At 68.5% G+C, this 112,608-nt stretch carries 112 protein-coding genes and 1 pseudogene (2 of these 113 running past the window's edge); 52 read left to right on the plus strand and 61 right to left on the minus strand.

What is annotated here, in order from left to right; genetic code table 11:
* On the minus strand, positions 1–557 hold the 5' portion of the coding sequence (locus GLO27_RS00285; RefSeq protein WP_167253082.1) for a TetR/AcrR family transcriptional regulator. The gene continues 67 nt to the left of window position 1, outside the view; the window shows 557 of its 624 coding nt (coding positions 1–557); its start codon is at positions 555–557; its stop codon lies beyond the left edge, outside the window.
* A 131-nt stretch (positions 558–688) separates the two neighbouring features.
* Between GLO27_RS00285 and GLO27_RS00290 the strand changes: the two genes are divergently transcribed.
* The 3 genes from GLO27_RS00290 to GLO27_RS00300 all read left to right on the plus strand — a co-directional run bounded on the left by GLO27_RS00290 (position 689) and on the right by GLO27_RS00300 (position 6,182).
* On the plus strand, positions 689–3,490 hold the full coding sequence (locus GLO27_RS00290; RefSeq protein WP_167253084.1) for an MMPL family transporter: 2,802 nt from the start codon (positions 689–691) through the stop codon (positions 3,488–3,490).
* On the plus strand, positions 3,487–5,460 hold the full coding sequence (locus GLO27_RS00295) for a YhgE/Pip family protein (RefSeq protein ID WP_167253086.1): 1,974 nt from the start codon (positions 3,487–3,489) through the stop codon (positions 5,458–5,460). The genes GLO27_RS00290 and GLO27_RS00295 overlap by 4 nt, the downstream gene beginning before the upstream one ends.
* A 131-nt stretch (positions 5,461–5,591) precedes the next feature.
* Entirely contained in the window at positions 5,592–6,182 is a 591-nt protein-coding gene (locus tag GLO27_RS00300) for a 2'-5' RNA ligase family protein (protein WP_021198981.1), read from the plus strand.
* 120 nt (positions 6,183–6,302) lie between these two features.
* On the opposite strand, the gene ccsB is transcribed toward GLO27_RS00300, so the two are convergent.
* From ccsB to GLO27_RS00325, 5 genes are all read right to left on the minus strand, one after another.
* Positions 6,303–7,277 (minus strand): c-type cytochrome biogenesis protein CcsB, encoded by a 975-nt coding sequence (ccsB, locus tag GLO27_RS00305; RefSeq protein ID WP_021198980.1) that lies wholly within the window; start codon positions 7,275–7,277, stop codon positions 6,303–6,305.
* Between the two features lie 4 nt (positions 7,278–7,281).
* Positions 7,282–9,066: a cytochrome c biogenesis protein ResB gene (locus tag GLO27_RS00310; protein WP_243844686.1), complete on the minus strand. Its 1,785-nt coding sequence runs from the start codon at positions 9,064–9,066 to the stop codon at positions 7,282–7,284.
* A 52-nt stretch (positions 9,067–9,118) separates the two neighbouring features.
* Positions 9,119–9,904 (minus strand): cytochrome c biogenesis protein CcdA, encoded by a 786-nt coding sequence (locus GLO27_RS00315; RefSeq protein WP_021198978.1) that lies wholly within the window; start codon positions 9,902–9,904, stop codon positions 9,119–9,121.
* A 16-nt stretch (positions 9,905–9,920) separates the two neighbouring features.
* Positions 9,921–10,571 (minus strand): TlpA disulfide reductase family protein, encoded by a 651-nt coding sequence (locus GLO27_RS00320; protein ID WP_029259780.1) that lies wholly within the window; start codon positions 10,569–10,571, stop codon positions 9,921–9,923.
* 63 nt (positions 10,572–10,634) lie between these two features.
* Complete coding sequence (locus GLO27_RS00325) at positions 10,635–11,039, minus strand: MerR family transcriptional regulator (RefSeq protein WP_029265956.1); 405 nt, start codon at positions 11,037–11,039, stop codon at positions 10,635–10,637.
* Between the two features lie 57 nt (positions 11,040–11,096).
* Between GLO27_RS00325 and GLO27_RS00330 the strand changes: the two genes are divergently transcribed.
* Positions 11,097–12,002 carry an NAD(P)/FAD-dependent oxidoreductase gene (locus GLO27_RS00330; protein WP_167253090.1) on the plus strand — a complete coding sequence of 302 codons (906 nt, stop codon included), beginning with the start codon at positions 11,097–11,099 and terminating at the stop codon, positions 12,000–12,002.
* 72 nt (positions 12,003–12,074) lie between these two features.
* On the opposite strand, the gene GLO27_RS00335 is transcribed toward GLO27_RS00330, so the two are convergent.
* Positions 12,075–12,704, minus strand: coding sequence for a histidine phosphatase family protein (locus GLO27_RS00335; RefSeq protein WP_167253092.1), 630 nt, complete (start codon positions 12,702–12,704; stop codon positions 12,075–12,077).
* Position 12,705: 1 nt separating this feature from the next.
* Positions 12,706–13,086, minus strand: a complete 381-nt coding sequence (locus GLO27_RS00340) for a DUF5684 domain-containing protein (protein WP_021198042.1) — start codon at positions 13,084–13,086, stop codon at positions 12,706–12,708.
* 136 nt (positions 13,087–13,222) lie between these two features.
* Here GLO27_RS00340 and aspS point away from each other — a divergent pair, with 136 nt between their 5' ends.
* Positions 13,223–15,004, plus strand: coding sequence for an aspartate--tRNA ligase (gene aspS / locus GLO27_RS00345; RefSeq protein WP_021198043.1), 1,782 nt, complete (start codon positions 13,223–13,225; stop codon positions 15,002–15,004).
* A gap of 120 nt (positions 15,005–15,124) precedes the next feature.
* Here the strand turns inward: aspS and GLO27_RS00350 are convergent, their stop codons facing one another.
* Positions 15,125–15,955: a TSUP family transporter gene (locus tag GLO27_RS00350; protein ID WP_021198044.1), complete on the minus strand. Its 831-nt coding sequence runs from the start codon at positions 15,953–15,955 to the stop codon at positions 15,125–15,127.
* Between the two features lie 78 nt (positions 15,956–16,033).
* Between GLO27_RS00350 and GLO27_RS00355 the strand changes: the two genes are divergently transcribed.
* From GLO27_RS00355 to GLO27_RS00385, 7 genes are all read left to right on the plus strand, one after another.
* Positions 16,034–16,549, plus strand: a complete 516-nt coding sequence (locus GLO27_RS00355) for a GNAT family N-acetyltransferase (RefSeq protein WP_167253094.1) — start codon at positions 16,034–16,036, stop codon at positions 16,547–16,549.
* A gap of 134 nt (positions 16,550–16,683) precedes the next feature.
* The gene (locus GLO27_RS00360) at positions 16,684–17,823 is read left to right on the plus strand and encodes an ABC transporter substrate-binding protein (RefSeq protein ID WP_021198046.1); all 1,140 of its coding nucleotides are present in this window, start codon (positions 16,684–16,686) and stop codon (positions 17,821–17,823) included.
* Positions 17,820–18,758 carry an ABC transporter permease gene (locus GLO27_RS00365; RefSeq protein WP_235045202.1) on the plus strand — a complete coding sequence of 313 codons (939 nt, stop codon included), beginning with the start codon at positions 17,820–17,822 and terminating at the stop codon, positions 18,756–18,758. The genes GLO27_RS00360 and GLO27_RS00365 overlap by 4 nt, the downstream gene beginning before the upstream one ends.
* Positions 18,755–19,549, plus strand: coding sequence for an ABC transporter permease subunit (locus tag GLO27_RS00370; RefSeq protein ID WP_136025370.1), 795 nt, complete (start codon positions 18,755–18,757; stop codon positions 19,547–19,549). The genes GLO27_RS00365 and GLO27_RS00370 overlap by 4 nt, the downstream gene beginning before the upstream one ends.
* Positions 19,546–20,637, plus strand: a complete 1,092-nt coding sequence (locus GLO27_RS00375; RefSeq protein ID WP_021198049.1) for an ABC transporter ATP-binding protein — start codon at positions 19,546–19,548, stop codon at positions 20,635–20,637. The genes GLO27_RS00370 and GLO27_RS00375 overlap by 4 nt, the downstream gene beginning before the upstream one ends.
* Before the next feature lie 98 nt (positions 20,638–20,735).
* Complete coding sequence (locus tag GLO27_RS00380; RefSeq protein ID WP_167253096.1) at positions 20,736–21,797, plus strand: DUF4325 domain-containing protein; 1,062 nt, start codon at positions 20,736–20,738, stop codon at positions 21,795–21,797.
* Positions 21,798–21,849: 52 nt separating this feature from the next.
* The gene (locus tag GLO27_RS00385; protein ID WP_021198051.1) at positions 21,850–22,029 is read left to right on the plus strand and encodes a YegP family protein; all 180 of its coding nucleotides are present in this window, start codon (positions 21,850–21,852) and stop codon (positions 22,027–22,029) included.
* 99 nt (positions 22,030–22,128) lie between these two features.
* Here GLO27_RS00385 and GLO27_RS00390 read toward each other — a convergent pair whose 3' ends face one another.
* The 9 genes from GLO27_RS00390 to GLO27_RS00430 form a co-directional block, all read right to left on the minus strand.
* Entirely contained in the window at positions 22,129–22,884 is a 756-nt protein-coding gene (locus GLO27_RS00390) for an amino acid ABC transporter ATP-binding protein (protein WP_029259770.1), read from the minus strand.
* Positions 22,881–23,678 carry an amino acid ABC transporter permease gene (locus GLO27_RS00395; RefSeq protein ID WP_136025337.1) on the minus strand — a complete coding sequence of 266 codons (798 nt, stop codon included), beginning with the start codon at positions 23,676–23,678 and terminating at the stop codon, positions 22,881–22,883. Before GLO27_RS00395 ends, GLO27_RS00390 begins: the two co-directional genes overlap by 4 nt.
* Positions 23,679–23,712: 34 nt before the next feature.
* Positions 23,713–24,531, minus strand: coding sequence for a basic amino acid ABC transporter substrate-binding protein (locus GLO27_RS00400; RefSeq protein ID WP_021198054.1), 819 nt, complete (start codon positions 24,529–24,531; stop codon positions 23,713–23,715).
* 172 nt (positions 24,532–24,703) lie between these two features.
* Positions 24,704–25,006: a Dabb family protein gene (locus tag GLO27_RS00405; protein ID WP_029259769.1), complete on the minus strand. Its 303-nt coding sequence runs from the start codon at positions 25,004–25,006 to the stop codon at positions 24,704–24,706.
* Positions 25,003–25,299, minus strand: a complete 297-nt coding sequence (locus GLO27_RS00410; protein ID WP_167253097.1) for a glutaredoxin family protein — start codon at positions 25,297–25,299, stop codon at positions 25,003–25,005. Before GLO27_RS00410 ends, GLO27_RS00405 begins: the two co-directional genes overlap by 4 nt.
* Entirely contained in the window at positions 25,296–25,598 is a 303-nt protein-coding gene (locus GLO27_RS00415; protein WP_029259767.1) for a rhodanese-like domain-containing protein, read from the minus strand. Before GLO27_RS00415 ends, GLO27_RS00410 begins: the two co-directional genes overlap by 4 nt.
* Before the next feature lie 78 nt (positions 25,599–25,676).
* Entirely contained in the window at positions 25,677–25,775 is a 99-nt protein-coding gene (locus GLO27_RS00420; RefSeq protein ID WP_003792170.1) for an AURKAIP1/COX24 domain-containing protein, read from the minus strand.
* A 156-nt stretch (positions 25,776–25,931) separates the two neighbouring features.
* Entirely contained in the window at positions 25,932–26,123 is a 192-nt protein-coding gene (locus GLO27_RS00425) for a helix-turn-helix domain-containing protein (protein WP_017204627.1), read from the minus strand.
* A 109-nt stretch (positions 26,124–26,232) separates the two neighbouring features.
* On the minus strand, positions 26,233–27,165 hold the full coding sequence (locus GLO27_RS00430; RefSeq protein ID WP_167253100.1) for a TetR family transcriptional regulator: 933 nt from the start codon (positions 27,163–27,165) through the stop codon (positions 26,233–26,235).
* A 102-nt stretch (positions 27,166–27,267) separates the two neighbouring features.
* Between GLO27_RS00430 and GLO27_RS00435 the strand changes: the two genes are divergently transcribed.
* Both GLO27_RS00435 and GLO27_RS00440 read left to right on the plus strand, forming a co-directional pair.
* Positions 27,268–28,161 carry a daunorubicin resistance protein DrrA family ABC transporter ATP-binding protein gene (locus tag GLO27_RS00435; RefSeq protein WP_021198059.1) on the plus strand — a complete coding sequence of 298 codons (894 nt, stop codon included), beginning with the start codon at positions 27,268–27,270 and terminating at the stop codon, positions 28,159–28,161.
* A complete protein-coding gene (locus GLO27_RS00440) occupies positions 28,158–28,985 on the plus strand; it encodes an ABC transporter permease (RefSeq protein ID WP_167253101.1) in 828 nt (275 codons plus the stop codon). Before GLO27_RS00435 ends, GLO27_RS00440 begins: the two co-directional genes overlap by 4 nt.
* Positions 28,986–29,179: 194 nt before the next feature.
* On the opposite strand, the gene GLO27_RS00445 is transcribed toward GLO27_RS00440, so the two are convergent.
* Positions 29,180–29,890, minus strand: a complete 711-nt coding sequence (locus GLO27_RS00445; RefSeq protein ID WP_167253103.1) for a DUF2071 domain-containing protein — start codon at positions 29,888–29,890, stop codon at positions 29,180–29,182.
* A gap of 70 nt (positions 29,891–29,960) precedes the next feature.
* Positions 29,961–30,371 (minus strand): metalloregulator ArsR/SmtB family transcription factor, encoded by a 411-nt coding sequence (locus GLO27_RS00450; RefSeq protein ID WP_029259762.1) that lies wholly within the window; start codon positions 30,369–30,371, stop codon positions 29,961–29,963.
* Between the two features lie 106 nt (positions 30,372–30,477).
* On the opposite strand from GLO27_RS00450, the gene GLO27_RS00455 reads away from it, so the two are divergent.
* From GLO27_RS00455 to GLO27_RS00470, 4 genes are all read left to right on the plus strand, one after another.
* Positions 30,478–31,908: a potassium transporter TrkG gene (locus tag GLO27_RS00455; protein WP_021198063.1), complete on the plus strand. Its 1,431-nt coding sequence runs from the start codon at positions 30,478–30,480 to the stop codon at positions 31,906–31,908.
* Positions 31,901–32,572 (plus strand): TrkA family potassium uptake protein, encoded by a 672-nt coding sequence (locus tag GLO27_RS00460; RefSeq protein ID WP_021198064.1) that lies wholly within the window; start codon positions 31,901–31,903, stop codon positions 32,570–32,572. Before GLO27_RS00455 ends, GLO27_RS00460 begins: the two co-directional genes overlap by 8 nt.
* Before the next feature lie 76 nt (positions 32,573–32,648).
* Positions 32,649–33,425, plus strand: coding sequence for an ABC transporter ATP-binding protein (locus GLO27_RS00465; protein WP_029259761.1), 777 nt, complete (start codon positions 32,649–32,651; stop codon positions 33,423–33,425).
* Positions 33,407–34,999, plus strand: a complete 1,593-nt coding sequence (locus tag GLO27_RS00470; protein WP_167253105.1) for a hypothetical protein — start codon at positions 33,407–33,409, stop codon at positions 34,997–34,999. Before GLO27_RS00465 ends, GLO27_RS00470 begins: the two co-directional genes overlap by 19 nt.
* A gap of 16 nt (positions 35,000–35,015) precedes the next feature.
* Here the strand turns inward: GLO27_RS00470 and GLO27_RS00475 are convergent, their stop codons facing one another.
* Positions 35,016–35,303 (minus strand): DUF1905 domain-containing protein, encoded by a 288-nt coding sequence (locus GLO27_RS00475; protein WP_029259759.1) that lies wholly within the window; start codon positions 35,301–35,303, stop codon positions 35,016–35,018.
* A 3-nt stretch (positions 35,304–35,306) separates the two neighbouring features.
* The gene (gene proC / locus GLO27_RS00480) at positions 35,307–36,146 is read right to left on the minus strand and encodes a pyrroline-5-carboxylate reductase (RefSeq protein WP_167253107.1); all 840 of its coding nucleotides are present in this window, start codon (positions 36,144–36,146) and stop codon (positions 35,307–35,309) included.
* 59 nt (positions 36,147–36,205) lie between these two features.
* Between proC and GLO27_RS00485 the strand changes: the two genes are divergently transcribed.
* Complete coding sequence (locus GLO27_RS00485) at positions 36,206–37,177, plus strand: cation diffusion facilitator family transporter (RefSeq protein ID WP_021198069.1); 972 nt, start codon at positions 36,206–36,208, stop codon at positions 37,175–37,177.
* A gap of 12 nt (positions 37,178–37,189) precedes the next feature.
* Here GLO27_RS00485 and tadA read toward each other — a convergent pair whose 3' ends face one another.
* Positions 37,190–37,645, minus strand: coding sequence for a tRNA adenosine(34) deaminase TadA (tadA, locus tag GLO27_RS00490; RefSeq protein WP_021198070.1), 456 nt, complete (start codon positions 37,643–37,645; stop codon positions 37,190–37,192).
* Between the two features lie 80 nt (positions 37,646–37,725).
* Here tadA and upp point away from each other — a divergent pair, with 80 nt between their 5' ends.
* A complete protein-coding gene (gene upp / locus GLO27_RS00495) occupies positions 37,726–38,358 on the plus strand; it encodes a uracil phosphoribosyltransferase (RefSeq protein WP_021198071.1) in 633 nt (210 codons plus the stop codon).
* A 20-nt stretch (positions 38,359–38,378) separates the two neighbouring features.
* On the opposite strand, the gene GLO27_RS00500 is transcribed toward upp, so the two are convergent.
* From GLO27_RS00500 to nadE, 3 genes are all read right to left on the minus strand, one after another.
* Positions 38,379–39,173, minus strand: a complete 795-nt coding sequence (locus GLO27_RS00500; protein ID WP_167253109.1) for a hypothetical protein — start codon at positions 39,171–39,173, stop codon at positions 38,379–38,381.
* Entirely contained in the window at positions 39,170–42,640 is a 3,471-nt protein-coding gene (locus tag GLO27_RS00505; protein WP_167253111.1) for a bifunctional RecB family nuclease/DEAD/DEAH box helicase, read from the minus strand. The genes GLO27_RS00500 and GLO27_RS00505 overlap by 4 nt, the downstream gene beginning before the upstream one ends.
* An 82-nt stretch (positions 42,641–42,722) precedes the next feature.
* Entirely contained in the window at positions 42,723–43,541 is an 819-nt protein-coding gene (gene nadE, locus GLO27_RS00510) for an ammonia-dependent NAD(+) synthetase (RefSeq protein WP_021198074.1), read from the minus strand.
* A 108-nt stretch (positions 43,542–43,649) separates the two neighbouring features.
* Between nadE and GLO27_RS00515 the strand changes: the two genes are divergently transcribed.
* Entirely contained in the window at positions 43,650–44,207 is a 558-nt protein-coding gene (locus tag GLO27_RS00515) for a hypothetical protein (protein WP_021198075.1), read from the plus strand.
* A gap of 50 nt (positions 44,208–44,257) precedes the next feature.
* On the opposite strand, the gene GLO27_RS00520 is transcribed toward GLO27_RS00515, so the two are convergent.
* The 4 genes from GLO27_RS00520 to GLO27_RS00535 form a co-directional block, all read right to left on the minus strand.
* Positions 44,258–47,242: an SMC family ATPase gene (locus GLO27_RS00520; protein WP_167253113.1), complete on the minus strand. Its 2,985-nt coding sequence runs from the start codon at positions 47,240–47,242 to the stop codon at positions 44,258–44,260.
* The gene (locus GLO27_RS00525) at positions 47,243–48,412 is read right to left on the minus strand and encodes an exonuclease SbcCD subunit D (protein WP_029259753.1); all 1,170 of its coding nucleotides are present in this window, start codon (positions 48,410–48,412) and stop codon (positions 47,243–47,245) included.
* A 256-nt stretch (positions 48,413–48,668) separates the two neighbouring features.
* A complete protein-coding gene (locus tag GLO27_RS00530) occupies positions 48,669–49,151 on the minus strand; it encodes a DIP1984 family protein (RefSeq protein WP_021198078.1) in 483 nt (160 codons plus the stop codon).
* Positions 49,152–49,203: 52 nt separating this feature from the next.
* Positions 49,204–49,512 carry a GNAT family N-acetyltransferase gene (locus tag GLO27_RS00535; protein ID WP_021198079.1) on the minus strand — a complete coding sequence of 103 codons (309 nt, stop codon included), beginning with the start codon at positions 49,510–49,512 and terminating at the stop codon, positions 49,204–49,206.
* 332 nt (positions 49,513–49,844) lie between these two features.
* Here GLO27_RS00535 and GLO27_RS00540 point away from each other — a divergent pair, with 332 nt between their 5' ends.
* From GLO27_RS00540 to GLO27_RS00550, 3 genes are read left to right on the plus strand one after another with little or no spacing between them, the layout of a single operon-like run.
* Positions 49,845–50,552 carry a winged helix-turn-helix domain-containing protein gene (locus tag GLO27_RS00540; protein WP_021198080.1) on the plus strand — a complete coding sequence of 236 codons (708 nt, stop codon included), beginning with the start codon at positions 49,845–49,847 and terminating at the stop codon, positions 50,550–50,552.
* Positions 50,553–50,595: 43 nt separating this feature from the next.
* A complete protein-coding gene (locus tag GLO27_RS00545; RefSeq protein ID WP_167253115.1) occupies positions 50,596–51,555 on the plus strand; it encodes a DNA-3-methyladenine glycosylase 2 family protein in 960 nt (319 codons plus the stop codon).
* Between the two features lie 22 nt (positions 51,556–51,577).
* On the plus strand, positions 51,578–51,775 hold the full coding sequence (locus GLO27_RS00550) for a hypothetical protein (RefSeq protein WP_167253117.1): 198 nt from the start codon (positions 51,578–51,580) through the stop codon (positions 51,773–51,775).
* Positions 51,776–51,789: 14 nt separating this feature from the next.
* Here GLO27_RS00550 and GLO27_RS00555 read toward each other — a convergent pair whose 3' ends face one another.
* Genes GLO27_RS00555 through GLO27_RS00570 form a run of 4 tightly spaced genes read right to left on the minus strand, consistent with a single transcriptional unit; the run spans position 51,790 to position 55,608 of the window.
* Positions 51,790–52,545 (minus strand): ATP-binding cassette domain-containing protein, encoded by a 756-nt coding sequence (locus GLO27_RS00555; RefSeq protein WP_021198083.1) that lies wholly within the window; start codon positions 52,543–52,545, stop codon positions 51,790–51,792.
* Entirely contained in the window at positions 52,542–53,561 is a 1,020-nt protein-coding gene (locus GLO27_RS00560; protein ID WP_021198084.1) for an iron chelate uptake ABC transporter family permease subunit, read from the minus strand. Before GLO27_RS00560 ends, GLO27_RS00555 begins: the two co-directional genes overlap by 4 nt.
* Positions 53,562–53,577: 16 nt before the next feature.
* A complete protein-coding gene (locus tag GLO27_RS00565) occupies positions 53,578–54,564 on the minus strand; it encodes an iron chelate uptake ABC transporter family permease subunit (protein ID WP_029265990.1) in 987 nt (328 codons plus the stop codon).
* 48 nt (positions 54,565–54,612) lie between these two features.
* Entirely contained in the window at positions 54,613–55,608 is a 996-nt protein-coding gene (locus GLO27_RS00570; protein ID WP_029259750.1) for an ABC transporter substrate-binding protein, read from the minus strand.
* A 100-nt stretch (positions 55,609–55,708) separates the two neighbouring features.
* Here GLO27_RS00570 and GLO27_RS00575 point away from each other — a divergent pair, with 100 nt between their 5' ends.
* The 5 genes from GLO27_RS00575 to GLO27_RS00595 all read left to right on the plus strand — a co-directional run bounded on the left by GLO27_RS00575 (position 55,709) and on the right by GLO27_RS00595 (position 59,683).
* Entirely contained in the window at positions 55,709–56,476 is a 768-nt protein-coding gene (locus tag GLO27_RS00575; protein ID WP_021198087.1) for a siderophore-interacting protein, read from the plus strand.
* Positions 56,477–56,509: 33 nt separating this feature from the next.
* Positions 56,510–56,914: a VOC family protein gene (locus tag GLO27_RS00580; protein WP_021198088.1), complete on the plus strand. Its 405-nt coding sequence runs from the start codon at positions 56,510–56,512 to the stop codon at positions 56,912–56,914.
* A 275-nt stretch (positions 56,915–57,189) separates the two neighbouring features.
* Positions 57,190–58,359 (plus strand): RtcB family protein, encoded by a 1,170-nt coding sequence (locus GLO27_RS00585; RefSeq protein ID WP_021198090.1) that lies wholly within the window; start codon positions 57,190–57,192, stop codon positions 58,357–58,359.
* 206 nt (positions 58,360–58,565) lie between these two features.
* On the plus strand, positions 58,566–58,859 hold the full coding sequence (locus tag GLO27_RS00590) for a hypothetical protein (protein ID WP_208323443.1): 294 nt from the start codon (positions 58,566–58,568) through the stop codon (positions 58,857–58,859).
* Positions 58,856–59,683: an acyl-CoA thioester hydrolase/BAAT C-terminal domain-containing protein gene (locus tag GLO27_RS00595; protein WP_021198092.1), complete on the plus strand. Its 828-nt coding sequence runs from the start codon at positions 58,856–58,858 to the stop codon at positions 59,681–59,683. Before GLO27_RS00590 ends, GLO27_RS00595 begins: the two co-directional genes overlap by 4 nt.
* Positions 59,684–59,686: 3 nt before the next feature.
* Here GLO27_RS00595 and GLO27_RS00600 read toward each other — a convergent pair whose 3' ends face one another.
* On the minus strand, positions 59,687–61,147 hold the full coding sequence (locus tag GLO27_RS00600) for an MFS transporter (protein WP_167253121.1): 1,461 nt from the start codon (positions 61,145–61,147) through the stop codon (positions 59,687–59,689).
* Between the two features lie 55 nt (positions 61,148–61,202).
* Positions 61,203–62,552, minus strand: a complete 1,350-nt coding sequence (locus GLO27_RS00605; protein WP_167253123.1) for a M20/M25/M40 family metallo-hydrolase — start codon at positions 62,550–62,552, stop codon at positions 61,203–61,205.
* A 106-nt stretch (positions 62,553–62,658) separates the two neighbouring features.
* Here GLO27_RS00605 and GLO27_RS00610 point away from each other — a divergent pair, with 106 nt between their 5' ends.
* From GLO27_RS00610 to GLO27_RS00625, 4 genes are all read left to right on the plus strand, one after another.
* Entirely contained in the window at positions 62,659–63,399 is a 741-nt protein-coding gene (locus GLO27_RS00610; RefSeq protein WP_167253125.1) for an NAD(P)H-binding protein, read from the plus strand.
* A 124-nt stretch (positions 63,400–63,523) separates the two neighbouring features.
* The gene (locus GLO27_RS00615) at positions 63,524–63,832 is read left to right on the plus strand and encodes a hypothetical protein (RefSeq protein WP_031206640.1); all 309 of its coding nucleotides are present in this window, start codon (positions 63,524–63,526) and stop codon (positions 63,830–63,832) included.
* Between the two features lie 144 nt (positions 63,833–63,976).
* The gene (locus GLO27_RS00620; RefSeq protein WP_292774793.1) at positions 63,977–64,228 is read left to right on the plus strand and encodes a thioredoxin family protein; all 252 of its coding nucleotides are present in this window, start codon (positions 63,977–63,979) and stop codon (positions 64,226–64,228) included.
* 105 nt (positions 64,229–64,333) lie between these two features.
* A complete protein-coding gene (locus GLO27_RS00625) occupies positions 64,334–64,747 on the plus strand; it encodes a VOC family protein (protein WP_021198098.1) in 414 nt (137 codons plus the stop codon).
* A 12-nt stretch (positions 64,748–64,759) separates the two neighbouring features.
* On the opposite strand, the gene GLO27_RS00630 is transcribed toward GLO27_RS00625, so the two are convergent.
* The 8 genes from GLO27_RS00630 to GLO27_RS00665 form a co-directional block, all read right to left on the minus strand.
* Positions 64,760–66,274, minus strand: a complete 1,515-nt coding sequence (locus tag GLO27_RS00630; protein ID WP_167253127.1) for a helix-turn-helix domain-containing protein — start codon at positions 66,272–66,274, stop codon at positions 64,760–64,762.
* Positions 66,271–67,299, minus strand: a complete 1,029-nt coding sequence (locus GLO27_RS00635) for a DUF917 family protein (protein ID WP_029259729.1) — start codon at positions 67,297–67,299, stop codon at positions 66,271–66,273. Before GLO27_RS00635 ends, GLO27_RS00630 begins: the two co-directional genes overlap by 4 nt.
* Before the next feature lie 10 nt (positions 67,300–67,309).
* Positions 67,310–68,428 (minus strand): DUF917 domain-containing protein, encoded by a 1,119-nt coding sequence (locus tag GLO27_RS00640; RefSeq protein WP_029259728.1) that lies wholly within the window; start codon positions 68,426–68,428, stop codon positions 67,310–67,312.
* On the minus strand, positions 68,425–69,525 hold the full coding sequence (locus GLO27_RS00645; protein ID WP_167253129.1) for a DUF917 domain-containing protein: 1,101 nt from the start codon (positions 69,523–69,525) through the stop codon (positions 68,425–68,427). Before GLO27_RS00645 ends, GLO27_RS00640 begins: the two co-directional genes overlap by 4 nt.
* Position 69,526: 1 nt before the next feature.
* Positions 69,527–71,074 carry a hydantoinase/oxoprolinase family protein gene (locus GLO27_RS00650; protein ID WP_029259726.1) on the minus strand — a complete coding sequence of 516 codons (1,548 nt, stop codon included), beginning with the start codon at positions 71,072–71,074 and terminating at the stop codon, positions 69,527–69,529.
* A 40-nt stretch (positions 71,075–71,114) separates the two neighbouring features.
* Entirely contained in the window at positions 71,115–72,452 is a 1,338-nt protein-coding gene (locus GLO27_RS00655) for a cytosine permease (protein WP_021198104.1), read from the minus strand.
* A gap of 240 nt (positions 72,453–72,692) precedes the next feature.
* On the minus strand, positions 72,693–74,096 hold the full coding sequence (thrC, locus tag GLO27_RS00660; RefSeq protein ID WP_167253131.1) for a threonine synthase: 1,404 nt from the start codon (positions 74,094–74,096) through the stop codon (positions 72,693–72,695).
* A gap of 104 nt (positions 74,097–74,200) precedes the next feature.
* Positions 74,201–74,707 carry a methylated-DNA--[protein]-cysteine S-methyltransferase gene (locus GLO27_RS00665; RefSeq protein ID WP_167253133.1) on the minus strand — a complete coding sequence of 169 codons (507 nt, stop codon included), beginning with the start codon at positions 74,705–74,707 and terminating at the stop codon, positions 74,201–74,203.
* Positions 74,708–74,858: 151 nt separating this feature from the next.
* Between GLO27_RS00665 and GLO27_RS00670 the strand changes: the two genes are divergently transcribed.
* Positions 74,859–75,671 (plus strand): alpha/beta hydrolase, encoded by an 813-nt coding sequence (locus GLO27_RS00670; protein ID WP_167253135.1) that lies wholly within the window; start codon positions 74,859–74,861, stop codon positions 75,669–75,671.
* Positions 75,672–75,728: 57 nt separating this feature from the next.
* Here GLO27_RS00670 and erm read toward each other — a convergent pair whose 3' ends face one another.
* The 3 genes from erm to GLO27_RS00685 form a co-directional block, all read right to left on the minus strand.
* Entirely contained in the window at positions 75,729–76,493 is a 765-nt protein-coding gene (gene erm / locus GLO27_RS00675) for a 23S ribosomal RNA methyltransferase Erm (protein ID WP_167253137.1), read from the minus strand.
* Between the two features lie 224 nt (positions 76,494–76,717).
* The gene (locus tag GLO27_RS00680; protein WP_136025318.1) at positions 76,718–77,320 is read right to left on the minus strand and encodes a response regulator transcription factor; all 603 of its coding nucleotides are present in this window, start codon (positions 77,318–77,320) and stop codon (positions 76,718–76,720) included.
* On the minus strand, positions 77,317–78,519 hold the full coding sequence (locus tag GLO27_RS00685; RefSeq protein WP_021198110.1) for a histidine kinase: 1,203 nt from the start codon (positions 78,517–78,519) through the stop codon (positions 77,317–77,319). The genes GLO27_RS00680 and GLO27_RS00685 overlap by 4 nt, the downstream gene beginning before the upstream one ends.
* A 155-nt stretch (positions 78,520–78,674) precedes the next feature.
* Here GLO27_RS00685 and GLO27_RS00690 point away from each other — a divergent pair, with 155 nt between their 5' ends.
* The 5 genes from GLO27_RS00690 to GLO27_RS00710 all read left to right on the plus strand — a co-directional run bounded on the left by GLO27_RS00690 (position 78,675) and on the right by GLO27_RS00710 (position 82,205).
* Positions 78,675–79,223, plus strand: coding sequence for a hypothetical protein (locus GLO27_RS00690; protein ID WP_021198111.1), 549 nt, complete (start codon positions 78,675–78,677; stop codon positions 79,221–79,223).
* A gap of 64 nt (positions 79,224–79,287) precedes the next feature.
* Complete coding sequence (locus GLO27_RS00695; protein WP_021198112.1) at positions 79,288–79,623, plus strand: metalloregulator ArsR/SmtB family transcription factor; 336 nt, start codon at positions 79,288–79,290, stop codon at positions 79,621–79,623.
* Positions 79,623–80,306 (plus strand): cation transporter, encoded by a 684-nt coding sequence (locus GLO27_RS00700; RefSeq protein ID WP_021198113.1) that lies wholly within the window; start codon positions 79,623–79,625, stop codon positions 80,304–80,306. The genes GLO27_RS00695 and GLO27_RS00700 overlap by 1 nt, the downstream gene beginning before the upstream one ends.
* A gap of 32 nt (positions 80,307–80,338) precedes the next feature.
* Positions 80,339–81,259 (plus strand): SDR family NAD(P)-dependent oxidoreductase, encoded by a 921-nt coding sequence (locus GLO27_RS00705; RefSeq protein WP_021198114.1) that lies wholly within the window; start codon positions 80,339–80,341, stop codon positions 81,257–81,259.
* 40 nt (positions 81,260–81,299) lie between these two features.
* The gene (locus GLO27_RS00710; protein WP_021198115.1) at positions 81,300–82,205 is read left to right on the plus strand and encodes an arginase family protein; all 906 of its coding nucleotides are present in this window, start codon (positions 81,300–81,302) and stop codon (positions 82,203–82,205) included.
* Between the two features lie 106 nt (positions 82,206–82,311).
* Here GLO27_RS00710 and GLO27_RS00715 read toward each other — a convergent pair whose 3' ends face one another.
* Positions 82,312–83,592 (minus strand): hemolysin family protein, encoded by a 1,281-nt coding sequence (locus tag GLO27_RS00715; protein WP_021198116.1) that lies wholly within the window; start codon positions 83,590–83,592, stop codon positions 82,312–82,314.
* Between the two features lie 94 nt (positions 83,593–83,686).
* On the minus strand, positions 83,687–84,709 hold the full coding sequence (locus GLO27_RS00720) for a TerC family protein (protein WP_021198117.1): 1,023 nt from the start codon (positions 84,707–84,709) through the stop codon (positions 83,687–83,689).
* Between the two features lie 317 nt (positions 84,710–85,026).
* Between GLO27_RS00720 and GLO27_RS00725 the strand changes: the two genes are divergently transcribed.
* Positions 85,027–86,583 carry an amino acid permease gene (locus GLO27_RS00725; RefSeq protein ID WP_167253139.1) on the plus strand — a complete coding sequence of 519 codons (1,557 nt, stop codon included), beginning with the start codon at positions 85,027–85,029 and terminating at the stop codon, positions 86,581–86,583.
* 34 nt (positions 86,584–86,617) lie between these two features.
* On the opposite strand, the gene GLO27_RS00730 is transcribed toward GLO27_RS00725, so the two are convergent.
* Complete coding sequence (locus GLO27_RS00730) at positions 86,618–87,307, minus strand: GntR family transcriptional regulator (RefSeq protein ID WP_029266035.1); 690 nt, start codon at positions 87,305–87,307, stop codon at positions 86,618–86,620.
* Positions 87,308–87,410: 103 nt separating this feature from the next.
* Between GLO27_RS00730 and GLO27_RS00735 the strand changes: the two genes are divergently transcribed.
* Together GLO27_RS00735 and GLO27_RS00740 are read left to right on the plus strand one after the other, a co-directional pair.
* On the plus strand, positions 87,411–88,385 hold the full coding sequence (locus tag GLO27_RS00735) for an arsenic resistance protein (RefSeq protein WP_318387400.1): 975 nt from the start codon (positions 87,411–87,413) through the stop codon (positions 88,383–88,385).
* Between the two features lie 255 nt (positions 88,386–88,640).
* Positions 88,641–89,747: an acyl-CoA desaturase gene (locus tag GLO27_RS00740; RefSeq protein WP_167253141.1), complete on the plus strand. Its 1,107-nt coding sequence runs from the start codon at positions 88,641–88,643 to the stop codon at positions 89,745–89,747.
* Positions 89,748–89,757: 10 nt separating this feature from the next.
* Here the strand turns inward: GLO27_RS00740 and GLO27_RS00745 are convergent, their stop codons facing one another.
* Complete coding sequence (locus GLO27_RS00745; protein WP_021198122.1) at positions 89,758–90,747, minus strand: SDR family oxidoreductase; 990 nt, start codon at positions 90,745–90,747, stop codon at positions 89,758–89,760.
* 139 nt (positions 90,748–90,886) lie between these two features.
* Between GLO27_RS00745 and GLO27_RS00750 the strand changes: the two genes are divergently transcribed.
* Both GLO27_RS00750 and GLO27_RS00755 read left to right on the plus strand, forming a co-directional pair.
* Positions 90,887–91,408, plus strand: a complete 522-nt coding sequence (locus GLO27_RS00750; RefSeq protein WP_167253143.1) for a hypothetical protein — start codon at positions 90,887–90,889, stop codon at positions 91,406–91,408.
* Positions 91,405–92,007: a hypothetical protein gene (locus GLO27_RS00755; RefSeq protein WP_167253145.1), complete on the plus strand. Its 603-nt coding sequence runs from the start codon at positions 91,405–91,407 to the stop codon at positions 92,005–92,007. The genes GLO27_RS00750 and GLO27_RS00755 overlap by 4 nt, the downstream gene beginning before the upstream one ends.
* Here GLO27_RS00755 and GLO27_RS00760 read toward each other — a convergent pair.
* Positions 92,004–92,528 (minus strand): VOC family protein, encoded by a 525-nt coding sequence (locus tag GLO27_RS00760; protein WP_167253147.1) that lies wholly within the window; start codon positions 92,526–92,528, stop codon positions 92,004–92,006. The genes GLO27_RS00755 and GLO27_RS00760 overlap by 4 nt on opposite strands.
* 78 nt (positions 92,529–92,606) lie before the next feature.
* Positions 92,607–93,269 (minus strand): DUF6611 family protein, encoded by a 663-nt coding sequence (locus GLO27_RS00765; protein WP_347878380.1) that lies wholly within the window; start codon positions 93,267–93,269, stop codon positions 92,607–92,609.
* Positions 93,270–93,319: 50 nt separating this feature from the next.
* Here GLO27_RS00765 and GLO27_RS00770 point away from each other — a divergent pair, with 50 nt between their 5' ends.
* A complete protein-coding gene (locus tag GLO27_RS00770) occupies positions 93,320–94,606 on the plus strand; it encodes a DUF418 domain-containing protein (RefSeq protein ID WP_167253151.1) in 1,287 nt (428 codons plus the stop codon).
* 97 nt (positions 94,607–94,703) lie between these two features.
* Here GLO27_RS00770 and GLO27_RS00775 read toward each other — a convergent pair whose 3' ends face one another.
* The 8 genes and pseudogenes from GLO27_RS00775 to mfd all read right to left on the minus strand — a co-directional run bounded on the left by GLO27_RS00775 (position 94,704) and on the right by mfd (position 107,231).
* Positions 94,704–95,714, minus strand: a complete 1,011-nt coding sequence (locus GLO27_RS00775; RefSeq protein WP_167253153.1) for a hypothetical protein — start codon at positions 95,712–95,714, stop codon at positions 94,704–94,706.
* Positions 95,715–95,995: 281 nt separating this feature from the next.
* Positions 95,996–96,502 (minus strand): hypothetical protein, encoded by a 507-nt coding sequence (locus GLO27_RS00780; RefSeq protein ID WP_167253155.1) that lies wholly within the window; start codon positions 96,500–96,502, stop codon positions 95,996–95,998.
* On the minus strand, positions 96,496–97,851 hold the full coding sequence (locus GLO27_RS20200) for a HAMP domain-containing sensor histidine kinase (RefSeq protein ID WP_167253157.1): 1,356 nt from the start codon (positions 97,849–97,851) through the stop codon (positions 96,496–96,498). The genes GLO27_RS00780 and GLO27_RS20200 overlap by 7 nt, the downstream gene beginning before the upstream one ends.
* Positions 97,848–98,414 carry a response regulator transcription factor gene (locus GLO27_RS00790; protein ID WP_167253159.1) on the minus strand — a complete coding sequence of 189 codons (567 nt, stop codon included), beginning with the start codon at positions 98,412–98,414 and terminating at the stop codon, positions 97,848–97,850. The genes GLO27_RS20200 and GLO27_RS00790 overlap by 4 nt, the downstream gene beginning before the upstream one ends.
* 47 nt (positions 98,415–98,461) lie before the next feature.
* Positions 98,462–99,868, minus strand: a pseudogene (locus GLO27_RS00795) (APC family permease); the annotation flags it as partial.
* Positions 99,869–100,027: 159 nt separating this feature from the next.
* Positions 100,028–102,997 carry an aminotransferase gene (locus GLO27_RS00800; RefSeq protein WP_167253161.1) on the minus strand — a complete coding sequence of 990 codons (2,970 nt, stop codon included), beginning with the start codon at positions 102,995–102,997 and terminating at the stop codon, positions 100,028–100,030.
* On the minus strand, positions 102,994–103,620 hold the full coding sequence (locus tag GLO27_RS00805; protein ID WP_021199505.1) for a gamma carbonic anhydrase family protein: 627 nt from the start codon (positions 103,618–103,620) through the stop codon (positions 102,994–102,996). The genes GLO27_RS00800 and GLO27_RS00805 overlap by 4 nt, the downstream gene beginning before the upstream one ends.
* Positions 103,621–103,655: 35 nt before the next feature.
* Positions 103,656–107,231 carry a transcription-repair coupling factor gene (mfd, locus tag GLO27_RS00810; protein ID WP_031207203.1) on the minus strand — a complete coding sequence of 1,192 codons (3,576 nt, stop codon included), beginning with the start codon at positions 107,229–107,231 and terminating at the stop codon, positions 103,656–103,658.
* Between the two features lie 78 nt (positions 107,232–107,309).
* On the opposite strand from mfd, the gene GLO27_RS00815 reads away from it, so the two are divergent.
* The 7 genes from GLO27_RS00815 to GLO27_RS00845 form a co-directional block, all read left to right on the plus strand.
* Positions 107,310–107,873 (plus strand): GNAT family N-acetyltransferase, encoded by a 564-nt coding sequence (locus GLO27_RS00815; protein WP_021199503.1) that lies wholly within the window; start codon positions 107,310–107,312, stop codon positions 107,871–107,873.
* A 50-nt stretch (positions 107,874–107,923) separates the two neighbouring features.
* Positions 107,924–108,787 (plus strand): DNA-formamidopyrimidine glycosylase family protein, encoded by an 864-nt coding sequence (locus GLO27_RS00820; protein ID WP_021199502.1) that lies wholly within the window; start codon positions 107,924–107,926, stop codon positions 108,785–108,787.
* A gap of 301 nt (positions 108,788–109,088) precedes the next feature.
* Positions 109,089–110,144, plus strand: coding sequence for a bifunctional diaminohydroxyphosphoribosylaminopyrimidine deaminase/5-amino-6-(5-phosphoribosylamino)uracil reductase RibD (ribD, locus tag GLO27_RS00825; RefSeq protein WP_167253163.1), 1,056 nt, complete (start codon positions 109,089–109,091; stop codon positions 110,142–110,144).
* Positions 110,144–110,773: a riboflavin synthase gene (locus tag GLO27_RS00830; RefSeq protein ID WP_167253165.1), complete on the plus strand. Its 630-nt coding sequence runs from the start codon at positions 110,144–110,146 to the stop codon at positions 110,771–110,773. The genes ribD and GLO27_RS00830 overlap by 1 nt, the downstream gene beginning before the upstream one ends.
* Positions 110,770–112,038, plus strand: a complete 1,269-nt coding sequence (gene ribA, locus GLO27_RS00835) for a GTP cyclohydrolase II (RefSeq protein WP_167253167.1) — start codon at positions 110,770–110,772, stop codon at positions 112,036–112,038. The genes GLO27_RS00830 and ribA overlap by 4 nt, the downstream gene beginning before the upstream one ends.
* Positions 112,035–112,508, plus strand: a complete 474-nt coding sequence (gene ribH, locus GLO27_RS00840; RefSeq protein WP_021201043.1) for a 6,7-dimethyl-8-ribityllumazine synthase — start codon at positions 112,035–112,037, stop codon at positions 112,506–112,508. The genes ribA and ribH overlap by 4 nt, the downstream gene beginning before the upstream one ends.
* A 53-nt stretch (positions 112,509–112,561) precedes the next feature.
* On the plus strand, positions 112,562–112,608 hold the 5' end (the start) of the coding sequence (locus GLO27_RS00845) for a hypothetical protein (protein ID WP_029260425.1). Its footprint extends 307 nt past the window's final position; the window shows 47 of its 354 coding nt (coding positions 1–47); its start codon is at positions 112,562–112,564; the stop codon falls past the right edge of the window.

Below are 112,608 nucleotides of genomic sequence, written 5' to 3' on the forward strand. Positions count from 1 at the left end.
TCATCCTGGCCCGCCATGGCGCCGCGCACGGTCATGCCCTCCCAGATGATCATGAGCATGCGGGCAGCCGTCTCGGCCGGCAGTCGAAGGCGCAGCAGGCCCGCGGTGACGATGTCGTCGACGATCTGCGCGATGCTCGAGACCATCTCGCGCTCCTGCGCGAGGTAGGCCTCGCCGAACCTCGCGTCGCGCAGTGCACGGATACGGATCTCGCTGAGCAGCATGACACCGAGACGGTCGTCTCCGCCGAGCTCCATGATCTGCTGCACGAGGTCGATCGGATCGCACCCCTCGACCAGGGCACCGGCGGCCGTCAGCTCCTCGACGCGGGTGCGCACCGCGTTCACGCGCACCTCGGAGACGCTGGCGGCGAGCATGAGGAACAGCTCGTCCTTGGACTCGAAGTTCGAGTAGAACGCACCGCGGGTGAAACCGGCACGCTCGCAGACGGCCTCCACCGACGCTCCATCGAGCCCGACTTCGGCGAAGACCTGCGCCGCCGCCTCGAGCAGGCGGGCTCGCGTGTTCTCGCGGCTGCGGGTTGCGGGTGTCGACATCGAAACCTCCTGACCCTTCACTCTCGCATGATTCACACCCCGCACACAGGCTTGGCCGGGCGGGTCACCTTACGATACATCTATGTATTGGATACACCTGTGTATCCACCCCGCACCCCTCGGAGGAACGCGTGTCCACACTCCTGTCCTCGCTCGGACGCTGGTCCTTCCGGCACCCGTGGCGGGTCCTCGTGTCCTGGCTGCTCGCGCTCGGCATCGCCGGCGCCGGAGCGCTCGTGCTGGGCGCGGGAACCGACAACACGTTCTCCATCCCCGGGACGGAGTCGCAGGCGGGGCTCGAGCAGCTCTCCCGCTCGTTCCCGCAGGTGAGCGGCACGAACGCGCAGTTCATCGTGGTCGCGGCCGACGGCGACAAGATCACGGATGACGAGTACCGGGACGACATCGAGGGCGCGGTCGACGAGCTGAGCGACCTCGACGGTGTTCTCGCGGCCACCTCGCCGTACGACGAGATGGTCAAGGGCATGATCAACGACGACGACACCGCCGCCATCGTGCGCGTGCAGTTCGACGGCGAGTCCACCGACGTCTCGGACGAGACGAAGGATGCGCTGCGTTCGGTCGTGAGCGACCTCGACGCCGAGCTCCCCGCGGGCTCGCAGACCTCCCTCGGCGGCGACCTCTTCGCGATCTCCATCCCCGGCGTCACCCTCACCGAAGCGGTCGGACTGCTCATCGCCCTGCTCGTGCTGATCGTCACGTTCCGCTCATTCGTGGTGGCGGGCCTCCCCCTGCTCACCGCGATCCTCGGCGTCGGCATCTCGATGGCCGGCATCTTCACCGCGACCGCGTTCGCGACCGTCTCCTCGACCACCCCGCTGCTGGCGCTCATGCTCGGGCTCGCGGTCGGCATCGACTACGCACTGTTCATCATGGCTCGACATCAGGATCAGGTGCGCGCGGGCGTGGACCCGGAGGAGTCCGCCTCGCGCGCCGTAGGAACCGCAGGCTCCGCTGTCGTGTTCGCGGGCGTCACGGTGCTCATCGCGCTGATCGGCCTCGGCTTCGCGGGTATCCCGTTCCTGACCACGATGGGCATCGCCGCCTCCGCCGCGGTCGCCGTCGCCGTGGCGATCGCCGTGACCCTCACCCCGGCTCTGCTCGGCTTCATGAAGGGCAGGGTCGTCGGCCGCCCGAAGAAGGTCAAGGCGTCGAAGGCGAAGAAGAGCACCGCCTCCGACGCGTCGGAGGAGCCGAAGGACGTCGTCGCCCCGGTGAAGGGCAGCGCCCGCTGGGTCGGCGGCGTCATGAAGCACCCCGTGCTGGTTTCTCTCGCCGTCGTCCTGGGACTCGGGATCGTGGCCGTTCCCGCGCTGAGCCTCGACCTCGCGCTGCCGAATGCCGGTGTGCTCCCGAAGGACTCCGAGGCCCGCCAGAACTACGACCTCGTCGGGGAGCAGTTCGGCCCCGGCTTCAACGGTCCACTGATCCTCACCGGCACGATCGTCACCTCCACCGATCCGCTCACCCTGATGGAAGATCTCGGCGATGCCGTGGCGAAGGTCCCCGGCGTCAAGGAGGTCGCCCTCGCGACGCCGAACGAGACGGCCGACACCGGTATCGTGCAGATCATCCCGGAGACCGCCCCCGACGACCCGGCGACCGCCGATCTCGTGCGCGAGCTGCGCAGCCATCACGACGAATGGCTCGACGAGTTCGGCATCGACCTCAAGGTCACCGGGTTCACGGCCGTCGGCATCGACATCTCCGACCAGCTCGGCAACGCGCTCCTGCCCTTCGGCATCTTCGTGATCGGCCTCTCGCTGATCCTGCTGACCATCGTGTTCCGCTCGCTCTGGGTGCCGATCACCGCCGCCGTCGGCTACCTGCTGTCGATCGTCGCCGCCTTCGGCGTGGTGGGCGCGGTGTTCGAGTGGGGCTGGTTCGCCGATCTGCTGCACGTCGCCAAGGTCGGGCCGATCATCAGCTTCATGCCGATCATCCTGATGGGCGTGCTGTTCGGTCTCGCGATGGACTACCAGGTGTTCCTGGTCTCCCGCATGCGCGAGGACTTCGTGCATGACAAGGACGCGACGAGCCCGAACCGTGCCACCCGGCGGGCCGCCGCGCTCCGGGCCGTGCGCAGCGGCTTCACCGGCTCGGCGAAGGTCGTCACCGCGGCCGGGCTCATCATGTTCGCGGTCTTCGTCGCGTTCGTCCCCGAGGGCGACTCGTCGCTCAAACCGATCGCACTCGGCCTCGCCGCCGGTATCGCATTCGACGCCTTCCTGGTGCGCATGACGCTGATCCCCGCCCTCATGGCGATCCTGGGCGAGCGTGCCTGGGAGCTCCCGCGCTGGCTGGAGAAGATCCTCCCCCGCGTCGACGTCGAAGGCGAGGCGGTCGAACGCGAACGCCACCTGGCCGCCTGGCCCGGCGACGGATCGGTCGTCGCGGCCGACGACCTCGAGATCAGCGCAGATGCGCCGCTCGTCGAGGGCCTGTCGATGCGCATCGCCGAGGGCGGTGCGGTCATCGCGACGGGCGGCGATCTGCGGGCTCGTCGGGCCCTGGCCCTCACCGTCGCCGGACGCCTCGTGCCGACGGACGGGAAGCTCCGCGTCGCGGGACACCTGCTCCCCGGCCGTGCGGCCTGGGTGCGCGCGCACGTCGGCTGCGTGCTGGTCGACGACGCGGATGCCGCACTCGACGACCTCTCCGAAGCGCTCCGTGGGAAGTCGCAGGTCGTCGTGATCGACGGACTCGACCGCCTGACAGGTGGCCAGCGTGACCAGGCGACGGCCATGCTGCGCGATGCCGCGGCCTCCCGCACGCTCGCGGTGTTCGCCACCGCCTCCGATGCCGACTCGGCACGGGCCGTCCTCGCCGAGGCCGGATGGCCCGACCCCCAGACTCTCGACACGCGTACTCCTCGCCGGAGTACCGCAGATTCCACCGAGGTGACCGCATGACCCTCCCCATCGAGCGCGCGCGCTCCCGCAAGCCCATCACCTGGCTGACCATCCTCGGCGTGCTGCTGCTGCCGGCTGCGGTGGGCGGCATCCTCGTCGCGGCGCTGCAGAACCCGACCGAACGCCTGGACTCGATGACCGCGGCCATCGTCAACCTCGACGAGCCGGTGACCATCGACGGTCAGATGACTCCCCTCGGACGCCAGCTGGCTTCGGGTCTCGTGGAGGGGTCGGACGACCTCGATTCGAACCTCACGTGGGTGATCTCGAATAAGGACGACGCCGCCGACGGTCTCGCCGACGGCTCCTACCAGGCCGTCATCACCATCCCCGAGGACTTCTCGTCCGCCGCCACCTCGGCCGGTACCGCGATCTCCGACGGCGGAGGAAAGGCCGAGCAGGCCACCATCGAAGTGACCACGCCGGAAGACGGCCTCGTCGCCGACGACCTCATCACGGGCCAGATCGCGAACGTCGCCGCCTCGACCATGGGCACGATGCTCTCCGAGGCGACGACCGAGAACATCCTCGTCGGCTTCACCACCATCGGCGATCAGATCGGCGAGGCGGCAGACGGCGCCGTGAAGCTCGCGAACGGCGCGCGCGATGCCGCCACCGGAGCGGCAGCGATCCCCGAAGGCGCCACGAAGCTGGCCTCCGGTGCGGGTGAGCTCGGGACGGGGGCATCGTCGCTCGCCTCCGGGCTCGACACGATCGCGGGCAAGACGCGCGAGGCTGCGGCCGGCGCGGGTGCGATCGGGGCCGGACTGACGGATGGCGGCGCGCAACTGCAAGGAAGCGTCGCCGGGGTTCAGCAGCTCGTCGGCGGGATCCAGAGCGCCTCGGCATCCGCACGCTCCGCCGCAGACGACTCGGTCGCTCTCGCCCAGCAGCTGGGCGGAATGGCCCAGGCCGCCTGCACACCCCCCGTCGCGGACCAGGCCGAGTGCGCGCTCTACACCTCACTCGCAACGCAGGCCGGTTCCGTCGCGACGGATGCCGGCACGGCATCCGGCATCCTCAACGCGCCCGAGGTCGCGAATGGCGTCGCCGCCCTCCCCGGTACGTTCACGACGCTGGCCTCCAGCATGTCGCAGGCCGGAGCAGGCGCCACCCAGCTCTCAGGCGGCCTCACCCAGCTCGCCGACCAGGGCATCGGAGCGTCGGCCACCGGCGCCCGCGGCCTCGCCTCCGGCGCGACCCAGCTCTCCGGCGGAGCGACCGCCCTCGCCGACGGAGCCACCGAACTGACCACCGGGCTCGACACCCTGGCGACCGGCACAGGTGACCTCGCAGGCGGGCTGCGCACGGCATCCGATTCCCTGCCCTCGTTCAGCGACACCGAGTCGAAGTCGCTCGCCTCGGTGATCGCCGACCCGGTGTCATCGAACTCGTCGATGAACACCATCTTCGGCCCGACGGCGATCCCGCTGCTCGCGGCGGTCGTGCTCTGGTTCGGCGGTCTCGCGTCGTTCGTGGTGATGCGCGCACACACCGCTCGCACCCTCACCTCACGCCGGTCATCCGCTACTCTCGCGCTGCGGGCCTTCGCCCCGGCCGCGCTGGTCGGTGCGGCTCAGGGCCTCCTGGTGTCGCTGATCGTGCAGATCGTGGCGAGCTATGACGCCGGCACCTGGTGGGCGTTCGCGGGCACGGCCGTGCTCGCCGGTGTGGTGTTCGCCGCCGTGAACCAGGCCCTCGTCGCCCTGTTCGGGGGCGTCGGACGCTGGATCTCCGCCCTCGTCGGAGTGCTCGCGGTCGCGACCGGCCTGATCTCGACCGTGCCGGACTGGCTGGCTGGCATCGGGGCCGCCCTCCCGACGGCTCCGGCCTTCGCGGGTCTGATCACGCCGAGCGGTTCCGCGGTCGCGGCACTCGTGGTCTGGGGCGTGCTGTCGCTCGTGGCCACGACGCTCGCCGTGACGCTGCGACGCACGACCTCGGCCAAGGCGGTCCTCGCCACGGCCTGACGTCGTCCGCACCTCCCTGCCAAAACGGAGACCACCAGTGCCCGGCCCGGCGCGTCGACGCATGACGCGCCGGGCCGCGCCTGTGACCGTCTCCGTTTCGGCATGCGTCGCCCGCGACCTAGGATCCTGACATGCGTCGACCGTTCATGGACACCCCCGACCAACTCGCGAGCCTCGAGGGGCAGCAGTACCTCGTGCTCCGGCCCACCGGTGCGGTCGCCGAGGTCTATCGGGAGATCCAGGAGACCGCGCTCGATCGCCTCGTCATCCCGGCGCGGCGTCCGCACACCGGACACGTCACGCTCCGGGGGTTCTTTGAGCCCGAGCGGCGCGAGGAACTCACCGCGCTGATCCGCACCTGGGCGGCACGGCAGGAACCGATCGAGGTGAGCGCCGAGGCCGTCGACGAGTTCCCCCTGCCCTGGCAGATCCTGATCGTGCGCCTCGCCCGGAGTGCCTCGCTCGTCTCGGCGTACTCGACCCTGACTGCCGCGCTGGACGCCACGGACTACCGCCGCCTCGGCGAACTCCCGCTGGCCGACTGGACGTTCCACCTGTCGGTGCTCTACGGCAAGACTCTCGACGCGGCCGACTGGTCGCGATTCGCGAAAGCCGAGGTCCGCCCGCTCTCATCCGCGCCCACCGAGGTCATCGCCGAAGCAGAGCTGGTCTGGTACGAAGACGGCATCGAGCACGCCGAGGTCCTCCCTCTCGGCGGCTGATCCTCGGCCCAGCTCGCCCCTCGGCCAAAACAGAGACCTCCCGCACCCCGCCCCGCGTGTCTTGTTCAGACGCGCCGGGACGGAGCCGGGAGGTCTCCGTTTTCACAGCCGGAGGCAGACTCAGCTCAGGCCGGAGTAGGCGTGCAGGCCCTTGAAGAAGACGTTCACGATCGTGAAGTTGAAGATCACAGCGGAGAACCCGACGATCGCCAGCCAGGCCGAGGGGTTGCCGCGCCAGCCGCGCGTCGCACGGGCGTGGATGTATCCGGCGTAGATGACCCAGATCACGAAGGTCCAGGTCTCCTTGACGTCGAAGCCCCAGAAGCGGCTCCAGGCGTAGTAGGCCCAGATGGACCCCGCGATGAGCGTGAAGGTCCAGAGGATGAAGCCGATGATGGTGAACATGTACGCCAGGCTCTCCAGGCGCACGGCGTTCGGGAAGGTACGGAGGAAGCCGGGCCCGGTCTTCTTCGCGCCTTCGCCGAGAAGTCGCTCACGTCGCGACTGCATCAGCTGGATCACCGACAGGGCGAATGCGAGGGCGAAGAACGCCGTCGCGACCGAGGCCACGAACACGTGGATGACGAGCCACACGCTCTTCAGCGGGTCCATCAGCGGCGAGACATCGACGTAGAAGTTCGTCGCACCGAGGCCGAGCAGCACCACGACGAGGCCGGTGATGAAGGTACCGAGGAAGCGCAGGTCGATGCGAGTGAGCACGACGAGGTACACCGCGATGATGAGCAGCGTGCCCATCATCGCGAACTCGTACAGGTTGGCCCACGGCACCCGGCCTGCCGCGATGCCACGGGTGACCGCGGCGGCGAGGTGGAAGAGGAAACCGAGCACGGTCAGGGAGGTACCGATCCGGGCCATCACGTATCGCTGCGGAGCGGCGTCTGCCACGGGAGCGCCGGTGGATGCGGTGATGCTGCCGCCACCGGCCCCGACGAGCACCGACTCGCGCACGTTCTGCGCATCGGCCGTCGCCTGCGAGCGCCGCGCGAGATCGAAGGCGTACGCCACGAAGGCCGCCGCGTAGATCGCGATCGCCGTCCAGAGCAGGACCGGCGAGATCACGTTGAGCTCGAGCATGGTGTCAGTCTACTTTCCGGGTGTCGGTTGCCGGGGCTTCCGGCTCGGCGGACTCGTCCGCGGGATCATCGATCGGTGGGCGCGCCGTGGTGCCCCCGGCCGCATCGAGCAGTCGGGCGTGACCGGCGACGAGGTCTTCCACGGCTGCCGCGAGCGTCGGGTCTTCCCCTCGCGCGAGGGCCGCGTACTCGAGGGCGATCTCGCCATCGTGCGCCGTGGCCTTGACCCACACGCGTCGGCGCGGAACGAACAGCGCGATCATGAGGCCGCCGAGGGCGAGCAGCGCGAAGCCGAGCACCCACACTCCGGACTCGTCGCGGTGGATCTGCAGCGAGGCGAAACGCTTCACCGACTCAGAGGCATCCGTCGCGCCGGCCGGCGACTCGTCCTCGAAGGTCACCGAGCCGAGGCCGTTGGGCAGCTGCGCGGTCTGTCCGGGGGCGAGCTCGATCGACTTCACGTCGGTGGTGCGGCCGGTGAGCTTTGTCATCCCGGTGGTGTCGAGCACGTAGACCGAGCGCGGCACGCCCTCGTTGATGCCGAGGTCGCCCGTGTACACGTCGAGCGTGAGCGTCGGGTTCGTGAGGTCGCCGTACGCGGAGAAGAACGCGCCGCTCTCGAGCACACCCGTCGTCGGGTAGAAGAACCCGACCAGGCCGACCTGCTCGGCCAGCCCGTCCGGCACCTTGAGCACGCCCAGCGAGGTCATGTTGTTGTCCTGAGGGAGGAACGGGGTGCTGTTCGTGAACACCACATTGCCTTCGGGGTCGCGCACGGTCACGGTCGGCGCGTAGCCGTTGCCGAGCAGGAAGACGTCGTCATCGGCCACCCCGAGCGGCTCGTTGACCTTGACGGACCCCGTGCGCTCCTCCCCGTTCTCCTGCACCGTGACGTTGGCGGAGAAGTCGCCGGCCTGTCCGGAGCCGGGCTCGCCGAACGGCTGATACGTCACATCGAACGAGTCGAGGCGCATCGAGTACGGGGCGAACGCATCGTCACCCACGAAGCGACCGCGGTTCATCGAGTCGTAGTCGAGGAGCGTGTTGGCGAACGTCTCCCCCTCCACCAGCACGCGCTGACCGGTGTACGAGAAACCGCCGCCGATGCCGACCGTGACGAGCACGCCCACGAGGGCGAGGTGGAAGATCAGGTTGCCGGTCTCGCGCCAGTAGCCGCGCTCGGCGGAGACTGAGAACGTGCGTCCGCGGTCGTAGCGCTCCACCCGGTAGCCGAGGGCCTTCAGCTGTTTCGTCGCGACGTCGATGGACGCGGCCGCCTCCGCTTCCGCATCACCCGTCTTGGTTCCGGAGTCCACAGCGGGATCGCGCGTGACGGCGCGGTAGTCCTCGAGTCGCTGCAGTCGAGCGGGAGTGCGCGGCGGACGCGCGCGCAGTGCCTTGGCGTGGTGCTTGATGCGCGGGATCACACACCCGACGAGCGAGGCGAACAGCAGCAGGTAGATCGCCGAGAACCACGGCGACAGGTACACATCGAACAGCTTCAGCCCGTCGAGCACCGGGAAGAGGTCGGGGTTGTCGCGCTCCCACTGCGTGACGCCGTTCGGGTCGGCCATCCGCTGCGGGAAGATCGAGCCCGGGATCGCGGCGATCGCGAGCACGAGCAGCAGGATGAGCGCCGTGCGCATCGAGGTCAGCTGACGCCAGCCCCAGCGCAGCCAGCCGACGAACCCCAGCCGCGGCTGGGTGATCGAGTCGTCGCCGTCGACGTGGTCGGACGGGCGGAGCGGATCGCTGGAGTCGCTGTTCGCGGCACCCTTGTTCTTGGTCATGGCCTTCTCAGTGCGGGGGTTCTTGTCGGAGCTGGTGGACGTCGTGGAGCGATCAGAGCGGGAGGATGACACTTCCGATCACCGCCGTCAGGCGCGACATGATGTCGGTCCAGAGGCCGGTCACCATCAGGATGCCCAGCAGGATCAGCATCACGCCGCCGACGATGTTGACGACCCGGACGTGGCGGCGGAGGAAGCCGACCGCTTTCGTCGCCCAGCCGAAGCCGAGGGCGACGAGCAGGAACGGGATCCCGAGGCCCAGCGAATAGGCCAGGCCGAGGAAACCTGCGCGCACCGGATCGCCGGCGTTGAAGGAGAGGGCGAGGATGGCCGCGAGCGTCGGCCCCATGCACGGTGCCCAGCCGATCCCGAGCGCAACCCCGAGGAGCGGCGCACCGACGATCCCCGCCTTGGAGTCGACGTGGAAGCGGAACTCCTTCTGCGCGAAGCCGAAGAGGCCGAGGAACACGAGGCCCATCCCGATGATGACCACGCCCAGGATGCGGGTGATGAGGTCACCCCACTGCAGCAGGAAGACCCCGGCCGTGCCGCCGAGCACGGTGTAGAGGATGAAGACGATCGTGAACCCGAGGATGAACAGCAGCACGCCCCCGACGAGTCGCCCCCGCGTCGCGGTTTCGGTGGTCTGCGTCGTCGTCTGACCTTCCGCACCGGCAGCAGCGGTCGACCGCGGAGCGACCGCACCGCCGAGGAAGCCGAGGTAACCGGGGACGAGAGGCAGCACGCACGGAGAGAGGAACGAGACGAGTCCCGCGAGCATCGCCACCGGGATCGCGATCCAGAGCGCCCCGGATCCGATGATCGCTTCGGGATTCACGACGTTCCCCGGGTGGTCACGACGTCTCCGCGAGGGCGTCCTTGACGAGCGTGGAGAGGATCGACTTGCCGTCGATCGGGCCGATGATGCGCGCGGCGACCCGGCCCTGCTTGTCGAGCACGAGGGTCGTCGGCGTCGCGGCGATCGGCGTCTCCTTCGCGAAGGCGAGCTTGGCCTGGGCGGTGTCGACGTCGATCAGGCTCGGGTACGTGACGCCGTACTCGTTCGCGAAGGCCACTGCCGTGTCCGCCTGGTCACGGGTGTTGATGCCGATGAACGCGACGTCCTGATCGCGGAAGTCCTGCCAGACACCTTCCAGATCGGCTGCTTCGAGGCGGCACGGCGCGCAGCCGGCATACCAGAAGTTGACGACAGCGACCTGTCCGGCGATGTCGGCGCTGTCGAACTCCTCGCCCTTCTCGGTCACTCCGCTGAAGACGACGGGTTCACCGCGCTCGGAGACCGGGATCTCGACGATCGCGCCGTCAGCGGCGACATAACCGGTGTTCTCGCCGTTCAGGAACGATTCGCTGACCGGATCGGGAGCGCAGGCGCTCAGACCGATGGCGAGCACCGCAGCGAGCGCGGCACCGACCGCACGGCGCGAGCGCCGTGTGCGGGAGGAGCGGCCGCTGCGGATCGGACGGACCGTCGAATCGCTTGGCACGACTCCGAGTTTACGCAGAGCTTCCTATGCGCGAGCCGGAAACGAGCACCCTCCGGAGGCCCATCAGAAGCGCGCCAGGACGTCGTCCACGCCCGCCCGGAACCGCGGACAGGTGGCGATGTCGTGCGCGCGGCAGCCCATCGCGTGCTCGGTCATCTCCCGCGATCGACGCATCTCCTCCATACGGCGATCGATGTCGTCCAGGTGCTGCTGCAACACCTGGTGCCGCCCGGCGCTCCCGTCGTCGAGCAGCACCGCGATCTGTTCGAGGCTCATCCCCGCTGCCTTGCTGCGCTGGATCACGGCGATGCGCACGACCTCATCCTCGCCGTAGCGCCGCCGCCCTGCGGAGTCGCGCGGAGGAGTGAGCAGCCCCACCGACTCCCAGTGCCGCAGCACGTTCGTCGGCAGCTCGAAGCGCTCGGCCACATCGCCGACGGACCAGGGGTGCGCATCGCTTGACTTCATGTTGACATGAAGTCACAGACTGACGGGGAAAGCAACCCCGCCACCGGAAGGACCCCCATGTACGACGCCATCGTGATCGGCGCAGGACCGGCAGGACTCCAGGCCGCACTGACCCTCGGACGGATGCACCGCTCGACTCTGCTCCTGGATTCGGGCGAGTACCGCAACGGCACCGTGCTGCACATGCACAACATGATCGGCGCGGACGGGATGCCACCCTCGGAGCTGCGCGCGACCGCCCGCGCCGAGCTCAAGGAGTACGACGACGTGGAGATCCGCGACGTGGCGGCGACGAGCGTCTCGGGCGTCGAGGGCGCGTTCGTCGTGGGCGTGGCCGACGGCACCATCGTCGAGGGACGTCGGGTCATCCTCGCCACGGGCGTCGCCGACGACCTTCCCGATGTCCCGGGGCTGCACGACCTGTGGGGCACATTCGCCTTCAGTTGCCCGTTCTGCGACGGACACGAGCATGCCGGCAGGGACATCGCCATCATCGGCGCCGCACCTCGGGCCGAGCACCTCATCGGCCTGTTGGGTCGGATCGCCGGGAACATCACCGTCGCACCCGTCGGGGAGGAGTTCGCAGACGACGAGATCCGAACTCTCGAGGCGAAAGGCGCGCAGGTGCGCCGCACGCCGGTCACCTCCGTCGAGAAGGTCGACGGAGGTGTCCGCGTTCACACGGACACCGACGAGAGCGTCGTCGACGGCGTCTTCATCTCCGCCGGGGAGATGCGCCAGCGGTCGCCGTTCGCCGCCCAGCTCGGACTGGGAATGCTCGACTCCGGGTGCATCGAGATCGACGAGTTCGGACGCACCTCGCGCCCCGGCGTCTTCGCTGCAGGCGACCTCGCGCACCGCGCGACCCTTCCCGGGCCCATGGCCTCAGTGCTGCTGGCCGCGGCTGCCGGTCAGCTCGCAGCGGTCGGCATCATCCAGTCGCTGCTGGCCGCTGAGCACTGACCGCGCTCGAATCGCGCGAAGGGCGCCATCCGTCATCAGGACGGCGCCCTTCGCGCGATTCGAGGACGGGGATCAGACGGCCCCGACATCGACGGCGCCGCCGGTCGCCGCAGGCTCGGCATACGCGACCTCACGCCAGACGTCGCCGACGCGCTCGAACGAGGTGACGCTCGAGAGGGCGCAGCGACGGGTGCGCGGGTCGTGCCGCAACGGCAGGCCGGCGACGCGGAGGTGGGTGATCCAGATCGGCGCCTGGTGCGACACCATCACGACGTCGCCGTCGGGCGCCGCGTCCCAGGCTTCGTCCATGACACCGAGCATCCGCTCCGCGATGGACGAGTAGGGCTCGCCCCAGCTGGGCAGCGAAGGCTGCCGCAGGTGCCACCAGTTCATGGGATTCATCAGCGAGCGACGCATCTGCGTCCCCTCGAACACGTTCGTCGGCTCGATCAGACGGATGTCGATCTCCGGCACGAGGTCGAAGCGCTCGGCGAACGGCTCTGCCGACTCCTGCGCGCGTTCGAGCGGCGACGCGTAGAGCGCGGAGACGGGAAGGTCGAGCGCCGCCACATGGTCGGCGGCCGCTGCGGCCATCCCCCGGCCCGCGTCGCTCAGGTGGTAGTCGGGAAGACGACCGTAGAGCACGCGGGCCGGATTGTGCACCTCGCCGTGTCGGACGAGGTGCAACCGGGACGCCGTCATCTCACGCCTTGCTGTAGCGCGAATCCCCGAAGCCGAGGATCAGGTACCCGATGTACGGGAAGAGGAACAGCAGGAAGAACGAGAAGACCCCGCCCTTGTTGAAGCGCTCGCCGAGCTTGAACGCGACGATGATCGCAAGGATCAGGTTCGCGATCGGGATGAGGTACAGCAGTGCGAACCAGCCGGACAGGCCGGCGATCTTCACCAGGAAGACGAGGTTCACGATCGGGATGATCGCGAGGATGCCGGGGTATCCGGCCTTCGTGAAGACCTTCCACAGCCCGATGGCGACGAGGATGTAGAAGACGAGCGCGATCAGGCCCGTGGTACCGGAGAAGATCGATGCGTAGAGATCGGAGATGCCGTTGTTGTCCACGTGCACCCTTTCTGTGTAAGAGCTGGGTCGTGGCGATCCTACTGATATGCCGGCCCGGGGGCGGGTGACCGGGCCGAAGACCTCCCGACCGCCCCCGTAGAATGGGCGGGTTCCCCATTTCCCAGATCAGAAGGAATACTCCGTGCTTCGCACCCACTCGGCAGGCTCTCTGCGAGCCGAGCACATCGGTCAGACCGTCACCCTCTCGGGTTGGGTCGATCGCCGTCGTGACCACGGAGGAGTCGCTTTCATCGATCTGCGGGACGCCTCCGGCATCGCCCAGGTCGTCATCCGCGACGAGGAGATCGCCCACCCGCTGCGCAACGAGTTCGTGCTGAAGGTGACCGGCGAGGTCTCGCTGCGCCCCGAGGGCAACGCGAACCCGAACCTGCCCACGGGCGAGATCGAGCTCATCGCGACCGACGTCGAGGTGCTGAACGAGTCCGCGCCTCTGCCCTTCCAGGTCTCCACAGCTCTCGCCGACACCGAGACCGTGGGCGAGGAAGCCCGCCTCAAGTACCGCTACCTCGACCTGCGCCGCCCGGCCCCGGCCGCTGCCCTGCGCCTGCGCTCGAACGTCTACAAGGCGATCCGCGACGTGCTGCACGCCGACGACTTCACCGAGGTCGAGACCCCGACCCTCACCCGCTCGACGCCTGAGGGCGCCCGTGACTTCCTGGTGCCCGCTCGTCTGAGCCCCGGCAGCTGGTACGCCCTGCCGCAGTCCCCCCAGCTGTTCAAGCAGCTGTTGATGGTCGGCGGCGTCGAGAAGTACTTCCAGATCGCGCGCTGCTACCGCGACGAGGACTTCCGCGCCGACCGGCAGCCGGAGTTCACGCAGCTCGACATCGAGATGAGCTTCGTCGACCAGGAAGACGTGATCACCCTCATGGAGTCGCTCATCGTGGCGATGTGGGCGACGATCGGCGTCGAGGTGGCCACGCCCCTGCCGCGCATGACCTACGCCGACGCCATGGCCAAGTACGGCTCCGACAAGCCCGACCTGCGCTTCGGCCTCGAGCTCGTCGACGCGACCGAGTACTTCCAGAACACCCCGTTCCGCGTCTTCCAGGCCGAGTACGTCGGTGCGGTGCGCATGCCCGGCGGCGCCTCGCAGCCGCGCAAGCAGCTCGACGCCTGGCAGGACTGGGCCAAGCAGCGCGGCGCACGCGGCCTCGCCTACGTCCTGTTCAACGAGGACGGCACGCTCGGTGGCCCCGCCGCGAAGAACCTGTCCGAGGCCGAGCAGGCCGGGCTCGCCGAGCTCGTCGGTGCCGAAGCCGGAGACTGCGTCTTCTTCGCCGCCGGTTCGACCAAGGAGAGCCGTGCGCTGCTCGGCGCCGCGCGCGTCGAGATCGGCCGTCGGCTCGGCTACCTGAACCCCGACGAGTTCGCGTTCACCTGGGTCGTCGACGCTCCGATGTTCGAGCCGGCAGCCGACGCCGTGGCCTCCGGCGATGTCGCCGTCGGCGCGGGGGCCTGGACGGCCGTGCACCACGCGTTCACCGGCCCGAAGCCCGAGTTCCAGGACACCTTCGACACCGACCCCGGCTCCGCTCTCGCCTACGCGTATGACATCGTCTGCAACGGCTCGGAGCTCGGTGGCGGCTCGATCCGCATCCACCGCGAAGACGTGCAGAAGCGTGTGTTCGAGGTCATGGGCATCAGCGACGAGCAGGCCGACGAGCAGTTCGGCTTCCTGCTCGACGCGTTCAAGTTCGGCGCACCGCCCCACGGCGGGATCGCACTCGGCATGGACCGCGTGCTGCAGCACCTGACCAAGACCGAGTCGATCCGCGAGGTCATCGCGTTCCCGAAGTCGGGCAACGGCTTCGACCCGCTGACCTCCGCCCCGGCACCGATCACCGACGCGCAGCGCGCCGAGGCCGGTGTCGACTACGAGCCCGAGGACGACGAGGCCTGACGCCCACCGCCTCGCGCGAGCTCAGGCACACACGCCGGATCAGGCGGTTCTGCGAAGAACCTGCCTGATCCGGCGTTTCTGCCTGATCCCCCAGGCCGCGCGCCGCAGAGCATCTCGAGCCTAGGACGAGAGCGCCGCGAACGCGGGAACGATGTTCTCGTTCCACACGTCGACGCCGAGCTTCGCGATCAGCGCGATGACGACGACGAGGAAGACCACGCGGATGAAGGTGGTCCCGCGCGAGATCGCCATCCGCGAGCCGAGGTAGCTGCCGGCGACGTTCGCGACTGCGAGGATGCCACCGAGCAGCCACAGCACGGCGCCGTGCGGGATGAACAGCATGAGCGCACCCGCGTTCGTCGCGAGGTTGACGATCTTGGCCTTGGCGCTCGCCTGCAGGAAGTCGTAGCCGAGCAGCGCGACCAGGGTGATCACGAGGAAGGTCCCGGTCCCCGGTCCGATCATGCCGTCGTAGAAGCCGATGCCGAGCCCCGCGGCACCCGCCATGATGTGGTGCTTGTGGCCGTGGAACCGCAACTGGGTCGCGGCGCCCATCTGCGGACGGAACGCGGTGAACAGTGCCACCGCGAGCAGCGCGATCACGATGATCGGCTTGAACGCGGCCGGCGGCAGCACCGTCGCGACGGCTGCTCCGCCGAAGGACCCGATCAACGCGATGATCGCCATCGGCACGGCAGTGCGCAGGTCGGGTCTGGCTCGTCGGTAGTAGGTCACACTGCTGGTCGCGGTGCCGAACACCGAGGCGAGTTTGTTGGTGGCGAGCGCCTGCACCGGGGAGATGCCGGGGATCAGCAGCAGGGCCGGCAGCTGCAGCAGCCCTCCCCCGCCGACGACCGCGTCGATCCAGCCGGCGCAGAACGCGGCGATCACCACGAGCAGCAGCACCCCCCACGTGAGCTGCTCGAGTCCGAGCACGGCGCCGATATCCACCTCGCCATGATTCCAGAGAGTCGGCACGACCCCCGCATCCGCGCTCGCACCGGACGCGGGCGCTGGCAGACTGGAGGCATGCTCGACGCCCTCCCGCTGCCCCAGCCGCTCGAATCGCGTATCGGAACCGCGCTCCTGCGCCGTGCGACGGTCGACGACACGGATGCCGTGATCACACTGCTCGCCGACGACCCGATCAGCGCGGCCCGCGGCGATGTGGCGTCCGACGAGGATCGTCCCGCGTACGCACGCGGGCTCGTCGAGATCCTGGCAGAGCCGTCGAACGATCTGCTCGTGGTCGAGCTCGACGGCACGATCGTCGGCACGCTGCAGCTCACCTCGATCCCCGGGATGGCGCGCCGCGGCGCGCGGCGGCTGCTCGTCGAGGCCGTGCGCGTGCAGAGCAGTCTGCGCTCGTCGGGCATCGGCTCCGCCGTGATGCGCTGGGTGGGCGAATCCGCGGCTCCCGCGGTCGGCGCGACGATGGTGCAGCTCACCTCCGATGCCGCCCGCACCGACGCGCACCGCTTCTACGAGCGGCTCGGCTACGTCGGCTCGCACCGCGGCTTCAAGTACAGCGTGCCGCAGGGCTGAGCTCCGCGGCCCTGTTCGGCCACCGGCTCGCCACCGTCCGTTCACCAGACCCGCGACGGGCGGCAACCTGCGCCTCATAGTGTCCTCTCGCAACCCGAAACCGGCTCACAGCGCCGGACACCGAGAGGACACTCATGGCTCGCTTCACCCGCCGCGCGCGCATCGGCGCCGGCATCGCCCTGGCCACCACGGCCGCACTCGCACTCACGGCCTGCTCCGGCGCAGCTGACGCGACCGGCGGAGGCAGCTCCGACGTCGACGCCTCCGCCGCGACCTCTGTCACCGACTTCGGCACCTTCGCCGACCTCGAGGCTGCAGCCAAGGCCGAAGGCTCGCTCAACGTCATCGCGCTCCCCCGCGACTGGGCGAACTACGGCGAGATCCTCGACCTGTTCGCCGAGAAGTACCCCGAGATCACCATCAACGAGGCCTCCCCCGACGTCTCGAGCGCCGAGGAGATCCAGGCGGCGAAGACCAACGAGGGCCTCGACACCGCGCCCGACGTGTTCGACATCGGCCTCACGGTCGCCCTGCAGAACACCGACGTCTTCGCGCCCTACAAGGTGCAGACCTGGGACGACATCCCCGAGGAGCTGAAGGAGCCCACCGGCCTCTTCGTCGGCGACTACGGCGGGTACATGTCGATCGGCTACGACTCGTCGAAGTTCGACGCTCCGGCCGAACTCTCCGACCTGCTCTCGGCCGACTACAAGGGCGCCGTCGCGATCAACGGCGACCCGACCCAGGCCGGTGCGGCCTTCGCCGCCGTCGGCCTCGCCACCGTGCAGTCCGACGGCACGCTCGACGACTTCCAGCCGGGCATCGACTTCTTCTCCGAGCTGCAGAAGGCCGGAAACCTGCTCAAGGTCGACGTGACCACCGCGACGATCGCGAGCGGCGAGACCCCCGTCGTGTTCGACTGGGACTACCTGAACGCCTCGCACACGGCCGACAACAAGGACTGGAAGGTCGTCGTGTTCGACGGCACCGGTTACGCCGGGTACTACAACCAGGCCATCAACGCCGACGCCCCGCACCCGGCTGCTGCCCGCCTGTGGCAGGAGTTCCTCTACAGCGACGAAGTGCAGAACCTCTGGCTGAAGGGCGGCGCCCGTCCGGTGCGCATGGAGGCCATGACCGACGCCGGCACGATCGACGCCGACCTCGCTGCGGCACTCCCCGAGGCACCGGAGGAGACGGTCGTCCCGACCGAGGAGCAGTCGACGAACGCCGGCACGCTGCTCGGCGAGAAGTGGGCCTCGGCGGTCCAGTGACCACCCTCACCGCAACGGGGGCGGATGCCGCGGCATCCGCCCCCACCACCTCCGCCGGGTCCTCGCCGCACGCGAGGGCCCGGCGGTCCGCTCCGTCCTTCGCCTGGCTCGGGCTCGTCCCGTTCGCCGCATACGTCGTGCTCTTCCTGGCGGTGCCGACGATCCTGTCGATCGGCTCCGGCTTCTTCACCAAGGACGGCTCCTTCACCTGGTCGAACATGTCGGCCCTCGCCGATCCCGTCGTGCTGAACACCTTCGCGAACTCCGCCGGGCTCTCGCTGCTCACCGCCGTGGTGGGTGCGCTCGTCGGTGCGCTCGTCTGCTACGCCCTGCTCGGCATGGACCCGGAAGGCCGAACGCGCTCGGCTGTGGACGCCGCGGCCGGTGTGCTCGCCCAGTTCGGCGGGGTCATGCTGGCGTTCGCCTTCATCGCGACCATCGGCATCCAGGGTGTCGTCACGGTCTTCCTGAAGGACTCGTTCGGCATCAACATCTTCGAGAACGGCACCTGGCTGTACGAGCTGCCCGGTCTCGTCCTCCCCTACTTCTACTTCCAGATCCCGCTCATGGTCATCACCTTCATGCCCGCCCTCGCCGCGCTCAAGCCGCAGTGGGCCGAGGCCAACCTCACGCTCGGCGGCACCCGCGCGAGCTTCTGGCTGCGCATCGGCATCCCGGTGCTCGCGCCGTCGTTCCTCGCCAGCCTGCTGCTGCTGTTCGCGAACTCGTTCTCGTCGTACGCCACCGCCGCCGCCCTCGCCAGTCAGGGAGCGCAGATCGTGCCGCTGCAGATTCGCACTGCCCTCACGAGCGAGACGGTCCTCGGCCGCGAGAACCTCGCCGGCGCCCTCGCGCTCGGCATGATCGTGATCGTCGGGATCGTGATGGCCCTGTACTCCCTCGTGCAACGACGCGCGGCCAGGTGGCAGTCGTGAACCGGCTCGGTCCCTCCCTCGCGACCCGCGGGGTCATCGGCATCCTCGTCGGTGCGTTCTTCGCCGTTCCCCTGGTGTCGACGTTCCTCTTCACGCTGCGCGACCCCGAGGGCGGGCTGTCGTTCGCCCGCTGGATCGCGCTGTTCGACCCCGCGGCGGCCGCTACCCTGAGGCCGATCTGGGCGGGTCTGGGCAACTCCCTGATCCTGGCCGTCGTCACGGTGGCCATCGTGCTGCTCCTGCTCGCCCCCACCATGATCCTGGTGAACCTGCGCTTCCCCAAGCTCAAACCCGCCTTCGAGTTCGCGGTGCTGCTGCCCATCTCCATCCCCGCCATCGTGCTCGTGGTCGGCCTCGCTCCCATCTACCTGCAGATCGGTCGCGCCTTCGGCACCGGCACCTGGACGCTCGCCTTCGCCTACGGGATCACCGTGCTGCCGTTCGCGTTCCGCTCGATCCAGGCGTCGATCGATGCCGCCGACCTGCGCACCCTCTCCGAGGCCGCACGGTCGCTCGGCGCCAGCTGGCCGACGGTCGTCCTCCGGGTGCTCGCTCCGAACCTCCGCCAGGGGCTGCTCGCCGCGTCGCTCATCTCCATCGCGGTGGTGCTCGGCGAGTTCACGATCGCCTCGCTCCTGAACCGCCAGGTGTTCCAGACCGCCATGGTCGTCGTGAACAAACAGGATCCCTATGCGCCGGCGATCTTCACGCTGCTCGCGCTGGTGTTCGTCTTCCTCCTGCTCCTCGTCATCGGCCGCGTCGCCCGCGGTACCGGAAAGGCCCGCTCATGACCCTCGACCACGCGCTGCCGCGCACCAAGGACAACCTGCTGCTCTCGCAGGCGGGCGAGGGAACGCGCGTCGAGCTGCAGGGCATCGTCAAGAGCTACGGCGGCAACCGGGTGCTGCACGGTGTCGACCTGGACATCGCCCCCGGGGAGTTCGTCTCGCTCCTCGGCCCCTCCGGCTGCGGCAAGACCACGCTGCTGCGTGTGCTCGCCGGTCTCGAGGGTGCGGATGAGGGCGCCGTGCTCCTGGGCGGCGGAGACGTCTCCCGAGTGCCCACGAACAAGCGCGACATCGGGATGGTCTTCCAGTCGTACTCGCTCTTCCCGCACCTGCGGGTCGCCGAGAACACCGCCTTCGGCCTGCGCCGGCGCGGGATCGCGAAGGCGGAGGCCTCGCGCCGCGCCGTCGATGCCCTCGCGCTGGTCGGACTCGCCGACTTCGCCGACCGCTTTCCGCACCAGCTCTCCGGCGGGCAGCAGCAGCGGGTGGCGCTCGCCCGTGCGCTGGTGACCGAGCCCAAGGTGCTGCTTCTCGACGAACCGCTCTCCGCGCTCGACGCGAAGGTGCGCGTGCAGCTGCGCGACGAGATCCGCCGCATCCAGCTGCGCCTCGGCATCACGACCGTGTTCGTCACCCACGACCAGGAGGAGGCGCTGGCCGTCTCCGACCGGATCGCCGTGATGAACGACGGTCGCATCGAGCAGATCGGTTCCCCCGAGCAGCTCTACACGATGCCCTCGACCGCCGGAGTCGCGGCTTTCGTCGGCCTGTCCAGCGTCGTATCCGGGGTCGCCGAGGGCGATCATGTGATGGTCTGGGGGCAGCGGCTTCCTCTGCAGTCACGGGCGGACGGGCCGGTCGATGTGTATCTGCGACCGGAAAACGTCTACTTCGCATCCGAGGCCGACGCCGCAGCCGATGCCCTGGTCGAGGAGAGCACCTTCCTCGGCAGCATGCGTCGTACGCTCGTCCGCACCGAATCCGGTGAGCTCGTCCGGGTGCAGCATGCGCCGGGCACCCACCCCGCGTTCGGGGATCGGGTGCGCATCGCGATCGCTCCCGAGCCTGTCGCCGTGCACCCGCGCGGTTGAGGTCGGAATCTTCCGCCTCGGACAGATCGCGTCTCCACTACGCGCAAATTCTACCCCTTGGGGTAGATTTTAGGGATCCATCTCGATAAAATCTACCCATGAGGGAAGATTCTCCGAACCCTACTTCGTCGACGGTCAGCATCGGCGATGCCGCGCGCGCGCTGAACCTCTCGGAGAAGTCCCTGCGACGCCTTGCTGACCGCGGCGACATCCCCTCGACTCGGACCGCAGGCGGCCACCGTCGGTTCACCCTCCCCGCCGTCCGGGCCGCCCTTGGCACGATCGCTCACACAGGACTCACCCACCGTGGAGAAGCCGACTGGACCGGCGACGTCGATCTCGTCGATCTCGACGAAGCGATCGTCTGGTCCCGGATCGCCACGGCACTGAGCCTCGACCCGAAATCCGAAGGGACGAGGATCATGAACTACGCATTCACCGAGATGCTGAACAACGCCATCGACCACAGCGGCGGCGGGCAGGCCATGGTCCGCGTGTGGAGCGCCCCTGACCAGCTCGCCTTCGAGATCCAGGATGACGGACTCGGAGCCTACCTCCGACTCCGAGACGGACTCGGACTCGAATCCGTTCTGGATGCGGCCGCGGAACTCACCAAGGGAAAGCGCACGACCTGGCCCGAGCGGCACACGGGCGAAGGGATCTTCTTCACCTCGAAGGCTGTGACCGAGTTCCGCCTCTCGGCCAATGGCATCCGCCTGACGATCGACAATCAACGCGACGACTACGCCCTGGGCGCCTCAGCGGTCACGGCAGGAACGCGCGTCGAGGCCGCACTCGACCTCCCCCCGACGACGACACTGCGCGAGGTCTTCCAGGAGTTCACAGACGACGATCTCCGATTTTCGCGCAGTCGTCCGCGCATCGAACTGTTCGGCACAGGACTCTCTTTCGTGTCGCGGTCCGAAGCGAGGCGCGTGCTCGCGGACATGACCGACTTCGACGACATCGACATCGACTTCACCGGCGTCGACGACGTCGGGCAGGGTTTCGTCGACGAGCTGTTCCGCGTGTGGCCATCGCAGAACACGGGCGTCCAGCTGCATCCCCTCAACATGAACGACGCCGTCGCCTTCATGGTTCGTCGCGGCATCGGGGTCCGGGGGAAGGGCTCTCTTCCCTCGGATGCCGAGTCCGGATAGCGTGAGGCGCGAGGGGCGGGGCTCCCTCCATCCGAGAGAGAAAGGACGCCTCATGGCAGGCAAATTCGAGCTGTACACCGACAAGTCCGGCGAGTACCGGTTCCGCCTGAAGGCCGGCAACGGCGAGGTCATCGCCATAAGCGAGGGCTACTCGTCGAAGTCCGCCGCTCTGAACGGCATCGACTCCGTGCGCCGCAACGCCGCGGACGCCGAGGTCGTCGAAGCCGACTGAGCTCGATACCCACGCTTCACGCCGAGACCCCCTGTCGCAGATGTCTGGGACAGGGGGTCTCGGTGATTTCGATGGGTCTCGGCGACCCGGGATCTCGGATCAGAGGACGCGCGAGAGGAAGTCCTTCGTGCGCTGATGCTGAGGGTTGCCGAGAACCTCGCGCGGGTCACCTTCCTCGACGATGTGCCCACCGTCCATGAAGATGAGGCGGGATCCGACTTCGCGTGCGAATCCCATCTCGTGCGTGACGACGAGCATCGTCATCCCCTCGTCGGCCAACGATCGCATGACCTGCAGCACCTCGCCGACCAGCTCGGGGTCGAGCGCCGAGGTGGGCTCGTCGAACAGCATCATGTCGGGGTTCATGCACAGTGCACGGGCGATCGCCACACGCTGCTGCTGCCCTCCCGACAGGTGCCCCGGGTAGGCGTCGGCCTTCTCCGCCAGACCGACCCGGGCGAGCATGGCGTGCGCGATCAGCTCGGCTTCCTTCTTCGACCGCTTCTTCACGCGCTGCTGGGCGATCGTGAGATTGCCCAGCACATCGAGGTGCGGGAAGAGGTTGAAGCTCTGGAAGACCATGCCGATGCGGGTGCGCACGCGGTCGATGTCGACGTCGGGGTCGGTGATGTCGATCCCCTCGATCAGCACCTTGCCGCCGGTCGGCTCCTCGAGCAGGTTCACCGAACGCAGCAGCGTCGACTTGCCCGAGCCCGAAGGTCCGATCACGCACACGACCTCGCCCTTGGTGACGGTGAGGTCGATGCCCTTGAGCACCTCGTTGTCGCCGAACGACTTCACGAGCCCCTGCACGTCGATCGCGGGGGCGTGGACATCAATCAGGTCGGTGATCATCGCTGCCTCGACATCCGTCGCTCCAGCCACGCACTGAAGCGCGTGAGCGGGATCGTCACGATCAGGTACAGGATCGCCGCCATGATCAGCGGCGTTCCGTTCGCGTTCTGCGTGCTCGCATCGCGGGCGAAGGTCGTGAGCTCCTTCGACCAGATGAACGAACCCGCCACGAAGAGCAGCGACGTGTCCTTCAGCAGCAGCACGAACTCGTTGGTCAGAGGCGGGATGATGATCCGGAACCCCTGCGGCACGATGATCCAGAACGTCGTCTTCATGGGCGACATGCCGAGGGAGCGCGCCGCCTCGGTCTGGCCCTTCGGAACGGCCTGGATGCCCGCACGGATCGTCTCGGCCATGTATGCCGAGGCGACGAGGACGAGACCGATGAGACCGAGCACGACCGGTCCGCCCAGCTTCGTGCCGGGCACGCCCAGCGCGATCGGCAGGATGAACGCGATGCCGAAGATCGTGAGGATCGCGGGGAGCCCCCGGAACAACTCGATCCAGCACGTCGCGATCCACCGGAACGGCGCGATGGTCGACAGCTTCATCAGTGCCAGCACGACTCCGAGCAGCAGCCCCCCGGCGAAGGCAACGGCCGTGAACCACAGCGTGTTGACCAACGCGGTCGTGATGATCCCGGGGAACATCTTCGCCGCGACTTCAGGATTGAAGAACAGCGGGCCGATCTTCGCCCAGTCGGTGCTCACGATCGCCCAGACGGCGATCGCGATCAGCACCACGTAGACCGTGTAGCGATACAGCTTGCTCTTGGTGGTACGCCTCAACGCCATCGTCGAGGACCTCCCGCTCTACCGACCCCGCCGGTCACTTGGCCGCGAGGTACTCGTCGTAGATCTTCTGGTATCCGCCGTCGTCCTGGAGCTCCTTGAGCGCCTTGTTGACCGCGTCGCGCAGCTCGTCCTTCTCGCCCTTGGCGAAGGCGAAGCCGTACGACTCGTCGGTCGGGTACGTCTCGACGATCTTGTAGTCGGGGTCGTCCTGCTCGTGCACGTAGTTGACGGGCTGGTCCTGCAGGATGGCGTCGATCTGACCCGCCTGCATGGCCGGCCACAGCTCACCGTCCGAGGGGTACTGCACCAGCTGCGCACCCGGAGCGTTCTCGCCCGCGTAGGTCTCGCCGGTGGTGCCCTGCTGCACGCCGACGTTCTTGCCGTCGAGGTCGTCGATCGACTTGATGTCCGAGTCGGCGCGCACGAGGAGCGACTGCAGCGAGTCGACGTACGGGTCGGAGAAGTCGATGTTCGCCTTGCGCTCGTCGGTGATGGTCATCGCAGAGGCACCGATGTCGCACGTGCCGGCGGCGAGCGTGGTGCCGGACTGGAGCGCGTCGAAGCCCACGTCCTGCACGGCGAGCTTCAGGTCGATCTTCTCGGCGATCGCACTGAGCAGGTCGATGTCGAAGCCGGAGTAGCCGGTCTCGCTGGAGGGGTCCTCGACCTCGAACGGCGGGTAGGGGACGTCGGAGCACACGGTGAGCGTTCCGGCCTCGACGAGACCGTACTTGTCGTCGGCGGCGGGAGCGTCACTGCTTCCCGCGTCGGATGATCCGGTGGCGCAGCCGGCGAGCGCGAGGGTGGCCGTCGCCACGAGGGCGAGGCCGGCGATGAGGTTGCGACGAGGCATGTCGGCTCCTGTGAGTCGAGGGCACGGAGGCCCGCTGACGGGTAGGAGTTCATCTAAACATGCGGCTCGTCGCGTGACCAATGACATCGGCATCCGCGCGCATTACGTTTGTGTTGCAAGTACGCCCCGATCACACGTGGAAACCGAGTTCCTGGGACGGTGCGACGCGGTGTCAGACCTCGAAGTCGACGGCGACGCGCGAGGCGACGACCGATCGGATGTACGCGGCGACCTCGGCGTGCGCGGGGTGCACCTGGTACTCGTCGATCGCCGCGACCGAGGCGAAGTCCGCGACGAGCGTGACGTCCCAGTTCGCCTCCGGATAGGCGACGTTCGCGCCGGCGGAGATGGAGAGGAGCTGCGGGACGACACCGTCGAGAGCGTTCAGCCGGCGAGCGACCTCGGCAGCCTGGGCACCACGCTCGGCAGCGTCTTCGGCGGCGAGCTTCCAGGTCACGACATGGCGGATGGTCACAGGGCTTCCTTCAGTTCGGTCGGGGATTCACCACGGAGTGCGTCTTCGAGCGCCTCTCGCAGCCGGTCGGGCGAGACGCGCCAATGCGCGTGCAGCTCGCCGTCGATCAGCACGACCGGGATCTTCTCCCACCACAGCTCGTACAGCGCGGGATCGTCCTGGATCGACGCCTCGACGATCTCGATCTGCTCGGCGGCGGCGTCGGGCAGCTCGGCGACGACGGCATCGATGACGTCGGAGGCGACGTCGCACAGATGGCAGTCGGGCTTGCCGATCAGAGTCAGCGTGGTCACGCCGACGGCACCTCGACCGCGCGGCCCTGGGCGATCCACTCGCCGGTGCCGCCCTCGACGTTCGTGGCGTCGTAACCGCGCGACTCCAGAGCCTCGACCACACGAGCCGAGCGCCCGCCTGCCTGGCAGATGACGTCGAACGCCTCGGCAGGCAGCTCTTCCAGCCGGTTGCCGATCTCGGACATCGGGATGTTGACGGCCCCCGGCACATGGCCGGCAGCGAACTCGTCCACCTCCCGCACATCGATGAGCGGGATACCGGTGCGCTCGGCGAGCTCGGTGACGGTGATCGACTTCATGACATCCTCTCGGCGGGACGGAGATGCGGCCGGAGACACAAAGCGCCCGTCCGAAGACAGGCGCTCGTGTCTGGTCGCTTACTTCTTGTTGCGACGCTGGTGGCGAGTCTTACGAAGCAGCTTGCGGTGCTTCTTCTTCGCCATGCGCTTGCGGCGCTTCTTGATGACAGAACCCACGGAAACCTCACTAAGTCAGTGGCTGGGTGTCGCCGAAATCGGACACCCGGGTACGGGCACGGAAAATGCCTCGGGTCAGTCTAGCAAACCCGAAGGCGTCGCCTGTCACACGCATCGACCGCCCGCAGGCGGCGGAGCACGAGAAGGCGATCGACGTCAGCCGACGTCGGCGATCGGGCGCTGCAGCGCATCAGCCACAGCGGACTCGGGTACGCGATAGCTGCGCCCGAAACGGACGGCCGGCAACTCCCCCGCATGGACCAGCCGATACACGGTCATCTTGGACACGCGCATGAGCTCTGCGACCTCAGCAACCGTGAGGAATCGGACGTCAGGAACCTCGGGCATCCCACGTACCCCTTTCTCGATGTGCACACTCTATGTGGTAGCTGGGACGCGTGTAAACCTCTGTGACTCGTGTGATCAGTGAGGTGCGACCGACCGCGAGAGCTCAGGTTCAGCCGGACTTCTTCGCATTCGCCGACCGCTCCCTGGCCTCCCGCCATGTCTGACGCTCGATCTTGCGGGCCGACCGCAGAGCCTTCTCAGCCTCGCGCACCGCCTTCTGCGCCTCTTTGAGCCGACGATCCCCGGACACCTCGGCCGGGTCGATGTCGATCCACTCCGCCGCCTCGGCGTGCAGCTCTCCGCGGTCGAGGCCCGCGATGTACGCCGTGACCCCGTCGAGGGTCCGCTCGACGGCGAACCGGAACGGATCGGCCGTCGAGGTGAACACGTCGTCTTCGATCGCGCGACGGAGCGCGGGGAACTCCTCGGCCGTGATCACCCGATCGAAGAGAGCGGCTTCGTTCGCGGCCACCTCATCGGGGGTGAGTCCCGTGCCGCGGGACTGCTCGGTGTAGCCGGCCTGCACGATCCCGCACCAGCGGGCATGCCCGGTCACCGCGAGCGCGACGGCCATGCGCTCTTCCGTCGTCAGCGCGGTGCCGTCGAGAGCGGCGAGCCCGGCATCCAGCCAGGCCGAGCTGTTCGGGGTGATCGGCGATCCGGTGATCGGCAGGGACAGCATCCAGGGATGGCGCAGGTAGAGCTTGACCTGCTCTTCATACAGGGCGATCAGTCGTCCGCGCCAGCCGTCGGCCTCGAGGTGGCTCTGCGGCGGCAGCCCCGTCGCCTCTTCCTGCATCAGCAGCAGCAGATCGTCCTTCGCCGTCACGTATCGGTACAGCGACATCGGCGTGAATCCGAGCCGCGCCGCGACCGCGGCCATCGACACGGCGCCGATCCCCTCGGCATCCGCCAGTTCGACGGCGGCGTCGACGATCTTCTCGACGCTCATCTCGCGCTTGGGACCACGCTGCGGGTTCGCGGCGACACCCCACGCCAGCGCGATCCCGCGTGGCAGCTCCGGCGGCTCCGTCTCAGTCATGCGCTCATCTTACTTCTGTTTATTATCTAAACAGTGTGTTACGGTCATACACAGTTGCGTTGGTGATACACAGTTTTCTACATACACAGAAAGGAGCGCCTGATGGAGACAGCCATCGAGGTGCAGGGGCTGCGCAAGGCCTTCGGGAACAAGACCGTCGTCGACGGACTGGATTTCGCGGTCGCCCGCGGCGAGGTCTTCGCCCTGCTCGGGCCGAACGGCGCCGGCAAGACCACGACGATCAACATCCTCACCACCCTCACCGCGGCAGACGCCGGCTCGGCGCGGGTCGCCGGCTGGGACATCGGGACGCAGGCGATCGAGGTCCGGCGACGGATCAGCCTCACCGGCCAGGCGGCAGCCGTCGACGATGCACTGAGCGCGACCGAGAACGTCGTCATGTTCGCGCGGCTCGCCGGGCTCGGACGGGCAGCTGCACGACGACGTGCCGCCGACCTGATCGACCAGTTCGACCTCACGGATGCCGCCTCCCGCATGGTGCGCACGTTCTCCGGAGGAATGCGACGTCGCCTCGACCTCGCCCTGAGCTTCGTGGTGACGCCGGAGGTGCTGTTCCTCGACGAGCCCACCACAGGTCTGGACACCCGCAGCCGTCGGGCGTTGTGGGACATCATCCGCATGCTGGCGAAGGCGGGGACGACGGTCTTCCTCACCACCCAGTACCTGGAGGAGGCCGATCAGCTGGCAGACCGCATCGCGGTGCTGCATGACGGCAGGGTCGCCGCCCTCGGCACGCCTGCCGCATTGAAGGCGCGCGTCGGCGGAGACACCGTCGAACTCCACGACAGCCGCGGCGAGCTTCGCCGGCAGATCCCCACCGATGGCACGGTCGCCGATCTCCGGCGAGCGCTCGACGTGCTCGACGAAGACGGAGAGGACGGCACCGTGACCCTGCGCCGCCCCACCCTCGACGACGTGTTCCTCGCCGTCACCGCACCTTCCCCCATCGACCACCCCGTGAAGGAGCTCGCATGAACATCACCCTCGCCGCCCCTCGCTCCGCGGCACCTGCCCTCCCCGCCCCTTCACCGCGCCCGCGCCTGCGAGGCCTCACCGCCGAGGCGGTGTTCGTCGGTCGCAGCCTGCGCCACTCGCTGAGAGACGGCGAATCGCTGCTCATGGCGATCATGCTGCCCGTCATGCTCATGCTCATGTTCACGTGGGTGTTCGGCGGAGCGATCGATCCGTCCGGCGCCTACGTCGACTACGTGGTGCCCGGCATCATCCTCACCTGCGCGGGGTTCGGAGCCTCCTCCACCGCGGTGTATGTCGCGAACGACATGCGCACCGGCATCATCGACCGGTTCCGCACGATGCCGCTGCGAGCGGGGGCGGTGCTGACCGGGCACGTCGTCGCGAGCGTGCTGCGCAACCTCATCGCCACGGCGATCGTGATCGGCGTGGGAGTGCTCGTGGGCTTCCGTCCGAGCGCGAACGCAGGGGAGTGGGTGGGGCTCGCCGCCCTGATCGCGCTGTACATCCTCGCGATCACGTATCTGTTCGCCGCCATCGGCCTTGCCGCAGGAAGCCCGGAAGGGGCGAACGGCTACGGCTTCGTGCTGCTCTTCCTCCCCTACCTGTCCAGTGCGTTCGTCCCGGTGGCGAGCATGCCGGAGTGGTTGCAGCCGGTGGCCGCGAATCAGCCGATCACACCCATCGTGGAGACGATCCGCGGGCTGCTCACTGATGCCCCCGTGCAGGGCGAGGCATGGTGGGCGACCGGCTGGTGCGTCGTCATCCTCGCGATCGCGGTCGCCTGGGGCGCGTGGCTCTTCCGCCGCAAAGCCGGGCGACGCTGAGCGGACCGGCGGCAGCGGGCATCCCCCGCGAAGACATATCCCCGCGGAGCCCACATCCCAGCGGAGACATAGGCGTTCTGCGGCTTTCGCTCATCTGCCGCTGGGACTGTTGACGCAGGGCTCGTGCTGGCACCGCCGAGTCCGCCCCGGGTGTGGGGACCCGCACCTCGCCCCTGACGACAAGCCCCCTGTCGTCAGGGGCGAGTCGTTGCGGGTCTCCGCCAGCTGACGGGGAGATCGCGCATCACCAGAACGCTGTCGATCTGCGCGGCGCCCTGCGGAAGACCGTCGAAGAACGACGACCTGACCTCGTTCACGCGGCCCGCCTCCACGGCCCAGCGCGCCGCGGACAGTTCCACGGCCTCCGCTCCCCTGCCGTCGCGTCGCGGCGACCAGCCGGTGGCGCCCGCCCGGTAGAACCGTGAAGCGTCGCCCACTGTCGGGAAGAGCGAGCTCTCCCATTCCTCCGACACCTCGATGTCTGCGGAGACGCTCGCGTCGGACGCCTGCATCCGGACCTGGATTCGCGAGTCGGTCTCGTCGATGTCGAACCGCGCGCGCCGCTGCACGCCGGGGAAGAACCGACCCCCGCCGATGACGGGCACGATGTCCGAGGAGTGCCGCTCGATCACGTAGACGCCCGTGCGCGTGGTCCCGCCCTCGTCCCACTCGACCGCGAACCGGTGCGCGGCGTTCTCCGTGGAGATGCCCCACCGCGGTCGCAGCCATCCGGGACGCAGCTCCGTCAGCGCGATCAGGCACACCCCGCCGACCGCGCTCCCGTCGATGAGCTGCGGGCGGAAGGGGGCGGGGATCATCTCGCCGGCCACCGAAGGATCAACCCGATACGTCAGCAGCAGACGGCGCCGCATACGGCCGCGAAGTGTGCGCATGAGGAGGTTCATGCCTAGAATTTAACAGCTTTGCTAAATAGCTACAAGCCTTCGATGCGATCGTTCGGCGTCGCTCGAACCGTCACGCTCCGAGCCGCTTGAGCGCGTTCGCGACGACGTGCTTCGCGGAGGCGGCCGCCCGTCCGACGACCTCGGCGGCATGCGCCGCGCTTTCGGGAACCGCGTGGTAATCGATGTCGGGTGCGCTGTCGCCGTAGGCGTCGACCAGGAACGGCACCAGCCAGTCGTCCACGACTTCGAGCGGCTCGACCGCGAGGCTGTAGAAACGGCGCTGACCGTCTTCGCGCACGGTGACCAGCTCGGCGTCGCGCAGCACCTTCAGGTGCTTCGACACGGTGGGCTGGCTGATGCCCAGATCGGCGACGATCTGGCTGACGCTGGTGCCGGCCTCCCCTTCGGTCGTGCGCCGCAGCAGGAGCTGGAGGATGTCTCGCCTCGTACCGTCTGCGATCACGTCGAAGATGTCCGTCATGAGTTCAGGGTAGTCGTCCCCGGCACGGAGTACCATGACGAAGGCTCGGCGACAGGCGCCGTGCGGTCGCTCGGCGCGACCGAAGGAGAAACCAGAGGGGGCAGCGATGTCGGGCATCGTTTCGGCGTCGTCCCCGCGGCAGAGCCTGAAGAGTGCGGCCGGATGGGTCAAGCACCTCGTCACCTCGTCGCCGTCGCGCTTCGCGATCGTCGTCTTCGCGCTGCTGATCCTCGTGTTCACGGTTCTCCTCTCCCTGCCGATCGCCTCCGCGAGCGGCACGGTCACGCCGCTGAGCGACGCTCTCTTCACCGCTGTCTCCACCATCTGCGTCACCGGACTCGCAACGGTCGACATGGCCAACTACTGGTCCCCCTTCGGACACGTCGTGGTGTTCCTCGGCGTGAACATCGGCGCCCTGGGTGTCCTCACCCTCGCGTCTCTCATGGGCATGCTGATCTCGAAGCGCCTCGGCCTGCGTGCCAAGCTGATGGCCGCCGGCGACACGAATCCGATGCGCGCGCACGGCGGCGTGGTCAACGAGAGCCAGACCGTGCGGCTCGGCGAAGTCGGCCAGCTGCTGACCACCGTCGCCGTCTCGGCGCTCATCATCGAAGCGTCGCTCGCGATCCTCCTCTATCCCGCGCTCGTGATGGCCGGGGTCGACCCGATCGCGGCGCTCTGGGAGGCGCCCTACTTCGCGGCGATGGCGTTCACGAACACCGGTTTCGCTCCCAACGACGGCGGCGTCGCGGTGTTCGCCGACGACTACCTGGTGCTCTCGCTCCTCATGGTGGGCGTCTTCCTCGGCAGCATCGGCTTCCCCGTCATCTACACGCTCGCCAAGCACGTCTGGCACGTGAAGCGCTGGTCCCTGCACACCAAGCTCACGCTCGTCACGACCATCCTCCTGTTCATCCTGGGCGCGGCCGTCTTCGTCATCCTCGAGTTCAACAACCCGAAGACCTTCGGCTCCATGGACGCCACCGACACCACCTTCCAGGCGTTCTTCCTCTCGGCGATGACCAGATCCGGCGGTTTCAACGTGATCGAGATGGACGACCTGAACGGGTCCTCCCTGCTCGCGGCCAGCATGCTGATGTTCGTCGGCGGCGGCTCGGCGTCGACGGCCGGCGGCATCAAGGTGACCACCCTCGCCGTGCTCGCCATCGCCGTGTGGTCCGAGGCCAAGGGCCGTCAGTCCGTCGAGGCGTTCGGCCGCCGCATCCCGAGCGACGTGCAGCGCGTGGCCCTCAGCGTCGTCGCGTGGGGGGCCACGATCGTCGCGCTGTCGACGATCGTCATCGCCCAGATCACCAAGGCCGATATCAGCCACGTGCTGTTCGACGTGATCTCGGCGTTCGGCACGGTCGGCCTGTCGACGGGGCTCACCGCGGAACTTCCCGATTCGGCCTCGTACGTGATGGCCGCGACCATCTTCATGGGCCGCGTTGGTACAGTGACACTCGCCGCGGCGGTCGCCGCGACATCGCGAACGCAGTACTACTCACTGCCCGTGGAAAGGCCGATCGTTGGTTGAAGTCCTGCGGGGCGACGCTCCCGTCCTCGTCATCGGTCTCGGCAGGTTCGGCGCTGCCTGCGCCGGAGAGCTCGATCGCCTCGACCGCGAGGTGCTCGCGATCGACGACAACCTCGAACTCGTGCAGAAGTGGTCCGACCGGGTCACGCACACCGTGCAGGCCGACGCGAAGAACATCGACGCGCTGCGTCAGATCGGCGCCCAGGACTTCCAGGTCGCGGTCGTCGCCGTCGGATCCTCGATCGAGGCGTCGGTGCTGATCACCGCGAACCTCGTCGACCTGAAGGTGCCGCAGATCTGGGCCAAGGCCGTCTCCCAGTCGCACGGCAAGATCCTCGCCCGTGTCGGCGCCAACCACGTCATCTATCCCGAGCGCGAAGCGGGTGAGCGCGTGGCGCACCTCGTGAGCGGACGGATGCTCGACTTCATCCGCTTCGACGACGACTTCGTCCTCGCCAAGATGTACCCGCCGAAGTTCATCCGCGGCGTCGGACTGAACGAGTCCGGCGTGCGATCCAAGTACAAGGTCACCGTCGTCGGGGTGAAGAGTCCGGGCAAGCCGTTCCGCTACGCCGAAGCGAACACGATCGTGACGAACCACGACCTCATCATCGTCTCGGGCACCAACAGCGACATCGAGCGCTTCGCCGGCCTCGACCGCTGACGACGCGTCGTCCGGTCTGCCGACTCCCCCTCGCGGCGGATGTGAGGGTCCCCGTCGTCGTGATGGGATGGGACCCATGACCGACCACACCGCGGCTCCTCCCGTCCTCGCCCTTCGCGGGCTTCGCAAGCAGTTCGGGCAGAAGGTCGCCGTCGACAGTCTCTCCCTCGACGTGCCGGCCGGATCCATGCTGGGGCTGCTCGGCCCGAACGGGGCGGGCAAGACCACCACCCTCGCGATGGCCACGGGCCTGCTGCGTCCCGATGCGGGAACCGCCTGGGTGCTCGGTGCGGACGTGTGGCAGAACCCCGCCGAGGCGAAGGCGCGTATGGGCGTGCTGCCCGACGGCATCCGCATGCTCGACCGACTGACCGGCGCCGAGTTGCTGCGATACACCGGGCTCCTGCGCGGCATGGCCGAGGCGGACGTCGTCTCCCGGACCGTCGACCTGCTCGAGGCCCTCGGGCTCGCCGACGCCCGCGACACGCTCGTCGTCGACTACTCCGCGGGCATGCGCAAGAAGATCGGACTCGCCTGCGCGCTGATCCACGCTCCGCGCCTGCTCATCCTCGACGAGCCGCTCGAGGCCGTGGACCCGGTGTCGGGCGAGACGATCCGGCAGATCCTGCGATCGTTCGTCGACGGCGGCGGCACGGTCGTGCTTTCCAGCCACGTGATGGAACTCGTCGAATCGATGTGCGACAGAGTCGCCATCGTCGCCGAGGGACGCCTGCTCGCGCACGGCCCGCTCGACGAGGTGCGAGCCGGCCTCTCGCTGCAGCAGCGCTTCCTCACGCTCGTGGGTGCGCACGACCTCGGAACGGAGACGCTCGCATGGTTGCGCTCCTCGTAAGTCTGCGCTGGCGGCAGCTCCGCCATCAGTTGTCCCGCAATCCCTGGATGATCGTCACCTTGATCATCACGGGCATGGTGGCGCTCGGGCTCCTCGCCGGACTCACCGCCGGACTCGTCGCGCTGCGCTTCGCCGCGCCCGACGGCGCCGTCACCGCCATCGTGCTCACCGGCTCGGTGATCGTGCTCGGGTGGTGGATCGGGTCGATCCTGGTCAGCGCCGACGACTCGCTCGCTCCCGAGCGCTTCGCACTGCTGCCCGTGACCGCACCCGCACTGCTGCCGGGTTTCGTCGTCGCCGGAGCCACGACCATCGGTGGTATCGGCACCACGGTCGCCCTGCTGCTGATGCTGCTCGGCTGGTCGGTCAGCATGCCCGCTCTGTTGAGCGCCGTGATCATGATCCCGGTGGCCGTCAGCACCTGTGTGCTCGGTGCCCGCGTGGTGAGCGGCCTCCTCGCCGGCTGGCTGGCGCGCCGCAGCACACGCGACCTGGTGCTGACCCTCGGCGTGCTGCTCGCCGCCTCGTCCGGCCTCATCCTCAACCTGGGGATCGGGGCCTTGACCAGGGTCGGTGACGTCGGAGAGGCGTTCACCACCATCGCCGACATCGCCGCCTGGACACCGGTGGGTGCCGTATTCGGGGTGTCCGCCTCGGCCGCACAGGGTGACATCCTCACCGCCGCGCTCCGCCTGCTGATCGCCCTCGCGACGGTGGTCGTGCTGTGGTTCGCGTCGCAGCGGCTGCTGGCCGCGCGACTCGTCTCGCCGATCCAGAGCAGCGGGGGCGGACGGGTGCGTTCCGGCGGTCTGCTCGACCGGGTGCTGCCGGCGAACTCGATGGGGGCGATCGCCGCACGGTCGCTGCGCTACTTCCGTCGTGATCCGCGCCAACTGGTCAACATCGTGATGCTCCTGCTGCTGCCGGCGATCTTCATCGGCATCGCGCTGATGAACGGTCTGCAGGAGGAGGCGATCGGCTTCGCCCCGGCCATCACCCTGATCCCCGCGATCAACGCCCTGCTCGCCGGAACGATCGTGCAGATGGCGATCGCCTACGACAACGATGCCGTCGCCATCCATATCCTCACCGGGGTCAGCGGTGCCGCCGACCGCGCGGGACGCCTGCTCGGCTTCGGGCTGATCGCGGTTCCGGTGACGATCGTGCTGTGCGTGGCGACCTGCCTCCTCGCCGGACGTCCCGACCTGCTGCCGGGCAGTCTCGGCGCCGCTCTCGGCCTGACGGCGATCGCCGGCGGCGCCGGCGCATGGGTGGGGAGCTTCCTCCCCGGACGCGCACCCGCCCCGGAGGCGAATCCCTTCGGACGCGGCTCGTCCGGAGGAGTGCAGTCGTTGCTCGCGATGATCATCATCGGTCCGATCACGCTCGCCCTCGGTGCCCCCGCACTCGGATTCGCGATCGCGGCGATCTGGAACCCCGCCCTCGGCTGGGTCAGCCTCGCATGCGGCATCGCGTTCGGCGGACTGGCGATCTGGGGTGGAACCGTGCTCGGCGGGAGGGTCCTGGATCGTCGCTGGCCCGAGGTGCTCGCCGACGTGTCCAGCGAGAGCTGAGCGAGACCGGAACCCGTCAGGCGTCGATGTCGAGGGTGATCTCGACCACGTCGCCCACTCCGACGCCCTCGCGGTCCTGGAGCGCCTTCTTGATCGGCACGATGTACCCGCCGTCCTTCGGCCACAGGGCGGTGGTCACCGTGGTCTCACCGACAGTGACCGATGCGGGGATCATGCCCCACCCGTACGTGACGACGGAAGCGATCTCGTGGATCAGCTCGCTCTCGGCGGCTGGCACCGTGACGAAATGGAACGGCGCGGGACCGCGCCAGTACCAGATCGCGCCCTCGATCCGCAGTCGCATCACTCACGCCCCGGCGGCGAGTTCCCTGGCACGCGCGAGAGCCGCAGCGGCGGCATCGGCGAAGGTGCGCTCGAGATGCGCGTCCTGCAGCACGGCGACCGCACGCTCGGTCGTCCCCTTCGGACTGGTGACCCGACGACGAAGTTCCGTCGGGTCACCGCCCGAGGCGTCGAGCAGCGCCGTCGCGCCGATGAACGTCTGCTCGACCATCAGGCGGGCGTCGGCGTCGTCGAACCCCATGCCCACCGCGGCCTTCGTGAACTCCTCGATCAGCAGGTAGACGTACGCCGGACCGGAACCCGAGATCGTCGACAGCGCATCGATCTGCGACTCGGGCACCTCGACCACGGCTCCGACGGTCTGGAAGAGGCGACGCACCAGAGCCAGGTCGTCGTCCGAGACCGCGGCGCCTGCCGCGATTCCCGTGACCCCCTTGCGGACGGTCGACGGGGTGTTGGGCATGGAGCGGATGACGCGGGCATCCGCACCGAGCACGTCGGCGAAGGTCTGCAGCGTGACGCCGGCGGCGACGCTCACCACGATCGTGTCGGCGGCGAGGTGCGGGGCGATCTCGCGGAGCAGGTCGGGCACCATGGCCGGCTTCACGCCGACCAGCACGATGCGGGCGCCCTCCACCGCCTCGGCGTTGCCGTCCGGCCGCTCGGCGAGCGCGATGCTCGTGACGCCGTCGAGCCCGGCGAAGGCCTCCGCCTTCTCCGCGGTGCGGTTCGTCGCGGCGATGCCGCCGTCGATGGGGATACCCGAGGCGACCACCCCACGGAGGATCGCACCACCCATCGAGCCGGCACCGAGGAAAGCGAGCGAAGGAAGCGAGTCAGCCATGTCGTCATCCTACGGCGGGCACTCCGACATCCTCGGGCGGGCGGTTCTAGACTCGTCCCATGAGTGCATCCGGAGGCAACAAGGCCATCGTCGCGGCGTTCCTGGCGAACATGGGCATCGCCCTCGCGAAGTTCATCGCCTGGGCCCTCTCCGGGTCTGCCTCGATGCTCGCGGAGGCGATCCACTCCGTCGCCGACTCCGGAAACCAGCTGCTGCTGATGCTGGGAGGGCGCAAGGCCCGACGCGAGGCCGACCGTGCGCACCCGTTCGGGTACGGGCGAGAGCGCTACGTCTACGCCTTCGTCGTCTCGATCATCCTCTTCTCGGTCGGTGGTCTCTTCGCGATCTACGAAGGCGTCGAGAAGCTCACGAATCCGCACGAGCTCGACAAGACGTGGTGGTGGCTGCCGCTCGTCGTGCTCGTCGTCGCGATCGGGCTCGAATCCTTCTCGCTGCGCACCGCCGTGCGCGAGAGCAACCTCGTGCGGGAGAAGGGCCAGTCGTGGGTGTCGTTCGTGCGTCGTTCGAAGGCACCTGAGCTCCCGGTCGTGCTGCTCGAAGACGTGGGAGCGCTGACCGGCCTCACGTTCGCCCTTCTCGGCGTCGGCCTCACCCTCATCACGGGCAACCCGATGTTCGATGCACTCGGCACCGTGATGATCGGTGTGCTGCTGGTGCTGATCGCGATCGTGCTGGGCGTCGAGACGAAGAGCCTCCTGGTCGGTGAAGGCGCGACGCAGGCGGACCACGACCGTATCGTGGACGCGATCAACGCGGGCGATGAGATCGAGAAGATCATCCACATGAAGACGCTCTACCTCGGCCCGGACGAGCTGATGGTCGCCGCGAAGATCGCGCTGAACGCCGACAAGCCGCTGCGCGAGGCCGCCGACGACATCAACGCGATCGAGGCCCGTATCCGCGAGGCCGTTCCGGTGGCGCGGATCGTCTACATCGAGCCCGACGTGTACCGCCCGGCGATCGACCCCGAGCCCTCGACCGACGTCTTCGTGCTGAAGTCGTCCGACTGAGCGGAGCTCGACTCAGCGACGCTGCTCGAAGAACGAACGCAGCACCGCTGTGGCCGCGTCGGCCTGGACGCCGCCGATGACCTCGGCCCGGTAAGGCAGCCGGCGATCGCGCAGCACGTCGTACATGGACCCGGCCGCGCCGGCCTTGTCGTCCCAGGCTCCGAACACCACACGGCCGACGCGGGACTGCAGGATGGCACCGGCACACATGATGCACGGCTCGAGGGTGACCACGAGCGTGTGCCCATCGAGGTTCCAGGAACCGACGGACGCCGCCGCGCGCCGCAGCGCCTCGATCTCGGCGTGACCGGTCGGATCGTGGGTCTCCTCGCGGGTGTTGCGCCCTTCGGCGATGATCCGCCCTCCCCCGTCGATCACGACGGCACCGACGGGGATCTCGGATGCCGCGGCCGCCTCGGCGGCGAGCACGAGGGCGCGCTGCATCGCGAGGTCATCTGCAGCGGTCATGCGTCGAGCCTACGACAGCCGCCGAGCGCGGGCGGAGCTTCGATGTCGTGCCCGACCGCGCGGCGCATTACCCTGTATCCATGCGTGTTCACGTGGCCGACCACCCTCTCATCACTCACAAGCTCTCGGTACTGCGCGATGCGCGCACGCCGTCGCCGGTCTTCCGGCAGCTCACGGAGGAGCTCGTCACGCTGCTCGCGTACGAGGCGACACGCAACGTGAAGGTCAGCCCGATCGAGATCACGACCCCGGTGACCACCACGACGGGCGTGAAGATCTCGGAACCGCGACCGATCGTCGTGCCGATCCTGCGTGCCGGTCTCGGCATGCTCGAAGGCCTCGTGAAGCTGCTCCCGACCGCCGAGGTCGGCTTTCTCGGCATGGTGCGCGACGAGACCACGTTCGAGCCGACGACCTACGCCGAGCGTCTGCCCGATGATCTGAGCGACCGTCAGTGCTTCGCGATCGACCCGATGCTGGCGACCGGGGGTTCGCTGGCCGCCGCGATCCAGTTCCTGTTCGACCGCGGTGCGAAGGACGTCACGGCGATCTGCCTGCTCGGCACCCCGGAGGGCGTCGCCGCGATCGAGGCGATGGCGGGCGACCGCGATGTGACCCTCGTGCTCGGCGCGCTCGACGAGCGCCTCGACGAGAAGGGGTACATCGTGCCCGGACTCGGCGACGCCGGCGATCGGCTCTACGGCACGGTCTGACTCGGACCTGCCCGACGGAGTCAGGCCTCGAGAGTCAGGCGGTAGGCGCGCTCGTCGCCGAAGTGGGTGAAGCCGGCGCGCGCCAGGATCGGAGCCGACGTCGAGACGCGCCCCTTGACGAGCGCCGTCGTCGCTCCCCAGGCTGCGCTTTCTCGGAGGCGCTCGGCGAGGACCGCGCGGTACGCGCCGCGCCCCCGGTACTCCGGCAGTGTCGAAGCGCCCCAGAGCCGGACGAATCCACCGTCGATCGTGCACCCGCCGGTGCTGACCGCCCGGCCGCCGATCCGCGCGAGGATCCGGAAGCCTTCGCGAGTCTCGAGCGCGGTCGTCACCTCGGCGAGCTCCGCCCTCAGTCCCTGCGGGTCGAGGGGCTCCTGCTGCCACACGGGCACGTTGACCGCGTCGACGTCGCGCACCTGCTCCAGCGTGCGCACGACCTCGACGGTGATGTCGTCCGGCACATCGACTGCTGCGGCTCCATCGACCGGTCGAGCGAACACGGCCACCGTATCGATATGCTCCGCTCCCCGCCGACGAAGCTCCTCCTCGACGTCCGGACGGTCGGAGGGGTTCGTCCAGAAGGTGAATCTCGACGCGCCCCACGCTGTCGTCCGCTCCAGAGCATGGTCGACGATCTCCGTGGGCTCGAGGACGGAGCTCACCTGGGAACCGCGGACTCCGCCGCCGAATCTCGACGGATCCCGCACGAGGAGCAACTCACTGCGCTCGTGCTCGCTGTCGCGCGGGAACCACACCCAGGCCGCAGCCGCGCGCAGGATCTCGTCTGTCGAGTGCGCGTGCGTCGGCTCGCTCATTCCGCCGCACCGACCAAGCGGGCGAAGGCGCTGAGCCGAGCCACTCCCTCCGGCGTGTACGGGAGATCGTCGAGCAACGCGGGCGAGTGGATCAGATAGGCGACGACCTGCGCGCGGGAGATCGCCACGTTGAGCCGATTCTGGAGCAGCAGGAACTCGGGTCCGCGGGGAGCGTCCCGTCCGCTCGAGGCGGCGAGCGACGTGATGGAGACGACAGCCTCCTTGCCTTGGAAGTTATCGACAGTGCCCACCGGAACGTCGGGGAAGCCGGCGTCGGAAAGCGCGTCGAGCACCAGCTGACGCTGCGCGTTGTAAGGCGTGACGACGATGATGTCGGACGGCGTGAGCGGCCTCGTCGAGGCGTCGGGGTCGTTGTCGGTGAACGTTCTCCCGACCAGATCGCGCACGAGTCGTACGACCTCGGCGGCTTCCTCCGGTGACTGCGTCGCGTTGCCGCGGTGGCGCAGCGGCACGACGTGCAGCCCCGGATCGACTCCGTCGAGTGAGCGGCGCTCGGTTCCCGGCGCCGAGGCGAGTTGTCCGGCGTAGGCGAGCTTCGACACCGGCGCAGCCACGAACGGATGCATCCGCCACGACCGTGCGAGGAAGTACCCGTATTCGGGCCGCACCACGGGGTCGCCGTCCATCACCCAGCCGAGGGCCGAGGTGTCGACCGGCTCCGGATGCGCGCCCTGGCTCACCTGCGGGAGCTGTTGCGGATCACCGAGGAGCAGCAGCCGCTTCGCCCCAGCCGCGACGGCGATCGTCGAGGCGAGCGAGAACTGACCCGCCTCGTCGATCACGAGAAGATCGAGGCCGGCACGATCGACACGCTGGGTGTTGCTGAAATCCCAGGCCGTGCCACCGACGACGGCCCCCTCGCCCGCGTGCTCGGCGAGGAACGATGCCATGCCGTTCTTCGGGATCACGGTGTACGGCGGCTCTGCCTCGGGATCTTTCGGCGCCTTCGCGACCTGCGCCGGCGCGACGCCGTCGGCGACGATGCGCGCGAGAAGGGTCTCGATGATCGCATGCGACTGCGCCACGACGCCGACTTTGAAACCGTGTTCGTTCACCAGGCGCGCGATCACACGCGATCCCGTATAGGTCTTCCCTGTCCCCGGAGGGCCCTGCACCGCCAGGTAGCTGCGGTCGAGGTCGAGCACACCACGCACGATCGCATCGATCGTGTCGTCGCGGGCCGGGGGCAGTGCTTCGCCCGATGTCGTGCGCGGGGGAATTCGACGCAGGATGTCGGTCGCCGCGTCGTGCGGGAAGCCGGGGGCGGCCGCGTGCACGGCATCGGCCCACTCGTCGATCGCTCCCTGCAGTGAGACCACTCGCGGAGGCGCCGCCGGGGTGAGAGCGAGCGGCAGCTCGTCCCAGGTCTGACCCTGCACTGCCGACTCGGAGACGAGGTAGCCGTCGTCGAGCACCTCGACCACCGTGACGGTGTGCGGCACGTGGACGGCGCGTGAAGGCACCTCGGTGTCGAAGGGGGCCGGGACCTCGTAGAGCGCGAACGGCTGCGCACCCGGGCCGAGCGTCGTGCCGGGCGACACCTCGCCGCGGATCTCGATGTCACGCGACATCACACGTCGTCCCTCGCCGATGCTCCACTCGCGGCGCACGACCGACGACGGGCGATCGACCTTCACCACGTCGCGCGTGCCGTCCCACATCGTCACCGGCTCTCGCAGCCGCTGGAAATGCGACACCCAGAAGCTCTTCGCCTCGCGGGGGAAGTAGTCGATGGCCGCGGCGGCGATACGGTGCACGAGCCCGTCGCCGCCGTCTTCCACGGCGCGTTCCGCATCGGCGAGCAGCGCGACGGAACGGGGGGACGGCTCGTAGATGACCTCGTCGGCATCGTCGGGCGGCGCGGGCGTCACGCCCTTCCGGCGTGCGATGTCGATGAGCCAGTTGCGCAGGCGTCGTGTCGACACGCAGTCATAGCGGTTGTAATCGGCGAGGTCGGCCAGCACTGCGTCGGCCTCGGCTTTCTCCCCCGCCGCCGCGAGCTCACGAGCGGCGACGTACTGCACGATCGAGTCGTCGCCCTTCTGCACGTCGCTGGTGCGCACGTCGTCGCCCATGTAGAGCGGTTCGAGTTTCTTGATCGAGTACGACCGGGAGCCGACCCGGACGGTCCGCAGCACGAGCGGGTAGAGGTCGACGAACACGCCTTCGCGCAGCAGCCGATCGACCTCGCCCTCGCGCACGCCGTGCCGCGCGGCCATCGCCACGAGGTGCGAGGTCTCGTACGGCGCGTAGTGGTAGATGTGCATGCCGGGATGCGCCAGCCTGCGCGCATTGACGAAGTCGAGGAACGTCTCGAGAGCCCGCTTCTCGTCGGCGAAGGTATGAGCCCACAACGCCGAGTACTGGTCAGCGTTGTCGACCCAGCCGAAGAGGTAGTCGATCCCCCACTGCGCCTCGCCGTCGGGAGCGGGTTCGGTGTAGAGCGGGTCGCCCTCGAAGTCGAAGAAGATATCGCCGTGACTGGGCAGCGGGAGTGTGTGGATCGCCTGCGCGTAGTGGACGTCGAATGTCGGTGCTCCCTCGGCGTCAGCACGCAGCTGCAGACGCGCCTGGGCTCGGAGAGTCTCGAACGTGTCGACGTTCATGCCCGCGGGAGCGTCGGGTGCCACGGCCAACTCGTCGATCGTCTCGATGCCGGATGCCCGCAGACGTGCTCGCTGCACCGGACGCATCCGCGCCACCATCAGGAGGTCACGATGCGCGAGCACCTGCTCCTCGCAGGTGGCGCAGCGGCCACAGGCCACGATCTGGAGGTCGCCGCGATCATCGCCCCATGCGAGCGGAGCGCCCGTCGCACCCTCGGCGATGCGTCGATCGGCGATGAGGGCGCGCAGTCGCGCCCGCCGCACCTGGAACAGCGGAAGGAGATCGTCGACGGCGTGCGTACTGAGCGTGCCGTCGCCGAGGATGAGGTCGACCTCGCCGGAGCGCGGGATGCCGAGGCGATCGAGCTGGTCGACATATGCCGCCAGCTGCATGAGCGCCGTGACACGGGCCTTTCGGGCGAGCTTGGAGTCCTGCACCCGCCAGCGGCCGTCGTGATCCTTGCGGAGGAAGTCGGCGAAACCGACGAACTCCTCGGTCGCGAAAGCCGCCTGGAAGACGACCTCCGCATCCGAGCGGAGGGCGGCAATGGTCTCGTCGACCGCATCCGCCAATGCATCGGCATCGACGGAAGAGACCTTCTCGATGCGGTGGACTTTCTCGTCACCGAGGTCGTCGATGTAGCGGGCCAGCACGTTCTGCTCGTGCACATCGCCCAACTCGGCGGCCCGCTTCAGGGTCGAGTCTTCCGGCTCTTCGACCGCCGGCACTCTTCCGAGCTTCGCGTCGATCGCCCGACACCACGCGAACTCGCACTCCGCGGCCGCCTTGAGGTCGCTCGCGCTCCAGATGACGCGCTGCGCCTGAGTGTCGATCCGCACGATGCTCCCGTTCTGTCGGATGCTTCGACACTATCCGCGGCATCCGACACGGGCGAAAGCGTGGACCTCCCGGGAAAGCGGGTCAGCGCCACCAGGTGTCGTCGGGCGTCACCGGAAGATGGCGCTTGTGCTGCGTCGCGAGGTACCTCGCCTCGATGCGGCCGGCGACCTCGGGCTCGACGTCGCGCCCTTCCAGGAAGTCGTCGATCTGCTCGTAGGTGAGACCCAGCTCGTCCTCGTCGGCACGGCCGGGCTGGCCGTCGAGCAGGTCGGCGGTCGGCACCTTGAACGCGAGGCGGTCCGAAGCACCGAGGAACTGCAGCAGCGAACGCCCCTGCCGTTTGCTCAACCCCGACAACGGCAGGACGTCAGCCGCACCGTCGCCGAACTTCGTGTAGAAGCCGGTCACGGCCTCGGCGGCGTGATCGGTGCCGATGACGAGCATCCCGTCGTGGCCGGCGAGGGCGTACTGCGTGACCATGCGGACGCGGGCCTTGATGTTGCCGCGGTTGAAGTCGCTGATGTCGCTCGTGACCGCGAACTCGATGTCCTCCTCGACCCCGTCGACACCGTTCTGGATGTTGACCTCGACCGAGGAGTCGGGTGCGATGAACTCGAGGGCGGCCTCGGCGTCTGCCGCGTCGTGCTGCACGCGGTAGGGCAGACGCACGGCGAGGAACTTCGCCTCGCCTCCTTCGGACCGCACCCGTTCGACCGCGAGCTGTGCGAGGCGTCCGGCCAGCGTGGAGTCCTGCCCACCGGAGATGCCGAGCACGAAGCCCTTCGCGCCGGTCGAGCGAAGGTACTCGACGAGGAACCCGACCCGGCGCTCGACCTCGGCTTCCGGGTCGATCTCCGGCCGGACGCCGAGGTCTTCAGAGATCTGCTGCTGCAACGACATGTCATCCTCCGTCTTGTCCTCGAATCAGTATCGCCCCTCTGTGTTACGCACGGGTGACGCCGCGGCGTTCGCACGTTCCTGCCAGTGAAGTCCTGAGAGAATGGGGCGGTGAAGCTCCTCGTCGCTGCCCTTGATTCCGAACTGTCCGCCTTCCCGGAAGAGCTGGACGGCTTCGACCGACTCGTGACCGGCCCCGGCAAGCTGCCGGCGACGTATGCGCTCACCCGCGCGCTCGATGCCCGGGTCTACGACGAGATCGTGGTCGTGGGCACGGCGGGCGCGATCGACCCCGCTCTCGAGGCGACCGTGCATGAGGTCGGAACCGCATTCCAGCACGACGTGACCGACCTCGACGGCGTCCGTGGCCAGCACGTCTCCCTTCCGGCGCGCGTCAGCACCGGAAGGGAAGGTGTTCTGATCGCCACCGGTGACCACTTCGTGGAGGACGCCGAGGTCACCGCCGTGATCCGTCCGTCGGGGGCGGCGCTGGTCGACATGGAGACATATGCCTTCATCTGGGTCGCCGCACAGTTCGATGTGCCGATCCGCGTGTTCCGCGCCGTCTCCGATCAGGCCGAGGACGGTGCGCTGACGGATTGGCGCGAGGCCGTCGCACGATGCAGCGTGCAGCTGCGCGACTTCATCCGCAGCGAGTACGGCGTCTGACGAAGGGGGCGCCCTCCCGCGCTCGCGTCAGCCTCGATCTCGGTCTCGGGTCAACGCGCCTCGATGACGCTGGGTCCGTTCGGCAGTGCGCGCACCGTGAGTTGGGCGGGGATCTGCTCCTGCATGGCCTCGACGTGACTGATCACTCCGACGGTGCGGCCCCCCTGCCGCAGTTCGTCGAGAGTGCGCATGGCGACATCGAGCGTGTCGCCGTCGAGGGAACCGAATCCTTCGTCGATGAAGAGCGTGTCGAGACGGATGCCGCCCGCGCGCGCGGTCACGACCTCGGCCAGTCCGAGGGCGAGGGCGAGCGATGTGAGGAACGTCTCGCCCCCTGACAGCGACTGCGGCGGCCTGGTCTGCCCGGTGAAGGCGTCGAAGACCACGATGCCGAGTCCGGATGCCGCCCCGCGGGCAGCGAGCGCATCGGAGTGCTGCAGCTGATACCGACCGGCGGACATGTCGTGCAGTCGACGGTTGGCCGCCTCGACGATCTCCTCGAGCTCCGCGGCCAGCACGAACGTCTCCAGCGTCATCTTGCGGGTGTTGGCACCTCGCCCCGCGATCGTGTCGGCGAGGTTCTGCAGCACCTCGAACTCCGCGGCATCGTCGGCGGTGCGAGCCTGCTCGTCCGAAGCCGAGTCGATCAGCCCTCCGAGCCGCTCTGCGGTTGCCGCGGCTCTGGCGGCTTCGTCGACCGCGCGCGTCCAGACGCTGCGTGCGTCCGCCGATGCCTGCTCGGCCGGCGCGAGGTCTATCGGCTCTTCCGGCAGCGTGCGCAACTCGAGGTCGAACAGGATGGCCCGTTCCTTCTCTCGTTGCACCGCATGCTGCGCGATCCGCGTGTCGAGCGCCTCCTGCTCTGTGGCCGAGCGTAGAGCGTCTTCCGCCGCCGCCTCGTCATCGAACACGGAGTCTGCGAGCGCCGCCTCGCGCTCCGCCTCGGCTTCGGCGAGAGCTTCGACCCTGCGTGCCCGCTCCGAGATCGCATGGATCACGGCGCGGGCCGCGGCGATCTTCGCCTCGGTGTCGGACATCCGTGCGGCAACCGTGTCGAAACCGCCCCGCGCCTCGGCGATCAGCTCGTGTGCCTCCGCGCTGCGCTGGCGGAGGAGCGCATGCCGTTCGCGCAGTTCTGCGAGAGCCCTGGCATCGTCTTCCCGCTCGGCGTCGAGGAGTTCGACACGGGCGACGAGTTCGTCCATGCGACCGTCGAGCGTCTTCAGCGCCTCGGCGGCGGCACGGCTGCTCGAGAGTGCCGCAGCGGCCTCGGCGTACTCGCTCTCGGCCTGTTCGACATCCCGACCGTCGGCGCGGGCGGTGACGGCGGCGAGTTCGGCGCGCAACGTCGAGGAGCTCGACGCCAGATCACGCTCCTTCTGCGATGCGGCATCTCGCGCGCCCTCTGCGGCGGCGATGTCTTCGGGCGAGACCGGATCCGAATGCGTGGCCGGCGCCGGATGATCGAGCGAGCCGCAGACCGGACAGGGGTGCTCGTCGCGGAGCGTCGAGGCGAGCTCTCCGGCCATGCCGTCGGCTCGTCGCTGACGCAGTCGCGCCAGAGCTGACTGCGTATCCGCGTGCAGCGCGGTGGCCTGCGAGAGCTCCTGCTCGAGGGAGATCTCGGCCATTCGCAGCCGTTCCACCTCGTGCGCCGCCGTGAGGCGTAGCTCTGCCGCCTGCTGCGCGGCCTGCCGGTCTTCCCCCCGATCGGCGAGGCGACGGGTCTCGTCGCGCAGCGTGTGCAACGCGGCGATCTCGTCGGGAAGCGCGGCACGCCTCACGTTCGCAGCTTCGATGCGCGCGGTCGCTGCCACGACCGCCTCCTCCGCTGCGCGGACTTCGGCGTCGAGCGTCGGCGCGCTCTCCTCGAGTTCTCGCGCGTGTTGCCAGGCACCGCTCTCTCTGGTCGCCGCCGCCGTCCAGGCCTCGAGGTCGCCGTCCACGTCGAGACCGAGCGCCTCGCCCGCCGCGTGGGCGTCCTGTTCGTCTCGGGAGGCGACCGCGAGCGCGGAATGCGCGCGCGCCACTGCGGCGATCGTCGACCGCAGCGCCTCCGCGGCTCGGGCCGCAGCGAGCTCTGCGCGGGCATCGTCGATCAGGGGCGCTTCGGCCTCGAGTCGTTCGAGCGCCGACCTCGCGCGGTCGCGCTCGCGCTGCGCCCGCTGCTCGTCCCGCGCCACGGCGAGAGACTCGTCGGCTGCGGCCGACCGCTTCTCCGCGTCGACCTGCTCGGATGCTCGACGCTCTGCGCGGTAGTCGGCGCGGGCCTTCGCACGTCGGAGGGCGTCGAGTCGATCTTCGATCGAAGACGGGGCGCGAACCGTCTCGGGCGGGGTCTCATCGCCCTCTCCTGACAGGCCATCGGCGGACACCAGCCGCTCAGCCTCCTCGACGCGGGCCTCGACCGTCGCGAGCCGGGCGCCCAGAGCGTACTCGGCCACACGACGACGCTCATCGAACCGCGCCTGCACATCTTCGAACCGCTGGGTGCCGAACAGGCGGCGCAGAAGCGCCTGGCGGTCTCGACTGCCCGCGAGGAGGAACTCCGAGAACCGGTTCTGCGCGAGCAGGATCACCTGCAGGAACTGCTCACGGCTGAGCTGCAGGATCTCGTCGAGCTCTCCGGCGACATCGACGGCCCGCGCCGCACGACCGATCCACCCGACATCCGTCCACTCGTCGAGGGCGACGGCCGAGGCCTGCTTGGTCATCCCTCCCCCGCGCTTGGCCGGGCGCAGGTACTCGGGCGACCGGGTCACCCGGAAGCGGCCGGTCGGCGTGCTGAATTCGACGACGACCTCGGAGGGATCGTCGGGCTCGCAGTGGTCGCTCCGCAGCCGCTTCTCGCCACCGTCGTAGCGCGGCACTCCGCCGTAGAGGCCGAAGCAGACGGCGTCGAGGATGCTGGATTTGCCCGCCCCCGTCCGTCCGGCGATCAGGAAGATGCCGTCGTCGGCGAACGCGTCGAAGTCGACGATCTGACGTGACCGGAAGGGGCCGAACCCTTCGACCTCCAGGCGATGAAGACGCATCTAGACGAGAGCCTCGGCACGAACTCGCTCGTCGAGCACCGCGCGGATCAGCTCGCCCTCCGCCTCCGTCGCTCCGTGCCCCGCCCTGACGTGCTCGAGGAAGGCCTCGATGCGGTCGGCATCGGTGACCGCGGTGCGCAGACGCTGCACATAGGAGCGCTCGTCCGCCTCGGCGGTGACCGAGGGCTGGTGCTGCACCATGGCGCAGTACGGGTAGCTCTCGCGAAGACGCCGCATCGGCTCTGTCTGCGGCACGGCGTCGGTGTAGACGGCACAGACCCAGTCGCCCGCGTGTTCTGCGACCAGTTCGGTCGACAGGAGATCGTCGAGCGCGCCCGTGAGTGTGACGAGGCGGCGCGGCACCGGCAGCTCCAACCATTCGACTCCGGAGAGACCCTCGGCATCGATGTCGACGAGCCAGGAACCGCGGGGCTTGTGCTGCTCGCCGAAGCTGTAGTGCAGAGGAGCGCCCGCGTAGCGCACCCGATCGCTGAGCTGCTGACGCCCGTGGATGTGGCCGAGCGCCACGTAGTCAGGACCGTCGAAGACGCTCAGCGGCACGACGTCGAGGCCGCCCTGACGCACCTCGCGTTCGAGCCCGGCGGTGGCGTCGACACCGGCGGCGAAGCAGTGCGCGATCGCGACCGAGCGCCCCGGGTGCTGTTCCATGCCGGCGCGGACCAGGTGCATCGCGTGAGCCATGGTCTGCGCTTGCGTGCGCAACGGGCGCCCGGAGCTGTCGCCATCGGGCCAGTGCTGTCGCACGATGGCGGGTTCGAGGTAGGGAATGCCGAAGAAGTGCACGGGCCCGTGCGCATCGTTGACGGTCACAGGCGCTCCCACCGCGAGCGGGTCGGTCAGCACGTGGATGCCCTCGCGGAGCAGCCGCGCCTGAAAGCCGAGGCGCGCGGCCGAATCGTGGTTGCCGCTGGTCACGATCACCCGCGCCCCTGTCTCATGCAGCGCCACCAGCGCATCGCCGAGCAGGGTGTATGCGGTTCCGGAGGGCGTGGCGGAGTCGAAGACGTCTCCCGCGACGACGACGACGTCGACCGCGTTCTCGCGAACCTGCGCGGTGAGCGCCCCGAGCACCTCGGCGAGGGCGTCCATGGTCGAGTTGCCATGGAACGTCCGGCCGATGTGCCAGTCGGAGGTGTGCAGGATGCGCATACTCACACCGTACGAACCCCCTCCGACATTTCATCCGAGGCGTGCCGCAGCACCGCTCTCACGCCCTGCGGAGGAGGAAGCGGAAGGTCCCCTGACCCACCCTCGTCACGATGATCGGCACGCGGTGATGCGAGATGCCGTGTGCACCTTCACCTGTGCGGCGTGCGGGGCTGCGCGATGCGATATCTGGGCTGCCCTCCGCCCGACAGGTGCCGGCTTGCCCCGCCGGCTGAGGGTTGTGCCCGCCTCGTCGTGACTACCGACTTCCGCTCTCCTCCTCGAGGTCGTTCGACCAGTTCGCCTGCTGGATCCGATTGTCGAGCTCGCGCAGCTCCTGAGCCACGGCGTCGGCACGGGAGCGCAGCGGCGCGACGGGCAGCGCGGAGACCTGACGCAGCTCCGACCTCATCTGGCGGAGGAACTGGTCGTTGGCCCCCGAGGCGGCGGTCGCGGCATCGGTCAGCACCGAATGCCGCAGGCGCAGGACATCACGGGCGGCGAGCGCATCGGTCATGGTGCCGTCCGCCCCCAGGTCGAGGCGCGCGTTGGTGGCGTTGATGCGGCGGATGAGATCGCGCAGCTGCGTGAGCGCGGCATCGGCCTCGACGATCAGCGCGGCCGCGTCCTCCGCCGGTTCCTCGCCCTCCTGGTAGCGGGCGTTCGCGACGATACGCGCCCGCAGCTGCTCGATGCGGCGCTGCAGGTCGGCGCGTGCGGTGAGGGCCTCGGCGAGTTTCATGAGCTCATCCTCGCAGGGAGCGACCGTAACAGTTCGTCATATGGCCGGAGAGTCAGCGGGAGCGCAGCAGACCCGAGTGCTCCGGGTGCGCGGTGAACCAGTCGGCCACGTACCAGCACACGGCATCGACCTTGCGATCACCGCGCTCCTCGATGTCGGCCACCGCACCCTCGACGACCTTTCCCGCGTAGCCGTTGCCCCGGAAAGTCGGGATCGTGAAGGCTCGGGTGAGCGCGATGGTGCGCCCGTCGTCCCGGTAGTCCAGAACACTCACGAGCGTCCCGTCGCGCATGAGCGTGTAGCGCGAAGCGTCCTTCTCGTCGGTCAGGATGAAGCCTCCGACGGTGTGCGAGATCGTCATTCGAACCACGTTACGCCCGCCCGGAGCCGCCGGGCGTTTTGACATGGGGCGTCACGATCGGACATAATCCCCCCATGACCACCAACGCACGCCCTTTGTCCGCCCAGGAGGCGAACGGGACTGCCGGGATGATGATGCCCGGTCGCGTTGGCATGTGTTGCCGAATGTGTCGCTGAACGAACAGCCACCCCGCCTGACCTGAACTCCTCGCGATCTGCGAGGTCAGCGTCTCCGAGCATCCACCCTTGCTCGCTTCCCGGCTCCGCCGGTCATTCATGCAACGCATCAGAGCCCCGCTCGATCCGGGCTCACGTCCTGAGGACTTCATCATCATGTCGAACACCGCACTTCTCGAGCGTCCCGCCACCACCGCCGCGATCCGCACGCAGCACGAAGCCGCCGCGCCCCTGTCCGCCGCAGGAGCCGATCTTCCCGCCGTGCGCTCACCCCGTGGCTTCGCCCTCTACGTCGGGCTGGATGAGATCAAGGCCGCCGAAGCCGGCGTCAGCCTCCCCCTTCTCGTCGACGCGCTGCGCCGCACCCTCGCCGAGCTCGCCCCGGGAGCCGAGACGCACGCCACGGTGGCCCTCGCCCCGCACGGATCGGGCGGCCGCGACCTCGACGTGGTCCGTCTCGCTCTGCAGGAGCCCGGTGCCATCGCGCGCACCAAGGCCGCTGCGGAAGAGGACACCACGGACGAGGAGACGGGCGTCACCGTCGACATCTCCCGCAAGCGCGTGCTGATCGACGGCGAGTCCGCCGCCTTCACATACAAGGAGTTCGAACTGCTGCAGTACCTCGTGCTCCGCGAGGGGCGCACGATCGAACGCAGCGAGCTGGTCTCCGCGCTCTGGCAGGCCCAGGACGACGAGACGCCCGGTGAGCGCACGATCGACGTGCACGTGCGCCGCCTGCGCGCGAAGCTGGGTCGCTATGAGGACATCGTCCGCACCGTGCGCGGCATCGGCTACCGCTTCGACCGCCACGCCGACGTCGTCATCCGCTACGGCCACGGAACCCCCTCGCCCGACCGCTTCTGAGTCGCCGGGAGCCGGTGTCAGCAGCTGCGCGTAGGGTGGGCGCATGACCCTGACAGCGCGCTCCGCCTCGGCGGACGCCGCCCCCGCGGACACTGCTCAGGAGACCGTCTACCGCCCGCCGCACGAGCTCGATCTCCACCGAACGGTCGGCATGCTCCGCCGCGGTCGCAACGACCCGACGATGGTCATCGACGGAACCGTCATCTGGCGCGCGTTGCGCACACCCCTCGGACCGACGACCCTCGCTCTGCGCATGCTCGGCGGCGAGGTCCACGCGACCGCGTGGGGCCCCGGATCGGGCATCGCCCTCGATCTGGTGCCCGCGCTCTGCGGTGCCCACGACGACGCCACCGACTTCGATCCTTCCCTGCATCCGCTCATCGCCGACACCGCACGACGCCACCCGGGGCTGCGTCTGACGCGTACCGACGAGGTGTTCGATGCGCTCGCGTGTGCGATCATCGAGCAGAAGGTGACCGGCATGCAGGCTTTCGGCGCGTGGCGCTGGCTGATCTCGCGGTTCGGAGCACCCGCTCCCGGTCCCACCCCGCGGCCGATGTTCGCCGCGCCGTCCCCCGACCAGTGGCATCGCATCCCGTCCTGGGCCTGGCATCGTGCCGGCGTCGAGCCGCCCCAGTCGCGCACCATCGTGCGTGCGGCCGAGCGCGGAGATCGCATCTCCCGAGCCGTCAGAGCCGCCGCCTCGGGAGATGACCGAGACCGCGTGCTCACGAGCCTTCCCGGCGTGGGGGTCTGGACGTCGGCGGAGACGCGCATCCGCGCGCTCGGGGATCCGGACGCGGTCAGTATCGGCGACTACCACCTCGCCCATGAGGTCGGCCACGCGCTGACGGGCGCACGCACCGATGACGCCGGGATGATCGAGCTCCTCGCGCCGTGGGCCGGACAACGACAACGCGTCGTCCGCCTCATCCATGCGAGTGGTGTGCAGGAACCGCGCCGGGGGCCCCGTCTCGCACCCGAAGACCATCGCCGCCGCTGACGTCGGCACCTAAGCTGGTGCCATGTCCCGTTCCATGCTGCGCATCCTCGTCACCGTCGGCCTGCTGATCGTCGGCGTCGTGATCGGGCTGATCTTCCAGAACGTCTGGCTCGGCGTCCTGCTCGCGGCCATCGTGTGGCTCGGCTGGTTCCTCGGATACGAATCGCGCCGAGGGAACAACGCCGGCGTCAACAACGAGGACCACGGCATCGAGCTCTGAGTGGTCGCCCCGACTCAGTAGTAGACGGCGAGCGGGCCCGACGGTCCGTCGACCACGCGCACCGGGGTGTCGAACACCCGCGTGAGCACGTCGTCCGTCATGATCGCCGCCGGCGAGCCGAACTCCACGACCGCACCGTCTTTCATCGCGCAGATGTGGTCCGCGTAGTGCCCGGCGAAGTTGATGTCGTGCAGCACGATCACGATGGTGCGCCCGAGTTCCTCCGCGGCCCGGCGCAGATGCTTCATCATCTGCACGGCGTGCCGCATGTCGAGGTTGTTCAGTGGCTCGTCCAGCAGCACGAACTCGGTGTCCTGGGCGAGGACCATGGCGACATAGGCGCGCTGACGCTGCCCGCCGGAGAGCTCGTCCAGGTAGCGCCCCTCCAGAGCGCCGAGGTCGAGGAAGTCGATCGCCTGGCTGATGATCTCCTCGTCGGCCCGGTTCAGCCTGCCCTTCGAGTGCGGGAAGCGCCCGAAACCGACCAGCTGGCGAACGGTGAGGCGGGTGACGAAGTGATTCTCCTGACGGAGGATCGACACCACCTTCGCCAGATCCTTCGATCTCGTCGAGGCCACGTCGAGCCCCGCGATCTCGATGGCACCGGCATCCATCCCGGTCAGACGCCCGATCATCGTGAGCAGCGTCGACTTGCCCGCGCCGTTCGGACCGATCAGGGCGGTGATTCCGCCGGCGGGGATCTCGAGGTCGACGGGGCCGATCGCGACCTCGCTGCTGTATTCGCGGCGGACGCCGTCGAGAGCGATCACAGTCTGCCCTTTCTGAGGATGACGATGAGGAACACGGTGCCCCCGACGAGCTCGATCAGGATCGACACCATCCCCTGCGCGTAGAAGATGTTCTTCATCACGAAGTAGGCCCCGGCCAGGATCGTGAAGGCCGTGAGCACCGCGACGGGGAAGATCAGCCGATGGTCGTGCGTATCGGCGAACTGGTAGGCGAGCGTCGCCACCAGGAAGCCGAGGAACGTCATCGGTCCCACCAGCGCCGTGGAGGTGGCCATCAACACGGCGACGAGGAACAGCACGATGAACAGTTCGCGGCGATGATCGACGCCGAGGGAGCGCGCAGCGTCCGGGCCGAGTGCCATGAGGTTGAGCCGGCGCGAACGGAGCCACAGCAACGCAGACGCCGCGACGACCAGCGGGATCGCCAGCGGGAGGTACGAGGGGTCGGCATTGGACACGTTGCCGAACAGACGCGCGGCGAGCACGTCGAACTCACTGGGTGTGAGCAGGCGCTGCATGAACGTCGCGATCGCCCCGAGGCCGCCTCCGATCACGATGCCCACCAGGAGCATGATCTGCAGATTGCCGTAGCGTCCGGACAACAGCCAACCGTAGAGGGCGACGGCGAGACCGACCATGATCGCGACCTGGATCGCGAACTGCCCGATTCCCTGGATCGCCACGATCCCTGCCACTCCGAACAGGTACACGGTCGAGGTCTGCACGACTCGATAGAGCGATTCGAACCCCATGATCGACGGCGTGATGATGCGGTTGTTGGTGACGGTCTGGAAGCTCACCGTGGCGACGGCCTGAGCGACCGCGACGAGGGCCATCACCGTGACGTCGGTGGCGCGATGCTGCGCGATCCGCCAGAACCCGGTGGAGCCGACCGGCATCGGATTCGCCCAGGCGAGCAGACCGAAGCCCGACCCTGCCGCGAGGACCAGGAGGATCCCGAGCACCACGGCGTAACGCCGGCGCGCACCTGGGGTCGTGAACGAGCCCGCCGACCGGAGCGCACCGGCGGTCGCCACGTCGCCCGTCCCCCCGCTAGCCACGTCGACGCTGCCTGAGCAGGAGAAGGACGAACACCACGGCGCCGACCACCCCGAGGATCAGCGACACCGGCACTTCGAACGGCATGATGATCGTGCGTCCGATGATGTCGCACACGGTGACGATCGCTATGCCGAGCAGGCACACCCACGGAAGATTGCTGCGCAGATCGTCGCCGCGCACCATCGAGACGATGTTCGGCACGATCAGCCCCAGGAAGGGCAGATTGCCGACGACGACGGTGACGACGCCGGTGGTGACCGCGATCAGCACCGTCCCGAGCAGGATGATCCTGTTGTAGTTCACGCCGACGTTGGTGGCCACTTCCTCGCCGAGCCCCGCGATGGTCAGCCGATCGGCGACGATGAAGACGATCACCCCGATGACAGCCACGATCCAGAGCATCTCGTACTGACCTCGCATCACCGAGGTGAAGCTGCCCGCGAACCAGACGCCGATGATCTGCAGCGAGTTGGTGGCCAGCGCGAGGTACGTCGACAATGCGCCGACCACGGCCCCGAGCATGATGCCGACGATCGGGACGATCAGGGACGACTTGAGTGCCACCCGGCGCAGGAACGCGAAAAACACCATCGTGCCGATGAACGCTGCGAGCACCGCGCCGGCCATCCGGAGGGGAAGCGACGGCTGCGGCACGAGGATCATGACCATCAGGAGCCCGAGGCCGGCCCATTCGGTGGTGCCGGTGGTCGTCGGTTCGACGAAGCGGTTCTGGGTGAGCAGCTGCATGACGAGGCCCGCCATGGCCATCGAGGCGCCGGCGAGGACCAGGGCGATCGTGCGGGGCACTCGGGTGATCTGGAACATCTGCGCGCCGTCGTCCGCGCCGGTGACGTCGTACACACCCGTGAAGAGCGAGATCGCGAGCAGGACGACGACGATGAGCACGCCGATGAGCAGTTTCACGTCGAAGAGCCGCCCGGCGTAGCGGGGCGGCGGAGCGATGTCGGTGGAGACCATGATGATGGGGCGGCGGCACCCGGATCGTCCGGATGCCGCCGCCGTACCTCAGTTCTTCGCGCTCTTCTCGAGGGCGTCGGCGAGGTCGTCGAGGAACGTCGTGTACGTCTGGATGCTCTCGTTCAGGTACGTGTCGGTGGGCATGTACACGATCTGCTTCTGCTTCACAGCGGTGACGCCGGCGAGCGCCTCGGAGCTCTCCAGGATCTCCGCGGCCTGCACGTAGTCGGGGGTGTCGGCCGCGAAGACGGCGTCACGGTCGAGCACGAGGATCCAGTCGGGGTTCGAGGCGGCGATCGCCTCGACCGAGATGTCATCGCCCTGGTGGTCGTCGGTCGCGTCGTCGACCTCGAGCGCGGGGGTCAGGCCGAGCATGTCGTAGATCGGTCCGAGCGAGCGTCCGACGGTCGGGGCGAGGTAGCCGATCTGTCCGCCGGAGGTGTTCACGGCCATGACGGTGTCGGCATCGTCGTACGCCGCCTTGGCGCGCTCGACAGCGGCGTCGAAGTCGTCCACGAGCTTCTTGGCTTCGTCCTGCTTGCCGAAGATCTCGCCGAGGACGGTGACCTGGCGCTTGAGCTCGTCTCCGAAGGGCTCACCTTCGCGCGGCTCGAGGTCGACGATCGTGGCGTCGGGGACCAGATCGGCGATCGCGGCGTTGTGCTGAGTGAACCGCTGGCCGCTGATGATCAGGTCAGGCTCGACGGCGACGACCGCTTCGAGGTCGGGCTCGCTGTGCAGTCCGATGTCGACGATCGCGTCGTCCTTCACGTACGACACGGTCTCCGGCATGAGCGCGACGGCCCCGGCTGAGAGCTCGACGTCCCAGTCGGAAAGCGTCTGGAAGGTGCGGTTGTCGAGCGCGACGACGGATGTGGGAGGCGTCGCGATCTCGTGCGTGCCGGTGTTGTCCTCGATCGTGACGGTCGCTGCTGCGGGTTCGGTCTTCTCCGGTTCCGCCGAGCCACCGGAGGTGCAGCCGGCGAGGGCGAGGAGGCCGACGAGAGCGGCGCTCGTGGCGGTGAGGGTTCTGGGCACGGACATGGAGAGACTCCTGTTCTGCGGGATCGATGCGCACGCTGCGGCGCCGGAAGCCGAGAGTGGAGGGCGACTCCCCTCGGCACATTTAGGTTAGCCTTACTTTATGAGCGATACGAAATCCGGTTTCTCGATCGAGCGTCGCGGCCTCGAGCTGCGCTTCCGCAACGTCACCTTGAGCGCCCGCGAGTGGCTGGCCCCCGACTTCGTGCGTGTGCGCCTGACGGGCTCCGATCTCGCCGGCTTCGACTCTCCCGGCTCCGACGACCACATGCGCCTGTTCTTCCCCGCGGGCCCCACCGAATCCGTCGAGGAGCTCCGAGCGTCACCCAGCCGCGAATACACACCGCTCGCCTGGGGCGAGGACTGGCTCGACGTCGAGTTCGCCGTGCACGGTGACCAGGGCGTCGCCGCGCCGTGGGCGGCGACGGCACCGCTCGGATCGACGATCGGTGTCGGCGGTCCCCGCGGAGCGGCCGTTCTGTCCGGTGAGCCCGGCTCGTGGCTGCTCGTGGGCGACGAAACCGCTATTCCGGCGATCCGTCGCTTCGCCGCACTGATCCCCGACGGCACGCCCGCACGCATCGTGATCGAGACCGTGAACCCCGGCCGAGAGGTCGACATCGACGCGCCCGTCGACATCGAGTGGCTGCATCGTGGCGAGGCGCCCTCCGGTTCCGCCCTCATCGCCTTCCTCGAGGGGCTGACCGCCGAGCACGCGATCGGTGCCGACCCGTTCGTCTTCATCGCCGCCGAGCAGTCGATCGTGAAGCCCGGCCGAGCGCTGCTCGAGCGCTGGAGCGTCGACACCGCGAAAGCCGTCGTGAAGGGTTACTGGAAGCGCGGCGAAGCCGAATACCACGCCCCGCACTAGTACGACGTCGGCGGTTGCTGGAAGACTCGACCCATGGCTCTTCTGGATCATCTGGGCATCACCGTCGCCGACCTCGAGCGCGGACGGGCGCAGTTCCACCCCGTGCTCACCGCTCTCGGATATCAGAGCGGGGGCGCGAACGATCATTCGATCTCATGGAACAACGGCGACGAGACCGAGATCATCCTCTACACCTGGGATGAGGACTCCGCTCCGCATCAGCATGGCCGCATCGGCTGGCAGCACATCGCCTTCGCGGTACCGACGCGCGAGCAGGTCGACCGCCTGCACGCGGTCGCGGTCGACGCCGGCTGGACAGCCGTCCGCGAGCCCAAGGAGTATCCGCGCTACTCGGAGAGCTACTACGCCGCGTTCGTCGAGGACGCGGACGGCATCCGGGTCGAGTTCATGCACAACCCGCCCCGTGAGACAACTTGACTCCCGGGCGTGTCGCGCCCTAGTGTGGCAAAGCTGTGCCGATCGGCGCAGCACACCAGCCGAGGAGCACGACGGATGACCGCGCAGCGGAACCTTCCCCAGGCAGCGGTGTTGCCGCTTCAGCAGAAGCGCAATGACCGCTACGAGTCGTACCCTCCGGCACGCGCCGTGTGACAGCATCCGCTCTCGCAACGCCCCGTACCGTCAGGTCCGGGGCGTTTTCCGTTGGAGACTCCTCTGACCTGTGGCTGGACATCACCACAAGGAAAGGAATCATGGAGAGGCTCTCCGCACGGCTGCTGTCGTGGGCGTCCCTGATCGACGAGAAGACACTCGCTCAGGCGCACACCACGGCCCGCATGCCGTTCATCCACCCGCACCTGGCACTGATGCCGGACGCGCACCTCGGCAAGGGGGCGACGGTCGGCTCGGTCATCCCGACGCTCGGCGCGATCATCCCCGCCGCCGTCGGCGTCGACATCGGCTGCGGGATGATCGCCGTTCGTACGCCGTTCACGAGGAGCGACGTCGACGGTCGTCGGCTCGCCGACCTCCGGGAGCAGATCGAGCGCGCCATCCCCCTGTCGGCCGGCCGGTACAACCGCAAGGTCGTGGCCACCGCGGAACCGCGCATCACCGAGCTGGAGCAGCTCGCCGAGAAGAACGGCTTCGACCCGGCGCAGTACGCCGGGAACTGGCGTCTGCAGTTGGGCACGCTCGGTTCAGGCAACCACTTCATCGAGGTGTCGGTCGATGAGCTCGATCGGGTCTGGCTGTTCCTGCACTCGGGCTCGCGAGGCGTCGGCAACAAGATCGCCGGGCACCACATCGCCGTCGCCCAGCGGCTGGCGAGGCAGTGGTGGATCGACCTTCCCGACCCCGACCTGGCATACCTGGTCGAGGGCACACCGGAGTTCACCCGCTACATCCGGGAGCTGCGGTGGGCCCAGCACTTCGCGCTGCTGAACCGGGAGGAGATGATGGATCGCGTCATCCGGCAGGTGTCGGAGTTCCTCGGAACCCCGGTCGACGAACAGGAGCGCATCAACTGCCACCACAACTTCACCGAGTCGGAGAAGCACTACGGGAAGCAGGTGTGGGTGTCACGGAAGGGAGCCATCCAGGCGGACGCCGGTCGACCGGGCCTCATCCCCGGGTCGATGGGGACCGCCTCTTACGTGGTGGAAGGGCTCGGCGACCCGCAGTCGCTGAACTCCTCCCCGCACGGTGCCGGACGGGAGTACTCCCGCTCGGCGGCGCGGCGGACCTTCACGCACGACCAGCTGCGAGAGGCGATGACGGGCATCGAGTTCCGTGACACCGATGCCTTCATCGACGAGATCCCGCAGGCGTACAAGCCGATCGACCAGGTGATGGCGGATGCCGCCGGACTCGTATCGATCCGGCACACGCTGCGGCAGATCGTCAACGTGAAGGGCGACTGAGCAGGACCGGGCGGTGGGATCCCACCGCCCGGTCTCCTCTCCACCTCTTCCCCGCGAGTTCCCCGCGAGATCCGCGGGCGGATCGTCTTCTCCTGCTCCGACACGTCAGAGGCCGGGTTATCCCCCTCTCGTGCGCGACCGATATCTTCGGCTCCCGTGCTCTGGCAGGCTTGCCGAATCGATGCGACGATGAGGAAGTGGGATTCATGAATGACGCGCAGATCTGGACGATGATCGGATCGTTCACCGTGCTGATGTTCAGCACGCTCACGGTCGTCTCGACCCTGTTCGTCCGGATCATCCGCAGTGAGATCGGCGGTCTGCGCACCGAGATGAACGCGCAGATCGGCGGTCTGCGCACCGAGATGAACGGGCAGATCGGCGGTCTGCGCACCGAGATGAACGCACGATTCGATGCCGTGAACAACCGCATCGATGGGCTCGACCGCGACGTGCAGGCGATCGTGAAGCGCACGTTCGGTCTCGACCGCGACGGATGACGACGCTTCGAGACCACGCTTCGGTTGCCCCGCCCGACCGGTATGACGCCTATCCGGAAGTACCCAACGGCACCGCGATCCTGCTCCTCGCGGGGTCGAGTGGGCGCGTGGAGGCAGAACGGGCCGACCTGTTCGCACGGCACGGGGCCCGGGTCCGCGCCATCCGCTGGTTCGGGGGTGCGGGTCAGCGCCCCTCACCCCACGAAGTGCCGATCGAGCTGTTCACGGATCAGCTGGACCTCCTGCGGCACGATGCCGACCGCGTCGCGATCTTCGGAACGTCGTTCGGTGCGGAGGCTGCCCTGGTCACCGCGTCCCTTCACCCGGTCGACGCGACGGTCGCGGTCGCACCGTCATCCGTCGTCTGGGCGGGGTTCGCCGACGGGGACTGGTCGTCGCACTGGACCTGGCAGGGGGCTCCGCTCCCGGCTGTCCCGTTCGACTCGTCGTGGTCGCCGTCGACCGAACCGCCCGAGTACCGGTCCCTGTACCAGTCGAGCCTCGATCGCGCTCCTGACGCCACTGCAGCCGCCACGATCCGCTCAGAGAGCATCCGCGGCGTCGTCGTGCTCATCGCGGGAGGCGACGACCGTGTCTGGCCGAGCGACCGGTTCGCCGCCGAGGTCGTCGAGCGCCGCAGAGCGAACGGACGGGAGACGACGCTGATCACGCACTCCCCCGCCGGGCACCGGATGATCCTGCCCGGCGAGTCGATCGCCACCGGTGGAGTGACGATGGCACGAGGAGGCTCACCGTCGGCTGACGCGGAACTCGGTTCCCTCGCGTGGCCGCAGATCGTGCACGCACTCGGGCTGCGCGCCTGAGCGTCAGAGGGCCGAGGCCGCCTCGGTCTCGACAGATCGGTCGGTGAACGCGGTCTTCGGGACGAACACGAGGATCACCGCGGCCACGAGGGCGGTCACCCCGCAGACGATCCACACCGTGAAGTAGCCCGCGAGCGAGCCGGCCGTTCCCTCGGTCGCACCTGCCGTGCTCGCGACCCCATGCAGGAGCGCGATGCCGAACACGCACGAGGCGATCGCGCCGCCGACGGTCTTCACCGAGTTGGTGAGCCCCGTCGCGACACCGGTCTGCGTGGCCGGAGCGGCCGATGCGGCAGCGGCGGGGAGCGCGGCGACCAGCGCTCCCGAGCCGAGTCCGACAACGACCATGTTCGTGATGACCTGCGCGTACGTGTCGTGGAACGGAAGGAAGAGGAGGAACCCGATGCCGACCAGCACGGACGCACCCATCAGCGTCAGGCGCGGCGTGGCCCGCCGGGCGACGGTCGGGAACAGGAGAGCCCCCGCGATCATGGCGATCAGATACACGCCGATGATCAGCGAGGTCGCGAAGCCGCTCGTGCCGAGACCGTAGCCGTAGACCGTCGGATCGGTACGCGCGAACGTCGACAGCGGAGCCTGCGCGCCGAGCACGCTGACGCCGAAGAGCCCGGCGGTCAGGAAGACGGGGCCGAGCGCCGGCGAACGGAACATCCGCACATCGATCAGCGGATCGTCGGCGCGGAGCTCCCAGAGGACGAACGGGATCACCAGCAGGACGCCGAGCACCACCACCGCCCAGGACCAGGGGTTGGTCAGGCCGCCCTCCAGCCGAAGCAGACTGAGACCCCCGGTGAAGCAGACGAGGGCGAGGGAGATGAGCACGAGGCCGACCGTGTCGAAGAGACCACCCGTCGGCTCCGGCGACTCCTTGACCCCGAACAGGATCACGAAGAAGCAGACCACGATCAGCACGGCAGGCACCAGCAGCACCACGGTGAGCGGCAGGACATCGATGAGTGCGCCACCCACGAGCGCGCCGATGATCGCCCCTCCTTCGAGCGCCGCGACGAGGAGGCCCGCTGCCTTCGCCGTGATCGAGGAACGCCCCTCCATGCGCCGCGAGCGCGACCAGATCAGAGCGATCTCCAGCGGAAGCCAGACCACGTAGAACCCCATCAGCGCCCACGCCGCGAGGAACACCGGGAAAGAGTCGGTGAAAGGCAGCACCAGAGCGGCGGCGGCGGTGACAGCGGTCGAGATCAGCAGCATCCGCTTGTGGCCGACCATGTCACCGAGCTTCGCGAACGCCGGGACCACGAGTGCCGACAGCATCAACTGCGCTCCCTCGAGCCAGTTCACATCGGCGTCGTGGATCCCCAGATGGCGCGCGATGTCGGTGAGCATCGGGGTGTAGTACCCCTGCAGCACACCGCTCGTGAACTCCACGAAGGCGAGGAAGCCCACGACGATGGCGAGGGTGCCCAGGGTGCGGGTGCGCGTCATCGCGTCTCCTGCTTCTGCTTCGGGTTCCCCGGCACACTCCGGGGGAAGGGTGAGATCACCCTAGCCGTTCGAGCAGCGCCCGGTGGAATCGCTCCCCCCGCTCCAGGGCGGCGATCTCGACGCTCTCGTCGACGCCGTGGATCGAGGCACGCTGGGCGTTCGACATGTCCAGCGGTGCGAAGCGGTAGACCGCCGGCGAGAACCGGTGGAAGTGTCGCGAATCGGTGGCGGCCATCATCACATACGGCACCGCGGGCACCCCGGGGAAAGCGACGTCGAGGGCTTCGGCGAGGAGCGCGAACTGGGCGTTGTCCGTCGGTGACTCCGGCGACGGCTCGCTCGCTTCGACGACCTCGACCGTGACGAGCGGGTCACGGATGCGCCGACGTACCCGGAACACCGTCTGCTGCGTCGTCTCGCCGAGCGCGATGCGCAGGTTGACGGTGGCGGATGCCTGAGACGGCAGCACGTTCGCCGCAGTACCGCCCGACTGCATCGTCGGCGCGACCGTGGTGCGCACGAGAGCTGCGGGTTCACCGCCGAGGGCGGCGAAGACCTGCGCGGTGAGCAGCGGGGCAGAACTCAGCAACCGCAGCAGGTGCCGAGCCGGGCCCGGAGTCTGCCCGGCCAGCTGCGACAGCATCCGCAGGATCGCCTTCGACGCCCGCGGGCGGAAGGTGGTGGGTCCGAGTCGGTCCACGGCCGTGGCGATGCGCCGGACGGCGGTCGACGACGGCGGAGCGGAGGCGTGGCCGCCGTCGCCGCGGGCCGTCAGCCGGAGTGTCATCACGCCCTTCTCCCCGACACCGATCATCGCGGCACGGCCGGGAACGAAGGGCAGGGGCGCGTCGACCACGGCACCGCCCTCGTCGACCACGAGCCACGGGACCACCCCGCGTTCGCGCAGCACCCGTGCGATCTCCTCGGCGGCGCGCCCGTACGTCTCCTCGTTGCCCCCGAAGGAGAGGTACACGTCACGGGGCGGCACGAACCCGTCGGCGAGAAGATTCTCGACCGCCTCGAGGACCACGATCAGCGGGCCCTTGTCATCCAGCGCTCCGCGGCCGTACACCGATCCGTCGGCGATCACGCCGGCGAACGGCGGATGGGTCCAGTCGTCGCTCTCGTCGACCGGGACGACGTCGTAGTGGGCCATCAGCACGACGGGCTCGTCGGAGGTCGCACCGTTCCCCTCCCAGTGGAACAGGAGGCCGAAGTCGGTGTGCCGTTCCAGACCCAGCTTCTCGTGCGTCAACGGGTAGAGCTCCGCGATCAGCGCGACGAACTCCTCGAAGGGCGCAGGTCCGCGTTCCTCGAGCTCGGCCGAGACCGTCGGTATCCGGATCATCTGCGAAAGTCGCTCGGCGATGCCCGGGCGCACGGTCGGTGTGGTCACAGTCGCCATCGTACCCAGCAGCGGGGCCGCGTTCCGGCGCGATCCGACATCACGCGTTTCGGTCGCCTGCATCGTCGATTCCGGAGAAGATGTACCGAGACGAAGGAGAACACGGATGAGGATCGCCGTCGCAGGAGGAACCGGGACCGTCGGACGGCACACCGTCGAGGCGGTGCGCACAGCGGGACACGACGCGGTCGTCCTCAGCCGGTCGCAGGGAGTCGACCTGGTGACCGGGCGGGGGCTGGACGACGCCCTGGCAGGCGCTGACGCAGTGGTCGACGTCGCGAGCATCGAGACGCTCAAGGCGAGCGCGGCCATCGAGTTCTTCACCGCCGCGACCGGAAACCTGGTCTCAGCGGCGTCGAATGCGGGAGTCGGACAGGTCGTGCTGCTGTCGATCGTCGGGATCGACCGCATTCCCTACGACTATTACGCCGGCAAGATCGCCCAGGAGAAGATCGTCGAGGCGTCGCGCGTACCGTGGACGATCCTGCGGGCCACGCAGTTCCATGAGTTCGCGGAGCAGGTGTTCGCGCGGGCGAAGTTGGGACCCGTGCACATCGCCCCGAACGCCCGCACACAGCCCGTGGCTGCGAGCGAAGTGGGCGCGCGTCTCGCAGCACTCGCCGCTGCCGATCCGCAGGGACGCGTGCGTGACTTCGCCGGCCCTCGGGAAGAGCAGTTGTCTGACATGGTGCGTGCGTTCGCGCGGCGGACGGGATTCCGCGGATGGATACCGAGACTCAACGTGCCGGGGCCGCAGATGGCCGGCATGAGAGCGGGGCATGCTCTCCCCGGTCCTGACGCAGATCTCGGACGTCAGAGCTTCGCCGAATGGCTCGCCGCCCGCTAGCGGTGCCCTTGATCCAGTCCCTCTCCACATATTGCTCCGGAACAGGCTTCTCCCCACTCGCCGCATCCAGGTTCGTGGTCTTGGCAGGATGAGATCATCCGACCAGAATGAGAGCGTGATCACGATGACCGAGCCGCAGATCTGGACCATGATCGGTGCCGTCATCGCGCTGATGTTCGGAATGGTCACGGTGGTCTCGACGCTGTTCATCCGAGTGTTGCGAGCCGAGATCGGCGGCGTGAGGTCAGAGATCGGCGGGCTCCGCACCGAGATGGTCGCGCGGTTCGAGGCCGTCGATGCGCGGTTCGAGGCCGTCGATGCGCGATTCGTCTCGGTGAACACTCGCATCGACGCCGTGGGGAGCCGTATCGAAGGCCTCGACCGTGACGTGCGCGCGCTCGTGAAGCACACCTTCGGCCTCGACCGCGGATGACCTCTCGAGGCTGATCCGACCGAGCGTGCGGCGTTCCGTCGCCTGAGCACCTCCGCCGCCTCTCGGGAACACCACGGAACAGGTGACGGTTGCATCCATGGTGGCGCGCGGCGCCCCCTGGAGGTGCACATTCAACTGACCCTGGTGTCATCGTCGTTCTGCGGCGCCTGTGCCCGGACCCGGGCCGTTCTCGCCGAGGCCGCACGATTCCTCCCCGACGCGACCGTGACCGAGTTCGACGTCGCACAGGATCCGGATGCTGCCGAGAAGCTGGATATCGGGTTCACACCGACCGTGATCATCCACGATTCCACCGGCACCGAAGTCTTCCGGGCCACCGGTGTGCCGACGGTCCCGCAGGTGCTCACCGCCGCGGTCAAGGCGCTCCCGGCCTAGGGCCGCCGTCGCTCCGGATCCCTCTTGCGGACCCTCTCGATCCGAGCGCAGACTGAGTTCCAGCGGTGCCGGTCATGACACCGTTCACACACTCCTGGAGTCTTCATGCCCGCTCTCAACCCGTATCTCTCGTTCCGCACCGAGGCCCGCACGGCGATGGAGTTCTATCAGAGCGTCCTCGGCGGTGACCTGGTGATCAACACCTTCGGAGAGTTCCCCGACATGGTGCAGGATCCGAGCCAGAAGGACCTCGTCATGCACGCCCAACTCGATGCTCCGGGCGGTCTGGTGCTCATGGCCTCCGACTCCCCCGACGGCATGCCCTACGAGAAGCCGCAGGGGTTCTCGGTGTCACTGAGCGGCAACTCCCAGGACACCACCCGCGCCGTGTGGGAGAAGCTCTCCGACGGCGCGACGATCACGATGCCGCTGGACGTGCCCCCGTGGGGCGGCCTCTTCGGCATGCTCGTCGATCGCTTCGGCATCCCGTGGATGCTGCACGGCGACCCGGAGGAGTGAGACCGCTCCGCGTCAGCGCGGCTGCACCGCCCGACAGGCGAGATGCAGCGCCAAGCGCGCTTCCGGGTCGGTCAGGTCGATGCCGAGGAGTTCCTGCACACGCCGGATCCGCACGGTCACGGTGTTGCGGTGCAGACCGAGCGCCGTCGCGGTCGCAGCGATGCCCGATTCGTGGTCGAGGTACGACGAAAGGGTGGTGAGCAGCTCTCCCCCTCCCTCCCGCAACGGTGCGAGCAGGGATTCCGCAGCGGGGACGAACGTGTCGTTCCCGGTCCAGGCGAGCAGGAGCTGCTCGAGTCCGAGGCTGTCGACGCGCACGAACCACCCTGTCGCCGATCGCGACGCCGCGATGCGCGCCGCATCCCCCGCCTCGTCGAGAGTCGCGGCGAGTCCTTCCGGTCCTCCCTGGAGCGAGCCGATGCCGGTGGCGACGGCGAAATCGCGCAGGGCACTCAGATGGAGCTCCCGCAGGGACGCGACCGCCCGCTCCACCCGGTCAGGATCCGGCGACTCCGGGAAGGTCAGCCACCCGCTCAGTCCTCGACCGGCCGTCGTCGCGTGCGCATCGCCGTCGATGGCGCTGAGCCCGGCACTGACCGTCCGCAGCAGCGAGAAGGAATCGAGTCGTCCCCTCGCCACCATCCGGAAGCCGAGGTGATGTCCACCGGTGCGCCAGCCGCGCTCGGCCATGCGCCGCTCGACATCGGCGTCGGCCGTCCCATGCAGATCGACGAAGTCGCGCAGCAGCCCGGAGGACACGGCGACGTCGTTCACTGCCGCCACCTCGTCGATCAAGATGCGTGCGGCGACCGCCGGCATCGCCACCTCGGCGGCGACGGAGAGCGACTGCACCTGTGCCTCCCCGAGTCCTCGACCGAAGAGCACGAGCCGCAACCCGGTGCGACCCGGGCTGTCCACACGCACCGACGCGGCCGCCGCATCGCCGACACCGGCCCGATCGAGCCAGGATTCGAAACCGATCGCGGCGTGCAGTCGCTCGTCGAGATGCGCACCTGCCTCCTGCAGCACTCCCGACGAGTCGATCAGCGCGGCACCGACACCGAGGTTCGCGGCGATGTGCCCCAGCAGATCGGCCAGGTCATCGGCGGCATACTCGAACGACTGCGCGACCTTGCGCACCTGGCTGAGCGTCAGCGCATCCCGCGCCTCGATCAGCATCCAGCACGCTTTCGCGAGTTGGATGGGACGTTCGACATCGAGCAGGCACAGACCGATCCGATCCGCGAGGCGGAAAGCACCGGCATCGAACGAGGCCGCTCCCGAAAGCGCCAGTCCCGTGTATCCGCGATCACGCAGCCGCCGCAACAGCGCGTCCTGCTGCCAGGTCGACGTCGGGGCGGTCGCCGTCAGGACCGCGAGCCGATCGGGCCCGCTCGCGCTCAGCTCGGACTCCCCCGCCCCTACCGTCACCGCTTCCCACGCGGCGTCCTCGGGGCCCGCGACTCTCCGAAGCCCGCCGTTCTCGCCGTGGGCGAGCAGCGCGCTCAACTGCAGTCTCTCGTTCACGCCGCGTCCAGATCGTCGAGTCCGTATGCCGAGGGCAGCACTTTCGCCCGCCGATCCGGTCGGGCATTCCACCATTCCGGCGCGGGGATGGCGAGCACCGCGACGTTCCGCGCGAGTCGAAGCTCGGTGACCTCCAGGATCTCCCGCGAGATCGCATCGATGACCACGATGATCGTCGGCGCGGATGCGACCAGACGGCCGTCGGTCAGCACGGCGAGGGTCTCGGAGCGACTGACCACCCGGTGCACGGCCCCGGCGAGCCCGCTGATCTCCACCGCGTTCACGTGGGGATCGTGCGCAGACGAGGAGACCGAGACGATGCGCCCCTCGGCGAGAAGCTCCGCCCCGAGCGCATCGGCGAGGATCGGGAGTGGAGCGGTCGCGGCGCCGAGATAAGCCCGACCGAGGTCGAGCGCATGGGCGAGGTGGCCGCCGATCGCGTGCTCCCGCAGATCGCCGACCGTGAACCCGCCCAGCACGGCGCAGCCGACCCCGCCGGCCTGGATGATCGCCGATCGGACGACACGCTCGGCATCGATCGCCCGGTGCGCCTCGACGAGCGCGACGCCATCGAAGCCCGTATCGCAGGCGAACACGAGGCCGGGGACGCGATCCACGAACAGCGACATCTGGTCGAGTCCCGGAACGGCCCGGCCGGTGCAGTCCGCATCGACCACGACATGCGACCCGGCCAGCAGCAACGGCGCCAGCCCGTTCATGCCTCCGCCTTCGAGGGAACAGACCGCCGGGACCGGATGACCGATCCACCGCTCGACGGCGTCGAGCAGCCGGGTGAACGGCGCCGCACCCGGAAGACGCTCCTCCAGCAGCATGGTCGAGCCGACGAAGGCAACCCCGAGACAGGGCGTGGAGGGGTCGAGCGCCGAGATCGGCGAGACCTCGATCGGCCAGCCCTCGGCACCGGCGAGCATCAGCTCGAGCATGGTCGTCGAGCCGCCGCCGCCGGAGCCGAGCAGCGCATAGCCGCGGGCGAGCGCCGTGAGGTCGTCGCGCTGCAGCATCATGCGCTCCAGCCTAGGGAGAAACGTCCTCACCCGCGGCCAGCGTCTCGAGCGGAACGAACTCCGCCGTGAGGCCGAACGCGGACGGGCCGAAGGCGGCGAGCGCGTCGGGTGTGCGCATCATCTCCGGTGTGGAGATGCCGAGCACCCGCACGCGCTGCCCGTAGCGGAGGCCCTCCGTCGTGATGGGCTCCGCCGTCTCGTGATCGACCACGCAGATGAGGTCGGGCACGATCGCCACCAGCGTCCCGCTCCGGTGGGCGATGAGGTTCTCGTTCTGGAAGGAGATCTCGAAGGTGTCGCCTTCGTCGGCACCGAGGGGCGCGATGACGGCTCTCCCCTTGGCGAACCCCTCGGTCGTGCGCCGCTCGACGTCGACGACCTTGCCGACGCAGAGTTCGCGCAGGTGCGGGTAGAGCGTGCTCGCCAGGGTCTCGGCGATCGCGTCGAACGGCGAGCGATGCTCCTCACGGGCGATCCGGATGGCGCGGCCCAGCGCGAGGGCCATCGAGATCGTCCGGGGAACGGCCGTCCGGCGCACGTCGGCTCCGGTCATCGCGTACTCGGCGATGTGTCCCACGCCGCCGAGTCGGATGGTGATGCCGCGGGCAAGCCACTCCATCTGGCGGTCGTCGTCTCCCGTGTCGATCACGACCTTCTCACCCCGCTCTCCCGCGAGTGCGAGGGGCGACCCGTGCACGCCGTACACGGCGAAGGTCTCCATCGACAGCTCAGGGAAGGCACGGCCCATGCCGTCGGCGTCGACCACGGGCAGCCCGGTCTCCGCCGCGACGATGAGGGGGATCATCGAGTTGATGCCCCCGCACTCGATCGGCATCGTCGCGTCCGCCTTCCGCCCGAGGTGCTCTTCGAGTGTGCGCAGGGCGAGGGTGGGCTCGGTCCCGGCGGGGATCTTCTCGATCATCACGGTCGGCGCGCCCATCTGGGCCGTCGGGATCACGAAGAGGTCGTCGGCGAGCTCGTCCGGGTCGAGGATCGTGATGCTCCCCTCCCCCAGCACGCGCTCGACCAGCATCTTGCCGATGTACGGGTCGCCCCCGCCGCCGGTGCCCAGCAGCGTCGCACCGCGGGCAAGATCGGGAAGGTCTGCGGCGGTGAGCTGCCAGCTCATGCCGCGGCTCCCCTCGAGACGAATCCTGCCGAGATGCTGCCGTCGAAGCGGTGCGCCGGCATGTCGTACCCGAAGTAGCCGGGGCCGACCATCGCGAGCGCCGCCTCCGAGTGCCAGCGCTCATCGGCGGGGGCCGCGATCACCCGCACGCGCTGTCCGTAACGCAGAGCCTCGGTCGTGATCGGCTCGCCGGATTCCCCGTCGAGCACCATGATCAGATCGGGAGTGGTCGCGAGCACAGTCCCGTCGGCCTCGGCCACGAGATGCTCGTTCTGGAACTGCAGCGTCAGCGTCGCGTCGCCGTCGCCGTCGATGCGTGCACGTCCGCGCGCGAAGCCGGTCGTGGTAGCGCGGTGCACATCGACGACTTTGCCGTCGAACAGCTCGCGCCCGCCGAGAAGCTCGACGACCGCCGCGACCGGATCGGTCTTCTCGTCGCGTGCGGCGGCGATACGCCGCCCGATCTCGATGCAGCGGGACAGCGACCCCGAGACGAGCGACTCCCGCGCGGCAGATCCCGACATCGAGAACCCGGAGATCATGACCGAGCACCCCATCTCGACACAGGCCACGCGGGCGATGCGCTCGGTCCACGAGTTGTCGACCGTCTGCAGCACGCCGGTGTTGCCCTTCTCATCGCTGAACGCGAGCGGCGATGCCGTCACGCCGTACAGCGTCGGGAGCACCATCTGCAGTTCCGGAAATGCTCGCCCCATGCCGTCGGCGTCGAGCAGCGGAAGGCCGAGCGCGGCAGCGGCGGCGATCGGGATGGTCGAGTTGACCCCTCCGACCTCGGCGCACGCGATATGGGTGATCGGACGGCCGAGGTGCACGCTGAGCGCCCTGACCGGTTCGATGACCTCGGCGAGGCTCGGGAGCTTCTCGACCATCACGGTCGGTGCTCCCATCATCGCGACGAACAGCACGAGAGCGTCGTCGGGGACCTCGTCGAGGCCGACGACCGTGACGTCGCCGGAGGTCAGCGCCTGACGAGCGAGCAGCGCTCCGATGTAGGGGTCTCCTCCCCCGCCGGTGCCGAGGACGGCAGCACCGCGGGCGAGACCGTCGATGTGCGCGGGAGTGATCGTCCAGCTCATGTCACGCTCCCATGTCGAGGTCGCCGACGGCCTTCACGCGGATACGCGTCGCGTTCCCGGGGAGATACGGGATCGGCACCTCGTCGAAGTCGATGATCGACACGGTCGACGGCTTCGCGCCCGCCGCGATCGCCTTGTCGACGGCTTCGGCGCGCACCTCGGCGATGGTCTCGTCGCGACGCCCCGGTTCGATCGCGTAGACCTTGTCGATCTCGCCGCCGACCTGCGCGATCGACGCGCCGATGGCGTTGGCGACCGCATAGTTCTCCGGGCGGTGCACGGTGCCGAACAGCGGCAGCTCATCGGGGAGCAGGATGGATCCCCCGCCGACAGCGACCACCGCGATGGGCTCGGGCGAGGTGCGCATGCGGTCGACGGCTTCGGACACGCGTTCAGCGATGCGGGCGAGCACCCGCTCGACGAATGCCGGGTCGAGGTGAGCGACCTTGCTCGCATCGCCCACCTGTGCGCGACCCGCGGCGACCGCGATGTCGGTGGCGGTCAAGGTGGAACCGCCGAAGACCAGAGCCTCGGTGGTCAGCTTGTATCCGACCGAAGCCGGACCGACCTCGGCGGTCTCCTCGTCGACGATGCTCCCGCCCCCGATGCCGAGGGAGAGCACGTCGGGCATCCGGAAGTTGGTGCGGATGCCCGCGACCTTCACCTCGTTCGCGGTCTCACGCGGGAAGCCGTTGATCAGCAGACCGATGTCGGCCGTGGTGCCGCCCACGTCGATCACGGCGCAGTCGTCGAGTCCGCTCGTGGCAGCAGCCCCGCGCATCGAGTTGGTCGGCCCGGAGGCGAAGGTCGCGACCGGGTAGCGCCGCACATACTCCTCGTCCATGAGCGTGCCGTCGTTCTGGCTGAGGAAGATCGGCGCCTCGATGCCCTGGGCGCGCACGGCGGAGGTGAGCCCGTCGACGATCTCCGATGCGAGCTCGCGCAGCGCCGCATTGATGATGGTCGCGTTCTCGCGCTCCAGCAGCCCGATGCGACCGATCTCGTGGGACAGCGAGATGGCGGCGTCCGCACCCAGCACCTCCGCGACGATCTCAGCCGCCCGCACCTCGAGGTCGTGGTTGACCGGACTGAACACCGACGAGATCGCGACCGAGCGGATGCCATGCGCCTTCATGTCCTCCGCGTGCGCCCGGATCTCGTCCGGGTCGAGCGGCGAGATCGGCCGGCCGTCGAACTCATAGCCGCCGTGGGCGAGATAGCTGCGGGCCTGCGTGGCTTCGACCAGAACCTCGGGCCAGTCGATCAGCGGCGGCAGCGCCCGCGTGGCGGGCAGTCCGAGCCGGAGGGCGGCGACCGGTGCCAGGCGGCTGGCCTGCACGAGCGCGTTGATGAAGTGCGTCGTGCCGATCATGACGGCATCGACGTCGGCGCCCTCGAAGGCGTGCCCGGCCCGCAGGTCCTCGATCGCCTGGATGATGCCACCGGTGACATCGGGGGTGGTCGAGTGCTTCACGCCCGCGAGCGTGCGGGTGCCGTCCATGAGGACTGCGTCGGTGTTGGTACCGCCGACGTCGATGCCGATATGCATGATTCTCGCTTTCCTGTGAGGGGTGTCTGTCTCAGGCGGCTCAGGCCGCTGCTGCTGCTTCGACCGAGGTGGCCTGTCGTGTCGTCGCCACACCGACGCCACGGACCCAGCCGAGCTTGCCGGCCACGATGTAGAGCACCATCGAGAGGAACAGGCTCAGCAGCGACGGGATGCCCCAGGTCACGAAGTAGCCGACCAGCGCGGAGACCAACCACACGACGATCGTCGCGGGAACGATGCGCGGAGCGGTCGTCGGAAGGGTGCCGGCGTCTCGGGTGGCGTCGAGGTCGGGGCGCCAGCGGCGCACGATGTAGTACTCGGCCACCATGATCCCGGCGATGGGCGGGAACGCGACGCTCAGCACGATCAGGAATTCGGTGAACTGTCCGAGGATGCCGACCGCGGCGAGGATCGATCCCACGACACCCAGCACGATGGTCGTCGTGACACGGTGCAGGTTCTTGCCGAACGCGGTGGAGATGAAGTTCACCAGGCCCAACGTGGAGGAGTACAGGTTCCAGTCGTTGATCTTCAGGGTGCCGGTGAGCACGATGAACAGACCGATGAAACCGACCGACGAGGTGACGATCGCGACGATGTCGCCCGTGGCGGCCGCGTGGGCGAGCAGCACGCCGGCGAGACCGATCACGAACTCGCCGAGCGAGACGCCGAGGACGGTCTGCTTGATCACGTCGGCGCGCGAGCGGTTGAAGCGGGTCATGTCACCCGTGATGATCGCACCGACGATGAGACCACCGGCGACGATGCCGGTTCCGGCCCAGACGCTCATCGTCGGTCCGGGCGCCGGTCCCGTGAGCAGCTCGCCGATGTCGTGACGGCTCAGCTCGGTGATGACCGACCAGCCGACCAGGATGAGGAACAGCGGAACGGTGATGTTCGCGAGCCACTGCATCCCGACGAAGCCGAAGGCCACGATCGCGGTGACGGCGAGGCCGAAGATGAGGCTCCAGGCCCAGACCGGCAGGGCACCGGGCATGAGGGCGTCGAGTGACTGCGCGGAGATGGCCGACTGGATGCCGAACCAGCCGATGAGGCTGATGCCGATCGCGAGGCCGACCAGCGAGGCGCCGATCTCGCCGAAGCCGGTCCAGCGTGCGAGCAGGGCGGTGTTGAGGCCCTCGCGCTGGCCGATGAAGCCGACCACGCACATGATCACCTCGAGGATGAGCGAGCCGAAGAGGAAGGCGAGGACGGCCTCGCCGAAAGTCATGCTGTAACCGAGGGTCGCGCCGAGGAGGAACTGCGAGAGGGCCGAGACCTGCCCGAATCGCTGCACGGCGATTCCGAACCAGGGTCTGCGGGCCTCGGGAGTCACTCGGGAGAGCGCGAAGTCGTCTGCGTGCGCCGTGCGTGCCATGAGGATCCTTCGGGAGGAGGGAACGGGTTGTGCGCCACAGTAGCGACGCTTCCCACACGGCCGACATGTGCATATCGCACGAGAATCACCCATGGATGTGCAGATCGCACACCACTCCCTCCGTCCACGGCCGCCGGAACATCACGACCTGACGACGAGACCCCACCCCTGCGGACATCGCCAGGGGTGGGTCTCGGCTCGAGGCGTGGTCTCGACCACCTCGCGGGTCGAGGTCGAAGGTCAGTGCAGCGCGTTGGTCTCGATGAAGGCGCGGAGCGCGTGCTCGTCGTCACCCATCTCGGTCACGTGCTGAGGCGCGTCGAGCATCTCCTGCAGCTCCGGCGCGTAGCCGAGCTCCACACCGATGGCCTCATGGATCGTCTCGGCGAACTTCTCCGGCTTGGCCGTCTCGAGCACGAGCATCGGCACACCGGGCTCGACGTACTCGCGTGCGACCTTGACGCCATCCGCCGTGTGCGGGTCGATGACCTCACCGGTCGTCTCGTACACCGCGCGGATGGTCGCCAGTCGATCCTCGTGCGTCGAGGTGCCGCTGACGATGCCGAACTCCTCCAGGAAGCGCTCCTGCTCGGCGGAGAAGTCGAAGTGGCCCTGCGCCTCGAGGTCATCCCAGGCGCCGACGACGCGGGCCGGGTCGCGACCGACCAGCTCGAAGATGAACCGCTCGAGGTTCGACGCCTTGGAGATGTCCATCGAAGGGCTCGAGGTCGCGAGGGTCTGGGCCGCACTGCGCGGCCGGTAGACGCCGGTGCGGAAGAACTCGTCCAGCACGTTGTTCTCGTTCGCCGCCAGCACGAGGCGCCGGATCGGCAGTCCCATCTGCTTCGCGAAGAACCCAGAGAGGATGTTGCCGAAGTTCCCGGAGGGCACCGTGAACGACAGCTCGGTCCAGCCACCGGCGTCCGTCGCCCGCAGCCACGCCCAGAAGTAGTAGACGGTCTGCGCCGTGATGCGCGCCAGATTGATGGAGTTCACGGCCCCCAAGTGCTGCGAGCGCTTGAAGTCGAGGTCTCCTGCGAGCTTCTTCACGAGGTTCTGGCAGTCGTCGAAGACACCATCGACCGCGATGTTGTGCACATTCGCATCGTCGAGCGAGAACATCTGCGCCCGCTGGAACGCGCTCATGCGTCCCTGCGGCGACAGCATGAACACCGCGACGCGCTCCTTGCCGCGCAGCGCGTGCTCTGCCGCGGATCCGGTGTCTCCCGAAGTGGCGCCGAGGATGTTGAGCACGGAGTCGTTGCGCTCGAGCGTGTACTCGAGCACCTGGCCGAGGAACTGCATGGCCATGTCCTTGAACGCCAGGGTCGGCCCCTCGGAGAGCCCGACCAGGGTCAGCTCGTCATCGATCGCGCGCAGCGGCACCACGCCGTCGGGGAAGTCGGCGTAGGCCGCATCCGTCATGCGCGCCAGGTCGGCGCGCGGGATGTCGGTCGCGAACAGACCGAGGACCTCGGTCGCCAGTTGCGGGTAGGTCAGGGCGCGCCACCGCTCGAGCGTCTCGCCGTCGACGGTCGGCATGGCCTCGGGCACCGCCAGTCCGCCGTCGGGCGCGAGGCCCTCCAACAGCGTCTCGCTGAACGACTGCGGCTGCATGCCGCCGCGGGTGGAGATGAACTGCACGTTGGCTCCTCGGCTCGGGACTCGGCCCGTCCATTCTCGCAGGGTGTTCCCGTCCGCGATGACGCGATGACACGAGCGGCGGCTTCCGCTCAGAAGAGAGCCGCTCAGAACAGAGAGGTCGGCAACGCACCCTCGTGTTCCAGCAGCCAGCGCTTGGTCTCGAGCCCGTGTCCCTCATCGCCGCCCGAGTACCCGCCGAGCCCATCGCCCGCGACGACCCGGTGGCAGGGCACGATCAGCGGGACGGGGTTCGCCCCCATGATCGACCCGATCCCCCGGGCCGGCACATCTGTGCCGCTGCGCGCGGCGAGTCCACCGTAGGTGATCGTCTCACCGTGGCCGACCGTCTCGTGCAGCACCGTGAGGACCGCCCGCGTCGCGACCGTCTGATCCCCGAGATCGACGGGGACGTCGAAGCGATGCAGGGTGCCCGCGAAGTACGCGGCGAGCTGGGCGAGCGCCTCGGCGAGCAGCGGATCGGAGGTGGCGTCTGACGGCGCCAGGCTCCCTTCGGGCGGAGTCGATCGCCGCGTGACGCGGGTGATCGCCGCACCGTCGCTGACGACGCCGATGACGCCGACCGGGGTCGCGAGCGTTGCGAAGGCGGGCATGCGTCGAGGGTACCTCTCGACAGCGACAGCGACAGCGATCGTCCGCGGCACTCTGCGGACGGGTATGGCGCCAGGACGCATCGGGGGGCGAACCTGGACCTACCGAAACCGCAGAGCACGGGAACGCCACCTCGATGACAAGGAGCACCACATGAGCACCACCACGGCTGCGCTCGACCTGCCCGACGTCCGTCTCCACTACGAACTCCGCGGTGAAGGACCGCTCCTCGTCCTGATCGGCGCCCCCATGGACGCCGATGCCTTCGCCCCGTTCGCCGTCGAACTCGCGACCGATCACACGGTGCTCACATCCGACCCGCGCGGCGCCAAGCGGAGCATCCTCCACGACCGTTCCCGGGGTTCGAGCCCCCAGCAGCGCGCCGACGATCTCGCGGCACTCATCGCCCACGTCGATCGCGGACCGGCGGTCGTCTTCGGATCGAGCGGCGGCGCGGTGACCAGCCTGGCGCTCGTGCAATCGCATGGAGACCTCGCGTCCACGGTCATCGCCCACGAACCCCCGCTGCTCGAGCTGCTCCCCGACCGCGTCGAGCAGCGTCGTCTCACCGACGAGCTCACCGCGGCAGCCCTCTCGGGCGACCGCGTCGGCGCCTGGCGGCTGTTCTTCGCGCAGGCGAACATCCCGATGCCGGAGGAGATGCTCATCCAGTGGTTCGGCGGCGAGGTTGATCCGCAGCATCAGGAGGACGAGCAGTTCTGGTTCCAGCACGAGCTGCCGGCCAGCGTGCGCTGGGAGCCCGACGCCGAGACTCTGCGGGCACGGGCGGACGACCTCGTCCTGGGTATCGGCGAGGAGTCGGTCGACCAGCTCTGCGAGCGCACGACGACGGCACTCGGTGCACAGCTCGACATCGAGCCGACCCGTTTCCCCGGCGACCACACGGGATTCGTCGATCATCCTGCGGAATTCGCGGCCCGCCTGCGCGAGGTCCTCGCGCACTGAGGACGACGTGACGGACGCGGCCGTCGAGCCCCTTCAGCGCTCGACGGCCTCAGCGCGTCATTCCCGCGAGACCTGGCGCCAGAGCGCGGCCCAGTGCTCCGGATGCAGATCACGAGGAAGACTCCGGCCGGTCACCCCGGCAGCCGCCACCACGCGTCGTGCTCGAGACATCGGGATCCGCGCCGCACCCGCGACGACGGCGGGCAGACTGCCTCCCCGCCCCGTGAACATCAACCGAACGAACTCCTCGTACGCTCGCCGATCGGAGACAGGGACGAGCGGAGAACCACGTCGGGTGATCGCGAGCAGGCCACCGTCCACACTCGGCTGCGGCGAGAAGCCCCACGCCGGCACCCGCCCCTCGAGGGAGAATTCGAACCACGGCGCCGACTGCGCGGTCATCATGGTGCCACCGCCGACGCCTGCCCGCTTGCGCGCCACCTCCCACTGCGTGAGCAGCACCGCCTCGTTCCAGCGACCGCGCGAGAGCAGGCGCCGCAGGATCGGCGTGGTCACGTGGAACGGGATGTTGCCGACGACCACCTCGGCATCGAGCGGATGACGTGTGGCGTCGGCGATCTCGATACGGATGCCGGGCAGCGTCGCGCGCAGTCGGTGCACGCGGTGCTCGTCGATGTCGATCGCGGTGAGCGGCCTGCCCAGCTGTGCGAGAGCGCGGGTCAGGGCGCCGTCACCGCAGCCGAGCTCCAGGATCGAACCGGACGTCTGGCGGACGAGGCCGGAGATGCGGGTGAGGGTCGGACGATGGGTGAGGAAGTTCTGGCCGAGTTCGTGACGGCCACCATGGATCGAACGAGGCATGAGTGCGCTCCAGAAGAAGAATCGGAGCACCTCGGAGGGGGGAGGACGCGAAGAGGCGTCGCTGAGGACTGCCCGTCCCGAGGTGCGATGACATCTCGGTGGACGGCGCGCAGATGCGTGCGATGAGCGAGCGCGCCGTCAGGCGCGGCGGTCGCGGAACACGAGGTTGCGCCCCATCACGGGCGCTGCGCATATCGTTCCCATGCGCATCAGCATATCGGCCGTCAGATCCAGCCGCGCTCCTCGGCGACGAGAACAGCCTGCTGACGGGTGCCGACCGCGAGCTTTCCGAGGATGACGGAGATGTGGTTGCGCACCGTCCCCGGGGCGAGAGCGAGCGCTCGTGCGATCTGCCCCGTCGTCTCCCCACGCCGACCGGCACGCAGCACGTCGAGTTCACGGTCCGTCAGCGGTGAGCGCTCGTCGCTCAGGGCATCGGCGGCGATCTCGGGATCGACGTAGCGAGCCCCCGCCGCGACCCGGCGGATGACGGCGGCGACCTCGTCGGCCCCACGGGACTTCGGCAGGAAGCCGGAGACACCGGAGGCCAGGGCACGGCGCAGCACGCCTGGACGCGCGTGACGGGTGACGACCACGCACCGCGTCGCGATCGCCCTGTGCAGCTTCTCGGCCACCTGCACGCCGTCGAGCCCGGGCATCTCGAGGTCGAGCAGGCATACATCGGGCTGAAGTCGCAGAGCCTCGACGACCGCCTGCTCGCCGTCCTCGCACTCGGCGATGACCTCGATATCGTCTTCCAGCCGGAGGAGGGCTGCGAGCGCGGAGCGGATCATCGCCTCATCGTCGGCGATCAGCACACGGATCATCGTGTCTCCTCCGACCGCGCCGGGACCGTCACGACCACCACGAACTCGTCCGCGTCCCGACGCACGTCGAGCGTGCCGTCGACCTCTTCGACGCGCCGACGGACGCCATCCAATCCGGACCCGTCATGCTCGTCGACCGCGCCGGGCACGACGTCGTTGGCGATCTCGTATCGCCACGTGCCCGCGACGCGCGTGAGCACGAGGCGTGCGCGTTCCCCGCCGCCATGGCGCAGCACGTTGGTCGTCGTCTCACGGATGACCGGGCCGAGGGCCGATGCCGGTGCGGAGTCGGCATCCGCACCGATGGCGGCGTCCACCTCGAGCCCGGCCGCGGTCAGCAGGTCGCGGGCGTTGGCGAGTTCATCGCCGAGAGGCACCGAGCGGAAGCGCGTCGCGAGGTCCCTGGTCCCCTGACGCGCCTCGTCGACGCTGACCCGCGCGGCGCGCAGCTGCTCCATGCCGGCATCCGGATCGCTCGGCAGGAGACGCTCGGCGAGTTCGAGCTGCAGCGCGATGACCTGGAGATGGTGACCCTGCAGGTCGTGCACGTCGGTCGCGACCCGCAGCCGCTCCTGGGTCGCGGCGAGCTTCGCCTCCGAGGTGCGGGCGCGGTCGAGGGTGACGAGCACATCCCACCACCACAACGAGCTCACGGTCATCACGGGGAAGAGTGCGGTGTAGATCACGGCCACCCACCACGCGAGCACCGCACCGAAGGCGTGAGCGGAGGAGTCGACGGCGGCCAGCACCAGCAGGAGCAGCGTTCCCGCCACGACGACGCGGATGCGGATGCCTCGCGGCCAGTTCAGGAGCACCACCGACTGGACGATCGGCATCGCCGCGAGCTGCCAGCTCCCGGCAAGCGTCCCGGCGACGGTGCCGTACGCGACGGCGATGAGCAGGGGGACGGCGATGCGCCTCCAGCGGAATCCCGGCACCGCGTCGACACGGTGGCGGTAGTCGAACAGGAGCAACGCCGTCGATGCGCACCACACCAGGCCGCCGACGGCGACCACGAGGATCAGCGGACCGTTCTGACCTTGCGCGGCGAGGATGCCCGTCCACGCGAAGACCAGCATCACCTGGAGGAACATCACGGCGGTCACGGTGTACCACCACGTCGCCGTGATACCGCGAGACAGTTGTCTCGCCCCCGGACTCGGTTCGACGGGGGCGAGGGGCTCGACGCGGCTGCTCACGCTCCCACGATAGGGCCGTGACAGTTGTCACGGATGCGTCGTGCGATCCGCCCGGGAAGCGATGACGGGCCGACACTGCCGCCGAACGGAGCACTCGGCTGGACTGGAGTCATCGCGGCGGAGACTCCGTTCGCACCGACAACCGGGAGCATCCCTTGAACCTCATCGAGACCTTCCAGAACCTGGTCGCCCAGGTCCCCGAGCTCGTGCAGCCGCTCATCGTCGCCCTCGCCGGCGCGATCCCCTTCATCGAGGGCGAAGGGGCGGTGAGCATCGGCATCATCGGCGGCATCTCTCCGGTGATCGCCGCGATCGCCGCGATCGTGGGCAACTTCCTCTGCGTCCTGGTGGTGGTGCTCGTCAGCTCCGGAGCCCGACAGGCCGTCGTGAACCGTTCGCGCGCCAAGACCGCGGCGCTCGCCGGTGCCGGCGGCGGCACGATCGACGAGCCGGCCGCGGATGCGGCCGAGACGGGCCGCGGCACCGCGCGTCGCGAGAAGTTCCAGCGTGCGTTCGAGCGCTACGGCGTTCCCGGGGTCAGCCTGCTCGGACCGCTCCTGCTGCCGACGCAGTTCACCGCGACCATGCTCGCGGCTTCCGGCATCGGCAGGGCGCGCATCCTCTTCTGGCAGGCTCTGGCCATCATCGGCTGGACCACCGTCGTGGCCGTCATCGTCGGAAGCGCGGTGTACGCGATCCGCTGAGACCCTCACAGAAGATCCTGAATTCAGGTGTTCTTGAATTCAGGATTTTCTGTACAGTAGTGGCGTGACCACTGCTCTGGCCTCCCTCACCCACACGGCCGCCGTCGCCCGCCTCGGGCATGCGCTGTCGGACTCCACCCGCGCCGGCGTCCTGCTGGCGCTGCGCGAAGCACCGCGCTACCCCGCCGACCTCGCGGACGTCCTCGGCGTCTCGCGGCAGGCGATGTCGAACCACCTCGCCTGTCTCCGCGGATGCGGGCTCGTCGAGAGCGTTCCGGAGGGACGCCGCAGCAGCTACCGGCTCGCGGATCGCCACCTCGCTCCGGCCCTCGACATGCTCATGCGGGTCACCCTCATCGTCGAGCCGGACTGCTGCTCGGGCGAAGGCTGCACCTGCTGATGACCGCCACGGCAACCGCGGCGCGCCGCGACACCCTCCACCGCCGCATCCGCCTGATCGTCGGCATCACGATCGGCTACAACCTGATCGAGGCGGTCATCGCGATCGCCGCCGGCTCCGTCGCCTCATCCGCCGCGCTCATCGGCTTCGGGCTGGACTCGACGATCGAGGTGCTGTCCGCGGCCGCCGTCGCCTGGCAGTTCACCCGCCGCGATCCGGAGCGCTGGGAGAAGCCGACCCTGCGGGTGATCGCCGTCGCCTTCTTCGCGCTCGCGCTCTACGTGACAGCCACCTCCGTGGCCGCGCTCGTCACGACCGAGCGGCCCGAGCACAGCACGATCGGTATCGTCCTGACCGCGGTCAGCGTCGCCGTCATGCCCTTCCTGTCCCTCGCGGAACGACGTGCGGGCAAGGAACTCGGATCGGCCACCGCCGTCGCGGACTCGAAGCAGACGCTCATCTGCACCTATCTCTCCGCCGCCGTGCTGATCGGGCTGATCGCCAACTCGCTGCTCGGATGGTGGTGGGCGGATGCCGTCGCCGGTCTCGTGATCGCCGCCTTCGCGGTGCGCGAGGGCATCGAGGCGTGGAAGGGCGATGCCTGCGCGACCTCGGTGGGGATGCTCCTCGACGACGAGGACGCGCACGACCACGACCACCACCACCACCACCACGACGACTGACCACTGACGCGCACAACGCCTAGGTTGGGGAGATGGATGCCGCTCCCCTCCCGCCCGCAGACCTGCGCGGACGCACAGTGCTGGTCACCGGCGCGAACGCCGGCATCGGATACTGGTGCGCCGAACAGCTCGCCGCCCGGGGCGCACGCGTGCTGTTGGGCTGCCGCTCCCCCGAACGTGCGCAGACCGCGGTCGCCGCGATCCGAAGCCGGGTTCCGGCTGCCGACCTGCGCGTGCGGGGGCTCGACCTCGGCTCCCTCGACAGCATCGCCCTGGCCGCAACGGGGGTGGGCGAGCGACTCGATGCGGTCATCTGCAACGCGGGGGTGAAGGCGGCCGACCGCTCGGCGCGCACGAGCGACGGCCTCGACCTCATGGTGGGCACGAACTTCCTCGGTCATTTCGCACTCGTGGCCCAGCTCGAGCCCCTCCTCGCCCCGGATGCCCGCGTGGTCGCCGTCGGATCGATCGCGCACCGATTCGCACACCTCGATGCCGCCGCCCTCGATGCCGCCAGCCTCGACGCACCGTGGAGCGGCTCCTCGCTTCGACAGTACGGAAGGTCGAAGGCATCGTTGATGGCCTTCGCCTTCGAGCTCGCGCGACGCTGGTCGGGTTCCTCTCGCGCGGCGGTCTGCGCACACCCGGGCTATGCGGTCGATCCCCTCACTCCCCCACGACTGGGCCTCGCCGAGGTCTCCGGCTTCGTCCGTGCCGTGGCCTCCCCGACCCGAGCACTCGTGCAGGGCAAGGACGGCGGGGCCCTCCCGATCGTGCATGCCGCGACCGCCTCGGAGGTCGTCGACGGCGACTACTGGGGTCCGGGCGGACTGCTCGAGTTCCGCGGAACGCCGACACGGGTGACCGCATCGGACGACGTGCGCTCCGCCGCGGTCGGGGCGCAGCTGTGGACCGCGGCAGAGCGCCTCACCGGGGTGCGTTTCCCGACATGATCCGGGCCGCTATGTCCGACCCCCGCGGCAGGATGAGCCCATGATCACACTGCTCTCTGCCCCGTCGAACCTCGGCCTGCGCCCGCCGGAGCGCGGGAGCGTGCCGGGCGCGGCGAAGGCGCCGGAAGCGCTACGCGATGCCGGCCTCTTCGCGCGCTTCGTCGAACGCGGTGCCTCCGACTCCGGCGTCGTCCTCGCCGGCCGCTACGTCGATGACGACGACACCCGGCCGGCCGGCCGCGTGCGCAACGAGAGCGCGATGATCGACCACTCCCAGCGCCTCGCCACGCGCATCGGCGCGGCCATCGACCGCGGCGAGGCTCCCCTTGTGATCGGCGGCGACTGCGCGATCCTCCTCGGAGCGGGTCTCGCGACCGCACGCCGCGGCGGTGTCGGCCTCGTGCACATCGACGGCCATACCGACTTCCGCCACCCGGGCAACAGCGACGAATGCGCGAGCGTGGCCGGGGAGGCCCTCGCCGCCGCGGTCGGCGCACACTGGCCGTCGATCGCCGACATCGACGGGCTCGCGCCCTACTTCCCGTCCGCGCACACCGCGCACATCGGTCACCGCGCCGACGATGAGGATCAGGACGAGGTACGTGGCATCCTCGGCAGCGTCACGCCCGCCGCCGATGTCACCTCTCTCGGAGCCGCTCGCGTGGGTGCAGAGAGCGCCGCCGTCGCCGGTCCCGCGTACTGGCTCCAACTCGACGTCGACGTGCTCGACCCGACCATCATGCCCGCGGTCGACAGCCCCGATGCCGGCGGAATCAGCGCGGCGGAACTCACCGCACTGCTGCGGGAACTCGCGCCTCGCGCGATCGGCGCCTCCATTACGGTCTTCGATCCCGACCTCGACCCGGATGGGCGCTACGCACGCTTGCTCGTCGAGGTGCTCACAGCGGGCCTCGGCGAACTGGGCACTCGGGTGCGGCGCCCCTGACGTCGGCGCCTCTGACATCGGCGCCTCTGACGGCCGGGCTCCTGACGGCCGGACTCCTGACGGCCGGGCTCGTGACGCCCGGACTCGTCAGAGCCACCGCCTGGACTCACGCCTCCGGCTCGACGACGGGTTCGGTCATGACCCGCACGCGGGCGATGCGTCGGCGGTCCACCTCTGCGACCTGGATCGTGGCTCCGGGCACCTCCACGACGTCACCGACGACCGCGAGACGCCCGAGCTGCTCGGTCACGAAACCCGCGATGGTGTCGGATGAACCGCGCGGCATCGCCAGCCCCGTCGCCTCCTCGAAGTCCTGCAGGTTGAGGCGTCCGTCGATGCCGTCGTCCGCAGAGATGAACACCTCGGCGTCGTACTCATCGAAGATCTCGCCGACGACTTCCTCCACGAGGTCTTCCAGGGTGACCAGACCGTCCGTGCCGCCGTACTCGTCGACGACCACCGCGATGTGGTGGCCCTCCGCCCGCATGCGGGTCAGAGTCGGCAGCACGCGCGCAGTCGAGGGGATGTAGGGAATGTCGCGCATCAGCGCGCTCAGCGGACGCTCCGGGTCGTCGGATGCGGCCTCGAACAGATCACGCACGTGCACGAATCCGGTGATGTCGTCGATCGAGGTCTCCGAGACCGGGTAACGCGAGAAGGGAAGGTCGCGCACCTGCGCCATCACCTCGCCGACGCTCGCGGCCTCATCGAGGGCGACGACCTCGGGGCGCGGTCGCATGACCTCGCTGACCTGGCGCCCACGGAGGGAGAGCACATCATCGAGGATGCGCCGTTCGTCATCGGGCAGCCCCTGATGGCTCGCCACGATGTCGCGCACCTCCTCGTCGGTCATCTCGTCGCTCGTCTTGTGCGGATCTCCCCCGAGCACTCGGACGAGGGCGTTCGTCGAGACCGAGAGCAGCCAGATCACCGGCCGCATGACCGTCGCGAACCCGTTGAGGGCAGGCGCGACCGCGTAGGCGAACTGGGCATTTCTCTGGATCGCCAGACGCTTGGGCACGAGCTCGCCGAGCACCAGCGACAGGTAGGCGATCACCAGCGTGAGCACGAGGGTCGCGACGGTGAGGGCGAGAGCGGGGGCGAGACCCCATGACTCGAGCACCGGCGCCAGCGACGGCGCGATCGATGTCGCTCCGTATGCCGCCGAGGCGAACCCGGCCACGGTCACACCGATCTGCACCGCCGAGAGGAACGTGTTGGGGTTGCGGGCGAGGGCGGCGACCTTCGCACCGCGCCGCCCTCGTTGGCCGATCGCATTGATCTGGCTTTCGCGCAGCGTGACCAGCGCCATCTCCGTCGCAGCGAAGACACCGCCGATCAGCACGAACGCGAAGACGAGGGCGATGTTCCAGAGCAGGTCGCCCATCAACGGGCCGCCTCGTCTGTGGTGGGGTGAGCGCCCGGGACGAACCGGGCGCTCGTACTGTCAGAATCCGAAGAGTCAGAACAGCGCTGCGCGCTCAAGAGTGCTCCTTCTTGGTGGTGGTGTCGGCGGATGAGATGTCGTGGGAGGTGTCGCCCGGTGCACGGCGCGTCTTGATGAGGCTCGCCACCGTGGCGACCGCGATGGTCGCGCCGATGAACAGCAGCGAGAACCAGATCGGGATCTCCGGCGCCCACTCGACGCCCTGGCCGCCGTTGATGAACGGCAGCTCGTTGACGTGCAGAGCGTGCAGGACCAGCTTGACGCCGATGAATCCGAGGATGACGGCGAGTCCCTGCGCCAGGTAGACGAGGCGCTCGAGCAGACCGCCGATGAGGAAGTACAGCTGTCGCAGTCCCATGAGCGCGAAGGCGTTCGCCGTGAAGACGATGTAGGCCTGGTCGGTCAGGCCGTAGATGGCGGGGATCGAGTCGACCGCGAACACCAGGTCGATGAAGCCGATCGCGATGATGGTGAGGAGCATCGGCGTGACGAAGCGCTTGCCGTTCTTCACGACCGTGAGCCGGTCGCCGTTGTACTCGTCGCTGACGGGCAAGTGCCGACGGACGAACGTCATGAAGCGCCCGTTCGCGGGGTTGCTCTCGTGGTTGCTGAACGCCTGACGATAGGCGAGCACCAGCAGCAGAGCGCCGAACAGGTAGAAGATCCACGAGAAGTTCTCGATGAGCGTCGCGCCGACGGCGATGAAGATGCCGCGCAGGATCAACGCGATCACGATGCCGATCATCAGCACCTTCTGCTGGTACTTCTTCGGCACGGCGAAACCCGTCATCACGATGAGGAAGACGAACAGGTTGTCGATCGACAGGGCCTTCTCGGTGAGGTATCCGGCGAAGTACTCGCCGCCGAACGTCCACCCGGAGAAGACGCCGATACCCACACCGAACAGCAGCGCGAGGCTGATGTAGAAGATCGACCAGCGCGCCGATTCCGCGATCGTCGGCTCGTGCGGTGTGCGCACGTGAGCGAAGAACTCGTAGACGAAGAAGGCGATCGTGACCGCGATCGTGATGATCCAGATCAGAGGGGTGATATCCAAATGCGGACTCCAGACTCGGGGTACGACAGTACCGCCAAAGTCTTCTCCATTCCATGGAACATGGAACCGGTGGCCCGGGATGCGACGTGCATCCGTAATGACGACCCCACCGTGTCGGAGTACTCCCCTTGGGTGTCTTCAGATTAGGAGAAGACCCTTTGCTCTTCCTGTGGATCTGCCGATAACGTCACGCCCCGAGAGAGAACGGCATATCGGGTTTCGACGCGTGAATCAGTAACATTTCACGTATTACCCGTCTATCCCTTTTCGGTCGCGTCCGATGCTGCGGAGCGTCACCCGACCAGACAGGAGCCGCGATGCCGCACGCCAGCGATGATGCCGCCGAGAAGCCGGGCGCCCGAGACCGGGCCCCTGATCTCGAGAACGACCGCGAGAGGCTCGGCGACGTGTCGACGTCGGTCCAGGACTTCGCACACGAGCAGACCGGGTATCACACCTCTCTCAAGGCGCGGCATCTGCAGATGATCGCCATCGGCGGAGCGATCGGCACCGGCCTCTTCATGGGAGCGGGGGGACGACTGCACACGGCCGGCCCCCTGCTCGCTGTCTCCTACCTGATCTGCGGTGTCTTCGCGTTCTTCATCCTCCGAGCGCTCGGCGAGCTGGTGCTCCACCGGCCGTCATCCGGATCGTTCATCTCCTACGCTCGCGAGTTCTACGGCGAGAAGCTGGCCTTCGCCGCAGGGTGGCTCTACCTGCTGAATTGGGGCATGGTCGCGATCGTCGACTCGACGGCCGTCGCACTGTACGTGCATTACTGGTCGGCGTTCGACGTCGTGCCCCAGTGGCTGCTCGCCCTGGTCGCGCTGGTGGTGGTGGTCGGACTCAACCTCGTCTCGGTCCGCCTGTTCGGCGAGATGGAGTTCTGGTTCTCGATCATCAAGGTCGCCGCTCTCGTCGCCTTCCTCCTCATCGGCATCGTGGTCCTCGCCGCGGGCTGGGAGACGGATCAGGGCCCGACGGGATTGCAGATGCTCAGCGAGAACGGAGGCTTCAGTCCCGAAGGCGTGCTTCCCGCGGTCATCGTCATGCAGGGCGTCGTGTTCGCCTACGCCTCGATCGAACTGATCGGTACAGCTGCCGGCGAGACCGAGAATCCGGCCAAGCTCGTACCTCGAGCCGTCAACTCCGTGATCCTGCGGATCGGCGTCTTCTACGTGGGGTCGGTGCTCCTGCTCGGACTCCTGCTCCCGTATACGGTCTACCGAGCCGGGGAGAGTCCTTTCGTGACCTTCTTCACCCACATCAGCGGCCCGGAGATCGGGGCGATCGCCGGGAGCGCCATGAACTTCGTCGTGATCACCGCCGCGATCTCCGGGCTCAACGCAGGCCTGTACTCGACCGGCCGCGTCTTCCATTCCCTCGCCGCCTCCGGTGCGGCCCCGAAGGTCGCCGGGCTGATGAGCAGGCGTGGTGTCCCGGTCGCCGGAATCCTCTTCACCGCAGGGTTCGCCCTGATCGGGGTCCTGCTCAATCTCGCGGTTCCCGACGACGCCTTCGAGATCGTGCTGAACATGTCGGCGCTGGGCATCATCGCCGCGTGGGCGACGATCATCCTGTGCCAACTGCGCCTCCGCTCCTGGGCGTTGCAGGGACGCATCGTGCGGCCGTCGTTCCGACTGTTCGGGGCGCCGTTCACGTCCTACCTCACCCTCGCCTTCCTGGCGTCGGTGATCGTCCTCATGGCGTTCGACTACCCCACCGGAACCTGGACCGTTGGCACGCTGATCGTCATCGTCCCCGCACTGATCGGCGGCTGGTTCCTCGCCCGGCGAAGGATCAGCGAGGTTCAGGCGCTGCGACGGGGTGCGAACTTCACGCCTGAACCGACGGCGACGTCCGACTCGGCCTGAGCGAGCTGCAGTCCGTTAGAACTGGATGAGCCCGCTAGTCCTGGATATCGGAGCGGATGAGCTCCTGTTCCTGGGCGCGATCGATGATGGCGGGGAGCACCTCGTCAAAGAAGGTGACGAGGACCGCGCGGGTCTTCACCGCATCACGCTCGAGGATCGCCTCCCGAAGGGAGACGACGAAAGCACCGACGACCTCCCAGTCGAATGCATCCCGCGAGTGCTGGCTGAACCTCCGGATCTGCGGCCCGAGACGTTCGATGATCACGGCTCGCGACGCGTTGCCCTCGATGCGCGCGAATCCGGTGGCGGCCGCACGGAGCGCGATACCGAACCCCGCCACATCGCGTGCCTTCACCGCCGCGGACATCTCGTCGGCAAGCTCGGTGAGATAGACGATGTCGTCGTCCTGGATCAGGGGCATCACGTGGCGCACCGAGCCGATCCAGATGTCTCCGAAGAGATCGACGGCGTTGCGGACCTGATCGAGATCGATCGGGGCGACGCGGGTGTAGCGGTTGCGCTGCATCTCGACGAGACCGTGGTCGGCGAGGCGGTCCAGGGCATGCCGGATCGGGGTCTTCGACGTGCCGAGGCGCTCTGCGAGCTCATAGTCTCGCAGACGTTCACCCGGGCGCAGCTCGCCACTGATGATCGCATCCTGCAACCGGTTGTACGCCTCGTCGCTCATCGACCTGCGCTCGAGGGGTCCGCCTGAGAGTGCCACCGCTTTTGTCCTCCACTCGAGCACGGAATCGCTGTAGAGCCTGAAGTTCTACCTACACTGCAATGTATCGCATCCGACGTAACGGGCGAGAGAATACCGGGTCGTGGAGGTGACCGTGCGCGCGTTCACGGCATGGGGAGAACGGCATCAGGTGACGCTGTACCTGGCGTCGATCGCGGTCGGCGCCGTCGTCGGCCTCCTCTCCCCCTCGACGGCACCGGTGTGGGAGTCGGCGGTCACCCCGCTCCTCGGCGTTCTGCTGTTCGCGACGTTCCTGGGCGTGCCGTTCGCGCACATCGGACGGGCATTCGTCGACGGGCGCTTCCTCGGCACGCTTCTGCTCCTGAACTTCGTGGTGGTGCCGGCGCTGGCTTTCGGCGTGAGCAGAGTGGTGGCGGCCGATGAGGCGATCCTGCTGGGGGTGCTTCTCGTGCTGCTCACCCCGTGCGTCGACTACGTGATCGTGTTCACGGGCCTGGCGGGCGGCGACCGCTCCCGGCTTCTGGCCGCGACGCCGCTGCTCATGCTGCTGCAGATGCTGCTGCTCCCCGTCTACCTCTCCCTCTTCCTCGGCCCCGATGCGATGAAGGCCGTCGACCCGCGCCCGTTCATCGACGCGTTCCTGCTGCTGATCGCACTGCCGCTCGCACTCGCCGCACTGACCCAAGTGCTGACCAGGAGGTTCGCCTCGGCCCGCGTGATCGAACGCGGTTCCGCCACGGCGATGGTGCCGCTGATGATGCTCACCCTCGCGGCCGTCGTCGCTTCGCAGGTGTTCGCCGTTGGCGGCGCGTGGGGGCGCCTGTTCCTCACGGTGCCGGTCTTCGCGATCTTCGCCGTGATCGCCGCCCCCCTCGGCGCAGTCCTCGCGCGGGTCGCCGGCCTGGACACGCCGGGCCGCCGCGCGGTCGTCTTCAGCGGTGTCACGCGCAACTCTCTCGTCGTGCTCCCGCTCGCTCTGGCCCTGCCCGACGCGTTCACGCTCACGCCGCTCGTCGTCGTCACCCAGACGATGGTGGAGCTGATCGTCATGGTGGCGATGGTCGCGGTGATCCCACGCGTGATCAGGCAGCGTTGAGCGCCGCGACGATCATCGCCCCGGCGGACCGTCGAGCACTGTCGGGACGTACTCCAACAGCTGCGCACGCTGATCGGGCTTCCGATCATGAGTCGTCGGGCGCCGTCCCGACCCTGGACGCGCACCCAGCTTGGGCGCGTACCGTCAGCACCAGCGAGCACAACTGAAGATCCGAACGCGACGCTCTGAAGGGCCGTTCGCGAAAGAACAACACCTCCGCCGCCCGCTCTGGGCGACGCCGGAGACGAGGTCATCATGGACGTCATCCGTCCGACCGTCCACACCCGTCCGCGCGACAACGTGCCCCGGGGATCGAGCGCCTTCACCGAGTTGGCGCAGCAGGTACGCGAGCGCGGGCTCCTGCACCGGCGCTACGGCTACTACTGGACGAAGCTCATCGCCGCCCCGATCGCTGTGGGCGTGTGCCTGCTCGCGTTCCTCTGGATCGGCGACACGTGGTGGCAGCTGTTCACCGCCGCCGTCCTGGCGATCGTGTTCACCCAGATCGCGTTCCTCGGGCACGATGCGGCGCACCGGCAGATCTTCGTGTCCGGCCGGTGGAACGACTGGATCAGCATCATCCTCGGCGACCTGCTCGTCGGCATGAGCTACGGATGGTGGCAGCACAAGCACACCCGCCACCACGCCAACCCGAACAAGCTGGGCTCCGATCCCGACATTGAGCTCCCCGTGATCGCCGTCTCCGCCGAGGCTGCGACGAGGCACCAGGGACCGGTCATCACGTGGCTGCGCGGACATCAGGGCGTGCTGTTCTTCCCGATCCTGCTCCTCGAAGGACTCTCGCTGCACGCTTCGAGCGTGCGGCGGATGTTCGCGCGGGGCCGGCTCGAACGCCGGTGGGCCGAGATCACGTTCCTCAGCGTCCGCATGATCGGATACCTGGTACTGGTGTTCATCGTGCTGTCCCCCGGAATCGCCTTCGTCTTCCTGGCGGTGCAACTGGGACTGTTCGGGTTCTACATGGGGATCGCCTTCGCCCCCAACCACAAGGGGATGCCGGTCGTACCTCGGGACATGACCCTGGACTTCCTGCGGCGGCAGGTGCTGATGAGTCGGAACGTGCGCGGCGGCCGCTTCCTCGACGTCGCCATGGGTGGACTGAACTACCAGGTCGAGCATCATCTGTTCCCCTCGATGCCCCGCCCGCATCTGCGTCGCGCCGCCCCGATCATCGCCGCGTACTGCCGGGAGCACGACGTGCAATACACCCAGGTCGGCCTGTTCGCCTCATACGCGATCGTGGTTCGCTACATCAACCGGGTCGGTCTCGGCGAGCGCGACGTGTTCCGTTGCCCGCTCGCGGATCAGCGGCTCGCGATCGGGGTGCCGCTGCGGTCGTGAACCGCCGCCTCTAGCCGCGGACGGTCGCGATCATCCGGTCCAGATCGGCGTCGAGATCGGCGTCGACGACCTGTCGGGCCGGCGTGGCATCGTGATACTCGATGATCTCCTGCGCACCGATCCAGAACGGCACACGGGAGCAGAACTCGGGGACGATACGTCGGATCTTGGCGGTGTCGAACACCATCGGGTGAGCCCTGTCGCCGTGCAGGTCTGCGGCGAACGACGGCCGGATTGCGGCGATCGTGTCGGAGGACACGTGCACCAGCTCGGGACGGACCCCTGCCGCCTCGCCCAGCCAGGTGTAGATCTGATCCCACGTCGGCGCGTGGTCCCCCATGATGTGGAAGACGTCGCCGAGCACGTCACGGCGCCCGAAGAGGCCGACGAAACCCAGCGCGAAATCGTTCGTGTGCGTGATCGTCCACGGTGAGGTACCGTCGCCGTGGACGACGACCGGCCGACCCTCGCGCATCCGAGCGACGTCGTTCCACCCGGCCAGCGTGGGCATGCTGGTGCAGTCGTAGGTGTGCGAAGGGCGGACGATCGTGACCGGGAATCCCTGATCGCGGTACGCGCTCGTCAGGGCATCCTCGCAGGCGATCTTGTCTCGCGCATACCCGGAGAACGGATTGCGGAGCGGGGTCGACTCGGTGATCGGGAAGCGCAACGGCGGCTTCTGGTACGCCGACGCGGAGCTGATGAACACGTACTGCCCGGTCCGGCCGGCGAAACGCGCGATGTCGGCCTGCACGTGGGCGGGGGTGAAGGCGGTGAACTGGGCAACGACGTCGAACTCACGGTCCCCGAGCGCTGCCCGCACCGCGTCCGCGTCACGGATGTCGCCCTGCAGGAGCTCGGCCTCTTCCGGCAGCGCCCTCTCCTCGGAGCGACCGCGATTGAGAACGGTGACTCGATGTCCGAGCTCGACCGCCCGTCGCACCGAAGCCGCGCTGATCACACCGCTGCCGCCGATGAAGAGGATGTCCTGTGTGCCCATGTCCCGATCCTGTCACGCCGGCGTCGCCGGGTCGGCGTCGTTTCGACGAGGTCGGGACGTCGTGAGTGATCGGGATGGACGCGCATGGGTTCCGTGAGACTCCTTCATCGCCACGATCACCCAGGCGTAGGACGGAGTCATGACTCTCACCGACATCCTTCCCACGCTTCGACAGAGCATTCCCACTCCCCTCGACGGATGGAGGTGGCCGGTGCACACGCACCCGACGACCACCGATGTCGTGGTGGGAGGCATCTCGCTCCTGCGGCTGTTCGAGATCAGCGGATCACCCGCGGTCCTCACGGGCGACCTGCCGCTGCCGACCGCGGGAACCGACGTGACCGTGCTGCTGTTCCGGATCACGCTGCGCGTCGACACCCAGGAGGACAAGCGCATCGCGCTCACGGACTGCTCGTTCGACGGTGTGGATGCCGCGTGGGAGGAGTGCCGCCTCATCGGCCGGGCTTCTTCGGCGCGGACGACGAAGATCGAGCTGATCCCCGGCGAGGTGGGCGGCGTGGCCTGGCCGCACCCCATCGCGCCTCTTCCTGCCGACCTCCGGGAAGGCGATCTCGTCGTCGTCCCCTGCGTCGGTGCTGTCACGCTCCGAGACGTGCGTCCGCGCGTCACCGCCGCGCTCTCTGTGGAGGCGTCACGATGACCGTCCTGCACACGGTGCTGCACTCGACCGCATTCGTATGGAACGACCCGCGACGCGATGCACGGCAGCTGTGGCCGAAAGACACCGTGATCGGTGCGCACGACATCGTCGTCGCCGGGCGAGCGCTGTCCGATCTCGCGCGCGAACGACGCACCCCCTGCATACTGATCGCGCCCGTCGCGCCCTCTGCGGCGCACCCCGAAGCGGACCCGCACGTGACGTTGGTGGTGGCACGGATCACCGCCCGCGAAGAGCCTCAGGGGTGGCATCGCGAGGCGTCGGCGACCGTCGACTGCGATCTCCGCGCGATCGTCCCGCTGGTCACCCACGTCGAGCGGCTGCGCACGCCCCGGGCTCGAGACCTGGTGCAGACCGTCCTCCGCACCGACGAAGACGACACGCGGCTGCACGCCCGGCTGCCGAAGGCGCTCTCCCCCGGCGACCTGATCGTGTTCGCGTGCACCGGTGCCCTCGCACTGAGCCAGGTCGCACCGCGCACGCGCACCGCCGCGGCCGCGGTCGTCGACGCCGTCGCGGAAGATGTCGAAGAGACAGGAGGCGTGTGCCGCAAGTATCGGGGTGAGCCGTTCGCCGACTAGCGCGTCAGCGCGCTGCTGCGCCCGTGCGCACGACCGCTCAGCTCGGCGTCGAGCGTCTCCTGCGCGACGCGCATCTGGTCGGCATACTCGGTCTGCTGCAGCCGCTGCCACATCACTTCTTCATCGACGTCTTCCACGTGGCTCACGACCCACCAGATGTTGCCGAACGGATCCTTGATGCGCCCACCGCGCTGGCCGAAGGCGTTGTCGCTGAGGGCGGTCACCACGCTCGCCCCTGCAGCCTCGGCTCTGGTGAAGGCCTCTGCGGCGTCGGGCACCCACACCCGAAGCAGGCTCGGCATCACGGGCCACTCCGGCCGACGATCGAAGGCGAGGACGACGGTGTCGCCGATGCATATCTCACCGTGTCCGATCAGACCGTCTTCCGTGGCGACCCGCGCCAGTTCCTCCCCGTCGAAGACCTGGGAGATGAAGTCGAGCAGCGCGCCCGTGTCGTCGGTGACGACCCAGGGGGCGACGCTCGTGTAGCCGTTCGGGGCTGCGCTCGTGGCTGCGGTCATGGCTCTTCCCTCTTCCCGGTCTGCGGAGTGAGACACACAGTAGAAGGGGCCTCGGACAGTCGCCGAGAAGCCGGGGATTCACCGGGCGGAACCGGTCGCGATGACAGCGGCCTGCGCGTAGGCAGCCGTCCACACCCGGTCGAACCGATCACGACCGATTACTCCCTGACGGCAGGCGAGAGCGGCGTCGCCGAGCGCTTGGGCCAGGGTCTCCAGACGGAGCTGCTGGGCGCGCTCGGCCGCGGTGTCTTCGCTGAGCCCGGACCGACATGCCGATACCGTGACCACGCGCCGACGGATGCTGCGCGAGCGCCGCGACAGGATGATGCCGATCGGAAGCAGAGCAGCGACGAGCAGCATCGCAGCGAGCAACGGAGGAAAACCCGCGGCGCACAGCACCACCCACGCGACGACGCCACCGCCGAGCGACAGCGGAGTGAACCAGCGGTGCGCCTCGGCAATGCGCCGCTCCACGTCCGTGGAGTCGGGCGGATAGACCGCGAGCACGCACGCGACGGTGCCGTAGTGGCTCACGGTCCTCGACAGGTGGCCCCAGCATGGAGGGCACGAAGCGCTCGGCAGTGTCTGCGCGGGGACGTGATGGGGAGGACGGGACACGGACATGCCTCCCACGTTGCTCCGGACGCGTGCCTCTGAGCGCCTGACAGACGGAACCCATACGGCGGCCGGCGTTTTCCATGCGGAATGGCGACGCCTCCGTGGTCGGCATATCGTCCTCATATCGAGAACGGCATACGGCCACGCAACGGCGCGCGCCCTGGACTGGAGGTATGACAGAGACTTCTGCCCGAGCTGCCCTTCCCCGCTATCGCCGTACGGCGAAGCCGCCCCACGGCGACGGCCTCCTCCCGGAGCAGGCAGGGGCCGGGAGGGCCGAGCACGAGGCACCCGAGACGACCGCGATGGCATCGCCTGGCCGCATAGCCTCGCTCGACGTGATCCGCGGCGTCGCCATCATCGGCACTCTCGCCAGCAACGTCTGGCTGTTCCAGGCGTTCTTCGGCGAACGGGTGGTCGACATCTGGTGGCAGGACCTCGTCTCCGCACTTTCGGAAGGGAAGTTCCTGGGCCTGTTGACCATCATGTTCGGCATCGGACTCGAGATCCAGCGCCAGGCAGCGCTCCGGCGCGGCAGCCGGTGGCCCGGCACCTATCTCGTTCGTGCCGGTCTGCTCTTCATCGACGGAATGCTCAACTACATCTTCGTGGTGCAGTTCGACGTACTCCGCGCCTACGCCGTCCTCGGCTTCGTCGTGGCATTCGTCCTGCTGCTCCCGGAGAAACGCCAGTGGGTGTTCATCGGCGTGGCGCTCGTGACGCACGTCACGCTCATCCTTTTCCCCCTCTTCACCGGCAGCGTCATGATGTTCCCAGGCCTCGTGATCCCCGGGGAGTCCCCGACGGTCGGCGGCAGGCCGACATATTGGGAAGAGGTGCAGATGAACACCCTGACCGTGTTCTCCGACCTGACGGTCGGCACCGACACCGGCTCGATCCTCACCCTCGGTCTCGTCGTCTTCACCCTCGGCGCCATGCTCTACCGCCACGGACTGTTCGAGGCCCGCGGCGCGCGACTGCGCAGATGGGTCATGATCGTCGACCTCGGTGCGGGCGTTCCGGGGGAGGTCGTGTTCTTCCTCATGCAAGAGACGTTCGGACTCAACAGGTTCCTCTCCGCGCCGCTGGTCGCATTCGGCATCCTCGCTCTCATGGCCTCCTTCTATCGAGGACACCGCATCGGATTCGTCGGACGCGGACTCTCCCTTGTCGGCCAGATGGCCCTGAGCTGCTACGTGCTCCAGAACATCCTCGGTCGGGTGGCGCAGTCGATCATCGGTCACTCGCCGCTTGCGGAGACGCTCGACCCGCTGGTCGGAACCCTGGCGATGTTCTTCGTGATCGCCGCTCTGGTGATCCTGTTCGCGAACCTCTGGATGCGCCGCTTCCGCAAGGGACCGCTCGAGTACGTCTGGGACGTCAGCTTCCGATTCCTCACCCGGAGCCGCGTGAAGGCGCCGACCGTCGTGTCCGATCTCACCGGAGTTGTCGTGACTTGAGACGAACGATCACCGGAATCACGCGAAATCTCTAGCGCGACCCGCCGCTGATTCGTCTCACCCGAGTTGTCAGAATCTGCGACGAAGCGTGTTTCGGTCAGGCGAGATCCGAGGCGTCCTGCCCAGCCAAGATAGAGCAGAGGATCATCGCCTGTCGGATTGCGTTTCTGGCGTCGTCTGCGGTCACGACGATTCGCTGACCCACCTTCAGCGATGAGTAGTTCACGACTTGCAGATACTTCGTATCGACAAGCCCGCCGGCGTGCACGTGTGCGTGACGTGTTGCCCAAAGCTTCGTGAGGAGAACCCAGTCGACATCTGGGACGAGTCGCGGATCGATGTCCAGGTGAGCGGAGTAGAGGTCGGCCAGGTCATCCAGCCTCTGAAAGACACTGCCTTTCCCTTTCAGGAGTTGATCCGCAAGTTCGACGCGGCGCTCGAACTCAGCCCGCGCCAATCGCTCAACGACGCCCACGACTCTGCTGAGCGTGTCGACTGCAATACGGTCGAACACTCCTTGCTCTCTCAAGGCGGCTCGTTGGGGGGCGGGAATGCTGTCGAGCGCGCTCAGCTTCGCGGCTTCCGCTCCGAGCGCATCGCGGGCGACCTCGCCTGCATCGAGAGCTCCGCTGACGGGGCAGAACGAGTGCTCGCCAAAGACGGCATAGCGGATACCGCACGTCACGCACGTTCGCTCCCTGACAAGCTGCTCCTCGTCGATGTCTGGGAGAGGCTGCGGGTAGAAGGGCGTCGACCTGTAGGTGATCTTCACGAACTTGTTGCTTCGGCCTGATCGTCCGAGGCCTCCGAAGGCTTCGGATATGAGTTGCATCGCGGCGTCCTGAGCAACGCGCATCACGCGTTCTTGCTGCTGCGAGGTCACGAAGCTCGTGTGACCCTCTTGATGTCCGCAGTACGGGCACGTCAGGATCAGATCGTCGGGAAGCGCTTTGTAGTCGTCTAGATGCATCCTGAAGATCTGCTGGCATGCTGGGCACTCGCGTCCGAAGTAGCCGTGCTCGTCAGACGGTATAGAGACGCGAAACGTCTCATTCCCTGATTCGTCACGTCCCTCGTAGCTTGCGCCTTCAGCGGTGCGAAAGGTCATGAGGGAAGTCTCTCAGCTTGCACGGACACTAGCCAGGCACGCGTACTAGGACTCCGGTAGGCTCTCTGCTCCGCTGGTCGCGATCAGAGCTACCTGATCCGCATCGAGATAGCGGAAGCTCTGAGGCGGCTCAAGGCCAAGGAGAGTCCTCAAGGACGCCAACGAGACAGGCCGTGCCCACGCATGCGTGTCCTCGACTTCAAGCAGAGTGGAGGAGTCGGCACCCCAAGGTACTCGCCGAGCGCGTCTTCGGCGATGCCGATCGCGTCGGAGTGCATCTCCTAGACACGGTCGGAAGGAACTGTGCTTGTTTGATTGAGGCGCACAGTGCCCAGAACCGCTCTCTCCGGGGAGCTGGAGTACAGGCAACTGTGGTGCCGGGTGGCACCTCTGGGAATCGCCGTCGCACCTCGACGGTTTTTCGTCCTTCGAGAATCGCGCGCGCGTACCTTGGTTTCACTGAGATGAGCAGCGCTCTTTTCATCTGCCTTCCCATCCTGGCTGCGTGCGGATGAGGTCGTCGAAAAGACCGGGAGCGCCGGTACGTGTTGCGAGTAGCGACGTCGCGTTCCGTGCTTGCGGAGCAGCGCGTCGAACGAGCGCTTGCCGACGGGCTGGTCAAGGACCTGCGTGTCTTCGAACCTCAGCACAAGCACCTTTCCGTCAATCGCATGACCTTGGATCTCGCCTCGGTGCAGGACGCCGAGTGATCGATACTTCTCAGCCGCGTCCTGGGCGTCCAGTACTTCAGCATCGACCTCGGCGAGGGCTTCACTGAGCTTCACCATGGCCTCACCGTCGGCAGGCGTAGTTCCACCTTCAATCCGATGCCGGGATCGTTCACGAGGGTGATGGCGCCGCCTGCGTTCTTGACGATACCGGCGACGATCGATAGCCCCAGCCCGGCGCCGCCGGGCGTGCGCGCCTTGCTCTGGCGCGAGAAGCGATCCAACGCAAGGGGTACGAAGTCTTCGTCCATACCTCCTCCGTCGTCGGCGACCGAGAGGACCAGAGCGTCGTGCTCCTCCACCAGGCTGAGCTCGACGACGCCCCGGTCGCCGATCGCCTGCACGGCGTTACCGACAAGGTTGTCGCAGATGCGACCGAAGTCTTCCTCGCTCACCGCGACCATCGCAGCGGGTGTCGCGATGTCGTCGGTGTAGTCGATTCGGATACTCCGATCGGCGACGCGCTGGCGTCCGCGGTCCGCGGCATTGGACAGCTCAGCGGAAAGGCGCCCAGCGGCCGCGGTTCCCGCAGACCCCTGGGAATCGATGCGCGAGAGTTCCAGCAGGGAAGATGCCAAGGCGGACAGGCGGGTGAGCGTTCGCTGCGCGGCAGCGACGTCCACCTTCATCTCGTCAAGACTCTGCGCCTGGCGCTGCGCGAGCTCCAAACGCGTCTGGAGGATGGCGAGCGGGGTACGAATCTCGTGACTCGCGTCCGCGACGATCTGCCTCTCTCTGTCCGCCGATGCCCGCAGCTCCCTGATCAGGGTGTTGAGCGTCTCCGCGAGCTCCGAAATCTCGTCTCGCGCGGGCCCGACCGGGAGGGTCTCTGTGCTCGGCTTCGCGACCAACTCCGCTGCGCTTCGGCGCAATTGCGAGACGGGGCTGAGTGCCGCGGACCCGATCAGCCAGGACGAGGCGCCGAAGGCGATGTTGATCCCGGCAATGCTGGCGATAAGCAGCCATGCCACCTCATCGAGCACATTCGCGTCGCTGTCGCTCGCGGTGATCACGCGCCAAGCCCCCTCTCCTGCTTCCACCGACGTGGAGCGCACGACAAACTCCGAAGTACCGGCATGGACCGTCCGAACCCCATCCGGTTCCGAGCCCGGCTCTGGCAGCCGCGCCGCAAGTCCGTCCGGGAACGTGTCGATCGCCACCGCACCTGACGGGTCGACGACCACGACGAACTGACCCGGGCCAGGCCTGTCCAGCTCCTGCGTGTCGCCCGTGGTGATGGCGGTAACGTACTGGCCCTCGATACCTTCGAGGACGCGTGTCTGGCTCTCGTTCACGATCCTTGCCACCTGGGTATAGATGACGATGCCTGCGACGACGGAGATCAGGATGGCGATCAGGAGGCTTCCTCCAGTGATCCGTGTCCGGATCCCCAGCCTGGATGGTTTCACTGGTCGACCGCGATCAGCTCGAACCCCACACCGCGAGCAGTGACGATCCGCACCTGCGAGTCGACCGCATCGAGCTTGCGACGGAGGTAGCTGATGTACTGATCGACGATGTTCGGGTCGATGTAGGCCGCCGAGCCCCAGATCGCATCGAGGATCTCCGCCCTGGGCATGACGCGGCCGACGTTCGACGCGAGCACTCGCAGCAGATCGAACTCGGTGCGACTCAATCGCAGTTCCCCGCCGTCCGTCGAGATCTCGTGCTTAGTCAGGTCGATGCGCAGGCCACCGACGTCCATCCGCGTCCCGCCGATTGCGTCCCGCCTTCGTAGTGCGCGGAGCCGCGCGGCGAGCTCGACGAACTCGAACGGCTTGGTCAGGTAGTCATCAGCGCCCGCGTCGAGTCCGCGCACTCGGTCGTCGACGGCATCCCGAGCGGTGAGGAGGAGGATCGCGAGTCCAGGATGCTGTCTCCGCAACCAGCGGCACAGTTCGAAGCCGGACATCCCGGGAAGCATGACGTCGAGAATCGCGATGTCGTACCCACCGTCGCTGGCAAGCGCCATCGCCTCGACGCCGTCCGCGGCGACGTCGACGATGTATCGACCGGCACCTTGACGACCTTGTTGTACCCGGTCACCGCCTGGTTCTCGTCGAACGCGACGACCTTCTTGCGGAAGCCCTTGGTGATGATCGCGAGGTAGACGACTCCGATCGCGGTCCACACGAGGCCCCCGCGCAGAGCGTCTTCATGCAGGTTCGCCCAGAGCAGGCCGGTGAGGACCATGCCGATGCCGGGCATCACGATGAAGTTGAAGATGTCGCCGGGCGTCTTGCGACGGCCCTTGCGGATCGCGAACCAGGCGATCACCGAGATGTTGACGAACGTGAAGGCGATCAGCGCCCCGAAGTTGATCCACGCCGCGATCAGCTCCAGGGTGAACGGGATCGCCAGCAGGGAGATGGCGCCGACCAGCACGATGTTGAACGTCGGCGTGTGGGTGCGCGGGTTGATGTAGCCGAACGCCTTCTGCGGCAGCACGTTGTTGCGCCCCATCACCAACAGCATGCGCGACACCGAGGCGTGCGAGGCGAGGCCCGAGGCGAGGGTCGCGCAGAAACCGGCCGCGGTGAGCACCGCCATGAGCACGGGTCCGCCGACCAGGTTGCCGATGATCGGGAGGGTGGAGTCCTCGACGAACTGCATGTCGCCGCCGGGCGCGAACTCGTTCCAGTCGGGGAAGCGCAACTGCGTGAGGTAACCCGAGATCAGGAAGATCGCCCCGCCCAGCAGCACCGTCAACAGGATGGCCTTCGGCATGATCTTCGGATCCTTCGCCTCCTCCGCGTACATCGTGACGGCGTCGAAGCCGATGAACGAGAAGCAGACGATCGTGGCGCCCATCAGCACCGCGCCCATCGTGGCGCCGTCGTGGAAGAACGGGGTCATCGACGCGACCGTTCCCGCCCCCTCGCCGCGCATCAGCTGGGCGATCACCATCACCACGAACACGGCCATGACGACGATCGAGAACACCAGGAGGATCATGTTCATGTTCGAGGTGCCGCGCATCGTGAGGTAGATGATGGTGGTGACGAGGATGCAGTACAGCACGACCCAGATCCAGCCCGGGATCTCGGGGAACAGCGCTTCGAGGTAGCTGCGGATGATGAGGCAGTTGACCATCGGCAGCAGCACGTAGTCGATCAGCGAGGTCCACCCGACCATGAACCCCAGATTCGGGTGGATCGACTCGCGCACGTACGTGTACGCCGAACCGGCACTCGGGATCGCGCTCGAGATCTTGCCGTAGCTGATCGCCGTGAAGACCATCACGACCAAGGCGACCAGGTAGGCGGCCGGTACGACGTCGTCGGTGTCACGGGCGACCATGCCGAACGTGTCGAACACGACCGTCGGCGTCATGTATCCGAGCCCGAGCCCGACGATCGCCCACAGTCCGAGATTTCGTTTGAGCGTTCCTCCGCCGTGCGCGAGCGGCTTCGTCTTCGTGGCCATGGGTACTCCTCGGGGGACAGCGCATGGGTCGGACTTCGGGTCGTCCGACGCTGAGCAACAGTATGGACCGGAGGGAATCGTCAGCGCTACGGTGAATTCGGTTCGAAATGCGCTTTTAACATTCCGAACGACGGCGGGATTCGAAGGAGACGCCCGACCTCACCATCCCTCGGTGAGCACGCGATCCAGCATCGCGACGACGTGGTCGGCGCTCTCGGCGCTGAGGCACAGGGGCGGTTTGATCTTCAGCACGTTCGAGCGTTCCGAGGTCGTCAGCACGATGACCCCCAGTTCGCGCATCCGCTCGCAGATCGCCGCAGCCTCGGCGGCGGCAGGCTCCATGGTCTCGCGATCGCGCACGAGTTCGACGCCCAGGTACAACCCCTCGCCGTGGACGACGGCGACGAGCGGATGCCGGTCCGCGAGGCCGCGCAGGCCCTCGGCGAGGCGGGCACCGATCACTGCGGCGTTGTGCTGCAGGTCGTCCTCGGCCATCGCGTCTAGCACCGCGATGCCGACCCGGCAGCTGAGCGTGCTTCCCCCCGCAGACGAGAAGAACTGTCCCTGCGTCGACAGCGCGTCCGCGATGCGCTTCGTCGTGATCACCCCGCCGATCGGATACCCGTTGCCCATCGGCTTCGCGATCGTGACGATGTCGGGCACGACGTCCGCGAGCTCGAATCCCCAGAAGGTCGATCCCATCCGCCCGAATCCGACCTGCACCTCGTCGGCGATGCACAGTCCACCCGCCGCCCTGATCTGTGCGTAGGCCCCGGCCAGGTAGCCGTCGGGGAGCACCACGCCTCCCGCGTTGCCGAGGATCGACTCGCACAGGAACGCGGCGACCTCTCGTCCCTCGTCCTGCAGCCGGTCGAGATCGGCAGCGAGATCGGCGAGGTAGTCGCCCGCCACGTCGGAGCCTCGATAGGTGCCGCGGAAGCGATTGGGGACATCGGCCACGTGCACCCAGTCCGGGCGCGTCGCGAGGGCGGAGGGATTGTCGTAGGCGCTGGTCGTGACCGCATCGCTCGCCATGGTCCAGCCGTGGTACGCCTCGCGCAGTGCGACGACCGTCCGCCGTCCGGTCGCGGCCTGGGCCAGACGGATCGCGAGGTCGACCGCCTCCGAGCCGCTGTTGACCAACAGGACGGTGTCGAGGTCGCTGCCCTCCGGCATCAGTTCGAGCAGCCGCTCGCTGTACTCCGCGAGATCGCGGAACAGGAACCGGGAGTTCGTGGCGAGGGTGCGCAGCTGGCGGTCCGCCGCATCCGCGACTTTCGGATGCGCGTGGCCGAGACCGGCGACGTTGTTCACCATGTCGATGTAGGTGCGCGCGGTGGTGTCGACCAGGTGGTGCCGCCAGCCGCGCTCGATCTGCGGCGGGTGCGCGTAGTAGCGCTCCTGCGCCGCCGCGAAGATGCGCTCACGGCGCGCCTGCTCCGCCGCCGAATCATCCCGCTGGGCGAAGGAGGGCAGCCCGAGCAGCGGCGCAGGATCTGCGGTGAGGCGGCGCCAGGCCGCGACCCGATCGGGGGCGATCAGTGCCGCTCCGTCCGCCTGGCGCTCCGGAGCGTCGTCGCGGTGGATTCCGACGGTCAGGCGCCGCGGCTCGAACGACGCGGCGAGCCAGCCCACGGTCTCCCCCGCATCGACGGGGCGCTCGCGCCGCTCCTCCGCATCGAGACCCGAGACCTCCAGCACCCATTCTTGGCCGTCGTCCGGACCGGTGAGGTCGAGCGCGAAGCGGGCGATCGCGCCCCGCTGCGTCACCCGTGCCTCCGTCGGTGCCACCACCCGCACCCGAGGGCCGGGAGGCAGATGCAGTTCGGTCGCGGTCGCCCAGGTATGCCCCGGGTCCGCCTCGTCGACGGTCGCGCGGGTCAGGCGGAACGCCCCGTACGGCATGACCGCCACAGCGGCGCCGAGGTCGAATGCATCGGCGACCAGAGCGTGCTCGACCGATTCCTCGAGCCAGCGCCCGTTGTCGAGGGCGGCGGACTCGACACCCGGATCGATCACGGCCACGCGACCGGTGAGATCCGGCAGCAGTGCGCGCAGCGGAGCCTCGTCGTCGTCCCCTGCGAGTTCGGGCGCGGAGAATCCCGGGGCGTCGATCCCGACCGCGGCGAGCACGTGCTCGGTCATCTCCACGAGCGGCAGCAGCGTCGCGGCGTCGAAGATCGCCTGCTCGCCCGCGACCCTCTCACGCGCGTAGTCGTTGTCCCCGTCGATCTCGAGCTGACGCCACCCGCTCGCCACCAGCAGGGCAGCGCGCAGCACCACGAGCGGCCAGACCGCCCTCGCCTCCGCATCGCCCAGCGGCACCTGGCGATGGAATGCCGCGATCGTCTCGATCACCCGCAGCGGCCGCTCCGGGTCGTGGTGCAGCATCGATGCCGCGCACACCGCCAGTTCGGCGACGCGCCAACCGAGCCCGAGGTCGCCGAGGTCGAGCACCGTGCGCGGGTGCAGCCGTGCGTCGTCGCCCCGCTCGCCCATCACGTTGTCGTCCGTGAGGTCGCCGTGGATCGTCTGCACGGGGAGCCGGTCGGCGAGAGGTTCGACGGCGGCGTGCGCCTTGGTCGCGGCGCGCAGCACCCGTCCCCGAAGTGCGGCATCGGCGATCGACGGCGCGAGCGCATCGATCTGTTCGTATGCGACGCGCATGTCCCACATCTGCCGACGATCCAGCCCGGGGTGTCGGAGCGGTTCCAGCGCGCGCACGGAGGCGGCGGCGAGCGCGCCGAACTCCGCGAGCACGACGGGTGCGAGATATCCGGAACCCACCATCGGCTCGCCCGGCGCGAACTCACTGCGCCGCGCGGCGAAGCCGTTCCAGCGCTGGGTCAGCGCACCGTCGAGGCCGGGGAGCACTGCCGGTACGCGAACGCCGGCAGCGCGGTAGGCCTCGAGAGCGACATGCTGGGCGTCGCGTTCGTCGTCGCCGAACACCGGGTTGTCGATCCGCAGCACGCTCCTCGTGCCGTCTTCTGCCGTGAGCAGGAAGTTCCGGTCCTGGTTGCTGCCGAGCTCTTCCGCTGTCGCCGTGATCCCCCAGCACTCGAGCGCGATGCGCGCGGCATCGGCCGTATCGACGTCGGGACGGACCAGGCCCACGCCCGCCGTCATGCGCGGTGCTGCCCGCGGTGCGCGTCGCCGAGGCTCACGTCGTGGGCATGCCGCGCGAGCGAGCTGCCGTAGCGCTCGGTCAGCTGCACCATCAGGTCGGGGGTGTCCCGATCGACCCCGAAGACGTGCCCCGGGAAGTCGAGATCGGGCTGTGCCGCCGCGATCTCCTCCTCACGGTCCGGCGAGAACAGCTGTGCGGGGTCGCCCACCGCCACCCAGCCGATCGGCACGACCGTGCCCTCCGGCAGCACGGCGCGACGGAGCACGATGGCGTTCACGCGCACCTCACAGCGCGGCCCGATCAGCGAGCCGTTGAACAGCCGCGACCCCGAGGCGAGGAACGTCTCGTCTCCCACCGTCGCACCGGCGATGCTCGACAGCGTGCCGATCAGGGTGTGCGACCCGATGTGCACCGCATTCGCCGCCGTCGCCCGGATGAGCGCATTCTCCATCACGATGACGTGCTCGCCGAGCGTGATCGCCCCACCCTCGGCGGTGATGACGGCACCGTGCAGAACCTGGCAGCCCGGCCCGATCTCCACATCTCCGGAGACGACGGCGGTGGGGGCGATGACGGCGGTGTCATGGACGCGGGGCCGAGCCCCGAGGTGCTCGTACAACATGCGGCCAGACTAGTACCGCGGCCCCCTGTCGCGCGCTACTCGGTCTTGGCCGGCTCGGGGAAGATCGCGGTGAACAGCTGCCCGACCCACTCGAGCAGCTGTGCGTCGGGGAGCGGCTCGAGACCCACCCCGACCGCCGCGGGGACGGTGGGCATCGGCACGACCAGCGCCTCTCCCCCGGCCACGAGCTTCGCCTTCGGGTAGAGCCGCTGCAGCCGCACCTTGATCGAGTCTTCGAGCCGCGCGGGCGCGATGCGCAGGTTCGAGCCCATCACGACGACGTCGGTCAGCCCGACCCGGGCAGCGCGACGGCGCAGACGCGAGATCGCCAACAGGCCTTCGACCTCTTCGGGCGGCGTGCCGTAGCGGTCGACGAGCTCTTCGACGACCAGATCGATCGCCTCATCCTTGGCGGTCGCCGCCGAGGCGGCGGAGAGCTTCTGGTAGGCCTCGAGCCGCAGCCGCTCGCTGTCGATGTAGTACTCGGGGATGCGCGCATCCAGGGGCAGTTCCAGGCGCAGCTCCTGCCCGGTCTCGACCTCGTCCCCGCGGAACGTCGCCACGGCCTCGCCGATCATGCGCAGGTACAGGTCGAATCCGACGCCCGCGATGTGTCCGGCCTGTTCGGCGCCGAGCAGGTTGCCCGCCCCGCGCAGTTCGAGGTCCTTCAGCGCGACCTGCATGCCGGAGCCCAGGTCGTTGTTGACCGCGATGGTCTGCAGACGGTCGGCCGCGGTCTCGCTCAGCGGCTTCATCTCGTCGTACAGGAAGTACGCGTAGGCCCGCTCGCGCCCTCGTCCGACGCGGCCACGCAGCTGGTGCAGCTGACTGAGTCCGTACTTGTCGGCGCGGTCGATGATGATCGTGTTCGCGTTCGCGATGTCGAGACCCGTCTCGATGATGGTCGTCGAGACGAGCACGTCGAACTTGCGCTCCCAGAAGTCGTCGACGACCTGCTCGAGCTGGTGCTCGCCCATCTGTCCGTGCGCGACCGCGATCCGGGCCTCGGGAACGAGTTCGGCGAGCTCGCTCGCGACGCGCTGGATCGACTGCACCCGGTTGTGCACGAAGAAGATCTGCCCTTCGCGCAGGATCTCGCGACGGATCGCCGCGGCCATCTGCTTGTCGCTGCGCGGGCCGACGAACGAGAGGATCGGGTGCCGGTCCTCCGGCGGGGTCGCCAGCGTGGACATCTCCCGGATGCCGGTGACCGCCATCTCGAGCGTGCGCGGAATCGGCGTGGCACTCATGGCGAGGATGTCGACGTTGGTCTTCATCTTCTTGAGCGCGTCCTTGTGCTCGACGCCGAACCGCTGCTCCTCGTCGATGATCATCAGGCCGAGGTCCTTGAACATCACCTGGTCGGTGAGGATGCGGTGGGTGCCGATCACCATGTCGACCGAACCCTCGAGCAGGCCTTGCAGAGTGAGACGCGCCTCCTTGTCGGTCTGGAAGCGCGACAAGGGCCGCACCTTGACAGGGAAGCCGGCGAAGCGCTCGGTGAACGTCTCGAGGTGCTGCTTCACCAGCAGCGTCGTCGGCACGAGCATCGCGACCTGCTTGCCGTCCTGGATCGCCTTGAACGCCGCACGGACCGCGACCTCGGTCTTGCCGAAGCCGACGTCGCCCGAGAGCAGCCGGTCCATCGGGATGGGCCGTTCCATGTCGGCCTTGATCTCGTCGATCGTCTGCAGCTGGTCCTGTGTCTCCGCGAACGGGAACGCCTCTTCCAACTCGCGCTGCCACGGGGTGTCCGGGCCGAACGCGTGGCCCTTCGCGCTCATGCGCGCGGAGTAGAGCTTCACGAGCTCGACCGCGATGTCGCGCACGGCCTTGCGCGCCTTGCCCTTGGCCTGCGACCAGTCGCTGCCGCCCATCTTCGAGAGCGTCGGGGCCTCGCCGCCGACGTACTTCGAGAGCAGATCGAGCTGATCCGTCGGCACGAACAGCTTGTCGCCCGGGTAGCCGCGCTTGGACGGCGCGTACTCGAGAACGAGGTAGTCGCGGATCGACTTGGTGGCGTTGCGCCCGCCGGTGGACACCTCGCGCTGGGTCATCTCGACGAAGCGGCCGATGCCGTGGGTGGCGTGCACCACGAAGTCGCCCTGCTTGAGCTGCAGCGGGTCGACCACGTTCTTGCGCCGCGAGGCGAGCTTCTTGACGACACGCTGATCGCCGCCGATGGTCCGGCCGTAGAACTCGTTGTCGGTGAGGACGGCGAGCTTCGCCTCGGCCACCTGGAAGCCGGCCTCGACGGATCCTGTGACGAGGGTCGCGACACCGCCCTCCGGTGCGTCGGTGAGCGTCTCGACCACCCGCGCGGCCAGGCCGCGGTCGGCGAGCACGTCGCGTGCGCGATCGACCAGACCGTGACCGGCGGCGATCACGACCACCCGCCAGCCGTCGGTCACCTTCGCCTCGACGAACGAGATCGCGCCGTCGACGTTGCCGTGGAAGGAGGGGATGACGGCGGCGCCGAGGTTCGTGGCCTCCGCATCGCCCTCACCGAGCCCGGCACCGAACGGGCTGAGCCGCCACCACACCCCGCCCCGGTCGCGCACGACCTCGCGCAGCTCGGCGATGGTCAGGAAGTCACCGGCCCCCAGATCGATGGGCGCGGAGGCGCCGGAGGTGGCGGCGCTCCAGGCGGCGTCGAGGAACTCGCGGTTGGTGTCGCCCAGGGTGATGGCGCGCGCACTCGATCGCTCGGGATCGATGACCGCCGTGGCGCTTCCCGCCGGCAGGTACTCGGCCAGCGACTTCAAGGGTCCGGCGACCGCGGGGAGCAGCGACTCCATGCCTTCGACCGGGATGCCCTCGGCCATCTTCTCGAGCATGCCCGAGATCGCCGGGAAGCCGCCGACGAGTGCGCGGGCCCGATCGCGGACCTCGGCCGTGAGCAGCAGTTCGCGGGTGGGCGGCAGGTCGACGCCGGTGACATCACCCGGAAGCGAGCGCTGGTCCGCGACGGAGAACGCACGGATCTGGTCGATCTCGTCGCCGAAGAACTCGACGCGATAGGGGTGCTCCGACGTGGGAGGGAAGACGTCGAGGATGCCGCCGCGCACCGCGAACTCGCCGCGCCGCGACACCATGTCGACGCGGGAGTACGCCCGTTCGACCAGCTGCTCGACCACGCGGTCGAGTTCGTGCCCCCGGCTGCCGACGCCGAGTTCGAGCGGGGCGATCTCGCCCAGGTTGCCGGCGATCGGCTGGAGCGCGGCCCGCACGGACGCGACGACGACGAGCGGGTGGTCGCCCGACCACTCCGCGATCCGGCGCAGCGTCTGCAGACGCTGACCGACCGTGTCCGGGCTCGGGCTGAGCCGCTCGTGCGGCAGCGTCTCCCAGGCGGGGAACGTGAGGATGTCGGCGTCGGGCAGGTAGGCGTGCATCGCCAGCGCGAGGCTCTCCGCCCGCCTCCCGGTGGGGACGACGGCGAGGAGGGCGGCCGGGTGTCCCGCCGCCGCCCTCTTCTCGAGCAGGCCGGCGAGCGCCGGGGCGTCGAGCCCGTCGACCAGGCCGAGGTCGGCGTCGGTGCGCGCCCAGCTGAGGGCGTCACGGTACAGAGACGCCTCTTCCAAGGCGCGCAGAATCCCCGGAACAGTCACCGGACAAGACTAGTCGCGCCCACGGACACTCCGGCCGCCGCGCCCGTCGAGGAACGCCAGCCTGCCTAGGCTGTCGGGATGGAATCCGTCGCCCTCACCACGCCCCGACTCGTCCTGCACGCCCCGACGGAGGCGGACATCGACGCGATCACCGAAGCGTGCCAGGATCCGGAGATCCCGCGCTGGACCACCGTGCCGAGTCCGTACACCCGCGAGGACGCCGCGCAGTTCGTGCGTCTGTCAGCCGCGCAGTGGGACGCCGGTTCCGAGGTCGTCTGGGGCATGTATGCGGACGGCGAGCTCGTGGGCATGATCGGTCTTCACAACATGACCGATCACTTCACGGGCGCGACCGCCGAGCTGGGCTACTGGGTGACGGCCGGCGCACGGGGCCGCGGATATCTCACCGAAGCAGCAGCGGCCGTGATCGATTGGGGTTTCGTCGGACTCCGGCTCGTCCGCATCCGCTGGCAGGCCGTCGCGGGGAACATCCCCTCGGCCCGCGCCGCCCGGGCCCTCGGCTTCCGCTACGAGGGCCTGCAGCGGCAGGCGCTGACGAGCCCGCGCGGGCGCGACGACGGCTGGATGGCCGGCCTCCTCCCCGGGGACGACCGCACGCCGGTCGACTGGCCGATCCTCTGAGGGGCGCGCCCCCGGGTGACAGTGTCGGCGCCCGATGACAGGATGAACCCATGCCGGAGATGCCGGAAGTCCAGGGCCTGACCACGTTTCTCGCCGAACGCGCCGTCGGGCGCACCATCACGCGCGCGACCGTCTCGGCGATCGCCGCGTTGAAGACCTACGATCCTCCGATCCACGCCCTCCAGGGAGCCACGATCACCGCGTCCGCGCGTCTGGGCAAGTTCGTCGTGCTCTCCTGCGGCGACGAGCTGCACCTGGTGTTCCACCTCGCGAAGGCCGGGTGGCTGCGCTGGTACGAGACGCTCCCGACCACGCTCATCAAACCGGGCAAGTCCCCCATCGCCCTGCGCATCGCCCTCGACGACGGCAGCGGTTTCGACCTCACGGAAGCGGGGACCAAGAAGTCGCTCGCCGTGTACGTGGTGCGCGATCCGCAGGAGGTGCCCGGCATCGCCCGGCTCGGCCCCGACCCTCTCGACCCCGCGTTCACGCGCGAGGCGTTCGCCGCCCTGCTCGAGGATCGGCGTATGCAGATCAAGGGGCTGCTGCGCGATCAGGCGGTGATCGCGGGCATCGGCAACGCGTACTCGGACGAGATCCTGCATGCCGCGCGCATGTCACCGTATGCGATCGCCGGAAAGCTCGACGACGCCGAGATCGACCGCCTGTTCGGAGCCATGCGCGAGACGCTGACAGAGGCGGTCGCCCAAGCCTCCGGCAAACCGCCGGCGGACCTGAAGGATGCCAAGCGCCGCGGCATGCAGGTGCACGCGCGCCGAGGAGAAGCCTGCCCGGTGTGCGGAGACACGGTCCGCAGCGTGTTCTTCGCCGACCGCTCGCTCGAGTACTGCCCCACCTGCCAGACCGGTGGCAAGGTACTGGCCGACCGCCGCCTCTCCCGACTGCTGAAGTGACGGCGGACGCGCCGCACGGTGAAGTCGTCTGTCGCGGAATGATCTGTCGCGGAATGAAATGCGCCCGAACGCGTTGAGTACACTCAGAACAACAACGTGCTCCGGGGTCGGTGGGAATCCGAACCGGCGGTGACAGTCCGCGAGCGTCTCGAGAGATCGGGATGCCGATCCGGTGGAATTCCGGGACCGACGGTGATGCGAGGGCGACCTCGCTAGTCCGGAAGGGAGGCAGCACGAGACGCATCCGTGCGTCCGTTCCGCCACCCCTGTCTGAACCCGGAGCCTCAGAGGAGGACGACGGATGGCAGTGAACGCGGCAGAGCGCCACGCGATGGATCGCGCGCTCCACCTCGCCGCCCGTGGACCGCGCGGGGCGAACCCGCAGGTCGGTGCGGTCCTCCTCTCCCCCGACGGCAGGGTCATCGCCGAGGGCTGGCACCACGGCGCCGGCACCCCCCACGCAGAGGTCGACGCGCTCTCGAAGCTCGCACCCGGCGAGGCGCGAGGAGCGACGGCCGTCGTGACCCTCGAACCCTGCAACCACACCGGCCGCACGGGCCCCTGCGCCGTCGCTCTCATCGACGCGGGCGTCGCACGCGTGGTGTACGCGCTCGACGACCCCGGCGTCGCCTCAGGCGGCGGGGCGGAACGCCTGCGGTCCGCAGGCGTCGACGTCGAGTCGGGTGAGCAGGCGGACGCCGCACACGCGCTCATCGCCGGATGGCTGACCGCCCAACGACTCGGACGCCCCCATGTCACTGTCAAGTGGGCGCAGAGCCTGGACGGCCGCGCGGCCGCCGACGACGGGTCGAGCCAGTGGATCACGGGGCCGACCGCACGCGCCGACGTGCACCGCCGCCGGGCAGCAGCCGATGCCATCGCGGTCGGCACCGGAACAGTGATCGCCGACGACCCTGCCCTCACCGCCCGTGACGGCGACACCATGCTCCCCGACCAGCCGATCCCGGTGGTCATCGGATCCCGTCCCACTCCGGCCGACGCCGCGGTGCACCGGCATCCGCACACTCCGCTGTTCTTCGAGACCCACGATCTGCACGCGATCGTCGCCGACCTGCACACCCGCGGCGTGCAGAGCCTGTTCGTGGAGGGCGGCCCGACGCTCGCCAGCGCCTTCATCGAGGCAGGACTCGCCGACCGCGTGCTCGCCTACATCGCCCCGGTGCTGCTCGGCGGCCGAAGGCTCGCCCTGACCGACATCGGCGTCGGTTCCATCGACGAGGCCCGACGCCTGACCGTCGACGAGTGGCTTCCCCTCGGAGACGACCTGCTCGCGATCGCGCACCCCGCGCACGCCACCGATCCCGCGGAAGACCCGCAGAACGAAGGAGCCGCCTGATGTTCACCGGAATCATCGAGGAGATGGGCGAGATCACCGCGATCGCCTCCGCGGGTGACGGCTGGCGCCTGACCGTCCGCGCGCCCCGGGCCGCAGCGGACGCCGTGCACGGCGAGTCCATCGCCGTCTCGGGTGTGTGCCTCACCGTGGTGGGGTCGACCGCCGACACCTTCGACACCGACGTGATGAAGCAGACTCTCGACGTCGCCGCGATCGGGTCGGCGACGGTCGGAACCCGCGTGAACATCGAGAAGGCGATGCCGGTCGGCGCCCGTCTCGGCGGTCACATCGTGCAGGGCCACGTCGACGGCACCGGCGACGTGCTCGAGGTGCGCCCCGGCGCGCAGTGGAGCGTGCTGCGGATCAGCCTGCCCCTCGACCTCGCCCCGCTCGTGGTCGACAAGGGGTCGATCTCGGTCGACGGCACCTCGTTGACCGTGAGCGCCGTCAGCGCCCCTGCAGACCCCTCCCCCTGGTTCGAGGTCTCGCTGATCCCCGAGACCCTCGCCGCGACCACGCTCGGCGTCCGCGCCGTCGGCGACCGCGTGAACCTGGAGACCGACATCCTCGCCCGGCACGTCGAGCGCCTGCTCGCGTTCCGCGCCGCACCGGAAGGAGGCTCGCGATGAGCCTTTCCACCATCGCCGAGGCCCTGGAGGCGCTGCGCGCCGGGCGTCCCGTCCTCGTCGCCGACGACGAGAACCGCGAGAACGAAGGCGATGTCATCCTCTCGGCAGAGCTCGCGACGCCCGAGTGGGTGGCGTGGACCGTGCGCTGGTCGTCGGGCTTCATCTGCGCCCCGATGCCCGCCGATCTCGCCGATCACCTGAACCTGCCGCCGATGGTCGCCGCCAGCGAAGACGCCCGCTCGACCGCATACACGGTGAGTGTCGACGCCGCGCAGGGGGTCACGACCGGCATCAGCGCCCACGACCGCGCCCACACGCTGAACGTGCTGTCGAACCCGGAGTCCACGTCGACCAGCATCATCCGGCCCGGCCATGTGCTGCCGCTGCGGGCGGTCGACGGCGGGGTGCGCGAGCGCAGCGGCCACACCGAGGCCGCGGTCGAACTCATGAAGCTCGCCGGTCTCCGCCCCGTCGGCGCGATCGCGGAGATCGTGGCGGAGGACGGCAGCATGATGCGCCTTCCCGGCCTGATCGAGCTCGGTGCGCGCGACGGCGTGCCGGTCATCACGATCGAGCAGCTGATCGCCCACCTCAACGAGATCGATCCCGAGGGCGCCACCCCGAATGCGCATCGCGGCCGTCGCGTGAGCCTGCGCGCCGACGCCACCGTGCCCACCACGCACGGCACCTTCCGCTTCCTCGCCTACAAGGACCGCATCACCGGCACCGACCACATCGCCGTCGTCTCGGGCGAACTCGGCGAGACCGCGCTCGTGCGGGTGCACTCGGAGTGCCTGACCGGCGAGGCGTTCGGCTCGCTCAAATGCGAGTGCGGCCCGCAGCTCGACTCCGCCCTCGACGCGATCGAGAAGGAAGGCGGGATCGTCATCTACATGCGCGGCCACGAGGGTCGAGGGATCGGCCTCATCAACAAGCTGCGTGCCTACAGCCTGCAGGAGGAGGGGCTCGACACGGTCGACGCCAACCTCGCGCTGGGGCTGCCCGCCGATGCCCGCGACTACGCAGCGGCGGCCGGCATCCTCTCCGACCTGGGCGTGTCGAAGGTGCGCCTGCTGACGAACAACACCGACAAGGTCGCGCAGCTGCGCGAGCTCGGCCTCGACGTCGTCGAGCAGGTGCCGCTGATCGTCGGTGTGGGACCCAACAACCACCAGTACCTGGAGACCAAGCGTGACCGGATGGGTCACATCATCGGCGAAGCGGAACTCGCAGAGGCGCTCGCCCACGGAGAGGACGACAAATGAGCGGCGCAGGAGCACCCGAGATCGGCACCATCGACGGACGCGGTCTGAACGTCGTCATCGTGGCCGGAACCTGGCACGAGACGATCTCGAACGGCTTGATCGCCGGTGCGGAGCGCGTGCTGGACGCGGCTCGGGCCACGCACCGACTGGTGCGCGTGCCCGGCTCGTTCGAACTCGCGATCGCCGCCCAGGCGGCCTTCGCCGGCGGGGCGGATGCCGTCGTCGCACTCGGCGTGATCATCCGCGGGGGCACACCGCACTTCGAGTACGTGTCGGCGGCGACCACCGATGGCCTCACCCGCGTCGCCCTCGACGCCGGCAAGCCCGTCGGCTTCGGCGTGCTCACCCTCGACGACGAGCAGCAGGGTCTCGACCGTGCGGGCCTGGAGGGCTCCAAGGAGGACAAGGGCGCCGAAGCAGCGGATGCTGCCCTGCGCACGGCGCTCGTGACACGGGAGCTGCGCGGCTGAGGTCAGCCTGCCCTTGCTAGCGTGAAAGGGCTCTGCACTCGTACGGTGAGGGCATGGAGACTCTCCGTCATATCGTGCTGTTCGTCCACCTCATCGGATT

The sequence above is a fragment of the Microbacterium sp. Be9 genome, from assembly GCF_011754135.1.
Lineage (GTDB): Bacteria > Actinomycetota > Actinomycetes > Actinomycetales > Microbacteriaceae > Microbacterium > Microbacterium maritypicum_A.

Excerpts from the sequence above, each read along its gene's own strand:
- GLO27_RS00295 (WP_167253086.1), top strand. The coding sequence starts at position 3,487 with ATGACCCTCCCCATCGAGCGCGCGCGCTCCCGCAAGCCCATCACCTGG.
- GLO27_RS00300 (WP_021198981.1), top strand. The coding sequence starts at position 5,592 with ATGCGTCGACCGTTCATGGACACCCCCGACCAACTCGCGAGCCTCGAG.
- ccsB (WP_021198980.1), bottom strand. The coding sequence starts at position 7,277 with ATGCTCGAGCTCAACGTGATCTCGCCGGTCCTGCTCTGGACGGCGATC.
- GLO27_RS00310 (WP_243844686.1), bottom strand. The coding sequence starts at position 9,066 with ATGACCAAGAACAAGGGTGCCGCGAACAGCGACTCCAGCGATCCGCTC.
- GLO27_RS00325 (WP_029265956.1), bottom strand. The coding sequence starts at position 11,039 with ATGAAGTCAAGCGATGCGCACCCCTGGTCCGTCGGCGATGTGGCCGAG.
- GLO27_RS00330 (WP_167253090.1), top strand. The coding sequence starts at position 11,097 with ATGTACGACGCCATCGTGATCGGCGCAGGACCGGCAGGACTCCAGGCC.
- GLO27_RS00335 (WP_167253092.1), bottom strand. The coding sequence starts at position 12,704 with ATGACGGCGTCCCGGTTGCACCTCGTCCGACACGGCGAGGTGCACAAT.
- GLO27_RS00355 (WP_167253094.1), top strand. The coding sequence starts at position 16,034 with ATGCTCGACGCCCTCCCGCTGCCCCAGCCGCTCGAATCGCGTATCGGA.
- GLO27_RS00360 (WP_021198046.1), top strand. The coding sequence starts at position 16,684 with ATGGCTCGCTTCACCCGCCGCGCGCGCATCGGCGCCGGCATCGCCCTG.
- GLO27_RS00375 (WP_021198049.1), top strand. The coding sequence starts at position 19,546 with ATGACCCTCGACCACGCGCTGCCGCGCACCAAGGACAACCTGCTGCTC.
- GLO27_RS00380 (WP_167253096.1), top strand. The coding sequence starts at position 20,736 with ATGAGGGAAGATTCTCCGAACCCTACTTCGTCGACGGTCAGCATCGGC.
- GLO27_RS00385 (WP_021198051.1), top strand. The coding sequence starts at position 21,850 with ATGGCAGGCAAATTCGAGCTGTACACCGACAAGTCCGGCGAGTACCGG.
- GLO27_RS00390 (WP_029259770.1), bottom strand. The coding sequence starts at position 22,884 with ATGATCACCGACCTGATTGATGTCCACGCCCCCGCGATCGACGTGCAG.
- GLO27_RS00395 (WP_136025337.1), bottom strand. The coding sequence starts at position 23,678 with ATGGCGTTGAGGCGTACCACCAAGAGCAAGCTGTATCGCTACACGGTC.
- GLO27_RS00400 (WP_021198054.1), bottom strand. The coding sequence starts at position 24,531 with ATGCCTCGTCGCAACCTCATCGCCGGCCTCGCCCTCGTGGCGACGGCC.
- GLO27_RS00415 (WP_029259767.1), bottom strand. The coding sequence starts at position 25,598 with ATGAAGTCGATCACCGTCACCGAGCTCGCCGAGCGCACCGGTATCCCG.
- GLO27_RS00425 (WP_017204627.1), bottom strand. The coding sequence starts at position 26,123 with ATGCCCGAGGTTCCTGACGTCCGATTCCTCACGGTTGCTGAGGTCGCA.
- GLO27_RS00430 (WP_167253100.1), bottom strand. The coding sequence starts at position 27,165 with ATGACTGAGACGGAGCCGCCGGAGCTGCCACGCGGGATCGCGCTGGCG.
- GLO27_RS00435 (WP_021198059.1), top strand. The coding sequence starts at position 27,268 with ATGGAGACAGCCATCGAGGTGCAGGGGCTGCGCAAGGCCTTCGGGAAC.
- GLO27_RS00440 (WP_167253101.1), top strand. The coding sequence starts at position 28,158 with ATGAACATCACCCTCGCCGCCCCTCGCTCCGCGGCACCTGCCCTCCCC.
- GLO27_RS00445 (WP_167253103.1), bottom strand. The coding sequence starts at position 29,890 with ATGAACCTCCTCATGCGCACACTTCGCGGCCGTATGCGGCGCCGTCTG.
- GLO27_RS00450 (WP_029259762.1), bottom strand. The coding sequence starts at position 30,371 with ATGACGGACATCTTCGACGTGATCGCAGACGGTACGAGGCGAGACATC.
- GLO27_RS00455 (WP_021198063.1), top strand. The coding sequence starts at position 30,478 with ATGTCGGGCATCGTTTCGGCGTCGTCCCCGCGGCAGAGCCTGAAGAGT.
- GLO27_RS00465 (WP_029259761.1), top strand. The coding sequence starts at position 32,649 with ATGACCGACCACACCGCGGCTCCTCCCGTCCTCGCCCTTCGCGGGCTT.
- GLO27_RS00470 (WP_167253105.1), top strand. The coding sequence starts at position 33,407 with ATGGTTGCGCTCCTCGTAAGTCTGCGCTGGCGGCAGCTCCGCCATCAG.
- GLO27_RS00475 (WP_029259759.1), bottom strand. The coding sequence starts at position 35,303 with ATGCGACTGCGGATCGAGGGCGCGATCTGGTACTGGCGCGGTCCCGCG.
- proC (WP_167253107.1), bottom strand. The coding sequence starts at position 36,146 with ATGGCTGACTCGCTTCCTTCGCTCGCTTTCCTCGGTGCCGGCTCGATG.
- GLO27_RS00485 (WP_021198069.1), top strand. The coding sequence starts at position 36,206 with ATGAGTGCATCCGGAGGCAACAAGGCCATCGTCGCGGCGTTCCTGGCG.
- tadA (WP_021198070.1), bottom strand. The coding sequence starts at position 37,645 with ATGACCGCTGCAGATGACCTCGCGATGCAGCGCGCCCTCGTGCTCGCC.
- upp (WP_021198071.1), top strand. The coding sequence starts at position 37,726 with ATGCGTGTTCACGTGGCCGACCACCCTCTCATCACTCACAAGCTCTCG.
- GLO27_RS00500 (WP_167253109.1), bottom strand. The coding sequence starts at position 39,173 with ATGAGCGAGCCGACGCACGCGCACTCGACAGACGAGATCCTGCGCGCG.
- nadE (WP_021198074.1), bottom strand. The coding sequence starts at position 43,541 with ATGTCGTTGCAGCAGCAGATCTCTGAAGACCTCGGCGTCCGGCCGGAG.
- GLO27_RS00520 (WP_167253113.1), bottom strand. The coding sequence starts at position 47,242 with ATGCGTCTTCATCGCCTGGAGGTCGAAGGGTTCGGCCCCTTCCGGTCA.
- GLO27_RS00525 (WP_029259753.1), bottom strand. The coding sequence starts at position 48,412 with ATGCGCATCCTGCACACCTCCGACTGGCACATCGGCCGGACGTTCCAT.
- GLO27_RS00530 (WP_021198078.1), bottom strand. The coding sequence starts at position 49,151 with ATGAAACTCGCCGAGGCCCTCACCGCACGCGCCGACCTGCAGCGCCGC.
- GLO27_RS00535 (WP_021198079.1), bottom strand. The coding sequence starts at position 49,512 with ATGACGATCTCGCACACCGTCGGAGGCTTCATCCTGACCGACGAGAAG.
- GLO27_RS00540 (WP_021198080.1), top strand. The coding sequence starts at position 49,845 with ATGTCGAACACCGCACTTCTCGAGCGTCCCGCCACCACCGCCGCGATC.
- GLO27_RS00545 (WP_167253115.1), top strand. The coding sequence starts at position 50,596 with ATGACCCTGACAGCGCGCTCCGCCTCGGCGGACGCCGCCCCCGCGGAC.
- GLO27_RS00550 (WP_167253117.1), top strand. The coding sequence starts at position 51,578 with ATGTCCCGTTCCATGCTGCGCATCCTCGTCACCGTCGGCCTGCTGATC.
- GLO27_RS00565 (WP_029265990.1), bottom strand. The coding sequence starts at position 54,564 with ATGGTCTCCACCGACATCGCTCCGCCGCCCCGCTACGCCGGGCGGCTC.
- GLO27_RS00570 (WP_029259750.1), bottom strand. The coding sequence starts at position 55,608 with ATGTCCGTGCCCAGAACCCTCACCGCCACGAGCGCCGCTCTCGTCGGC.
- GLO27_RS00575 (WP_021198087.1), top strand. The coding sequence starts at position 55,709 with ATGAGCGATACGAAATCCGGTTTCTCGATCGAGCGTCGCGGCCTCGAG.
- GLO27_RS00580 (WP_021198088.1), top strand. The coding sequence starts at position 56,510 with ATGGCTCTTCTGGATCATCTGGGCATCACCGTCGCCGACCTCGAGCGC.
- GLO27_RS00585 (WP_021198090.1), top strand. The coding sequence starts at position 57,190 with ATGGAGAGGCTCTCCGCACGGCTGCTGTCGTGGGCGTCCCTGATCGAC.
- GLO27_RS00590 (WP_208323443.1), top strand. The coding sequence starts at position 58,566 with ATGAATGACGCGCAGATCTGGACGATGATCGGATCGTTCACCGTGCTG.
- GLO27_RS00595 (WP_021198092.1), top strand. The coding sequence starts at position 58,856 with ATGACGACGCTTCGAGACCACGCTTCGGTTGCCCCGCCCGACCGGTAT.
- GLO27_RS00600 (WP_167253121.1), bottom strand. The coding sequence starts at position 61,147 with ATGACGCGCACCCGCACCCTGGGCACCCTCGCCATCGTCGTGGGCTTC.
- GLO27_RS00605 (WP_167253123.1), bottom strand. The coding sequence starts at position 62,552 with ATGGCGACTGTGACCACACCGACCGTGCGCCCGGGCATCGCCGAGCGA.
- GLO27_RS00610 (WP_167253125.1), top strand. The coding sequence starts at position 62,659 with ATGAGGATCGCCGTCGCAGGAGGAACCGGGACCGTCGGACGGCACACC.
- GLO27_RS00615 (WP_031206640.1), top strand. The coding sequence starts at position 63,524 with ATGACCGAGCCGCAGATCTGGACCATGATCGGTGCCGTCATCGCGCTG.
- GLO27_RS00625 (WP_021198098.1), top strand. The coding sequence starts at position 64,334 with ATGCCCGCTCTCAACCCGTATCTCTCGTTCCGCACCGAGGCCCGCACG.
- GLO27_RS00635 (WP_029259729.1), bottom strand. The coding sequence starts at position 67,299 with ATGATGCTGCAGCGCGACGACCTCACGGCGCTCGCCCGCGGCTATGCG.
- GLO27_RS00640 (WP_029259728.1), bottom strand. The coding sequence starts at position 68,428 with ATGAGCTGGCAGCTCACCGCCGCAGACCTTCCCGATCTTGCCCGCGGT.
- GLO27_RS00645 (WP_167253129.1), bottom strand. The coding sequence starts at position 69,525 with ATGAGCTGGACGATCACTCCCGCGCACATCGACGGTCTCGCCCGCGGT.
- GLO27_RS00650 (WP_029259726.1), bottom strand. The coding sequence starts at position 71,074 with ATGCATATCGGCATCGACGTCGGCGGTACCAACACCGACGCAGTCCTC.
- GLO27_RS00655 (WP_021198104.1), bottom strand. The coding sequence starts at position 72,452 with ATGGCACGCACGGCGCACGCAGACGACTTCGCGCTCTCCCGAGTGACT.
- GLO27_RS00665 (WP_167253133.1), bottom strand. The coding sequence starts at position 74,707 with ATGCCCGCCTTCGCAACGCTCGCGACCCCGGTCGGCGTCATCGGCGTC.
- GLO27_RS00670 (WP_167253135.1), top strand. The coding sequence starts at position 74,859 with ATGAGCACCACCACGGCTGCGCTCGACCTGCCCGACGTCCGTCTCCAC.
- erm (WP_167253137.1), bottom strand. The coding sequence starts at position 76,493 with ATGCCTCGTTCGATCCATGGTGGCCGTCACGAACTCGGCCAGAACTTC.
- GLO27_RS00680 (WP_136025318.1), bottom strand. The coding sequence starts at position 77,320 with ATGATCCGTGTGCTGATCGCCGACGATGAGGCGATGATCCGCTCCGCG.
- GLO27_RS00700 (WP_021198113.1), top strand. The coding sequence starts at position 79,623 with ATGACCGCCACGGCAACCGCGGCGCGCCGCGACACCCTCCACCGCCGC.
- GLO27_RS00705 (WP_021198114.1), top strand. The coding sequence starts at position 80,339 with ATGGATGCCGCTCCCCTCCCGCCCGCAGACCTGCGCGGACGCACAGTG.
- GLO27_RS00710 (WP_021198115.1), top strand. The coding sequence starts at position 81,300 with ATGATCACACTGCTCTCTGCCCCGTCGAACCTCGGCCTGCGCCCGCCG.
- GLO27_RS00715 (WP_021198116.1), bottom strand. The coding sequence starts at position 83,592 with ATGGGCGACCTGCTCTGGAACATCGCCCTCGTCTTCGCGTTCGTGCTG.
- GLO27_RS00725 (WP_167253139.1), top strand. The coding sequence starts at position 85,027 with ATGCCGCACGCCAGCGATGATGCCGCCGAGAAGCCGGGCGCCCGAGAC.
- GLO27_RS00740 (WP_167253141.1), top strand. The coding sequence starts at position 88,641 with ATGGACGTCATCCGTCCGACCGTCCACACCCGTCCGCGCGACAACGTG.
- GLO27_RS00745 (WP_021198122.1), bottom strand. The coding sequence starts at position 90,747 with ATGGGCACACAGGACATCCTCTTCATCGGCGGCAGCGGTGTGATCAGC.
- GLO27_RS00750 (WP_167253143.1), top strand. The coding sequence starts at position 90,887 with ATGACTCTCACCGACATCCTTCCCACGCTTCGACAGAGCATTCCCACT.
- GLO27_RS00755 (WP_167253145.1), top strand. The coding sequence starts at position 91,405 with ATGACCGTCCTGCACACGGTGCTGCACTCGACCGCATTCGTATGGAAC.
- GLO27_RS00760 (WP_167253147.1), bottom strand. The coding sequence starts at position 92,528 with ATGACCGCAGCCACGAGCGCAGCCCCGAACGGCTACACGAGCGTCGCC.
- GLO27_RS00765 (WP_347878380.1), bottom strand. The coding sequence starts at position 93,269 with ATGAGGACGATATGCCGACCACGGAGGCGTCGCCATTCCGCATGGAAA.
- GLO27_RS00770 (WP_167253151.1), top strand. The coding sequence starts at position 93,320 with ATGACAGAGACTTCTGCCCGAGCTGCCCTTCCCCGCTATCGCCGTACG.
- GLO27_RS00775 (WP_167253153.1), bottom strand. The coding sequence starts at position 95,714 with ATGACCTTTCGCACCGCTGAAGGCGCAAGCTACGAGGGACGTGACGAA.
- GLO27_RS00780 (WP_167253155.1), bottom strand. The coding sequence starts at position 96,502 with ATGGTGAAGCTCAGTGAAGCCCTCGCCGAGGTCGATGCTGAAGTACTG.
- GLO27_RS00790 (WP_167253159.1), bottom strand. The coding sequence starts at position 98,414 with ATGGCGCTTGCCAGCGACGGTGGGTACGACATCGCGATTCTCGACGTC.
- GLO27_RS00800 (WP_167253161.1), bottom strand. The coding sequence starts at position 102,997 with ATGACGGCGGGCGTGGGCCTGGTCCGTCCCGACGTCGATACGGCCGAT.
- GLO27_RS00805 (WP_021199505.1), bottom strand. The coding sequence starts at position 103,620 with ATGTTGTACGAGCACCTCGGGGCTCGGCCCCGCGTCCATGACACCGCC.
- GLO27_RS00815 (WP_021199503.1), top strand. The coding sequence starts at position 107,310 with ATGGAATCCGTCGCCCTCACCACGCCCCGACTCGTCCTGCACGCCCCG.
- GLO27_RS00820 (WP_021199502.1), top strand. The coding sequence starts at position 107,924 with ATGCCGGAGATGCCGGAAGTCCAGGGCCTGACCACGTTTCTCGCCGAA.
- ribD (WP_167253163.1), top strand. The coding sequence starts at position 109,089 with ATGGCAGTGAACGCGGCAGAGCGCCACGCGATGGATCGCGCGCTCCAC.
- GLO27_RS00830 (WP_167253165.1), top strand. The coding sequence starts at position 110,144 with ATGTTCACCGGAATCATCGAGGAGATGGGCGAGATCACCGCGATCGCC.
- ribA (WP_167253167.1), top strand. The coding sequence starts at position 110,770 with ATGAGCCTTTCCACCATCGCCGAGGCCCTGGAGGCGCTGCGCGCCGGG.
- ribH (WP_021201043.1), top strand. The coding sequence starts at position 112,035 with ATGAGCGGCGCAGGAGCACCCGAGATCGGCACCATCGACGGACGCGGT.